This window comes from Terrabacter sp. GCM10028922, assembly GCF_042666095.1.
In the GTDB taxonomy this organism is placed as follows: Bacteria; Actinomycetota; Actinomycetes; order Actinomycetales; family Dermatophilaceae; genus Terrabacter.
In genome coordinates this window covers 112,458-227,800 of record NZ_JBHTFG010000014.1, presented here as the reverse complement: position 1 = coordinate 227,800, position 115,343 = coordinate 112,458, and the positions used below count along the sequence as shown (strand labels likewise).

Below are 115,343 nucleotides of genomic sequence, written 5' to 3'. Positions count from 1 at the left end.
TCCATGGCCTCGTCGAGCCTGTCCCGCTCGCCCATGCCCCCGACCATCGCAGAGCCGTACTGGGACGCGTCCCTCGGAGTCGAGGACAGGGTCGATGACCTGCTGGCCCGCATGACCGTCCCGGACAAGGTGGGCCAGCTCCTGCAGCTCGACGCCACCGGCGACCTGCACGACATCGTCGTCACACGATGCGCCGGGTCGATCCTCCACGCCTCTCCCGAGCAGATGAGCCAGGCGGTGGCACTGGCCGCGAAGACCCGACTTCGCATCCCGCTGCTCACCGCGGAGGACTGCATCCACGGTCACTCGTTCTGGCCGGGGGCGACCATCTTTCCGACACAGCTCGGGATGGCCGCCACCTGGGATGTCGACCTGCTCGAACGCTGCGCCCGCGTCACGGCCGTCGAAGCTGCCGCAACCGGGATCCACTGGGTCTTCTCCCCGGTCCTGTGCATCACCCGCGACCTGCGCTGGGGCCGCGTGGACGAGACCTTCGGTGAGGACCCGTTCCTGATCTCCGAGCTCGGCGCCGCGATGATCCGTGGCTACCAGGGCTCGGGGCTCGATGACCCGACAGCGGTCCTCGCGTGCGCGAAGCACTTCGCGGGCTACTCCGAGACCCAGGGCGGCCGCGACGCCAGCGAGGCGGACATCAGCCGGCGCAAGCTCCGGTCCTGGTTCCTGCCGCCGTTCGAGCGGGCGGTCCAGGAAGGCTGCCGTACCTTCATGCTCGGCTACCAGGCGCTCGATGGTGTTCCCATCACTGCCAACTCGTGGCTGCTCGGGGACGTGCTCAAGAAGGAGTGGGGCTTCAGCGGCACGCTGGTCACCGACTACGACAACGTCGGACGCATGGTGTGGGAGCAGAAGGTGTGCGCCGACGACGCGGAGGCTGCTGCGGTCGCCGTCCGTGCCGGCAACGACATGGTCATGGCCACGCCCTCGTTCTTCGAGGGAGCCCAGGAAGCTGTGTCCAGGGGCCTGCTCACCGAGGACGACCTCGATGGTGCGGTCCGCCGGGTCCTGCGCCTCAAGTTCGAGCTGGGCCTCTTTGAGGACCCGCGGCTGCCCGACCCGGCCCGGCAGGCCGAGGTGATCGGATGCGCTGACCACTCGGAGCTCAACCTGGAGATCGCGCGCCGTTCCCTCGTGCTGTTGCGAAACGACGGCACCCTCCCGATCGACGGCGGCCTGGCGGCCGGCGTGGCGGTGAACGCATCCGCGGACGGCTCGAGCCCGGAAGGTGCCACACCGCGCAACCTGCTCGTGGTCGGGCCCAACGCTGACGACCCGCACGCCCAGCTCGGCGACTGGGCCGGCGGCTCCGGCCAGCTGGTCTGGATGGGCGAGGGCCACCCGCGCGAGACGGTCGAGACCGTGCTGGACGGTCTTCGAGCTGTCGTCCCCGCCGACTGGACCGTCACCCATCGTCGCGGTGCCGAGATCGGCGTGCTCAGACCCAACCCGGCCGGCGCACTGTTCCCCGACGGTCAGCCGCGATACCCAGTGCTCGAACCTGCGGCGCCGGACCCAGTCATGATCGCCGAGGCGGTCGACGCCGCACAGCAGGCCGACTACGTCATCGCCGTCGTCGGTGACAACGTCGCGCTGATCGGGGAAGGCCGCTCCACCGCCACCCTGGAGCTCCTCGGCGGCCAGGTCGCCCTGCTCGAAGCGTTGGCGGAAACGGGCACTCCCATGATCGTGGTGCTGCTCAACTCCAAGCCCACCGTCCTCCCTCCGGCCGCCTTGAACGCCGCCGCACTCATCCAGGCCTTCAACCCCGGCATGCGCGGCGGACGGGCCATCGCCGAGCTCATCCTGGGCCGAATCGAACCGTCCGGGCGCCTGCCCCTGTCGTTCGCCCGACACGTCGGCCAACAACCCGTCTACTACAACGTCCTGCGAGGACAGCACGGCGACCGCTACGCCGACCTGACCCAAGACCCCCTGTTCGCCTTCGGCGAAGGGCTCAGCTACACCACCGTCGAGTACGCCGACCTCGTCGTGCACACCCCGGAGGTGACCCGCGACGAGACCATCCGGGCCGAGGTGACGTTGACCAACACCGGCTCCCGCCCGGCGCTCGAAACGGTCCAGGTGTACGTCAGCGACCTCGTCACGACGGTCACGTGGGCGGAGAAGGAGTTCAAGGCCTACACGCAGGTCACCGTCGAGCCGGGCGAGACCGTGACGGTCCACCTGAGGCTGCCGGCCGCGTCGTGCAGCGTGGTCACCGCCGACTCTCGTCGAGTCGTCGAGCCGGGCGAGTTCGCCCTCCTCGTCGGTCCGAGCTCTCGCGAGACCGACCTCCTCCGTGCCGACTTTCGTATCGCATGAGGTCGAGCACAGAGGGCCGAGCTCCTGCTCGCGAGCGTCGACTCAGGGGCGCTGGAGGAAGGACTCCACCTTGGCGGGGTCGCGCTCGACCACGTTCCCGAGCACCTGGTCCACCTGGGCCAGAAGCGCCGGCTCGAGGACGACGCTGGCCGCGGTCACGTTGTCCTCGAGCTGCTCAGGTCGGGAGGCGCCCACGATCGCCGCAGACACATTGGGGTTCTGCAGCACCCAGGCGACGGCGAATGCAGCCATCGACAGGCCGGCCTGCTCGGCCAGCGGGCGCAGCGACTGGACCCGCTCGAGCACGGTCGTCTGCACATACGGGTGCTCGGCCTTGAGCTGGCCCGACTCTGTGCTGAAGCGGGAGGCGGCCGGCGCCGCGCCGCCGGGGGTGTACTTGCCGGTGAGGACGCCCTGCGCGAGCGGGGACCATACGATCTGGCCCAGTCCCAGCTCCTGGCTCAATGGCACGACCTCGGGCTCGATGACCCGCCAGAGCATGTTGTACTGCGGTTGGTTCGACACGAGCCGGATGCCGAGTTCCTCGGCGAGGGCTGCGCCGCCGCGGATCTCCTCCACGGTCCACTCGGAGACGCCGATGTAGTGCGCCTTGCCTGCGCGCACGATGTCGGCGAAGGCCTGCATCGTCTCCTCCAGCGGTGTCTGGTAGTCGTAGCGGTGGGCCTGGTAGAGGTCCACGTAGTCGGTCTGCAGGCGACGCAGCGAGCCGTTGATCGACTCCATGATGTGCTTGCGGGACAAGCCGCGGTCGTTCTTCCCGTCGCCGGTGGGGAAGTAGACCTTCGTGAAGATCTCCACGCTCTCGCGCCGCACCCCGTGCAGCGCCTCACCAAGGGCGCTCTCGGCCTTCGTTGCTGCGTACGCGTCCGCGGTGTCGAACGTCGTTATGCCCAGATCGAGGGCCGTTCGAACGCACGAGGTGGCGGCGTCCTGTCCGATCTGCTCGCCGTGGGTGGTCCAGTTGCCGTACGCGATCGCGCTCACGAACATGCCGGAGTTGCCGAGCTTGCGGTATTGCATGGCCTCCTCTTTCCGTCGGGGGTCGTGGAGAGTCAGAGAGTGCCGGCGCGCAGCCGGCGGGGGAGCCGTCGATCTGCGCCGCACCAGGAGCTGGCGATCGCGCGGCAGACCGCGGAGCTTGCCGGCGACCGGACGGGCCCCGGTGCCTGATGCCAGGTGGCAGCGGGCGCCCGAGCAGCTCAGGGACGTGGCCACAGGCTGCGCGGCTCGTCCCAGATGTCGCGCATCTGCCAGCTCGAGGCCCGGACGAGTGTCGCCGCCCCGTCGAGGGTGGTGATCGAGCTGCCCACGGCGTCAGGCCTCGTCGGGTAGACGCGCGCCGTGAGGGCGCGACCGTTGACGAAGACCTCGAGCGCGGAGTGGTCGACGAGCACGCGGATGTGGACGAGCCCGTCGGCCCGGATCGGCACGGTACCCGCCCGCTCCGTGGCGTCCACCCGGGAGTCGAGGCTGCTGCGCGAGCGGTCAAGGCGCACGGTCGCGCTGGCGGAACCCATTGGCCCGCGGGCGATCTGGAGCTCGGTCACCTCCTCCCCGTCGTCGGTCGCACGCACGGTGAGGGTGGCCATCGCGTCCGGCGCCAAGGCGAGGGTGACCTCGACGTCGAGCTGGTCACCATGGCCGAGCTCGACATGCTCGCCCACGGTCAGGTCACCGGAGGTCGCGTCCTGCTGCTCGCCACGCAGCGACGCGACCTCCTCGACGGGTGCCAGCTCCAGCTCACCGTCGGCACCGAGCACCGCCTGACGCGGCAGCGACATGACGCCGGACCAGCCGGCCGCGACCGCATCCGCGTCGGGGCGGCCCTCCTGCAGCCAGCCGAAGAGGATGCGCCGCCCACGGTCGTCCGAGAACGACTGTGGGGCGTAGAAGTAGCGGCCTCCGAGGTCGAGCTGGTGGAGCGCCTGCGGCGTGAACGCGTCGCCGGCGTACGTGCCGGTGAGGTAGAGCGGGTGGTGGGTCACCCCTTCATGCCACGCCGAGAAGACCAGCACGTGCGAGGCGGTCGATGCGGGGTCGTCATCCGCCGCCGGGTCCGCGGGCTGCGTGGGCGGGCGGAACAGGTCGACGCACTCCCAGAGGGTTCCCGTCCAGTCGGGGTCACCCTCCTTACCGGCACTGCTGTCCCCCACGACGAGGGGCCCCACGTAGCGCCACTCGCGCAGGTCGTCGGACTCGTAGAGCAGGGCGGCGCCACCCTGCCCCGTGATCCCGGACCCGATGAGGTGGCGCCACGTTCGGCCTTCCCGCCACACGCAGTGGTCGCGGAACCCCGTGACGTCGAGCCCGGGGGGCGTCTGCGGGATGACCGGGTTGTCGACCTCCCGCGTCCAGGTGCTCAGGTCGCCGGAACCCGTTGCCACACAGGGCAGCTCGCGACCGTCGTGACGTCCGGAGTAGATGATCGTCGGCGTGCCGTCGTCGTCGACGAGGACGCCGGACCAGCATCCGTCCCGGTCCGGCCCCGTCTCGTCCGGGACGAGCGCGACCGGCGCGTCGGTCCAGGTCACCAGATCGCGGCTGGTGGCATGTCCCCAGTGGATGCGCTCGTGGACGGGCCCGTGCGGGTTGTACTGGTAGAAGAGGTGGTACGTCCCGGCCCACTGGGTCAGCCCATTGGGGTCGTTGAGCCAGCCGGCCGGCGCGAGGAAGTGGAAGCGCGGTCGGTGCGGGTCGACCTCAGCCGTCGCCACGAGGTCGACCGCGGGTCCCGCGTCCCCAGTGTCCGGCGTGGTCGGGTCGCGCTCGAGATGGGTCAGGTCGGTGGTCGTCATGTGGTCTTCAGGTCCTCGGTGGTGGGGCGTGGGTCGTGGTCGGTCTCGTGGTCGGTGTGGGATCGGTGCCGTCGCCACCGGCGGCGGACGCCGCCTCGGCGATCACTCGCGTTGCGATGGGTGAGGCCGGCGCGTAGCGGTGGCAGCGCACCCAGTGCTCCCGACCCGGTTCTCGGGAGAGCCAGTGGTGCACGGGATCCTTGTCGCTGCAGGGGTTCTCGGAGTCGTCGCCGTGGGGGCAGGCAATCGGGTGGAGCACCGCCGCGCGCAGCTCTCGACGCTCGTCCGCATCCAGCGCCGTCACGCGGCGAGGGTCCGGCACGGCGGAGAGGAGCAGCCGGGTGTAGGGGTGGTCGGCCTCGTCCATGAGGGTCAGCGACTCCCCGCCCTCGACCAGCTCTCCCGCGAACATGACGTTCGTCGTGTCCGCGACGTAGCGCGCCGACGCGAGGTCGTGGGTGATGTAGAGCATCGCGATGCCGCGCTCGTCACGCAGCCGCCGGAGGAGGTTGAGCAGACCGACCCGCACAGACACGTCGAGCATCGACGTGGGCTCGTCGGCGAGGATGACGTCTGGCTCGGCGGCCAGCGCACGGGCGACGCCGACGCGCTGTCGTTGCCCTCCGGAGAGCTCGTGCGGGTAGCGCTCGAGCAGCGCGGGGTCGAGCCCGACGGCGTCCATGAGCTCGACGAGCCGTGCCCGAGTCTCCTTTGCTGACGTCGTGTGCGCGTGGATCTCGAGCGGTCGGCGCAGGACGTGCTCGACGCGGTGGGCCGGGTTCAGCGAGCCGAACGGGTCCTGGAACACCATCTGCACCCGGCGTCGGTACGCCCGGCTCGCACGACGCCGCTCGGTCCGCAGCACGTCCACGCCGTCGAGGACGACCGATCCGGCGGTCGGCTGTTCGAGTCGCGCCAGGCACCGGGCGATGGTCGACTTGCCGCTGCCGGACTCACCGACGAGCGCCACGATCGAGCCCCGGGGGAGGTCGAGGTCGACTCCGGCGACAGCCCGCAGGCGGTTGCGCGAGAAGAGCCCGCCGAGACGGAACTCCTTGACCAGATCGCGGACCCGGATGACGGGCTCGGCCGCCGTGCCGGCGCCGGGCGCTGCTGGGGTGGATGGGGCGAGAGTCATCGTCCGGCTCCCTTCGTGGCGGGGACTGGTGTGGTGGTGGCGTCCCCGACGGCCCCTGTCGAGCGTGCCACCCAGTGACCGGGCTCGACCTCTCGGAGGTCGGGGATGTCGGTCGAGCAGTCGGACCGGTCCGGCGGGCACGCGACGTGGAAGCCGCACCCGTCGGCGGTCGCGCCCGCGGCGCGCACCCGGTCCGCCAGCCCGACGAGCTCGACCCGCGGCCCGTGCAGCGGCGGGAACGCCGTCATCAGGGACTGCGTGTACGGGTGCTCGGGCTGGTCGAAGACGCGTGCGGCAGCGCCGAGCTCGACGACCCGGCCGGCATACATGACGGCCATCCGGTCGGACAGCTCGACCATGAGCGACATGTCGTGGGTGATGAAGAGGACCGAGAAGCCGCGTTCGCGCTGGAGTCGCTGGATCTGGGCCATGATCTCCTGCTGCACGACCACGTCGAGCGCGGTCGTGGGCTCGTCCATCACGAGAAGGGCGGGCCGCAGCGCCGACGCCATGGCGATGACGACGCGCTGACGCATGCCGCCCGAGAGCTGGTGCGGGTACGAGCGCAGCCGGGAGTCGTCGATCCCGACGAGCTCGAGGAGCTCGGCGCTGCGCGTCCGGGCCTCACGACGCGTGGCGCCCTCGTGCGTCGTGAAGACGTCGCCGAGCTGCTCGCCGATCGTCAGCACCGGGTTGAGTGAGTTCATCGCGCTCTGGAAGACCATTGCCGCGCGTCGCCAGCGGTAGCCGCGCAGCGCGGCGGCGCCCATGGCGAGCACGTCCTCACCCGCGAAGCGGATCGAGCCCGACGTGACCCGTGCGGGCTCCTTGAGCAGGCGCAGCACGGCCATCGCGATCGTCGACTTGCCGCACCCGGACTCACCCGCGAGGCCGAAGACCTCACCCTCGCCGATGGTGAAGCTGACGTCGCGGACGGCGACGACGGGTCGGTCCCCGACGGCGTACTCGACGGTGAGGTTCTCGACCTCGAGCAGCGGCGCGCTCATCGGGTCACCTCCCGGGCGGCAGCCCCACGCACGACGACGACCGGTCGCGGCGTGGCGCGAGACGTTCTGCGTCGTCGGCCGCCCCGTAGCCGCGGGTTCGTCACCTCGTCTACGCCGTAGTTGACGAGGGCGAGCGCAAAGGCGACGAGCGCGATGGAGATGCCGGAGGGGACGAAGGCCCACCAGGCGCCCGACATGAGCGCGCCGTCGTTGCTCGCCCAGTAGAGGTTGGTGCCCCAGCTGACGACGGAGCTGTCTCCGAGCCCGAGGAACTCCAGACCCGCCTGGGCGCCGATGCCGAAGATGACGCAGGCGAGGAACGTCCCCATGACGACGGATGCCATGTTGGGGAGGATCTCGCGGAACATGATCCGCCAGGCCCGCTCTCCGGAGACGATCGCGGCCGCGACGAAGTCCTTGCCACGGATCGAGAGCGCCTGGGCCCGCAGGACGCGCGCGCTGCCGGCCCATCCCGTGACGACGAGGACGAGCACCACCGTGGCCGCGCCGGGCGGCAGGAACGCGGCGAGCACGACGAGCAGCGGCAGCCCCGGCAGCAGGAGGAACACGTTGGTCACGAGGGAGAGCACGTCGTCGACGACGGACCCGAAGTAGGCGCCGGCCAGGCCGACCACGACGCCGATGAGCGTGGCCGCGGTCCCGACGACGAAACCGACGGCGAGAGAGCTGCGAGCGCCCCACAGGGTCAGTGCGAGGACGTCCTGGCCCTTGGCGGTCGTGCCGAGCCAGTGGCCAGCGCTCGGGGCCTCGGAGGCGAGGTCGCCGATGGTCGACGGGTCGCCGGGGGCGAGCACCGGCGCGAGGAGGGCGAGCAGGGCGAAGATGCCCATCAGGGTCAGGCCGACGACGGCCTTGGGGCTGCGCAGCAGGCTCCCGACGAGACCGCCGCGGGCGACGGTGGGCACCCAGGAGCGTTGCCCCCCGGACGGCATACGGCCGGGTCCGGCGGAACCTGCACCGGGTGCCCCCGGCGAGGAGAGGGCGGAGGCGCTGGCGGGAGCCAGCGCAGGGTCGGTCGCGGTGGACACGGGCTGCTCCTCTCAGGCGACCCGCACGCGCGGGTCGAGGCGGACGTAGACGAGGTCGACGAGGAAGTTCGCGATGAGCACGGCCGCCGTGATCGTCAGGAAGATCCCCTGCATGAGCGGGAAGTCGAGCGCCTGCACGGAGGCGAGCAGCTGGTATCCCACGCCCGGGTACGCGAAGACGACCTCGGTGAGCAGCGCTCCGCCGACGATGAAGCCGAGGGACATCCCGAAGGACGTCACGCTGGGCAGCAGGGCGTTGCGTGCGGCATACCGGACCATGATCCGGCTGCGTCGCAGGCCCTTGGCCTCCGCCATCGTGATGTAGTCCTCGGAGGTCGTGGCGATCATGGCGTTGCGCATGCCGAGCATCCAGCCGCCGACCGAGACGAGGACGATCGTCAGGGCCGGCAGCACGAGATGGGTGGCGACGTTGGCCGCGAACGGTGCGGACCACTCCGGCACGACGCCGACGTCGAAGGCGTGCCGCAACGGGAACCAGCCGAGGGTCACGCCGAAGAGGTAGAGGGCGCCCATGGCGAGCCAGAAGTACGGGAACGAGCCGACGAAGACGAGCACCGGCGGCAGCGCGGAGTCGAGGATGCTGCCGCGCCGCCACGCGGCGAGTGCGCCGAGGACGGTGCCCAGCACCGCCGCGACGACGAGGGCGGTGAGCCCGAGCAGCATCGTCCAGCCGATCTGGGAGGAGATGACCTCCGAGACCGGGGTCGGGAACCGCGAGATCGATACGCCCATCTCGCCGCGGAAGATGCTCGCGACGTACGAGACGTACTGCTCGACGACAGGACGCTGGTCGAGACCGAAGAGGCGGCGCAGCTGCTCGACCTGGTCCGGCTCGAGCCGAGCCCCGGACTGGGTCAGCATCCGCGAGACGGGGTCGCCCGGCATGAGGCGCGGGAGCATGAAGTTGAGGGTGATCGAGACCCAGAAGGCGATCGCGTAGAAGCCGAGTCGGCGTAGGACGTAGCGCATGCCGTCGTCAGCCTCCTTCCGAAGGTGGTGGCGAACAGCCACGGGGCAAGCCCGGTGGCGGGGGGACCGTGGCGCCGCGGGGGCCGGTGGGCCCCCGCGGCACGTGGGGGTCAGCCGCGGGGCTTGACCGTCGTGAGGACGAGCACAGCCGTGTTGCCGCGCGTGAGCAGCGTCGCGTACGGGTTGTCCTTGGTCGGGAACCCGGTGAAACGGACGTCGTTGTAGAGACCCCACTCGGGGCCGCTGAAGAGCGGCACGACCGGCGCGGTGTCGTCGTAGATCTGCTGCAGCTGCGCGGCCGCCTGCTTCTGGGCGGACTCGTCGCTCGTCGCGGCGAAGGTGTCGAGGACCTTGTCGGCGGCGGCGTCTCCGAAGCGGTGGTAGTTCTCGGTCGCCTTCTCGCCGGCCTTCTTCACGGTCGCGGTCGACATGACGCCCCGGTAGTACTGGTACGGCGTCGGTCCGCCGTTGCTCCAGACGATGCCGGTGTCGAAGCTTCCGTCCTCGTAGCCCGCGACGACGACCGCCCAGTCCTTGCTGTCGACGCGTGCCTTGACGCCGACGGCGGCGAGGTTCTGCGCGATGACGTTGGCGACCGAGAGCCAGTCGGACGACGCGCTGCCGACGGAGATCCTGACCTCCCAGGGCTTGCCGTCCGCGAGGGTGCGGAAGCCGTCGCCGCCCTTGCGCAGACCGGCCGCGTCGAGCGCGGCGTTGGCTGCCGCGGCGTCGAGCTTCGTCCATGAGCAGGCGCCTGCGAGGGACTCGTCGCGCCACGTGTTGTAGCCACCTGAGAGACCGGTGCAGTCGGCCGCCTGGGCGTAGCCGCTCATGCCGACCTTGACCACCTGGTCGCGGTTGACGGCCATGGACAGCGCCTTGCGCACCCGGACGTCGTCGTAGGGGGCCTTGGTCGTGTTGAGCTGCCAGTGGATCGTCGACCCGACCGGCGGGAACCAGTAGTGCCGGTGCTCCGGGTCCTTGGCGACGAACGTCTTCTCGATGTTGGGCACGAACTGGTCGGCCCAGTCGGTCTCGCCGTTCGTCGTCGCGAGGTTGGCCGGGTCGTTGCCCGCGAAAGCGAGCATGCGGATGCCGGGGATGTTCTGCTTGCCGGCCTGCCAGTAGTTCGGGTTCTTCGTCAGGTCGAACGACTGCGGGGTGAAGGCGGCGACGGTCGTGTAGGGGCCGCTGCCGACCGGCGTCGGGTTCGTCTCCTTGGCCGGGTCCTTGACCTTCTCCCACACGTGCTTGGGCACGATGACCTGTTGGCCCAGCTCGTACAGCGCGGGCGAGAACGGCTTGGAGAGGCTGAACTGCACGGTGTGCGCGTCGGCGGCCTTGGCGTTCGCAAGGTACTCGAACCCGCCCATGACCTTCTTCTGGAGCGAGAACGTGTAGGCCACGTCCTCGGCCGTGAGCGGCTTGCCGTCGGACCACGTGGCGGCCGGGTTGAGGTGGAAGGTCACGGTCCGACCGTCCCGCGACGTCTCCCACTTCTGGGCGAGCCACGGCACGACCTCGCCCTTGACCGGGTTGTAGATGAACATCCGCTCGTAGATCGCCTGCTGGGTCATCGGCAGTGCGTTGGGCGAGAAGGGGTTGAAGTTGCGGGTGAACGTGCCCATGTCCTCGCGCGGGATGGTGAGGAGCGCTCCCTTCTGCGCGGCGCCGGTGGCGGCGCCGCTCGAGCCCTGGGTGCACGCCCCGAAGGCGAGGGTGCCTGTCAGGGCCGCGGCAAACGCCACCACCGCCCGCCTCGTAGGAGTAGACCGTGACATATGATTTCCTTCTCTCTGGTTCTGCCTGTGGAGGCCTTGCTGGAGTAAGCCGTTCGCCTGATTCGCAGTCAGACGGACGATCTTTCGAGCAGCGGACAGTCGATCGTCACCTGTTGCGTGCCGATCGGCTGTCCGTCTGTGAGCTCGGCGAGCATCGACACCGCGGTCCGGCCGATCTCCTCGAACGGCAGGGCGACGGTGGTCAGCGCCGGTCGGAGGTAGGCCGCGATCAGCTCCTGGTTGTCGAAGCCGACGACGGCGACGTCATCGGGCACGCGCAGGCCGCGTTCACGGATCGCGTCGTACGCGCCCATCGCCATCCGGTCGTTGCCGCAGAAGAGCGCGGTGGGCCGGTCGTCGAGGTCGAGCAGCTCGCAGGCGGCGGCATACCCACCGTCGGCCGTCGCGTGGCCCGAGACGACGAGCGCGTCGTCGCCGGACAGCCCTGCCTCGGTGAGCTCGGCGCGGTAGCCCTCGAGCCGTCCGACCGCTGCGGGGATGCCGGGGTCGAGGTTGATGAAGCCGATCCGGTGATGACCGGCTTCGATGAGCCGCCGAGTCGCGTGGCGACCGCCGCCGACCTCGTCCGGCACGACGGAGGGGAAGCGTCCGTCGGCGTCGAAGCAGTTGACGAGCACCGTGGGCACCTCGAGCGCGGCGTCGGGGACGTGGACCGCACGGTGCCACGTGGCCGCGTAGAGCAGACCCTGCACCCGCTGCTCGAGCAGCTTCTCGACCGCGGCCTCGGCCATGTCAGGACGGTCCTCGCTGGAGGCGATGAGGAGGAACTTGTGGTCCTCCCAGGCGCGATCCTGGGCGCCCTTGATGACGTCGACCGCAAAGGGTGCCGTGACGATCTCGGTGATGAGTCCGATCCAGTCGCTGCGCTTTGCGGCGAGCGCCCGTGCCCCGGCGTTGGGCCGGTAGCCGAGCTCGCGGACGGCCTCGAGGATGCGCTCCCGGGTCTCGGGCGCGACGCTCGTGTCGGCACGTCCCGCGAGGACGAAGGAGACGGCGGTACGCGAGACCCCGGCCCGGCGCGCGACGTCGCTCATGGTCACGTTGCGGCTGCTGTCCGGTGCGCGCATGGTCTCCCTCGACCCTCGTAGCGATGATTGCCGTGGCTCAACTAACGCGGGTTAGTTGAGCGCGGCGTGGTTGAGGTTACGCGCGTTATCTCGATCGTGTCAACGGTCCTCCGACGGGCGGCCATGCGCGGGCTCGGCCACCGCGATGGGGCATTGACGGTAGGCGCGCCCGCCGTATACCGTCCCGACTCACGCGCGTTACTAACGCGCGTAACCAAGGAGGTCGACGGTGACCGGTGGAGCAGCGAGGCGTCACGATGGCAGGTGCCGTCGCTCCTGGTGCCGACGCCACCGTGACCCGACTCGACAGAAGCCGTCCGAGCACCGCTTCGCCCCGTGGGACCGGTGATGACCCCCCGCGGAGTCCGCACCGGACGGCACACCACACCGCCCGTCGCTGTCATCGGCGACGGCCACCTCCCGACTGGCACGTCGCGGCGCACCGCCTGCCGTGCCGGGTCGGCCGGCGCCACCTCGCCGGCCACCACGAGGGCCTCCCCATCGAGCTCACCCCACGCCGTTCGAGAGGGCTTCCAGCCTGACCCCCCCTTCCAGGTCGTGACCTGAACCCGACGGTCGTGACCACCCGCTGAAGAAGGACCTGCAGAGATGTCTCGATCTTTCCTCGTCGTGCTCGCGGCCGCGGTCGCCACGACACTCGGTGTACCCGCTGCCGCGGCCCCCACCGTGAACACCACTGAGACCACACAGTGGCGGCCGACCTACCACTACACGCCGGCCGCCAACTTCATGAACGACCCCAACGGCCTCATCCAGTACAAGGGCGTCTACCACCTCTTCTACCAACACAACCCGTCGGGAGACACCGCGGGCAACGGGTCCTGGGGCCACGCCACCAGCACCGACCTCGTGCACTGGACCGAGCACCCGATCGCGATCGCGGCGGACGCCAACGAGGAAGTCTGGTCCGGAAGCGTCGTGCTCGACAAGGCGAACGCCTCCGGGTTCGGCAGCGCGACCAACCCTCCACTGGTCGCGATCTACACGAGTCGCGACAACGAGACCGGTCTCCAGCGTCAGGCGTTGGCCTTCAGCCTCGACGCCGGTGAGACGTGGACGAAGTACGCCGGCAACCCGGTGCTCGACATCGGCTCGCACGACTTCCGTGACCCCAAGGTCAGCTGGAACGAGAAGACCCGCCGTTGGGTGATGGTCGTGGCCAAGTCGGTCGAACGGAAGGTCGGCATCTACTCGAGCGTCGATCTCAAGACCTGGCGCCACGAGAGCGACTTCGGTCCTGCAGGAGCGACCGGTGGCGTCTGGGAGTGCCCCGACCTGTTCGCCCTGCCCTACAAGGACGCCGCGGGGGTCACGACGAAGAAGTGGGTGCTCACCCTCAGCGTCTCGGGCAAGGTGCAGTACTTCGTCGGCGACTTCGACGGCGCGACCTTCACCTCGCCGGACGCCTCGTACACGCCCCCTGCCGGGAAGGTCATCAACGACTTCGAGGGCGACGCCTGGGACGCGGGCTGGACCACGACCGGGACCGCCTTCGGCAACGGTCCGGACACCCCGCCCGCCGACGTCTTCGGCGCGATGGGCAGCAGGTACGTCGACAGCTACGGTGACGGTGACTTCGAGACCGGCACCCTGAGCTCACCGGACTTCCAGATCGACAAGCCGTACCTCAACCTGCTGGTCGGCGGTGGGAGCTATCCCCACGTCGAGGGCGGATCCAAGGCCCCACCGGAGGGTGATCTCTTCGCCGACTTCGAAGCCGACGGGCTGCAGGCCGGATGGACGGGCACCGGGAGCTTCACCGACCTCACGAACACGACGTGGAGCGACCTGCCGGGCCGGGTCGGTCGCGGCGTGCTCGACACCTGCTGGGCGGGCTGCGACCCGGCCGTGGGCACCGTGCGCTCGCCGGACTTCACGATCAGCCGAGACTTCATCAACCTGCTCGTCGCGGGCGGCAACCACCCGCTCTCCGGACCGGAGCCGACCGCGGTGTCGCTCGTCGTCGACGGCCAGGTCGTGAAGTCCGAGACCGGGGACAACTCACCCAACATGAACTGGCGTGCCTGGGACGTCAAAGCCCTGCAGGGCAAGACCGCCCACATCGAGGTGACCGACCGGCGCACGGCCGACTGGGGCCACATCATGCTCGACCACATCGTGTTCTCCGACGCTGCCGCCGCACCCTGGAGCCAGGAGACAACCGCCAACCTCGTCGTCGACGGCCAGGTGGTTCGCTCGGCCACCGGCGCCAACAGCCCCTCGCTCGACTGGACCTCGTGGGACGTGGCCGAGCTGCAGGGCCGGACCGGACACCTGGAGTTCATCGACGACGCCACGGGCGGCTGGGGCCACATCTACGCCGACCAGGCCATGTTGGCCGACGCACCGGCGCTCGACTCCGTCACGCGTACGCGATGGATCGACCACGGCGCGGACTACTACGCCGCGGTGACCTTCAACGGCCTGCCCGGCGACAGACGGGTGCAGATCGGGTGGCTCGGCAGCTGGGACTACGCCAACTCCACGCCCACCTCGCCGTGGCGCGGTGCGCAGTCGATCTCGCGCGAGCTGACGCTCGCCGATGTCGGTGGCCGGCCCACGCTCGTGCAGAAGCCCGTCGTGGAGCTCAACAGGAGCCTCGGCAAGGCAACCACCCAGACCCTCAAGGGGCTCACCGGTAGCCGGACCCTCGGCCTGCGTGGGACGGCGCTCGACCTCGACGTCACCCTCACTCCCCACGGAACGAGCGACACGGGGGTTGTGGTCCGCAAGGGCGACGCCGAGGGCACGCGCATCGGCTGGTCCGACGGTCAGCTCTACGTCGACCGGACCGCCTCGGGTGAGGACTCGTTCAGTCCGGCGTTCGCCCGGACTCAGCGGGTCACCGTGCCGCTGGTCGACGGCCAGCTGAGGCTGCGCATCCTCGTGGACCGGTCCTCGGTCGAGGTGTTCACCCGTGATGGCCGGGTCGCGGTCACCGACCTGATCTTCCCCGACCTGTCGAGCGACGGGATCGCCGCGTACGCCGTCGGCGGCACTGTCGACGCGAAGGTGGTGGCGCGGCCGGTGAACTGAGAGGTCGAACGGCACAGGGACCTCGGAACGCGTCGTAGCGTCGGCACTCCGACTCCGGGCCGGAGGTGTTCGACGTCCGTAGTCTCAGATCCAGTTCCATTGGCGGAGCGGGGTTCGATGCGCACGGCTTGAACTCGGCTCGTGCAAGCCGGCAGCGACGCTGCGTCGACGGCTCCCAGCGGACCGCCGCTCGCCGCACGTCGGCAGGGCCGCGCAACCCGGCCCGGCGGCATACGGCAGAAGGCCCCCACCCTGAATGGGTGGGGGCCTTCCACGCGTCCTGATGGGCGCGGTGTGCGGTCAGCCGACCGACAGGTACGTCAGGTCGTCGGCGCCGCTGTAGGTGATGACTCCGAACCAGCGCTTCGCCGGGTCGAGGCCGCTCCACGAGGCCGTCAGTGTCGTCGGCACGCCGGTGGTCGCTGCGAACGGGTTCGGCGAGACGGACGCGTTGCCAGCGCTGGCCGTGGGGACGACGAAGTTGCTGATCGCGTAGCTCGTCGAACCACCCGGCGTGGCGAAACCGTTGACGTACACGTCGTAGGTCCCGGCGGTCGGGTTGGCCATGGTGACCTCCTCGTCGGCAGCGCCCGAGGCCGAGAGGCCGACGAGCGTGCCGCCGCGGTACACGTACAGGTCCAGGTCGGCCGTGTCGTCGGACGAGTCCTCGGAGAACCGGGCCGCCTTCGTGCCGGCCGGGACCGTCACGTGGTAGACCTTCGTCGCCGCGTCGGCGGCCGGGTGTTCGGCGTCGAACGGGCCCGTCACTACCGAGTCGGCCTGGGGCGTGACCCCGACCAGGCCGTTCACCGCGACGGAGACCGAGCCGGTCGTTCCGGGCGTCACCGAGAACTCCTCGGAGCCAGAGGCGCTCGCGTCAGCGTGGACCTCGACCGGGGCGCTGAGTGCGACCGGCTCGAGGGCGACGGGGATACGCACCGTGTGGGCGCGGGACGCCCAGGTGAGCGAACCCTTGGCCCACGTGCCGAGCGGTGCCGTCGAGCGGGTGAACTTCACCGTGAACGACGCCTCGGCCCCCGGGGCGAGCGTCAGCGTCGACGGGGTCACCACCGTGGTGAAGCCGGGGGCGGTCGCCGAGGCGCGGTACGTCTCGGTGCTGTTGCCGACGTTCTTGACGTGACGCGTGACCGTCTCCACGCCAGCCAGGCGACCGACACCGATCGACGCCTGGTTGAGGTTGGAGGCCGCGACCGGCGTCAGCGTGTCGTTCGGCGGCGCGAACCGCACGCCCAGGCTGACGAGGTACTGCCGGTACTCGGTGGCCGTCGTCGGGTAGACGAGGCCGGGGTCGATCGCCGAGTTCGGGGCGACGAAGCCGGCGCCCTGGGCGAACGGGTCGTTGGCCGTGGAGACCGTCGGGCGGGCCGTCGTCATGAGGGCCGACTTGATCTCGGACGGCAGCCAGGTGGGGTGCGCGTCCTTCATGAGCAGGCCGATCCCGGCGATGTGTGGCGACGACATCGACGTGCCGGAGTAGAAGTCCCAGCTCCGGCCGTGGTTGGTCGGCGGCGCGACGGCCGCCACGACGTCGTTGCCGGGGGCGGCGATGTCGGGCTTGAGGATGTCACCAGCCGTCGTCGTCGAGGGGCCCCGCGACGAGAAGTCGGTGATCTCAGGGACCTGCGGGGCCGCAGCGAGCTCAGCCGGCGTCAGCGGACCGATCTTCGCGGTGGCACCGGGGCTGTCGGCGTAGGCCGTGACTGCTGCTCCGTCGACGTTGTTGAGGTGCACGGACGGGATCGGGTGGTAGTCGCCGTTGAGCGAGTTGGGCGACGTGTTGACCAGGACCATGCCGACGCCACCGGCCCGCTTGACCTCGAACGACTTGTCGATGCGGGCGTTGACGCCGCGGTTGCACACGACGACCTTGCCGGCCACCTTGGCCGGGTCGAGCGTGCCGGCGAAGCAGAGCGCGACGTCGGCTGCCGGAGCACCGGCGAGCCCCGCGGCCGAGGCGTTCACGAGGGGCGTCAGCGTCGGGAGCGGCCCCGTCGTCGAGGCGCCGACGTAGCGAGCGCCGTTACCGAGCTGAACGGCCTGGAAGGCGCGACGGTAGGTCGCCGCGGCAACGGTCGTCACCCACGGGGCCGGGTGGTCGAGGGTGCTCGCGCCGGGACCGCTGTTGCCGGCGGAGTTGGCGACGAAGACGCCGGCGTTGGAGGCGCCGCGGAAGGCCTGCGCGACGGGGTCGAGCACCGAGGACTCCGAGCTGCCGCCGATCGAGAAGTTCATGACGTCGACCCCGTCGAGGACCGCATCGTTGATCGCCGCGACGCTGTCGGAGTTGAAGCAACCGGGGGCGACGCCGGGCTTACCCTCCCAGCAGACCTTGTATGCGGCGATGCTCGCGCCCGGGGCCATGCCCGAGGCGGTGCCGATGAGCTTGCCGTCGATCGTCACCTGGACCCCGCCGTTGCCAGCCGCCGTGGACGCCGTGTGGGAGCCGTGGCCCGAGCCGTCGCGTGGCGAGAGGAACTCCTCCTTGGCGATGCTCTGCTTGCCGAACCCGCCGACGTAGTAGCGGGCGCCGACGAGCTTGTTGTTGCACAGCGAAACCTGGAAGTTCTCGCCGGCGACGCACGCACCGTGCCAGTTCGCCGGTCGCGGCGAGACCTTGGCGCCCGAGAACGAGGGGTTCTCGGGCCAGATGCCGCTGTCGATGACCCCGATGACGAGCCCGGCGCCGGCCTTGGCCTGGCCCCCGAGCTGGCTCCAGAAGCCACCCGCCGCGCTCAGGCCCAGGTACTCGGGAGAGACGGTCGTGGTCGGCTGCGAGAGGGCGTCCTTCGTCAGCGTGAGCACACCTGCCTGCTTGGCGAGGGCGGACGCCTGCTGCGCCGTGAGGTCGGCGGCGACGCCGTTGTTCGTGACCGTGTAGTCGTAGATCTTCGTGGCGCCGACCCTGGCGAGCGCCGCGTCGTGCTTGGACGTGAGGTGCGCCTTCCACGACCGCACGGCTGCGTTGCCCGGGTCGAGCTTCTGTCCGCGCGCGGGTCGCGTGGCCGGGAAGCCCCGCTCGTAGCCGTCGTAGGACGCGACGGGGTCATCGACGAACGTGACGATGTAGCGCCCCGCGCCGTGTGCGGCGGTCTGGGCTGGCGCGGCGATGGCCGCAACACCGGTCGTTGCGAGCGGGGCGACGGCCAAGGCCGCGGTGGCCACCACGGACACCGCACCCAGTCGCCTCGCCCTGACTCGGCCTGTAGAACTGATTGTCATCAATCCACCTAAGGGTCGGGGAGCCCGATTGGGCATCCATCGCGATTCTCACCCCAAGACCTACGACTGTCAGCCCTTTGGGCGTGAAAATCTTTCCCGGCACGCCGCACCGGCTCCGTCCAAAGGGTTGTGCGAGCTCGAGGTGACGCTGAGGCGCGGACACGGCTGCGAAAGCTGCTGCAGGGCAGGAAGGTTCGCCGGGTCTCCTGGCCCCCCCGGCACGCGAGGATCAGGGCTCGGCCCTGGACGTGTCGCGTTGCGCGTAGATGAACCCGGCGGCAGGTGTCCCTGGCGTCTCCACGTCAAGGGCGAAGACGCCACCGGACAGGCCGACCCGGTCACCCGTCAGCCCATACGCTGCCGTCGTCACGAACAGACGGCGCCCGTCGGGCCCACCGAGGCACGGAGCGGTCGGCTGCTGCGCCGGCACCGTCACGGCGTGCTGGAGACTTCCGTCCGGGCCGTACCGGCGGACCTCTCCGGCTCCCCAGACGGCTACCCACAAGCAGCCGGCGTCGTCCACCGTCATCCCGTCCGGCTGCCCGTCGCCTATGCGGACGAACTCCCTTGCAGGACCTAGCTGTCCGGCGTGGTCGACGTTGTGGCGGAAGATGAGACCACGAGCGCTGTCGGCGAGGTACATGGTCGAGCCGTCCGCGGTGAAGGCTGGACCGTTGGGGATGGTGAGCCGGTCGACCACCATGGTGATGGTGCCGTCGTGGTCGACGCGAAACACCGACCCGCCGCCTGGTGTCGCGTCCCACGCCATGCACGTCGCCCAGAACCGGCCGCGGGGGTCGCAGACGCCGTCATTCATCCGTCTCGGCACCCCGCCGGCGGCCGGTCGGCCCAACCACGACAGCTGCGAGTCCTCGGTCAGCAGCGCGATGCCCGTGCCCACCGCGGCCACCCATTCGCCCGGTGAGGACGCGACGGGCGCGACCGCGCCCAGCGAGAGGGGGGCGGTGGACGCCAGAGTGCGAGCGGCGCCCGGGCGATGGCCGTCGGCGGTCAGCAACGTGCCGGAGAGGATGTCGACGAACACGAGGTGACCATCGACCCAGCGAGGTCCCTCGCCGAGCTCCAGCGAGGCCGGGACCCACAGGTCTGCCCGGGCGGGTGCGTTCACCGGCGGGCCTCGTCTCGCGGGCCGCCGACCTGGTCCAGCTCGGCGCGTAGAGGCAGTCCTTCCCAGTCGCCCTGCGCCGAGACAGCGGCGGCGCCCATGACGACGGCACGTTGCAACCGCGCCGCGATGTCACCGCCGTCGAGAAGAGCTGACAGGTAGCCGGCCGTGAACGCGTCACCAGCCCCAACCGTGTTGACCGTCTCCACCGGCACGGAGCCGTGGTCCGCGCGTCCTGCGGCCGTGAAGGCTGACGCACCGGCCGCCCCGCGTTTGACCACCACCTCGACCGGGCCGGCACCGAGGAGCTCTGCGACCGTCTCGTCCTCGGCGGCGCCGTCAGCGACGATCGTCAGCTCGTCCTCGGAGGCGACCACGATGTCGACATCTGGCAGCAGGGGCCGAAGTGCGGATCGTGCCTGAGCCGAGGACCACAGGCTGCTCCGGAAGTTGACGTCGAGACACACCAGCGTCCCCGCCGCGTGTGCTGTTGCCGCGGCGTGCGCCACCGCCGCGGCCGGGCCCGGGCCGAGCGCGGGTGTGATGCCAGTCAGGTGAAGCAGCCGTGGAGCCGACGCCAGGGCCGGGTCCAGGTCGGCCGAGGTGATCCGCGTCGCGGCGGATCCCGCTCGTCGGTAGTGCACGCGCACACCTCCACCAGGGCCACGGTCGAAGAAGACGAGACCGGTCTGTTCACCAGGCGTCGTCACGGCTGTGTCGACGAGAACCCCCTCGGCTCGCAACGAGCGAAGCACGAGCAACCCGAGCTCGTCGTCGCCGACGCGACCCAGCCACCGCACGCGGTGACCCAGTCGTGCCAGCCCGATGGCCACATTCGACTCCGCGCCCGCCACCGAGACGTCCAGCACCGTCGCCATCCGGAGCAGACCGGGCGCACGCAGCGACACCATCGCCTCACCGACCGTCACGACCTCGACCGGTTCCACGTCAGCCTGCCACCGGCCGGGACGAACGCAGCTGCTCCAGCGCAGCGACATAGGCGCGCACTCGGGACCTCAGCTGCTCCAGGCTGCCCCCGTCGGCCGCGTCACCCACCAGCGGTGAACCGACTCCGACGGCGACGGCGCCACTGTCGAGATACTCGAGCGCCGTCTGCAGATCCACCTCGCCCACGGGGACGAACGGGACGTCCGGGAACGGGGCTCGCAGGGCCCGCAGGTAGCCCGGACCGCCAAGGCCGGCGGGAAAGAGCTTGACGGCGCTCGCGCCCATCCGCACGGCAGCGATGACCTCGCTGGGTGTCAGCGCGCCGACCAGGACCGGCAAGCCGAGCGCGATCCCCGTCTCCGCGCCGGCGCACAGGCCGGGTGTCACCAGGAAGGTCGCACCGGCATCCGCGCTCGCCCGCGCGTCGTCCGCGGTGAGGACGGTGCCGGCGCCGACTCTGGCGGTGCTGGGAGCGTGCGCGGCGGCATCCGCAATCACCTGTAGCGCGTCGGTGGAGGTCAGGGAGACCTCGAGCAGGCTCACGCCTTCGTCGAGCAGGGTCTCGACGGTGTCGCGAGCGGCGTCGGGAGCGTGGCCTCGGACGATCGCCAGCAGCGGGCTCCTGGCGTGGTCCTCGAAGACCTTCGGTCTGGACGTGGTCACCATTCGGCGAAGCTTCCGTCGTCGTGGAGCCAGGTGGGAGAACGCCATTCGTGGCCGCGCGCATCGGCCTGCCGGACCGACTCCTCGTCGATCTCGATGCCCAGACCGGGCCCGGTCGGCCGGCGGATGTACCCGTCGTCGAAGTGGAACACCGCGGGGTCGACGAGGTGGTCGAGCAGGTCGCTGCCCGCGTTGTAGTGGATGCCGAGGCTCTGCTCCTGGATGAGGAAGTTCGGGGTCGCGAACGCGATCTGCAGACTGGCCGCCAGCGCGATGGGGCCGAGCGGGCAGTGCGGCGCCATCGCGGTCCCGTGCACCTCGGCCAGGGCGGCGATGCGTCGCACCTCGCTGATGCCGCCCGCGTGGCTGATGTCCGGCTGCGCAACGGCGATGCCGCTGTCGAGGGCCTGGACGAAGTCCCAGCGTGAGTAGAGGCGTTCCCCGGCGGCAATCGGCACCGTGGTGCCCTCGATGACGCTGCGCAGGTGCTGACGTTCCTCGGGCACGAGGGGCTCTTCGACGAACAAGGGCTGGAGGGGCTCGAGCAGCCGGAGCAGACGTCGCGCGTTGGGACGTGTGACGCGTCCGTGGAAGTCGATCGCGAGGTCCCGATCCGGGCCGAGCACGGAGCGCGCGATGCTGGCGCGTTCGACCACGGCGGCGAGGTCGGCCGATGACGCGATCGGGCTCATGCGCCCTGACGCGTTCATCTTCACCGCGGTGAACCCGGCCTCGACCTGTTCCCGCACCGCGTCCTCGATCTGCGACGGGTTGTCACCGCCGACCCACGAGTAGATGCGGACCCGGTCTCGGACGGGGCCTCCGAGGAGCTCGTGCACGGGAGCGCCCCGCACCTTCCCTGCGATGTCCCACAGCGCCTGGTCGAGACCGGCCACGGCGCTGGAAAGCACTGGCCCGCCACGGTAGAAGCCACCTTTCGTGAGGACCTGCCAGTGGTGCTCGATCTGCAGGGGGTCCTGCCCGATGAGCAGCTCGGACAGCTCGTGGACGGCGGTGCGTACCGTGGCGGCTCGTCCCTCGATCACGGGTTCGCCCCAGCCCACCACTCCTTCGTCCGTGCTGACCCGGCAGAACAGCCACCGTGGCGGGACGAGGAACGTTTCGATCTCGGTGATCTTCACTGGGCCTCCAGCAGGTTGGTTGCCTCGCTGGCGCGTGCCAGGGCAATGTCGGTGGTGGACTTCGCGAGCAACGCCCCCGCGGCCAGCGCGGCCGCTTCTGCATCGCCGGTGCAGATCGCGTCGAGAACGGCGGCGTGCGCGGGGGTCGGGTCATCGTCCGACATGGCGCCGTGCACCAGTCGGTCCCTGGCCGCGAGCCCCGGCCCGAGCACCACCTCCATGCGCACCAGAAGCTCGTTGTGCGTCGCTCCCAGCAGCGCGCGGTGGAAGGCCAGGTCAGCGGTGACGGCTTCCCCCTCCCCAGCGGCGGCCAGCGCCATCTGGTCGAGCGCGGCCTGCATCGCTGCGATGTCGGAGTCATCTCGTCGCACGGCGGCCAACCGCGCACTCGCGGGCTCGACGATCGCGCGCACCTCGGCGAGGTCGTCGAGGAACTGGCTGTCGCTCCGGTCCTCGAACTGCCACCGCACGACATCCGGGTCCAGCAGGCGCCACTCGGCTCTCGGCCGGATGAACGTCCCACGTTTGGGACGCGCGTCGACGAGTCCCTTGGCCTTGAGCACTTTCAACGACTCCCGCACCACCGTGCGGCTGACATCCATCTCGTGCTCCATGGCGACGACATCGAGGGTGTGCCCCTCCGGGAGCTCGCCGCCGACGATGCGCCGGCCCAACCGCTCGACGACCTCGCCGTGCAGGCCACGACCCTCGTAGCCTCCCGGCGACTGATCTCTGCCCATGCCCGAACCCCTCTCTCGTAGCCCTGAAGACGCGGGCTGCTCGCCGCTCATGCCGAATCCTTCGTGACGCTCCAGCCGCCGTCGACCACCAGGCTCGCGCCCGTGACGAAGGAGGCATCGGGGGAGGCGAGGAACGCGACGGCCGCGGCGACCTCGGCGGGCTCCCCGAGCCGACCCAGCGCGGTCGCTGCGGCGCTTGCAGCCTGGTCCGCATCACTGACACGGTCCCAGGCGCCGGTGCGGACAGGCCCGGGCAGCAGCGCGTTGACCCGGACCCGCGGGGCGTACTCGACCGCCAGCTGGCGGGCCAAGGCTGTCAGCCCACCTTTGGCCGCCGCGTAGGCCGGGTGTCCGGGAATGCCTGTGTGCGCGTGAACGGAGGACACCAGAACGACGGACGCGCCGCCAGGCATGGGGGAGTCTCGAAGACGCGGAAGACACGTGCGGAAGCCCAAGAACGCCCCTGTCAGGTTGACCGCCATCTGACGCTCCCACGACGCCAGGGTCAAGGTCCCGGCCTCCTCGACCTCGACGGTGAACGCATTGCTCACCAGCACGTCGATCTGCCCCCCGGCCGCGGTCAGGACTGCGTCCCAGCCACGGTCGTCGGCAACGTCTGCCACGACGGCACGCGCCTGCCCACCCTGCCGCCGGATCTGCTCGCAGCCGGCCTCGACGTCAGCCCGCACGTCGGCGAGCAGGACGACAGCGCCCTCAGCGGCGAGCCGGTCCGCGGTGGCAGCCCCGATGCCCGATGCGGCGCCCGTCACGACAGCGAGGCGGCCGGCGAACCGGCTGGAGGGGAACGCAGGGTCGTGCCGCGCGCGCGGCGTCTGAGCGGTCAAGGCGACAGGTCCTTCGGGTCGTCGGGGCATCGGTCTGGGGTGTGCCGATGACACGAACGTACAACAAAACATTTAGTATGACTATTTATTGACAGCGGGCGTTGGCGCGGGCCAGACTTCCTAGCGACCAGAGACGCTCGGCCCGACGGCGACTTCATTGCCCGGCGAGCGCTTGATCGACCACGGCGGCGCCGTGGACACAGGTGAGGAGACGACATGAGGCGCATCGCGACTCATCGCCGCGGAGCACGACGCGTGCTTGCGGCAGCTGCGGGCGTGCTGATGCTTGCGGCATGCAGCCAGAGCCCGACGAGTGGGCCGTCGGGTGCGACGACACCCGAGGCGCGCACACCCGGGGAGAAGGTCCAGCTGACGTTCTGGTCGTGGGTTCCCGGTGTGGACAAGGCCGTTGCCCTGTGGAACCAGGAGAACCCGGACGTCCAGGTGAAACTCGAGAAGATCCCGTCCGGCAGCGCGGGCGGCTACGCCAAGATGCACTCCGCCCTGAAGGCTGGAAACGGGGCGCCTGACCTGGCGCAGGTCGAGTACCAGGAGATCCCCGGGTTCCTGCTCGAGAACGGGCTCGTGGACCTGAGCGCCTACGGCGCCGGATCCGACAAGGACAAGTTCGTCGACTGGCAGTGGGCGCAGGGCGTCTTCGGCAACGGCATCTACGCCATTCCGCAGGCTTCAGGGCCGATGGGCTTCTTCTACCGAGCCGACCTGTTCCAGAAGTGGGGCATCGCGCCACCGAAGACGTGGGAGGACTTCCGCGCAGCCGCCCAGACGATCCGGCAGAAGGACCGGAAGGCGTACATCTCCACCTTCCCGCCGGGCAACTCGGCGTGGTTCACGGCCTTGGCCTGGCAGGCCGGCGGCCGGTGGTTCGGCGTCAACGGGGACACGTGGACGGTGAACATGGACAACGCGCCCACGCAGAAGGTGGCGAACTACTGGGACCAGATGGTCAAGGACGACCTCATCAAGACGGAGCCCGACTTCGCCAACGGCTGGTACAAGGACCTCCAGGAGGGCAATGTCGTCGGCTGGGTCAGCGCCCAGTGGGGTGACGCGATCCTGTCCGGCAATGCGCCGAAGACGGCCGGCAAGTGGCGCGTCGCGCCGATGCCCCAATGGGACGGATCCTCCTTCGCTTCAGCGAACTGGGGCGGGTCGTCCACCGCCGTTCTCACCGGGGCCAAACACCCGAAGGAGGCCAAGGACTTCGCCGTCTGGCTCAACACGGACCCCGAGAGCATCGACCTCCTCATCGCGGGAGGCTACGGGTGGCCCGCCGCCAAGGACGCCTTCAGCGGCACCGCCCTGGACCGCGCCTACCCGTTCTTCGGTGGTCAGAGGATCAACGACGTCTTCGCGGCCGCTGACAAGGCGATCGACCGCCAGTGGTCGTGGATCCCGACGACTGCGAGTGCCTACCAGCACCTCAACGACGGCTTCCAGAAGGCCATCAACGGACAGGGCACCTTCGCGTCGGCCGTGCAGGACGCCCAAGCCGCCACGGTCGCAGACCTGAAGTCCAAGGGACTGCAGGCCAGCACGCCCTGAGTCGCTGGCGGTGGGCGGCCGTGCCGGGCGCCCACCGCCGGCCGGCCCCAGCCAGACCGGACGCGCCGGACACCCCGGACTCCCCGGCCGCCCAACGTGAGGACATCATGAGCTCCCGCAGATCACACCGCCGAGCCGCCGGCTTGTTCCTGGCTCCCTTCATGGCGATGTTCACCCTGTTCTTCGTCCTGCCGATCGGTTACGCCCTGTTCCAGAGCCTTCAACGCGTCGAGCGAACGGGCCCCCTCGGGATGGGCGGCTCCAGGACGGTGTTCGCCGGACTGGCCAACTACGAGGCCGCCGTGACGGATCCCGCGTTCGTGGACAGCGTCCTGCGCGTCCTGCTCTTCGGCGCCGTCCAAGTGCCCCTGATGATCGGCCTGGCGACCGTGCTGGCGCTGCTGCTCGACTCCGCGTCGGCTCGCGCCGTCGGGATCTTCCGCAGCGCCTACTTCCTCCCCTACGGGGTCCCCGGAATCATCGCGTCCATCCTCTGGGGCTTCCTCTACGTCCCGGGCGTCAGTCCCATCGTCGACCTGCTGGCCTCGGCGGGGATCCAGGTGAACTTCCTCAGCTCGGACAACGTGCTGTGGTCCATCGCGAACATCGTCACCTGGGAGTTCGCCGGCTACAACATGCTCGTCATCGTCGCCCAGCTCAAGGCCATCAACAGCGACCTGTACGAAGCCGCCCGCATCGACGGGGCGAACGCGTGGCACATCGTCCGTCACATCAAGATCCCCCTGATCCGTCCGGCGCTGGTCCTCACCACGGTGTTCACCATCATCGGGACGTTGCAGCTCTTCGCCGAGCCGCTCGTCCTGCGGCCGCTGGCCAACGGGATCAGCGCCTCGTACACCCCCAACCTCGCCGCCTACTCGCAGGCGTTCGTCAACAACAACTACAGCCTTGCTGCCGCGCAGTCGGTGCTGCTCGCTTTGGCGGCCTGCGTGCTCTCGTTCGGCTTCCTCAGCCTGACCAGCAGGGGAGGTGCAGACCGATGAGCGCGACCGCACAGCAACAGTCCTCGCCGGTCGGGGCTCACCCGGAGGGCACGCTGGAAGACGTCTCGGGCGCGAGGGAGACGCCGGCAGTGCGACGCCGCTGGGCCCCGCTTCGGTGGCGCATCCTCGTCGTCGGCGTGCTGGTCGTGTTCGCGTGCTACTTCCTGCTGCCGGTCTACTGGCTCGCGGTCGCGGCAACGAAGAGCACCGGCGACCTCTTCGGCACGTTCGGACTCACGTTGGCCAACCCACGCCTGTGGGAGAACGTCACCAACGTGCTCACCTACGACGGCGGCATCTACCTGCGCTGGGCTGCGAACAGCGTGCTGTATGCCGGCACCGGCGCACTCGTCAGCACCCTGCTCGCGGCGATGGCTGGGTTCGCCCTGGCCAAGTACGAGTTCCCGGGCCGAGAGGTCCTCTTCAAGGTCATCCTTGCTGGCGTCCTCATCCCGGGAACCGCTCTGGCTCTGCCGCTCTTCCTCCTCTTCAGCAGGGTCGGCCTGACCGACACCTACTGGGCCGTGCTGCTGCCCTCGGTGGTGAACCCGTTCGGGGTGTACCTGTGCCGCATCTACGCGGCGTCCGCGGTGCCGGACTCGCTGCTGGAGTCGGCCCGGATCGACGGGGCCGGCGAGGTCCGCATCTTCTGCACGTTGGCGCTGCGGATGATGGGCCCCGCGCTGGTCACCATCTTCCTGTTCCAGTTCGTCGGCATCTGGAACAACTACTTCCTACCGCTGGTCATGCTGTCCGACCCGGAGCGGTACCCCATCACCTTGGGCCTGACCTCATGGCAGTCCTTCGCCGACCGACAGCCGGAGCTGTACCAGCTGACCGTCGGCGGGGCGTTCCTGTCGGTCATCCCCCTCATCGCCGCGATGCTCCTCCTCCAGCGCTTCTGGCGCGGGGGACTTACCGAAGGAAGCGTGAAGGAATGATCGGCTGGTCGACCAGACACACCGCGGGCTCCCGAACGGTGATCCGCCGAACGTGCGCCCTCAGTGCCGCCCTCGTCACCGTCGTCGCGTCGACGTTCGCCGCGGGGACCCTCGGAGCGCCTGGCGCGTCCGCGGCTCCGGTTCGCGTGGCCGCCCAGTCCGCCCTGCCCGGCAGCGGAACGCCGCCACACGGTGACCGGGAACCGGCTGACACGACCATCACGAACATCGACGGCACCTCTGTGGTCACGCAGTACGGAGGGGTCGTGCCTGCCTTCGACGGGTACGACACCCCGCAGCCGACCCGTGGCTACGCGCACCTGGACGGGCCCTGGAGCTTCCGCTTCGACCCCGACGGCGTCGGGGAGCGGCAGGGATGGCAGCGCCAGCAGACCGACACCTCGGGCTGGGACACCATCGAGGTGCCGTCCTCCTGGGACCTGAAGGACACCCCGGGCTTCGGCAGCTACGACGGGACGAACTTCGGTCAGGGAACGGCCTTCCGTGACGGGTACGCCTGGTACCGCGTCACCGCACGCATTCCCGAGGCGTGGGCAGGCGACCAGGTCCGCCTGAGCTTCCTCGGTGTCAACTACCGCGCCGACATCTGGGTCAACGGCCGCTACGTCGGCGCCCACGAAGGCGGCCACACGCCGTTCGCGCTACCCGTCACACAGTACGTACGCCACGGCCAGGACGCGACGATCGCGGTGCGGGTGCACCGGCGCGCGTCGTACACGAGCTACCAACCCGGAGGAGCCGCAGTCACCGATCCTCTTGCCGTTCCATGGAAACCGGTCGACTACTGGCCCTATGCCGGCATCACGCGCTCCACGTGGCTCGAGGCTGTCCCCACCGTGTCCATCCCCAAGATCCTCGTGTCCGCGCGCGACGGACGCCTCGACGCACGGGTCGTGGTGGAGAACCGCGGAACGGACCCCGCCCGTGGGCGAGTGACCTTCAACCCGGGCGCCGCCGCAGGAGCAGCTTCCGTGACCACACCCGTCGACGTGCCCGCACAGTCGGTCCGCGCCGTACGCGTGAACCTGGCCATCCCGACCGCGCCGCAGTGGTCGACGGACTCGCCCCAGCTGATCACTGCCACCGCGCAGCTCAGGCTCGGGTCGACCGTGTCGGCTCGACCTGTCACGGACCAGCTGACCGCGACGTACGGCGTCCGCTCCGTCGACGTCGCCGACGCCACCCTGAAGGTGACCGGCGCCCCGGTCTTCCTCAAGGGACTGAACTGGCACGAGGAGACCGCTGTCAGCGGACGGTCGATGACGCGCGCCGAGTACGACGCCGAGCTTGCCCACGTCAAGGACACCGGTGCCAACTTCGTGCGCAACGCGGTGTACAACCGCCACCCGTACGCCTATCGCTGGACGGACGAACACGGCGTCTACGTCATGGACGACATCGACAACATGTGGATGAACACCGAGCAGGAGGCCCTGCAGACCAGCAGCTATGGGCTCTCGCGGGCGCTCGCCACCACGATGGCGTGGAACCAGCACAACAACCCGTCGGTGATCGTGTGGGGCCTGCAGAACGAGTCCGAGATCGACGGCGGCGGTGCGCCTGTCTACCGGGCCTGGCTCAAGGACATGAAGGATGCCGTCAAGGCCGTGGACCTGCAGGACCGGCCCGTCACGTGGGCGTCCAGCACGACGAACGACCCGGCCTTCGACCTGGCCGATGTCATCGGCTTCAACGAGTACTTCGGCTACTTCTACGGAGGGAACACCGACCTCGGTCCGGCGATCGATGCGGTCCATGCCACCCATCCGAAGGCGCCCATCCTCATCACCGAGAACGGCTCATGGTCCTACCTCGGCCATCACGGGCCGGCCACCGAGCAGGGCACCGAGGAGTGGCAGGCCGCGAACCTCGAGTCGCGCTGGGCCCAGTCGACCGCCCGCAAGGACTACGTCGCGGGGTACACCTTCTGGGTCCTGAAGGACTACAAGCAGCGGTCCGGTTACAACCAGACGTTCAACGGCATCTCTGCGATGGGGCTCCTCGGCTTCGACTCCACCACACGGCGCGCTGCCTACGACACGTTCGCAGCGGCGCACAACCCCCGTTGACCGACACCATCACCACCGAAAGGTCTGTCTCCGTGTCTCCGACCCATCCCATCGGCGTTCCCAGTCACCTGCCGCCGCGTCTGACCATCACGCTCTGGGACTTCTCCTGGTACACCATGGCCTCGACCCATGAGCCGTTCCACGATCTCGACGCCGCCTTCGACGAGGCGGTCGCCCGCGGCTACAACACCGTTCGCATCTGCGCCATGCCGTACCTGCTGTTCGGCGAGCACGGCATCGACACCACCGCGCTGCCGTTCGCGTCCATGGGTGACGGCGTCGGCTTCGGGACCCGTTGGTACGACGTCACCGGCGGGGTTGTGCTCGACGGACGGCGGCGCCTCACCGACCTGTTCGAGGCCGCGCGCCGACACGACTGCTTCGTGGTCCTGTCCTCGTGGGAGTACCAGCAGAGCCCTGCGTTCCTCGCAGGCCGAGAGTGGTACGACGCACTGGCCGCCGTTCCGGTCACCGCGCGACATCACGTGATGGCCACTGCGATGGCGGACCTCGTGCAGTACCTCAAGGACCACGACCTGGCCGACCGGATCGCGTACGCCGAGCTGCACAACGAGGTCGACCTCAGCAGGATCAAGGACGTGGACGGCTCCGACGGCGGGGCCTACTGGCCGCAAAGGCCGTTCGTCTCCGACGCCGTGGAGCTCATGCAGCAACGGCACCCCGACGTCCTCGCGACCGCCTGCTACGGCATACCTCCGCACCTTGACATGGGCTCGGTGCCGGACAACGGGCAGGTCGGCCACTTCCACATCTACGTCTACGGCGTCCTGGCGGCCCTGGAGCAGTGGGCGGGCGTTCGTCAGCCGCCGCCCGCATTTCCCTCGCGGAACCTGCAGGACCTCATGCGTCATGACGCCCCCGCCTTCGAGGACTACGTGAAGCGGACCGAGCCGTGGCGTTTGGAGGCCACCGGGGTGTCAGCGAGCATGTTCTACAGCTACGACTGGATCGACACGGCACGGTGGGACCGATGGCTCTACGAGAACTACGGGCAGTGGCGTGAAGCGATGAGGCAGGCGCTCGACGACCGACTCACGGTGCTCGCGCAGTGGTCCGACAGCCACTCGGTGCCCCTGGTCATCGGCGAGGGCTGGATCGGGTACACCCCGCTGCACGCCGAGTTCGAGGACGGGCCGGTGGGTCAGGGGCTGGCCGAGGACGCCGTCCGACGGTGCATCGAGGTGGGTGCGTGGGGGACCGTCCTCGGCTCCAACTCCGCACCGCACCATCCCGGCTGGCAGAACGTGCCCTGGCAGCAGCGTTGGAACAGGGAGTTCCTGGGCTCGTAGCCGTCTGTGTCACAGGGGGATCGATGAGCGCGTTCAGGCGCTCGCACGGTCAGCGCAGGATGACCGTGCGGTTTCCGTGCAGGAGGATCCTGTTCTCGCAGTGCCAGCGGACCGCGTTGGACAGGGCCTTGCACTCGGTGTCCCGGCCGGCGGCGGCGAGGTCCTCCGGGGTGTCGGCGTGGTCCACCTGGCGGACCTGCTGGTCGATGATCGGCCCCTCGTCGAGGTCGACGGTCACGTAGTGCGCGGTCGCCCCGACCGTCTTGACGCCGCGGTCGTAGGCCTGGTGGTAGGGCCGGGCTCCTTTGAAGCTGGGCAGGAACGAGTGGTGGATGTTGATGGCCCGACCCGTCAGGTGCTGCACGAGGTCGTGGCTGAGGATCTGCATGTAGCGGGCCAGGACCACCAGCTCGACGTCGTATGCCTCGATGAGGTGGAGCAGCTCGGCCTCCGCCGCCGGCTTGGTGTCAGCCGTGACCGGGACATGGTGAAACGGGATGCCGTGCCACTGGACGAGCGACTCGTGGTCGCGGTGGTTGGACACGACTGCCACGACGTCGATGGGCAGGTCCCCGACGCGCGCGCGAAAGAGCAGGTCGTTGAGACAGTGCGCGAACTTCGACACCATGATCAGCACCCGTCGACGCTGGCCCGCCGGTCGCAGCTCGAACTGCATCGCGTACTCCCCGGCTACCTCCGCGAACGTTGCGCGCAGCCGGTCGAGCTGGGCGTCAGGTCCCACGACATCGGCGTGCGGCCCCGCGACGGTCGGGACCGAGAAGTGGACACGGAGAAAGCACCACTGCCGGCGCGGATCGTCGAACTGCTTGAGCTCTCTGATGTCTCCGGCATGCTCGACGAGGAAGCCGGCGACAGCGTTGACGATGCCGGGGCGCTGAGGGCAGTCCAGGGTCAGGACGTAGCCGGCGTCAGTGGTGGACATCGTTGCTGTACCGGACGACTGCCCGGTCGAGGTGTTCACATCGGTCATGTCCTCGTCCTCCTGACTCGTTCGGGTTCAGCACTCGATGACGTTGACGGCGAGGCCGCCGCGGGAGGTCTCCTTGTACTTGACCTTCATGTCGCGGCCGGTCTCGCGCATGGTCTTGATGGCCTGGTCGAGGCTGACCTTGTGCTCTCCGGTGCCGTGCCGTGAGAGCCGCGCGGCGTTGATCGCCTTGACCGACGCGATGGCGTTGCGTTCGATGCACGGGATCTGTACGAGGCCACCGACGGGGTCACACGTCAGGCCGAGGTTGTGCTCGATGCCGATCTCGGCCGCGTTCTCGACCTGCTCCGGGGTGCCGCCGAGGACGGCGCACAGGGCGGCCGCGGCCATCGAGCAGGCAGACCCGACCTCACCCTGGCAGCCGACCTCCGCGCCGGAGATGGAGGCACCGAGCTTGAAGAGGATCCCGACGGCGGCCGCAGTCAGCAGGAACTCGACGACCTTGTCCTCGTGGTCGTCGACGAAGCGGGTGAAGAAGTGCAACACCGCGGGGATGATGCCCGCGGCGCCGTTGGTGGGCGCGGTGACGATGCGCCCACCCGAGGCGTTCTCCTCGTTCACCGCCAGGGCGTAGAGGTTCACCCACTCCATCGCCCAGAGCGGGTCGAGCACGGGCCGGCCACCCTCGCGGGCGGCGGCCTCCTGCTCGCGCAGGCGTGCTCGCAGCTCGGGAGCACGACGGCGCACCTTGAGACCGCCCGGCAGGGTGGTCTCCGTCCGCGTGCACCCACTCTCGACACACTCCTGCATGACGTCCCACAGGTGCAGCAGCTGGGTGCGCACCTGCTCGTGCGTCCGCCAGGAGAGCTCGTTGGCCATCATCACCTCGGCGATGCTGAGCCCACTCTCTCGACACCTGTCCAGCAGCTCGCGTCCGGTGCTGAACGGGTAGCGGACCTCCGTGGAGTCCTCCACGACCCGGTCGCTGCCGGAGGCCTGCTCGTCGACGACGAAGCCGCCACCCACGGAGTAGTAGGTGCGTCTCAGCAGTGACCGGCCCGAGCCGTCGTACGCCTCGAACGTCATGCCGTTGGGGTGGGTGGGCAGCGTCTCGCGTCGGTGCAGCACGAGGTCGTTGTCCGCGTCGAAGGCGATCTCGTGGCTGCCGCACAACGACAGGGTCCCGTCGGCGCGCACCTGCGAGACCCGCTCCATCGCGCGTTCGGTGTCGACGGTCTCCGGGTCCTCGGCCTCGAGGCCGAGCAGGACGGCGCGGTCCGACCCGTGCCCGTGCCCCGTCGCCCCGAGCGACCCGAAGAGCTGAGCGTGCACTCGACGCGTCTCCTCGAGCAGACCGATCTCCTTCAGCGACAACGCGAACCGCCGCGCCGCCCGCATCGGACCCACCGTGTGTGACGAGGAGGGCCCGATGCCCACGGAGAACAGGTCGAGGGCACTCAGCGCCATCAGTCGAACTCGCGCATGCCGTCGAGCAGCCAGCGGGCGACGAACTCGGTGAAGGAGGCGCGCGGCATGACCTGCCACGTGTCCTCACCGGTGCGCCACAGGATGACCTGGACGGACTCAAGCAGCGTGGACACCGCACGGCCGACAGGGAACTCGCGCGGGTGCAGGTCGAGCTGGATGACCTTGTCGAGCACCGCTCGCGCGCGAGGCCCGGACAGCTCGAGTGTCGCTCGGTTGGCTGACACGTCGACGACCTGACCGCGCTGCCCGTCGAGGGCGGCGCCCGCGGCATTCACGAGCTCACGGCCGCTCTCGCCGGTGACCGCCTCGTCGCCGAGCACTGCCAGCCACTCGTCGGGCCCCAGCCAGATGACGTCGACGGGGCACCCGGGGCCGCGCTCGCCGGAGCTGACGGTCCCGACCCGTTCGGGAAGGGGCGCGCCCAGGACGTGTCCGAGGGCCTCCACCGCAGCCGGCGACCCCGCTCGCAGGGCGAGGTGGGTGGCGAACGGCAGCTCTCGCAGGCTGACCGACTCTCGCGAGCCCGCCGCCATGAGCTCGGTGAGCTCTGCGCCGGGGCTGCGCCGGTGCTTCAGGGGGTCGGTGGTCCGAGTCGACACCGGGGCGCTGTACGGGGCGGCATGGCTCGACGTGGTCGGCTCGGTCGAGCGCTCGGTGGTGGGCTCTGTGGTCGTGGACTCAGCCATCTCGTCGTGCACCTTCCTTGTCGTAGAGCACCGGTTCGTGGACCTCCACCTCGGCAAACTGCCCCTCGAACGAGGCGAGCAGGGTCTGTCCGATGCGGGCGGGGCCGTCCTTGACCAGGGCCAGCGCGAAGCTGCGTCCGAGAGCCTGGCTGTGGTAGCTCGACGTGACGAACCCGAGCATGGGGATGGGGGCCTCGGGCAGGCCCTCACCGGGGTAGCTGCCGAGGGCCTCGCGCTCGATGAGCTGGGCGCCCTCGGGCAGTCGCAGGGAGCGGTCGACGGGCAGCACGCTGACGAGCTGCTTGCGGCCCGGGGCGGTGTGCGAGCTGCGGGAGAACGAGCGCTTGCCGACGAACTCCTTCGTCTTGCTCACCACCCAGTCCATCCCCAGGTCGTGGGGCGTGATGGTGCCGTCGGTGTCCTGCCCGACGATCGGGTAGGCCTTCTCGGCGCGCAGCACGTGCATGGTCTCGGTGCCGTAGGGCGTGATGTCGAACTCCTCGCCGGCGGCGGCGACGTCGTTCCAGATCTTGAGCCCGTACCAGCGGGGCACGTTGATCTCGTAGGCGAGCTCTCCGGAGAACGTGATGCGGCAGATGCGCGCCTCGATCCCGGAGACGAGGGTGGTCTCACGGAACTCCATGAACCCGAAGCCCTCCTTCGACACGTCGAGGTCGGGGGCGAGCTTCGCGATGACGTCGCGTGACCGAGGGCCGACGACGGCGACCGTCGACCACTGCTCCGTGACGGAGGTGAAGGTGACGTCGAGCTCGGGCCACTCGGTCTGGCTCCACTCCTCGAGCCAGTCGAGCACCTTGGCCGCCCCACCCGTGGTGGTGGTCATGAAGAAGCGGTCGTCTGCCAGGCGCAGGGTGACGCCGTCGTCGAAGACCATGCCCGCTGCGGTGCACATGACGCCGTAACGGGCCTTGCCCACCGGCAGCTTCAGGAAGGGGTTGGTGTAGATCCGGTTCAGAAACTCGGGCGCGTCCGCACCGCGGATCTCGATCTTGCCGAGGGTGGTGGCGTCCATGAAGGCGACACCCTCGCGGGCGGCGCGGCACTCACGTGCGACGGCAGCGTCCATGTCCTCCCCGCTTCGCGGGTAGTACCACGGGCGCTTCCACTGTCCGACGTCCTCGAACAGGGCGCCGTGCTCGACGTGCCACGCGTGGGCGGGGCTGGTGCGTGCGGCGTCGAACAGCTCGCCTCGGCCCCGGCCGGCGAGGGCGACGAACGCAACCGGCGTGAAGGGGGCGCGGAAGGTCGTCGTGCCGATCGCGCCAGGGGTCGGCCGCTTGGCCGATGCCGCCCCCTGTGTCTTGGCGGCAGGATCCTGTCCGGGCTGTCCCGTGGGGATCGAGGCCGTGTCGTTGCCGGAGAGCACCTGCGTCAGCAGCCCGATCGTGTTGACGCCGCCGATGCGGCCCTGGTCGACGCCGGTGCTGATGGAGGTGTACCGCTTGACGTGCTCCACGGAGTGCATCCCGGCGACCGTGGCGCGCAGCACGTCCGCGGCGGTGTTGTCGCGGCTGAGGTCGACGAAGTGCCGGTCGAAGGACCCGTCGGCGGCCGGCACGGCCCACAGCTGACGGACCCGCCCGGCCGCGCCGTGCTGACGGGCGAGACGCACCTCCGGGCTCTCGGCCAGCGACGCCGCGGGCTCGGCGGGGACGGGGAACCCGGCGGCCTCCGCCGCCGCACGCCCGGCCCGTTCGCCCTCCGCGAGGCAGTCGATGGTGGAGTAGCTGCCGTTTCCGGCGCCGGCAACGAGCTGGTTGCGGACCTCGCCCGAGGGCACGAAACCGGCCAGCTCGTCATCCCACCGCAACGGACCCTGCCGTTGGCTGTGCAGGTTGACGTTCGGGGTCCATCCGCCTGACACGGCCACGAGGTCGCACTCGAGAGTCTGCCCGGCGCCAACCGGCTGGCCGTCGGCGTCGATCGGCGCGATGGTGACCGCGCTGACGGCGTCGACGCCTTCGACGGCCGTGACCGCGGACGAGGTGTGTACGGCCATTCCGGCGCGCAGAGCACCCTGCTGGGCACTGCTGGGAGCCGTCATCTGCTCACGCGCGTCGACGAGGGTCACGTGCGCACCGGCATGGGCGAGTGCGTGGGCGGCTTCGTACGCAGAGTCGTTCGTGGTGAACACGACGACGTCGCGCCCGGGCACGGCACCCCAGCGGTCGGCGTACGCGCGAGCGGCGGAGGCGAGCATGATGCCGGGAACGTCGTTGTCCGCGAAGACGATCGGCCGTTCGAAGGCGCCAACCGCCAGCACCACCTGGCGGGCGGAGACGTGCCACACGCGCTGGCGTGACACACCGTTGCGAACTGGCTCTTCGGCCGCGTCGTCCGGCGGCTGGCCCTCCGGACGGTGCTCGACGGCGATGAGGTAGTTGTTGTCGTAGCTGCCGAACACGCAGGTGCGCGTCAGCACCGTGGTCTCGGGGGCGGCGTCGAGCTCGTCGCGGACACTCGCGACCCACTCGACCCCGGGCCGGCCTTCGACCATCGCGGTGCGGTCCGACAGGAGCGACCCGCCGAGTGCGAAGTCCTGCTCGAAGAGCATCACGCGTGCCCCGCCGGCGGAGGCTGCACGCGCGGCGGCGAGCCCCGCCGGGCCGGCCCCGATGACGGCCACGTCGGTGTGCACGTGGACCTTGTCGTACTCGGCTGGGTCGGGACGCTCGTCCAGCACGCCGATGCCGTCGAGGAGCGTGACGTCCATGCCATCGGTCAGCTCGAGGGTGGTGGCGGGCAGCATGGACTCGTTGTGCGCGCCGTTGACCCGCACGAAGGCGTTGGGTTCCTCGACGCCCGCGGTCAGGATGCCGCGGGGTCGGCGCAGGTAGATCGAGTCGCCGACGCGGAGGCGACCGTTCGCGACGAGCGCGGACGCGAGGGTGTCACCGGCGAGACCGGTGAGGGTGGTTCCGTCGACGGTGAAGGTCAGCGGGCGGGAACGGTCGATCGCGCCACCCTTGGGACGTCGGTTGGGCTGCGTCGGTGAGGTGAGGTCCATGCTCATGCCTCCTGCCTGCTCGTGGTGGGTGCTGGTGCGACTCGGTCGGGGCGGGCCTGGTCGAGGCGGTAGACGTGCTGGATCTCGTACGTGCGGGTGTTGCGGATGGCGTTGAACCACCTGCGGCAGCCGGCGGAGTGCATCCACCGTTCGGCATAGGAGCCCTGGGGGTTGTCGCGGTAGAAGAGGTACTGCGCCCATTCCTCGTCGGACAGGGCGTTCGGGTCCTCCGGGTAGGCGACATGTGCCTGACCGCCGTAGGCGAACTCCGGCTCGTTGCGCGGGCCGCAGTAGGGGCACTCGATGAGCATCATGATGGAAGTCCCTTTCGCGTCAGTGGGCCACGGCGGCGGCGCCGTGCTCGTCGATGAGGTCGCCGCTGACAAAGCGCTCGAGCCCGAAGGCGCGGTTCAGCTGGTGAGGTTCGTCGTGGGCGATGGTGTGCGCGTAGGCCCAGCCGGCGCCCGGCACCGCCTTGAAGCCGCCGGTGCCCCAGCCGCAGTTGACGTACATCTGGTCCACCGGGGAGCGGCCCATGATCGGGGAGGCGTCGAGCGTCACGTCGACGATGCCGCCCCAGGTGCGCAGCAGGTGGGCCCGGGCGAAGATCGGGAAGAGCTCTACGGCCGCCGACATCTGGTGCTCGATGACGTGGAACGAGCCGCGCTGGCCGTAGCCGTTGTACGAGTCGACGCCGGCGCCCATGACGAGCTCGCCCTTGTGGGCCTGGGAGACGTAGACGTGCACGTGGTTCGACATGACGACGGTGGGGTGCACCATCTCGTGAAGCTCGGAGACCAGGGCCTGCAGGGGATGCGACTGGATGGGCACACGGAACCCGGCCATGTCGGCGAGCACGGAGGTGTGTCCGGCGGCGCACAATGCGACCTTGCCGGCGTTGATCCGTCCCCGGGAGGTCTCGACCCCGACGACGCGGTCGCCGTCCATCACGAAGCCGGTGACCTCGCAGTTCTGGATGAGGTCGACGCCCAGCTCGTCCGCCCGGCGGGCGTAGCCCCAGGCGACCCAGTCGTGCTTGGCGATGCCGGCCCGCGGCTGGAAGGTGCCGCCCATGACGGGATAGCGGATGTCGTCGTTGATGTTGATGATGGGGCACAGCTCCTTGACCTGCTGCGCGTCCACCCACTCGGCGTCGACACCGTTGAGGCGGTTCGCCTCGACCCGCCGGACCGAGTCTCGCTGGTCCTGCAGCGTGTGGGCGAGGTTCAGCACGCCGCGCTGGGAGAAGAAGATGTCGTAGCCGAGCTCCTGCTCGAGGCCCTCCCACAGCTTGAGGGAGTGCTCGTAGATGGCGGCGGACTCGTCCCACAGGTAGTTCGACCGGATGATCGTCGTGTTGCGGGCCATGTTGCCGCCGGCGAGCCAACCGCGTTCGAGCACAGCCACGTTCGTGATGCCGTGGTTCTTGGCCAGGTAGTAGGCGGTGGCCAGGCCGTGGCCGCCGCCCCCGACGATCACGACGTCGTAGCTCTGCTTCGGCTCGGGGTTGGACCAGAGGAAGTCAGGGTGCTGGGGGAGCTCGCGCTGGTTCACGCCAGGCCTCCTTGGATACCGGGGTAGAGCGGGAATCGGGCGGTCAGGGAGTCGACCCGGGCGCGCAGGGCCGGCAGGTCGGCCGTCCCCGGCGGGGCGGCCAGGACGGTGGCGATGATGTCGGCGACCTCCTCGAAGGCCTCCGTGTCGAAACCGCGCGTCGCCAGGGCGGGGGTGCCGATCCGCAGGCCCGAGGACACCATCGGCGGGCGTGGGTCGAAGGGCACGGCGTTGCGGTTGACCGTGATGCCGATCGAGTGCAGCAGGTCCTCGCCCTGCTGGCCGTCGAGCTCGGAGTGGCGAAGGTCGACGAGCACGAGGTGCACGTCCGTGCCTCCGGTCAGCACGCTGATGCCGCGCGCGGCGACGTCCGTGGCCTTGAGGCGGTCGGCGAGGATCGCGGCTCCCTGCAGCGTGCGGGCTTGCCGCTGCGCGAACTGCTCGGTGGCGGCGAGCTTGAAGGCGACGGCCTTGCCGGCGATGACGTGCTCGAGCGGGCCGCCCTGCTGGCCCGGGAACACGGCAGAGTTGATCTTCTTGGCGATGTCGGCGTCGTTGGTCAGGATGATGCCGCCGCGCGGGCCGCCGAGGGTCTTGTGCGTGGTCGAGCTGACGACGTGGGCGTGCGGCACCGGCGACGGGTGCAGCCCGGTGGCAACGAGCCCGGCGAAGTGCGCCATGTCGACGAAGAGAACGGCGCCCACCTCGTCGGCGATCCGACGGAACTCGGCGAAGTCGAGCTGGCGCGGGTAGGCCGACCACCCGGCGATGATCATCGCGGGCCGGTGCTCCTTGGCCAGCCGCTCCACCTCGGCCATGTCGATCAGGTGGGTGTCCTCGCGGACGCCGTAGCCGACGATGTTGTAGAGGCGACCGGAGAAGTTGAGGCGCATCCCGTGCGTCAGGTGCCCGCCGTGGGCGAGCTCCAGGCCGAGGATGGTGTCGCCGGGACGCAGGAGCGCGTGCATGACCGCGGCGTTGGCCTGCGCGCCGGAGTGGGGCTGGACGTTCGCGAACTCTGCGTCGAAGAGCGCCTTGACGCGCGCGATGGCCAGCGACTCGACGACGTCGACGTGCTCGCAGCCGCCGTAGTAGCGCCGACCCGGGTAGCCCTCGGCGTACTTGTTGGTCAGCACCGAGCCCTGTGCCTGCATGACGGCGACGGGAGCGAAGTTCTCCGAGGCGATCATCTCGAGGGTGTCCTGCTGGCGCTCGAGCTCGTGACCGATCGCGGCCGCCACCTCGGCGTCCACGTCCGCGAGGGCACCGTTGAGAGCACCGCCCAGCTCACGGTCGGGCGCGCCGTCGACGGCGCCGTCGAGGGGGCGGTCGGGGAGCACCGTGGTCTGGGTTGGTCCGTCGATCGTCATCTCACCACTCCTGATATCTGCCTGGTCGGCGACTGATATATCAATCTCGGTGCTACGATATGTCTAACGCGGCTCACGGTCAATGGGTTCGCCGGCCCCGTCTCGGCGTGGCCTACGGTGGCGGTGGCCAAGGCCGCCGGACGAGGGGAGAGCAGCAATGAGTGTCGATGCGGTGGTCAGTGGGTCCAGCCAGGACACCTACGCCTCGATGGCCGAACGGGCTTACCACGAGATCCGCGACCGGCTGATCATGCTGGACATCGCCCCTGGTGCGCCGATCAACGAGCAGGCCCTCGCCCTCGAGCTGGGCATAGGCCGCACCCCGGTCCGCGAGAGTCTCAAGAAGCTCGAGCTCGACCACCTCGTCGTGGCCTACCCGCGGCGCGGCACGTTCGCGACCCAGGTGGACATCACCGACCTCGCCGCGGTGTCCGAGATGCGTACCGTGCTCGAACCTCTTGCCGCCCGCCGAGCCGCGACGACCGCGCGCCCCCAGAGCCGTCAGGCGCTGCTGACCAAGGCCGACCAGATCGAGCAGATGGACGGCGGGCGAGAGAGCAACCGGGCCCTCATGCAGTACGACATCGACGTGCACCGTCTCATCTACAGCGCCGCGGGCAACGAGCATCTCGAGGAGACCCTTGTCCGCCTCGACAACCTCGCGACCCGCATCTGGTGCGTCGTGCTCGACCGGCTCCCGTCGATCGAGGAGCACATCCGCGAGCACATCGACCTGCTCCGTGCCATCGCCAGTGGTGATGGCGACCGCGCGGCGGAGCTGGCTCTACAGCACGCCGTGCACTTCGAGAGGTCCATCCGCCGCGTGCTCTAATGGTCAGCCCCGTCGCTGGGTGCCTGCGTCAAGGCTGAGCGGCTGCTTCCCGCCCACGGTGGCGCATTCGCATCTGGACGGACGATGGGATGCCAGCTCTCCCTCTTCGACGATGGCGTGGACAGCGCCTTCTTCGCAGAAGCTGAGCGAGGGGGGTCGGCCTGTCGCGTGGAGCATGGCCACCATCGCGGCGAGGGCGGACACGTCAACCACTCGGCCGATACGGAAGAGGGACCGGGTCTCGGCGATGACGGGGTCTTCGCCGGCTCGCAGGATGACGCGCGCGCCGGGTGCCGTTGCCAAAGCAGTGATGGCGATGGCGACGTTGTCCGACTCGTCCGAGCCGAGCGCCACGAGCGCCGTGGCGTGGCCCAGTCGGACGCGCGCCAGCGTCGCTCGGTCCTCCGCGTGACCGATGATGACGGGGATGCCGGCGTTTCGGGCCAGTCGGAGATTCTCGGCGTCCGGGTTGCGCTCGATGGCGACCGCTGGCACGCCGAGGCTCTGCAGCGTCAGACAGGTACGCAGTCCGACCTGGCCCAACCCGGCCACCACGACGTGGCCACGGCGCGGAAGCGCAAGGCGGCCGATCACGCCGATGGTCCGTGTGGACATGAGCCAGTCGACCAGCCCGGCGATGAAGGTGCCGGTGAACACGATCGCGGCCAGCATGAACGCCGCCGCCAGGATGAGATACCAGGAGGGGGCCGGATGGCGGTCGGCGTCTCCCGGACCGACCGTTGAGACGGTCCGGCTCGCGGCGTAGAACGCCTCGACCGGGGACACGTGCAGGACGACGACCGTGAGCAGCCAGTCCACCAGCAAGATGGTGGCGAGGCCGAGCAGCCCACTGAGCAGGAGCCCCGGGGAGCCGCCGTGCCAACGGGGCACCAGGCGTTCCCAGCCACGCCATCGTGCCTTCTCCGGTCGCCACGGGCGCTCGGTAAGTGTCTGGGCGCCGGCGCCGCGTGAGACGAGCACTGGGCCGCGCGCCGTGTCACGGATGGCCAGGGCCCCGTCGACCAGGGCGGCGCCGACGATGGAGGCGCAGGACACGTCCGCCGGCGAGGTCGTGACGCAGTTCGGGACGACCTTCGCGAGATGTGCCGAGACCGTCCTGTCGAACACCGTCGTGACGATGCGCAGGCCGGGGTGGAGGTGAGACGCAAGAAGGGCGTAGCGCAGGGCCTGCACGTCGGAGTGGACGATCACGACGAGTGCGTCGACGTCGCGTTCCAGCGCTTCCGCGACATCCTTCTCCGTGGGTTCGAGCAGATGCGTGACCACCGAGGAGCGCTCCCGCAACAGCGAGCAGGCCAGGCGCGTTGCCTCCATGTCACCGATCACGACCACCCGGCTGGTTCCCGGTCGGGAGGAGGCCGCCTGGCACAGCTGGGGCACCTAAGGCACCGCCCTGAAGACTCGGTAGGTGTGCGGCACGGATGTCTCCATCTGGGGGAGCGCCGCCGTGACGGAGCCCGTCGCCTGTCGGCTGAAGTCGGGGGAGGGGTATGCGGCTGGGCTGCGGTGAACGGCTGCCGCCGCCTCATGACGCGCTGAGTCTGACATGTGATCACATCGAGGGCAAGGCCAGTTCCATAGCTGCGCGCGCCGACGCGTCGCCCTCGTGCGACGGTCGTGTCGTGTTGTCCGGGGGCAGTCGACAAGCTATGTTTGTGATCACATTCTGTCGTCCGCCCGGAGGGTCGGACGTTGCCAGGAAGGATCTGGATGTCGTCCGGTCAGCTCGCAGGACCTGCCAAGCCGGCCCTGGTTGCCGACCAGGTCTATGAGGTCATCTCCAACGCGATCTTCACGGGCGAGCTGCCGGGAGGTAGCCGGCTCAGGATCCGGGACCTGGCCGCCATGTGCGGCACCAGCGTGATGCCCGTGAGAGACGCGATTCGCCGCCTCGAGGAGGAGGGCCTGGCCACGAGCAGCCCGCACAAGGGCGCGATCGTCCGTGACTTCACCACCGCCGAGCTCCTTGAGATCTATGACGTGCGACTGACTCTGGAGGTGGAGGCGACGCGAAAGGGCACCCCGAGAGTCACCGAGGACGCGATCGAGGCCATGCGGGCCACCTGTGCCCGCATGCAGCAGGCCGTGTCCGAGGAGCGTGTCCAGGACGCCCTCGACGAGGACGAGAGTCTCTTGCGTCACCTGTACTCGGCAGCTGGGAACTCCGTCCTGACGGGACTGATCGAGACTCTCTGGCTCCAGTGCCGGCCGTACAAGATGATCGGTGCCACGGCCGCCATCCAGGCCGGCGACCAGTCTCTCTGGACACCCCAGCCCGAGCTCGTGGAGGCCGTGGCCCGGCGTGACGTCCGAGGAGCCATGCGCATCACCCGCGACTCAGTGATCAGCGCTCGACGTCGGCTCGAGGCCACGATCGACCACTGACGACCACTGACGACCACTGACGACCACTGACCGGGCGTCCGTCCGACTGGGGCGGGAAGCGGCGGCCATCGGAAAGGTGCGCTTCCAGGGTTGTTGTGATGTGTGATCACATCTAGAGTGTGATCACACAAGGTCGAGCTGCCAGGTCAAGGGGGCTGTCCGGCCACGACCCTGAGGCTCACCGCACCCCACAGTTGACCGGAGGTCAGACATGCTGAAGCGCCTTCTCCTCGTCGCCGCGAACAACAAGCGGCTCGAGAGACAGCTGGGCACGAACCCGCGCACGCGGAAGCTGGTCAGCCGGTTCGTGGCCGGCACCACGTTGGAGGAAGCGATTCAGGTCACCAAGGACCTGAACAACCGGGGCATCGCCGTCAGCCTCGACCTGCTCGGTGAGACAGTCGAGGACCTGCGGAAGTCCGCCGTCGCCACCGCGGCCTACATCGAGGCCGTTCAGGCGATTGCCCGGGAGTGCCCCGGGGCCACGGTTTCGGTGAAGCTGTCACAGCTCGGCATCGGGCTCGACCCGGCGGTGTGCGCCGCCCACCTGGACGACCTGTTGCGGGCCGCCGACGACGTCGGCGTCCTCGTCGAGGTCGACATGGAACACAGCTCGGTGGGAGGGGCCACGCTGGAGGCGTTCCGCGCGGCCCTGGAGAACTACCCCGACACCCGGGTCGCGATGCAGGCCGCCATGCGGCGAACCCCCAACGACCTGGAGTCGTTCACCAAGACCAAGCCGCGGATCCGGCTGGTCAAGGGGGCCTTCCTGGAGACGGCAGAGCGGGCCCTGCAGGCACACGACGAGGTCACGTCCCAGTACCTCTACCTCACCGACTGGGCCCTGGAGCACCTGCCCGATCCGGCGTTCGGCACGCACGACGACCGGTGCATCGACCACGTCAAGGAGGCTGCGGTCCGGCTCGGCGTGGACCGCAGCAGCTACGAGTTCCAGATGTTGTACGGGGTGCGGCGCGACCTCCAGCAGAAGCTGGCCGACGAGGGCTACCGCATTCGCATCTACGTGCCGTACGGCACCGAGTGGTACCCGTACCTGATGCGGCGCATGGCCGAACGGCCGGCGAACCTCATCTTCTTCCTCCGCTCCCTCGTCAGCGGCTGACTCCACGCCCGGGGACGACCACCCCAAACCAAAGCTAGGAACCCTGAATGTCCATGTCGAACCACCTGCCCGCCACCGTCGCAGGCAGCATCCGCATCACCGAGCCGGTCAACGAGCCGGTCCGAGACTATCGGCCCGAGTCGCCCGAGGCCGTCGCCCTGGAGGCCGAGATCGCCCGAGTCGCCGGTGAGGTCCGTGAGCTGCCACATGTCGTGAACGGCGAACGGCTCCCCGTGACCGATCCGGTACCGGTCACCGCCCCACACGATCACGGGCATGTCCTGGGCCACTACTCGGCTGTCGACGACTCCGTCGTCGACAGGGCGATCGAGGCAGCGTTGGCCGCTCGTCAGGACTGGTCTCGGACGCCGTGGTGGGATCGTGCCGCGGTGCTGCTGCGCGCCGCCGAGCTGGTCAGCGGCAAGTACCGCGACGAGCTCAATGCCACGACGATGCTCGGCCAGTCGAAGACCTTCCACCAGGCAGAGATCGACTCCGCCTGCGAAACCGCGGACTTCTTCCGCTACAACGCGCACTTCGCCGCGCAGATCTATCAGACCCAGCCGCCCTCGCCGGCACAGGAGCTCAACTTCCTCGACCATCGCGGCCTGGAGGGGTTCGTCCTGTCGGTCACCCCGTTCAACTTCACCGCCATCGGCGCGAACCTGTCGACCACGCCGGCGCTGATGGGCAACACCGTCGTGTGGAAGCCGTCGGAGAAGGCGGCACTGAGCGCCCAGGTGCTGATGAAGGTGTTCGAGGAGGCGGGGTTCCCGCCGGGCGTGATCAACCTCGTGCACGGCTCGGGCGCCACCGTCACCGAGCGCGCCCTCGGGCACGAGCGGTTCGCCGGGCTCGCCTTCACCGGCTCGACCGCGATCTTCCGTGACCTGTGGAAGAAGACCGCGAACAACATCGACCGCTACAAGAGCTACCCGCGCGTGGTGGGAGAGACAGGCGGCAAGAACGCGGTCGTCGCTCACGCCTCCGCCGATCCGGACGCCCTTCTGGTGGCACTGGTCCGTGGCGCGTTCGAGTTCCAGGGCCAGAAATGCTCCGCGGCGTCGCGGGCGTACATCCCGCGCAGCCTGTGGAAGTCGCTCGAGGGTCGACTGGCCGAGACCGTGGGCCAGCTCAAGGTCGGCGACCCCACGCAGCACGAGACGTTCATGGGCGCAGTGATCGATGAGATGTCGCTGCGTCGTCTGGAGTCGACCATCGAGGCGGCCAAGGAGCTGTCCGGCCACCGCATCCTCACCGGAGGCACCGTCAACACGGAGCAGGGCTGGTTCGTCGACCCCACGATCTTCGTCACCGAGGACCCGACGTCGTTCCTGATGGAAAGGGAGTTCTTCGGACCCCTGCTGGCCGTGCACGTCTACGACGACTCCGACTGGGACAAGGTTCTTCACCTCGTCGACACCACCAGCGAGTACGCCCTCACCTGCTCGATCTTCGCCAACGATCGGGCTGCCGTGGGTTCCGCCTTGTCGGCCCTGCGCGACACCGCCGGCATGACGTACGTCAACGACAAGCCGACGGGGGCGCTGATCGGCCGGCAGTCGTTCGGCGGCGGCCGCGGATCCGGCACCAACGACAAGGCCGGCTCCCCACTGGCGCTGCAGCGCTGGGTCAACGCCCGGTTCGTCAAGGAGAACTTCCACCCGCCGTACGACTGGACCTACCCGTACATGGGCCAGTGAGACCTGCTGGGCCACAAGGGATTCCGGCTCGCCCGCCTCGCGTTGGCTCGAACGTCGCGTTCTCGCAGAAAGTCGCACCATGAACTCGCAGTACGTCGTCGTCGGTGCCGGGTTGGCCGGCGCAGCCACCGCCTGGAGCCTCTCACGGCGCGGTCACGAGGTGACGCTCGTCGAAAGGACCCGGCCCGCCGCCCACGACGGCAGCTCCCACGGCTCGGCAAGGATCTTCCGGTACCCCTACCCCGACGCCTTCTACACCGAGCTCGTGGTGCGCGCCAAGGCCGGGTTCGACGAGCTGGAGAAGGTCAGCGGTCGGCAGCTGATCACCCCGACCGGTTCCCTTGACCTCGGTGGAGTCAGAGACCCACGGCGCCTGGCAGCGGTGATGGAGCAGGTCGGTGTCGAGCACGAGCTGCTCAGCGCCGTCGAGGCGCAAGAGCGGTTCCCGCACATCGCCACCGACACCGAGGTCCTGTGGCATCCCGGTGCCGGTGTGATCGACGCGGAGGCCACGGTGAACGCGATGGTCGACGCGGCGGTGTCGCATGGGGCACAGGTACTGAGTGACTGGCCCGTCCACCGCGTCGATGCGACCGGCCGCGGCTACCGCCTGCACAGTGACGACGCGCACATCGACGCCGAACGGATCGTCGTGGCCGCCGGAGGCTGGCTTCCGACGCTGCTGGAGCAGCTGCCGGTCAGCGACGGCTTCCGGGCCGGCCTGCCGCGGTTCGAGGTCAGCCAGGAGAACGCGTACCACTTTCCGTACCGCGACCAGAGCGGCCTTTGGCCGACGTTCATCCACAAGGACGAGTCGATCCAGACCTACAGCCTGCCGGGCGGGCGAGACGCCGAGTTTCGCGGGCAGAAGCTGGCCGAGTACAACGCCGGCCGGAAGATGGCCAGTGCCGCCGACCAGGACGGTCAGATCGACGCGGGCAACCGGCAGCGGATCGTCGAGTACGTCAAGAGGTACCTTCCCGGCCTGGTTCCTGAGCCCTACGCCGAGACGACCTGCCTCTTCACCAACACCCCGAGCGAGGACTTCCTCATCGACACCACGGACGGCATCACCCTCGTGTCGGCTTGCTCCGGTCACGGCGCGAAGTTCGCCCCCCTGATCGGTGAGTTCGCCGCGGATGCAGCGACAGGCACGGCCCGGGCCCCGGAACGCTTCACTGCTCACGCGATCCGGGCGGCGAGCCATGCCTGAGCAGCCGTCCGACGTGGCCCCGCCGAGCAGCGTCGCGGCACTGCTCGAGGAGATCGTCGACATCGGAACCGACCAGACCCGTGGCGGCTACAGCCGCCCCGTCTACTCCGGTGCCGAGCTGGATCTGCGGGACTGGTTCATCGAGCACGCCACTCGCCGTTCACTGGATGTCGAAACCGACCGCAACGGCATCATCTGGGCCTGGTGGAACCCGACCGGCGCGCCTCTGCGCGACGCGGTGGTCACCGGCAGCCACCTGGACTCCGTGCCGGGTGGCGGAGCGTTCGACGGCCCGCTCGGTGTCGCCTCCGCGCTGGCGGCGCTCGACCAGCTGCGCCGGGACGGTCTCAGAGCGACCCGGCCCCTGGGGTTGGCCGTCTTCCCGGAGGAGGAAGGATCCCGGTTCGGAGTCGCCTGCCTCGGATCCCGGCTCATGGCCGGCGACATCGACCCGGTCAAAGCGGCGCGGCTGGTCGACGACGACGGCATCACCTTCGCCGAAGCGGCCGAACGGCACGGTCTGGACCCCAGCGGGCTCGGCCGCGACGAGGAGGCGTTGAGCAGGATCGGAACGTTCGTCGAGCTGCACGTCGAGCAGGGCCGCGGACTGGTCGACCTCGGGCAACCAGTCGCTGTCGGCACGTCCGTCCTCGGCCATGGCCGCTGGCGGCTGCGCATCACGGGCCAGGGCAACCACGCGGGCACGACGCTGATGGACGATCGACGCGACCCCATGGTCGCCGCCGGCGCGATCATCACCGCCATCCGGGACGTCGCGCGCGCACAGCCACAAGCACGGGCCACCGTCGGCCGGATCGTCCCCGTGCCCGGCGGAACCAACGTGATCGCCTCCAAGGTCGACCTGTGGCTCGACGTGCGGCACCCCGACGACGCCGTGACCGCCGCCGTCGTGGCCGACATCGCAGGCAGGGCCGCGGCGATCGCCTCGACTGAAGGCTGCGCGACGCACCTCGTCGAGGAGTCGGTCAGCCCTACTGTGCAGTTCGACGCCGGTCTGCGTGACCGGCTCGGTGCTGCCCTGCCTGATGCGCCGCGGCTGGCCACCGGCGCCGGCCACGACGCGGGGGTTCTCTCAGCCCACCTCCCCACGGGCATGCTGTTCGTACGCAACCCGACCGGTGTCTCCCACTCGCCGGACGAGCACGTGCCGGACGCCGACGCCGAGGCGGGCGCGACCGCCCTGGCGACCGTGCTGCGCGGACTCCTCGGGGCGTAGCCCGTGGCCCAGGGTGACACAACGAGCCGGGACCGTCCTTGGCAACCAATCGATGGGGTATCGCAGACGTGAACGTCCACCGCTTCTCTCTCCACGATGTTCCAGCCCGACCGTGGAAGAACCACGGGGGCACGACTCGCGAGCTCGTGAGCTGGCCGCCAGGGGCGGACCTGGACACCTTCGCGTGGCGAGCGTCCGTTGCCACCATCAGTGCCGACGGGCCCTTCTCGCAGTTTCCCGGTGTTGAGCGCACGATCATGCTGCTCAGCGGCGACGGGCTGCGGCTTCGTGGAACCAGTACGAACCACCAGCTGGACACTCGAGGTGCACCGTTCCGGTTCGACGGTGCGTCCCGGCTGCACTGCTCCCTCATCGCCGGCCCGTGCACCGTTCTCAACATCATGACCAGACGCGATCGCGGTGCAACACACCTCGACGTCGTGACGGAGCCGACCACCATCTCCGCCACAGACGGCATGGTGCTCATCGTTCGGGGCGACTGGCAGCTCGCCAGTGATTCGCTCACCGCGGGGTGCGGGCTGTGGTGGACAGCGTCGCCGCCGCAGCAGCGGCTGCAACCCTCCGGCGGCCCAGGCGAACTTGCGCTTGTCCGGTGGGAACCCAGGTGACCACCTCCCCTCCGGATGGCCAGCCCGCATCGCTGGCCCTGCCAACCGATCCGCGGGTCGACGCCCAGCTTCGATGTGAGTGTGGGCACGCCCTCCAGACCTGCCCCGGTTGCCGGACACTCCGATGCCTGCACTGTGACCCCATCACGTCGGACGACTGCGTCTGGTCCAGCTGAGCCGTGCCAGGCCCGGCGCCTGAGCCGTGCGAGGCCCGGCCCCTGAGCCGTGCCAGCACCGCACGTGTGCCCGACGGGACAGTCGGCTGGGCCGGCGAAGTGGCCGCGGTGACAATGTCGTCCGCGGGCCACTCCGCCGGCTCAGCGCCCTTGGCGTTCAGCAAGAGACCCGCTAGTGCGAGTAGCCCGCGGCGGTCTCGGTGAGGCTCTTTCCCTTCGTCTCGGGAGCCAGCCACTGCGAGAGTCCGGCGCCGACTGCGGCGACGCCGGCGGCGATCAGCATGGTCGGTCCGGCGCCGAGGTTCGTCATGGTCCACGGCAACAGGAAGGTGCCGAGGCCCGCTCCGATACGGCTGACGGCGGCCGCGAAGCCGGTCCCTATCCCACGGATCTCGGTCGGAAACACCTCTGTCGGGTAGATGCCCGTCAGCGTCGTGTAGATCGCGTTGAAGAACGAGAAGAGCAGGAACAGGACCAGCACGAGCAGCGGGGGCGCTCCTGCCCACAGGCCGATGATCGCGAGGAGGGCGGTGCACAGCCACTGCGGCGGGACGGTCAACACGCGGCGGCCGGCCTTGTCGATCAGCAGGACCGTGATCACCACCGCAATGAGCGCTACGGCGGAGAGCCCGACGCCACCGGCGAGCCCACCACTGAGGCCGTACTGCTCCAGCACGCTGTCGGCGAAGGTCGCGATCGCGAAGTACGGTGCGACGGCGCAGAACCAGAAGCCCGAGGTGAAGAGCGTGGCCCGCCAGTACTGCCGCGAGAACAACGTCTTGACGGAGCCCTGCGGGAGCGGTGTGTGGTCGCCTTCGTGGACGACGTCAGAGATCTCCTCCGAGCTGTCCATGTAGCGTCGAGCGACGGTGAGCGCTTCCTTCCGGCGGCCCTTGTCTATCAGCCAGCGGGGCGACTCCGGCAGCCCGAGCCGAGCGAGGAACAGGACGACCGCGATCAGGGTGCTCGACCCGAGGATGACCCGCCAGCTCAGATCAGTGGAATCGACTAGCAGGTGCCCGACGAGGAACGCGACCATGAATCCGGCATACCAGGCGATCAACGTGACGCCCAGCAGCCGGCCACGCAGCCGGGCCGGAGCGAACTCGGACATCAACGGCCAGCCGATGGAGTACTCGCCGCCGATCGCGACACCCATCAGCAGCCGCACCAGGAAGAGCTGCACGGCCGAGTCGGCGAAGAACTGCAGCGCCCCGGCGAAGAACTGCAGCGACGATGCGATCACGAAGAGACCCATGTCGATCAGGAACAGCGGCTTACGGCCCCATTTGTCGGTGGCCCAGCCCCCGAGCGGCGAGCCGATGAAGATGCCGAACAAAGGGCCCGCCGCGATCAGGCCCACCCAGAGGGGGGACAGGCCGAGATCGGCGGTCATGTCGCTGGTCACGGGACCGATGATCCCCAGGATGTAGCCGTCGAGGAACATCCCGCCGATGAGGACGGCGACCAGCCTCCTCATGAAGCGACGCTTGAACGCCGCCGAGGTATCCTCCGAGGCGGCAGTTCCGACTTGCATACTCGATGACATCAGATCTCCTTGGTGGATGTTCGATTTCTCTGTGAGGCATGCGAGAGGTGCTGGAGGGGCGATGCCCCGACGGGTCGCTCAGCCGACAGGTCACGACGACTTCCCGTGGATTGACCGCGGGCGGCCGACGGTGCGCAGGTTTGGACTGTGTGGAGCGGAGTCAAGACGCGAGGGCTCGTGGCACGGGCCGGCGGCAGGCAGAGAACAGTGAGGCGGGCTGACACACCGACACAGCGGCGTTCGGTGCTCGGAATGGTGCAGTCGGGTCAGGAGACCGTCAAGAGCCCCGTTCTCCGAGTCAGAAGCTCATTGCGACCCGGGGCGGTCGTGCGTCTCGCGAAGGCTGGGTGCGCATCGAGCGCCCGCGGTCTCGACCGTGAGGGAGTGCGCGGCGATCGTGGATGGCGTGTCTATCCAGGCGTGAGGCCGTTGCTTACGTTCTTTTGACCACGTTTGACGAAATGTGCTGCAGCTGCTCTTCGCCCATCTGTGCCCGCACCTTCCCTGAACCCAGGATCGGCTCTCAGACAGGTGCCGCCGCGTCGGCGAGACTGGTCTCATCGGCGAGACGTTGGCGCACCTCTTCGGCTGCTACGTCGAGCGAGGCTTCGGACGCCGCGGCGGCGGCCTCGGGGTCGTGGGCCCGCGCGGCTGCCACGAGGTCGCGCTGGTAGCGCCAGAGCCACTCGTTCGACTTCGTGGAGTCGAACGTGGCCTTGATGCCCACGGTCTTGTAGGCGCGGCACTGCTGCCACAGGCCCTGGATGGTGCTGACCAGCACGGCGTTGCCGCTCGCCTCGTAGAGGATCGTCAGGAGCGCCTCGTCGTGGCGCAGATGATCCTCGAGGCGCCCGTCCGCGACAGCGGCGCGCATGAGGTCAAGCTCGGCCTCCATCCGGGCGCAGTCCTTCGGCGTGATGCGTTCGCTGCCGAACCGGGCAGCCTCACGCTCCAGGATCTTGCGGACGCCGTAGACCTGGACCAGCTCTTCGAGCGTCAGGCCCTTGACCACCGCGCCCTTGTGCGGTTCACGGTGAGCGAAGCCGCCCTCCTCCAGGCGTCGGATCGCCTCACGGACCGGCATCACGCTGGTGCCGACCTGTGCCGCGACCTCGCGTATCCGCAGTCGTGACCCGGCCGGCAGCTCGCCGCTGATGATCGCCGCGTGCAGGACGTCGTACACGTGGTCAGCCAGCAGTGTTGGCTTTACCGGCTTGGAGAGGCTCACCCGTCAACGATAGTCAGAGGCCGCATACGTCGGAGGGACCCCCGCACCTCGGCAGTCACTCAGTCGCGGAGAGGTGAGTGAGCATGAAGCGCCCGCAGTTGTCGATCTTGCTGTGCCAGGCCTCCACCGCCCCGGCTGGATCGCCGCGGCGGATCTCGAGCAGGATGCGCTGGTCGTCGGCGAGGATCTCGTCGGTCGGGTAGCGGTAGCTCAGGCCGAAGATCGTGACGAAGATGCGCAGCTGGAGGCTGAGGCGGACGAACATCCACCCCATCCGCGGCATGGTGGCCGCTCTCGCCAGCTCGTCCTGCAGGTCCAGGTCGATGGCGCTGGCTTCGGGGACGAGCCCGAGCTGGTCACACCGGACGAGCCCGGCGTAGTGCTCGTCGACCGTGACTGGCAGGGCCCGGCGGACCGATGCGAGCCGGCGAACGATCGCGGTGCCGAGCAAGCCGCGCGCCGTGTACGTCTCGACGACGTCGCGGGGTGTGGGAACGGGCAGCCGGTACCGTCCCGACCGTTTGTCGATCAGTGCTTCCTCTGCCAGCTGGGCGAGGACGTAGGCAACGCGTCCTGACGGCACGCGCGACTGATCGGCGATGCGACGCACCGAGATGGCTTCGCCGGCCTGCATCTCGCCCGCGCTGATGGCCATGCAGATGCCTCGCACCACATCCATCAGGTCCCCCTTCGGGGGCTCGATCCCGGGGCCGTCGGCCCTGTCGTCGAGGATGGCTTTCGATGCGTCGAAGGGCCGGGACCAGACGAACTCTCGGGCGCCCTCGCTCCGAGCGATGCGAACGAGGCGCTGGACCTCCTGCAGCTCGGCGAGCTGTCGTGGGTCCACGGCGTCGGCGATGCGGTGCAGCATGCCGAACCAGCGCTTCCCGGTGACGGAGTACGCCCTGATCTCGGGGTGACGTGACAACCACCGCTGTGCCGCCGAGTCGAGAACCACGTCGACGACCAACGTGACGGGCATGGGCGAAAGACGTTCTGCCGCACGACGAAGCAGTGCGAGGGCATCGGTACCGCCACACGCGCCCTCCGCCGTCGTGGGGTCATGACCGGTGAGCGACCGGCGCAACAGCGGGGCGCAGACGATGGTCTCGACCGCCGCCGTCCGGGCGGCCCGTGACGGCGCAGAGAGGGCGGGCGCCCTTGGCGCTGCATGGAACCCGAGGGCGCATCCGGACCGGTGGACGTCGACGTAGGTGACGACCGACCCTGACAGGTCCGGCAGCAGAGCCTCGCCCGGCTCGGCGTGGCGGAAGAGCTGGCGTCGGATCCGGCTCACCGTGGCCTGGCTGACGCCGGACACCTCCGCGACGCTGCGGGTCGTCCAGCGCTTGGCGCCGGGAGGAGGTTCGTGGAGCGCGCAGCCCATGATCCGATGGACGACGTCTTCCGGAGCCGGCGGACGGCCGGTGCGAGGAGCGTCAGCGAGGCCATCGATACCGGCGGCCAGATAGCGACGCCACCACTTCGCCGCCGTCAACCGGCTCACCGAGGACCGCCGTGCGGCTTCCGTGACGCCCACGTCGGAGCAGTCGGCGACGAGCTGGGCCCGGATGGCCACGCCGTGGGGGGTGTGCCGGGACCGGCCTACGCGCAGCAGCCTCTCGCGCTCGTCAGGAGCCAGTCGAGTGGCGCTGTCGACCGAGGCTGGGCACATGCTTGGGGCCTTGGCGGTGAGCGTGCTCGACGACGTCGAACTGGTTGGGCAACGACGGGCTAACCATCGATGCTCAGGTCGCTGAGCGGCTTCGAGCAGCAGATGAGGATCTTGTTCGCGGCGATCTCCCGGGGACGGATTCCCCCGTTGTGGTTCATCTCCACCTCGCCGGACAGCTTGGACACCTTGCACGTCCCGCACATGCCTTGGCTGCAGGATGAGGGAAGCCGCAGGCCGGCGGCCAGTGCGGCGTCCAGCACGTTCTCGTCTGCCCGGCAGGTGATGGTCCGGCCGCTCCGCACGAACTCGACCGCGTGGGTGGTCACCGAGGTGTCGAGGGTGTCAGCGGACCCCGGCCGGCCAGCCGAGGTGGTCGGCGAGGCGATGAGATCATCGAACTGGACTCCTTCGGGCAGGAGTGCGGTCCCGGGATGCGTTGGGGCGTCGAACGAGAAGCTCTCCTCGTGATAGCTGCCCATGTCGTAGCCCAGGTCCGACAGGATCCGTCGCACGGATGCCATGTATGCGGCGGGCCCGCAGGTGAAGGTGACTCGCTCGTGGAGGTCGGGCGCAAGCGTCCGAAGCATGTCGGCCGAGAGTCGACCGCGCAGCCCAGTCCAATGCTCCGAGGGGTAGTCGTTCTCGCAGACGTGCGCGACCCGGACGTTGGGCATGACGGTCTCGATTGCGGCGAGCTCCCGGCGGAACACGATGTCAGCGGGAGTGCGGGCGCTGTGCACGAACAGGACGTCGGCATCTGATCCGAGGTCGAACAGCGTCCGCGTCATCGACATGAGCGGCGTGATGCCGCTGCCCGCCGACAAGAACAGGTACTTGTCGGCGGGCTGACGGCTCAGGGTGAACGCCCCGAGCGGCGCCAGCGCCGTGATCTCACTGCCAGGTCTGACGTTGTCATGCAGCCAGTTCGAGACGGGGCCGCCGACGACGCGCTTGACCGTGATGGCGAGGCGGTGGGGCCGGGTGGGGGGCGACGAGATGGTGTAGCAGCGGTTGACCGGGCGCCCGTCGATCTCGAGCAGCAGGGTCAGGAACTGGCCCGGCTCGAACGTGAAGGTGTAGTCGCCCTGCGGTTCGAACGTGAAGCTCTTGATGTCGTGCGTGATCTCGGAGACGGCACGGCACACGAGAACGGTCCGGTCGTTCTCGCCCCAGCAGTCGGGGGACCACGGGGGAGGCAGGAATCGACGATCCATGGATGCTGCGTCGGTTGGCGTCGTGCCGCGCTGCTGGGTGTCGTGGGTGACCGACATCTCTCTTGCTCCGGTGGTCGCTGGGGTCACTGGCCGGATGCCTGGGTGAGCAGTCCCAGGTGGTCGGGGTGCGGGATGAGGTGCTCGCGCAGGCGTCCGATGTACCAGTTGATGAAGGCTTCGACGTCGTCCTCGATCAATCCGTAGGGCCCGGGTTCGTAGCCGGGGTCGGACACGCCGCGCTGGGCCCTCTGGACCAGCGCCCGGTCCTGGTCGTTGGTGGCGCGCCAGACGGCGGTGAGGGTGTCGATGTCGTAGTCGACGCCTTCGACGGCATCGGCGTGGACCAGCCAGGTGGTGCGCACGAGGGTCTTGCCCGGTGCGATGGGCAGGGTGCTGAAGACGACGGCGTGGTCGCTGAGCAGGTGGAACCACGAGTTGGGCTGCAGGTGCAGGGACAGGTCGCCGAACCGGGGCTCGGGGATCTCGCCCATCAGCTTGCGGCACACCTGCGCCCCGTCCTGACCGAAGGAGGCGCCGTCGCCGTCGAGCGGCAGCCGCATGATCATGTAGCCGGTCGGGCGGCTGTCGAGCTCGCGACTCACGTCACGGGGGGCCTTGAGGATCGAGCAGACGTTGTCCAGATGCGCGGAGGCCGCCTGGTAGCGCTCGAACGCCGGGCGCATCCTCGGCGTGACGTCGTCCTCGGAGTAGCGGTGGAACGGGAAGTAGGCCGTGAGGAGCTCGGGGTGTGAGGCGTCGCAGTGGTGGCACTCGCGGTTGTTCTCCATGACCAGCTTCCAGTTGCCCTCTTCGACCAGGTCGGTCTGGTGGGCGACCTTGGCGTCCTGGAGCCGGTACGGCGCGAGGTACGGCTCGATGACCTGGGCCACCTCGTCGAAGTCGGCCGGCGGCTCGTCGGCCAGGCACACGAAGACGAGACCGGCCACGGTGCGCACGTGCACCGGCTTGAGGCCGAACCGCTCCCGGTCGAACTCCGGGGGCTGGGACTCGGCGAAGATCAGGCTGCCGTCGGTGCGGTAGGTCCACTGGTGGTACGGACACACGAGGTTGCCCACCGCGCCGCACCGCTCCTGCAGGATCCGGGCACCACGGTGCCGGCACACGTTGCGCATCGCCCGGACCTGCTCGTCGTCGTCGCGCACCACGATCACCGAGTACGGGCCGATGTCGACCGTGACATAGTCGCCCGGCTCGGGCAGCTCCGCCTCGGCGGCGCAGAACAGCCAGTGCCGGCTGAAGATGGCGTCCAGGTCGAGGTCGAAGACCTCCTGGCTGGCGTAGAAGGACGACTCGAGGCTGTACCCCACGGCTCGGCGCGCCACCATCGCCGCGATGTCACCGACCGGAGCGGCCGTGCGCGTCAACAAACTCACAGAATCCTCCCAAACCACCGAAAATCGCTGACCAACACATGTCGTGTGTTCCGTATCGCGGTACAGATGTACCGTACGAAACAATCGTACGGCGCCCCAACTGTCTTCTGTCAAGAGCTCGACTGCGCGAGCAGGCGAGACTCCGCCTCGCGGGGCGCCGCTTGACCGAACCTCGGGCGCGTGCCTAGGGTCAGTTTCATAGAGCGCCTTTGTTGCGTTATGCGAGAAACGAATTCACGTACGACAACACGCACGCAGGGACAGGAAAGGACTCGCAGTGAGGACTGGCACGCAGGTCGTCGAGCAGCTGTCGGTGGACGTCAACGCGCTCAGCTCTGAGCGTCTGGCACGCGCGCAGACGAGCTTGAGAGCGGCGGGACTCCCTGCTGCCTTGCTCTTCGATCCGGCGAACGTCCGTTACGTGACGTGCGACGGGGCCTTTCTGGTGTTCAACCTGCACTGCTCGTACCGGTGGGCCCTGGTCTTCGCCGAGGACGCCCCGATTCTGTGGGAGGGCGCCGAGGAGGTCCACGTCAGTCGGTCGCGTTGGGACGGCGAGATCCGGGAAGCATCAGGTTTCAGCTTCTTCGGATCAGGACCCAACAGCAGGCGAGATGCACGTACGGCGATCGGCGAGGTCGCCGCGGAGCTCGAGGCGCGGGGCCTGCGGCACGAACCGCTGGGTGTGGATCGTGCTGACGCGGTCGCCTTCATCGAGCTTGCCGCCCGCGGCATAGAGGTGGTCGACGCAGTGCCGGCTCTCGAGACAGCCCGTGCCGTGAAAACACCTCTCGAGCTCGAGATCCACCGCGACAACGCACGCCTGGTCGACGAGGCGGTCCGTGCATTCCTCCCGCACCTGACGCCGGGCAAGACCGAGAACCAGCTGTGGGCCGATCTGACTCGGGAGACCTTTTCACACGGTGCGCTCCATGCAGAGGCGAGGCTGCTCTGCTCGGGGCCGAGGACCAACCCGTGGATGCAGGAGGCGAGCCATCGGGTGGTCGAGAACGGCGACCTGGTGGCCTTCGACACCGATCTGGTCGGTCCGTTCGGTTACCTGACCGACATCTCGCGTACCTACCTCTGCGGCGACCGCCCGGCCACCACGGAGCAACGAGAGGTGTACCAGGCGGCGTACGAGTTCGTCCACGAGAGCATTCCCGAGTTCGTGGCCGGGCGCAGCTTTGCGGAGCTGGGCGAGATGCTCGGGAGCCGTATGCCGGAGAGGTATCGCCAGCAGCGGTACCCCTTCATCGCGCACGGCTGCGGCGCCGCGGACGAGTACCCGGCGGTCACCGTCACGAACCATCACCCAGGCGTTCTCGAGCCGGGCATGGTCCTCAGCGTGGAGGGCTACATGGGAGCGGTCGGCGGGAGCGTCGGCGCGAAGTACGAGGATCAGATCATCGTCACCGAGGGTGCGCCCGAGCTCATCTCTCACGCACCGGTCGACGACCGGCTCCTGTAGGGCCCTTGTCGCGGCGCCACACGCGGCCCGGGGGCGCCTGGCTGTTACCCCGCCGGGCGCCCCCGTCCAAGTCAGCGTCCGTGATAGTGCATGACGTGCTTGGTACGCGAGTAGTCGTCGAGGGCATAGATCGACAGGTCGCGTCCATACCCTGAGCCCTTGAAGCCTCCCCAGGGGACCTCGTTGGCAAGCACGAGGTGGGAGTTGACCCAGACGGTGCCGGCGTCGAGTCGTGCGGCCACGTCGTGGCTGCGGCGGGCGTCGCTCGTCCAGACCGATGCCGACAGTCCGAGCGGCACGTCGTTGGCGCGGTTGATGGCCTCGTCCTCGTCGGTGAAGGTCTCAACCGTCACAACAGGGCCGAAGACCTCCTCGGTGGTGCAGGAGGCGCCGGCGGGCACGTCGACGAGGACCGTCGGTTGGACGAAGTAGCCCGTTCCCTCGAGTGCGGCGCCGCCGACCGCAGCGCGGGCGCCTTCGTCGAACGCACGGTCGAGATGTGCGAGCACGCGGTCGTAGTGCGCCTTGGAGACGAGTGGACCGACCTCGATGTCGTCGCTCGCGTCCGGCTCGCCGACGACCAGCTCGCGTACCTGTGCAACGAGGCGGTCGACGAGCTGGTCCGCGACCGACTCGTGCACGAGCACGCGGCAGGCCGCACCGCACTCCTGGCCGGAGTTGTAGAAGCTGGCGGTGCGCAGCGAGGTCGCGACCAGGTCCAGGTCCGCGTCGTCGAAGACCACGACCGGAGCCTTGCCCCCGAGCTCGAGATGGACTCGCTTGAGAGTGTCCGCCGCTGTGCGCGCGACGGCCTTGCCGCTGCCGACCGATCCCGTGAGCGCGATCATGTCGACGGCGGCGTGGGCCGCCAGGCCGGAGCCGACGACAGGGCCGAGTCCCGTCACGACGTTGAGAACGCCCGGGGGGAGCAGATCGGCGACCAGCTCGGCGAACTTCAGCGTGCTCAAGGGCGTCTGCTCGGACGGCTTGACCACGACGGTGTTGCCCGCGGCCAGGATCGGTGCGATCTTCCACGCCGCCATCAGGAGGGGGTAGTTCCAAGGCGTGACGACGCCGACCACGCCGAGAGGTTCGCGCAGGATGACCGAGAGGTGGGACTCGGCGTAGTCGCCGGCCGCCATCGACGTGGTCGCGCGCAGCGCGCCGGCCATGAACCTGAAGGTGTCGATGGTGCCGTCGACGTCGTCGCGGGCGACCGAGACGGGCTTCCCGGTGTTGGCCGACTCCAGACGGACCAGTACGTCGCGGTTCTGCGCGATGCGGTCGGCGACGGCGTGCAAGATCTCGGAACGCTGCTTGGGCACGACGCGCGCCCACGAGACCTTCGCCTTGACGGCCGCGGCGACCGCGGCATCGACGTCCGCTGCGGTGCCCAGGGCGACCTCGGTGATCACCTCTTCAGAAGCCGGGTTGATGATCTCGAGCGTCTCGGCGGCTCGGGCGTCGCGGAAGGCTCCGTCGATGAAGTGCCCGGCCGGCGGCAGGTCAGTGGGGTCGAGCTTGGTGGCGCCGGTCGATCGGCGTACGACGCTTCGCTGGTGGTCGGTGACGGACATGTGTACTCCTTGGGGGATGTGAGGCGGCACGACCCGCAGAGGATCGGGTGCCGGCCGCGGTCGAGCGGGTCAGCCGACGGTCGCCGTCGAGGGGACCTCCGGCGAGGGAAGCGCGGACGCCAGGCGCGAGATGGTGGCGGAGGCCTCCCGCTCGAGAGGGCCAACGGGCAGTCGCGGGTTCCCGACGGCGAAGCCGGTTGCGTTGAGCGCCGCCTTGACCGCCGCGGAGAACGGCTGGGCCATGATGGCGTCGATGAGCGGGTAGACCTGCTCCCACTCGTGGCGTGCTCGATGGAGATCGCCGTCCACCGTGGCGGCGTGAATCGAGACCAGCTGTGCCGCAATGACGTTCGCGGTTCCCGCCATGACGCCGGCAGCGCCCTCGGCGAGGGCGGCCAGCGCCAGAGCATCCCAGCCGACGATGGTGGAGATGACGTCGCCGTGGTTGTGGATCAGCTGCCCCGCCTGGGCCATGTCACCCGAGGTGTCCTTGACGTACTGGATGTTCTCGACCTCGCGAGCGAGTCGGCCGATCATCTCTGGTGTCATGTTGACGCCGGTGGCGATCGGGAGGTTGTAGAGCATGACCGGGATACTCACCGACTCGGCGACGGTGCGCAGGTAGCGCTCGGTCTCCGCGACGGTGAGCGGCTCGTAGTACGGCGCCACCACCATGAGCACCGACGCACCCGCCTGCTCCGCGTGGCGGGAGAGCCCGATCGCCTCGGTGGGGGTCTGTGCCCCGGTCTGTGCCACGACGGGCACCCGACCCGCCGCTTGGTCGATCACCGTCTCCACAACGCGGCGGCGCTCGGCATTGCTCAGTGAGGTGAACTCACCCGTCGAGCCGCAGGCGACGACGCCGTGCACGCCGCCGTCGATGTTGCGGTCGACGACTCGCCGCAGGGTGGCGTCGTCGACGGCGCCATCGTCGTCGAATGGCGTGAGGAGGGCGGACAGGACGCCGCTCAGGACTGGTGACATGGTGGATCTCCCTGGGTGTGAATGGTGGTCAGAGGGTGGAAGTCGGAACCTAGGATGTGGCGCTCGGCGGCACTGGGGCAGTGCGACGTTCGCGCCGGTCGGAGTCCAGGATGTGCTCCGCAGCCTCGGCTGCGGCGAGGCCGGTGTGCACGGCGGTCTCGGTGTACTGCGTTCCCAGATAGTCGCCCGCCAGCATCACCCGGCTGTCGTGCCGAGTGAGGATCGGTTGGAGCTTGGCGCGGCCGGGGAAGCAGTACGGCGAGGCCTCGGGCCACCGCGCGACCTCGGCCTCGACCAGGTGGGAGGCGAAGCCGGGGAGCACCTGGTCGAGATCATCGACGTAGGTCTCGAGGATGGTCTCGTCGTCCTGCTGGAGCAGCTGACGGGCCAGACCTGCGGGGGAGAACGTCATGAAGCTGCTACCCGGCGCTCGTTCCTGGGCGTAGCCGTGCACGTTGTTCGACATGTTGAGCACCACGTTGAACGACCGCTTTGGGGTGGCGATGGCATAGGTGTCGTCCCAGGCCTGGGGCTCGGTCTCGTCGGTGAGGAAGGCCGCACTCACGAACGGGCCGTACCTGACCTGGGAGAGCGCCTCCCGCAGGTTGTCGTCCAGGTCGACCCCGATGCGGTGGCTCACGCTTGCGGTCGTGGCGAGCACGACACACCGAGCCTGGACCTCGTGCTCTCGGCCGTGCTGGTGATATCGCACCACGACCGAGTCGCTCGTGCGCACCACCTCCACGACCTCAGCGCCCAGCTGCACGTGCTCATCCAACGCGGCGCCGATGCCTTCGATCAGGGTCGAGGGGCCGCCGTTGATGCTGTGCGACAGCCCGGCGCCGATGTTCCACACGAGGTTGAAGTAGCCGACGCCGGCCCCGGCCGAGATCTGGTCCATCTCGGCTGAGGACCTGGTCACCGTCGGCTTGAAGAGCGCCTCGGCGTCGGCCGGGAGATCGCCGATGAAGTCGGCGAAGGAGCGGTCGTTCATGAAGTCGTAGACGCGTTGCTGACGGGTTGCCTCGTCCTCGCCCGGTCGGCGCTTCACGAGCCGGGCGTACCGCGCCACGGCCAGCCGCACCTTCGCGCCGGCCCGGATCAGGCTCGCCCGGTCGTGCCAGGACATGGGGACCCGGAACGGGAACGTCTCCACTCGACCACTGAGCAGCAGCTTGCCGTTCATGCTCAGGCCGGCCAGGTTTCCGGGCACCGGCCGGGACCCGAAGCCAGCGTCTGCCAGGAGCCGCTGGGTGGCCGACGAGGGGTTGCCGTCATAGACGTGACCGCCCCAGTTCAGCCAGTGGGGCCCGCGGCGCTCGGACCGGATCCGGCCTCCAAGTCGCTCGCCGGCCTCGAGCAGCAGGATGTCGCGGTGGCGTAGTCGCCATGCCGCAGCCAAGCCGGCGATGCCGCCGCCCACGATCACTGTGTCCCTCACGACGTCCTCCATTGAGCAAGCCTTTCCACGTGCATGAGGCGCAACAGTAGAGGCGTGATCACAGATCACACAAGACCGCATCCGATGTCTCCGAACCTCTTGACAGTGGTTCTGGCCACTCCTAGCCTCGTTTCACATCGCACACCCGTCCCACGATGTGCAACACGTAGTAATTGGTCTAAATGGTGGTTTCGGTGGGCCTAGGAGGTTTCCGTTGAGTTTGTTGACTGGCACGGCCGCTCCGGTCGGTGACGTCGCGGCGATGGTGGCGCGCCGAGAGGTGGGGTACAGCCTCGAGTCGTCCTTCTACGCCAGCCAGGAGGTCTTCGACCTCGACCTGGACGCCATCTTCAGCCGGCACTGGGTGTTCTGCGCCGCCGAGGCGGAGCTGCCCGAGGCGGGCGACTACGTCACGGTCGACATCGGCCCGTACTCGGTGATCGTGGTGCGCGACGACGACGAGCAGGTCCGGGCGATGCGCAACGTGTGCCGGCACCGTGGTGCCCGGATCCTGCAGGAGCGGTGCGGCGCGGTGGGCAACCTCGTGTGTCCGTACCACCAGTGGACCTACCGCACCGACGGCAGCCTGATCTTCGCCGAGTCCCAGCCCCCGGAGTTCGACCGGGAGCGGTTCGGCCTCAAGCCGGTGCACGTGCGCACCGTGGCCGGTCTCGTCTTCGTGTGCCTGGCCGACGAGCCGCCGGCCGACTTCGACGAGGTGGCCCAGGTCATCGAGCCGTACCTCGCGCCGTACCGGCTCCAGGACGCCAAGGTCGCCCATCAGACCGACCTGGTCGAGGAGGGCAACTGGAAGCTGGTCATGGAGAACAACCGCGAGTGCCAGCACTGCGACGCCTCACACCCCGAGCTCATCGAGGCGTACTTCCCACTGTTTGGCTACTCCGAGGACGACATCACCCCGCGGCTGCGCCCCACGTTCGAGCGCTACCAGGCCGCCGCGGCTCGACTGGAGTCCGCCTGCGCCGTAACCACCATCCCGCGCGAGTCACATCGCGAGCTCGACACCCGGCCCACCGGCTACCAGATCACCCACCTGCCGCTCGACGGCGAGGGCGCCTCCTACGGACGTGCCGGAGCACAGCTCTGCCGCAAGCTGATGGGCGAGATCCCTGACCCCCAGCTGGGCGACCTGTCCCTGCACCTGCAGCCCAACTCGTGGTTCCACCTGCTCGGCGACCACGCCGTCGTCTTCAGCACCCTGCCCATCGCACCGGGCAAGACCCTCGTGCGCACCACCTGGCTGGTCCACGCCGATGCCGTCGAAGGCGTCGACTACGACATCGACACCCTCACCGCCGTGTGGCGCGCCACCAACGACCAGGACCGGGCGCTCGTCGAGAAGGCCCAGCGCGGCGTGACCGACCCCGGCTACGAACCCGGCCCGTACTCGCTCGTCGAGGACGACGTCGAAGCCTTCATCAACTGGTACATCGGGCGCCTGCGCGAGCACCTCATCCCCGACCACGACCACCTGGGACTGCTCACTCGGGGCTCGGGACAGTGACCCACACGCGCACGTCGAGTGCGGCACCAACCATCAACTCGGACGGGAGTCCAGCATGAATGCGATCGTGGCCCGTGAGACCTACAAGGTCTTCGGCAAACGCCCCGAGCGCGGCGTCGCACGTCTGCGCGAGGGCGCGACACGCGAGGAGCTCCGCAAGGAGGGCATCACCGCTGCCGTGATCGACGCGTCCTTCGACGTACGCGAAGGAGAGATCTTCGTCGTCATGGGCCTTTCAGGCTCGGGCAAGTCGACGCTGATCCGCATGGTGAACGGGCTGCTCGAGCCCACAGCGGGCGAGCTGCGCGTCTACGGCGACGACGTCGTCACCATGGACCAGGACCAGCTGAGACGCATGCGACGCGAGAAGGTCAGCATGGTCTTCCAGCACTTCGCGTTGTTCCCGCACCGGACGGTGGGTGAGAACGCCGCGTATGGGCTTCACATCCAGGGCATCGACAAGAGCGACGGCGAACGACGAGCCAAGGAGGCTCTGCGCCTGGTTGGCCTGAAGGGCTGGGAGGACTCGCTCCCGGGCCAGCTGTCTGGAGGGATGCGACAACGCGTCGGACTTGCGAGAGCGCTTGCCGCGGGCACCAACATCATGCTGATGGACGAGGCGTTCAGCGCCCTGGACCCTCTCATCAAGCGTGAGATGCAGGACCAGCTCGTCGAGCTCCAGCACAAGCTGGGCAAGACCATCCTGTTCATCACGCACGACCTGAACGAGGCGATGCGGCTCGGCGACAGGATCGCGATGATGCGCGACGGTCGGATCGTGCAGATCGGCACGGCGGAGCAGATTCTCAACAACCCGGCGAATGACTACGTCGCCCAGTTCGTCCAGGACGTGGATCGGACGCGGGTGCTGACCGCCGGTGCGATCATGACTCCGCCGGTAGCAGTCGTCGGTAGCGAGCAGGGGCCGCGAGCCGTGCACAAGCTCATGCGTGACCACCAGACCGCGCGACTCTTCGTCGTCAACCGCGACAGGACGTTGCGGGGCGCGGTCGACGAGGAGGCCACGGTGGCGGCCGTGCGCGACGGAGCCCAGACCCTTGACGGCATTCTCGACGACCAGGTGGTGAGCGTCCCCGCGCAGGCCCACCTTTCTGAGGTGCTCGCGTTGAGCGCGAACAGCCCCAAGGCCCTGGCTGTGGTCGATGACGAACGCCGGTTGGTGGGCGTGGTCGCGAGGGTGACCTTGCTCCAGGCTCTGGCGCAGAGCAGCGCCCACCATCATCCCGACCCCGGCCAACGCACCGAGGTACAGGTTCCTGAGTCCGATCGCGTGCGCGCGGAGGTGGCGCCGCTATGACTTCTTACGCCCTGATCGACGTCCCCAGGATCTCCGTCGGCGAAGCGATCCAGCAGTTCTTCGACTGGCTCACCAACAACCTCGGTGGCTTCTTCGATGCCATCAGCAACGGCATGGGTTCGGCCGTCGACCTGCTGATCGACGTGCTCCAGGCCCCTGACCCAGTCCTGCTGGCGACAGTCTTCGCCCTGGTCGGCCTGGCGGTGCGAGGGTGGAGGTTTGCGCTCATCGGACTGTCCGGACTGCTGCTCGTGATCAGCATGGGGCAATGGGCCGCGGCGATGCAGACGCTGGCGCTCGTCCTGGTGTCCACTGTCGTGGCCGTGGTCATCGCGATCCCCTTGGGTGTGCTCGCGGCTCGGAGCCCACGGACGAGTGCGGTGCTGCGACCCATCATGGATCTGATGCAGACGATGCCCGCGTTCGTGTGGCTTGTCCCCGTGGTCACCCTGTTCAGCATCGGTGTCGTCCCTGGCGTGGTGGCGACCATCATCTTCGCGCTTCCACCAGGCGTTCGGCTCACGGAGCTGGGCATCCGGAGCGTGGACGCGGAGATGGTCGAGGCGGCAAACGCCTTCGGCGCCACACCGCGGCAGACCCTGTTCGGCGTGCAGCTACCACTGGCGCTGCCGACCATCATGGCCGGCATCAACCAGGTCATCATGCTGGCCCTGTCCATGGCCGTGATCTCGGGCCTGGTCGGTGCTGAGGGCCTGGGCGGTCAGGTGACCGCTGCCATCGCAACGCTCGACCTCGGGCTTGGCTTCGAGGCGGGGTTGTCGGTCGTGATCCTGGCCATCTACCTGGATCGCGTCACGGCATCCATCGGACAGGGCAACGTCGGCGGCGCCCTCCTGTCCTTGTCCCGCAGGCGACGTTCGACGGTTCAGAAGGACATCGACCTCGAGGAGACAGCGGAGGAGGAACCGGCCGCTCAAGGCGACCCGAGAACACCAATCAGCGCGTAGCGCACTGGAACTTTCCCACTCTCAGAGGAACAAGAATGAAGAAGCGATTCCTGACCTTTCCGATGCGGCTCGGCGTGCCCCTGACAGCGGTTGCGGTGCTCGCAGCAGGCTGTGCCAGCGGTACTGCGGGCGGTACGAGCGCCGCCGGTGGCGGCAGCAACAAGACCATCAACATGGGCGTCATCCCGGGGTGGACCGACGAGACGGGCACGGCATACCTGCTCAAGAACGTTCTCGAACACAACGGCTTCACGGTGAAGATCACCGAGCTCAGCGACAACGCCCCGATGTACACGGCGCTGTCCAAGGGAGACATCGACGTCCTGTCTTCCGCCTGGCCCGAGAAGCTGCACAAGGCGTTGATGGACCGGTACGGCAAGAACCTCGAGGACGTTGGCGCGTACTACGAGGGTGCAACCTCGTTCCTCGCGGTGCCTACCTACTCAGACATCAAGTCCATCTCCGACCTGCCCAGCCACGCGGCAGAGCTCGACGGCAAGATCACGGGAATCGAGCCGGGCGCAGGCCTGACGAAGGCGACCAAGGACGATGTGATCCCGGCGTATGGGCTCAACAAGGACTTCAAGCTCGTCCTCTCCTCGACGACCGCGATGTTGACGACGTTGAAGAAGGCTACGGAGGCCAAGAAGCCCATCGTGGTGACGCTGTGGAAGCCTTTCTGGGCCAACGGGGCATTCCCGGTCCGGGCGCTCGAGGACCCGAAGGGTGCCTACGGCGCGCCGGAGAACCTGCACGTCCTGGCTCGAAAGGGCTTCTCCGCGGACAACCCGAAGGTCGCGAACCTGCTGAAGAACTTCAAGCTCGACGACAAGCAGTACCAGAGCCTGGAGGACCTGGTCGCGAACAAGTTCGGCCAGGGCGAGGAGGACAAGGCCGTTCAGGCTTGGCTCGACAAGAACCCCGAGTACGGCACGAAGCTGGCCAGCTACCTCAAGTGAGCAGTGAGGTCGTCCTCGGGTACAGCAGCTCAGCTCAGGCCGGGGTGTTGTACCCGAGGTCCGCCTCGGTTCGAACCAGGCGGCGTCCTGCCGACGACGCCGCGCCACCGCCTGAAGTCACGCTCCGCCGAAGGAGCAGGACGGAGTCACGACATGACAGACAACAGAGTCGTCGTCTACAAGGAACCTGGGAAGGTCGCGGTCGAGAAGAGCGACTTTCCCAAGCTCGAGATCCCGCGTGAGGTCGCCGACGGGTTGGGCATCAAGCAGGCCGCTCCGCATGCCGTGATCCTCAAGCTCGTCACCACCAACATCTGCGGCAGTGACCAACACATGGTCCGCGGCCGCACGACTGCGCCTCAGGGCCAGACGCTGGGCCACGAGATCACCGGCGAGATCGTGGAGAAGGGCGACGACGTCCTGTTCCACGAGATCGGCGACATCTGCTCGGTGCCGTTCAACATCGCATGTGGACGGTGCCGCATGTGCAACGAGGGCAAGACCGGCATCTGCCTCAACGTGAACCCGGCCCGCGCCGGTGCGGCGTACGGGTACGTCGACATGGGCGGTTGGCTCGGTGGGCAGGCGGAGTACGTCATGATCCCGTTCGCCGACTTCAACCTGTTGAAGTTCCCCGACCGGGACAAGGCGCTGGAGAAGATCCTCGACCTGACCATGCTGTCCGACATCTTCCCGACCGGCTACCACGGCGCCTACACGGCAGGCACGACCACAGGGTCGACCGTGTACGTCGCGGGCGCCGGTCCGGTGGGACTCGCGGCGGCCTACTCCGCCCAGCTGCTCGGGGCGGCGACCGTCATCGTCGGCGACATGAACGCCGACCGGCTCAAGCAGGCTGCGAGCTTCGGCTGCGAGACTGCCGACCTGTCCACGGGCGACGACCTGGCCGACATCATCGCCGACATCGTCGGTGAGCCCGTTGTCGACGCCGCCGTCGACGCGGTCGGCTTCGAGGCGCGCGGTCACGGCCAGGGCGCCGAGGAGGAGCCCGCCACCGTCCTCAACGACATCATGAACGTGGCTCGCGCCGGCGCCTCTCTCGGCATCCCCGGCCTCTACGTGACGGGCGACCCCGGCGCCCGCGACAACGCAGCCAAGCAGGGTCAGATCGGTGTTCGGCTGGGCCTTGGTTGGGCGAAGTCGCACACGTTCGTGACCGGCCAGTGTCCGGTGAAGCAGTACAACCGTCAGCTGATGAACCTCATCCTGGCCGACAAGGCGCACATCGCCAAGGCCGTCAACGCCACCGCGATCAGCCTTGATGATGCGCCGCGGGGCTACGCCGAGTTCGACCAGGGCGCGGCCAAGAAGTACGTCATCGACCCGCACGGCATGGTCGTCGCCTGACGTCCGCGAAACGCGACACCTTCCCCACGGGGAAGGCGTCGCGCTTGTCCCTGAGTGAGCGGCGCGTCGAGCCGCATGGCCGGCCTGGTCGTGCGCCCGTCAGGGCCCGTACCCACCCGGAAGACACGCCACATAGATGTGCGCCCCTCCTGACAAGGGCGGAGTGAAGAACGACATGAAAGAGAGCCGTCGTGCGTATCGCTGAGATTCACGTGTTCCAGATGGACTTGCCGCTGAGCGGTAAGGGCTATCGCATGTCTGAAGGCTCTTACACGACACTGGATTCCACGATCGTGCAGGTCGTCTCAGACACCGGCATCTCAGGGTGGGGCGAGACGTGCCCGGTCGGCCCGACCTATGCGCCCGAGCACGCCCTGGGCGCCCGCGCGGCTCTCGCCGAGCTGTCTCCGGACCTGATCGGCACGCCGGTGACCGGTCCGCTCGGGATCCGCCGCTCGATGGACAGGCTCCTCAACGGACACAACTACGCCAAAGCCGCGGTTGACATCGCCATTCACGACCTGATCGGCAAGGCCCATGGCATACGCGTCTGCGACATGCTGGGCGGCGCGGCGAGCGAGCGCGTGAGCTCCTATTACGCGCTCACCATCGACGAGCCGGACGACGTCGCCCGGACTGCCGCCGAGAAGGTCGCCGAGGGCTATCCGCGCCTTCAGATCAAGGTGGGCGGGCGACCGGTCGAGCTCGACATCGAGACGATCCGTAAGGTGTGGGAAGCCACAGGTTGCACCCGTCTCTCGGTCGATGCAAACCGGGCGCTGACCACGCGCGACGTCCTCCGGATCGGGCGGGAATGTGCTGACATCCCCTTCGTCTTCGAGCAGCCATGCAACACGATGGAGGAGATCGCCGCGATCCGCGGGCAGCTGCACCATGGGGTCTATCTCGACGAGAACACAGAGGACCTGAGCAGCGTGCTGCGAGCGATCTCGCTCGGACTATGCGACGGATTCGGTCTCAAGGTCACGCGCCTGGGCGGACTCGGCACCATGGCGACGGTCAGGGATCTTTGCGAAGCGCGCTCCATGCCGCATACATGTGATGACTCCTGGGGCGGCGACATCATTGCAGCCGCCTGCGTTCAGGTCGGCGCAACGGTTCAGCCGCGTCTTCTCGAAGGCGTCTGGCTGGCCGACTCCCACATGGACGTCCACTATGACTCGACGAATCCCGTTCGCATCGAAGGGGGACACATTCAGGTCCCGACCGGTGCGGGTCTCGGCGTCGTGCCCGACGAAGATGTCTTCGGCGATCCCGTCGCATCCTTCGGCTAGCCCGCACGACGATCACCACAGCACCCTGGAGGGAACTCAGATCTTGTTGCCAAGGACCATGGCCGCCGTCCTGCTCACGGGCCACGGCGGACTCGAAAAGCTCGAGTACCGGACGGACGTGCCCGTTCCTCGCCCCAAGCCTGGTGAGGTGCTGATCCAAGTCGCCGCCGCGGGGATCAACAACACGGACATCAACACCCGAACGGGCTGGTACTCAAAGGCCGTCGCCTCGGAGACCGGTGAGGGCGGAGCGGCTGGCTTTGACGCCGTCGACACGATGGATGCTTCCTGGTCGGGTGTTCCCCTCGAGTTCCCGCGTATCCAGGGCGCGGACGTCTGTGGCCGTGTCGTGGACGTGGGCCAAGACGTTTCGCGCGAGCGCATCGGCGAACGAGTACTCGTCAGGAACATGCTGCGAACGCCCGTCGGCTACCGACCTTATGAGTGCTGGACCTATGGCAGCGAATGCGACGGTGGGTTCGCGCAGTTCGCCGTTGCACCAGCTCGGGAGACGTATGCGGTTCGCAGCGACCTGAGCGACGAAGAGCTCGCGGCCCTGCCCTGTGCGTACTCGACTGCGGAGAACATGATGCACCGCGCAGCCGTCGGCACTGAGCGCGTTCTCGTGACGGGCGCCTCGGGGGGAGTCGGGCTGGCCGCAGTCCAGCTCGCGAGACGCCGTGGGGCAACCGTGACTGCAGTCTGCTCGAGCGCGAAGGCCGCCGACGTAGAGGCTCAGGGCGCCAGCCAGACCGTCGATCGCGGAACCGATCTGGTCGCTGCGCTCGGCAGAGCATCCGTCGACGTGGTTGTCGATCTCGTTGGCGGGTCTCAGTTCTCACAGCTGTTGGACCTGTTGCGCCCAGGTGGCCGATACGCCATCGCCGGCGCCATAGGTGGTCCGGTTGCAGAGATCGACCTGCGAACGCTCTACCTGAAGGACCTCTCCTTGTTCGGATGCACCTTTCAGGAGGATGAGGTGTTCGAGAACCTGGTCAGGTATCTCGAGCGCGGTGAAGTGCATCCGGTCGTCTCGCGAACCTACGCACTGCAGGACGTCAGGCAGGCGCAGGAAGCGTTTCTCACCAAAGAGCACATCGGCAAGCTGGTGCTGGTCCCGCCCGTCCCCAGCACGTGATCACACCGTCTCAGCCTCGACGTGCGTGCGATGGGCCAGGGGAGTCGATCCCTGCCGGTCAGGTGTCTGTGCGCACTGTCATGCAGTCCCCGACGCAGATCCTGCCGGGCTCGATGACGTCCGCGTAGACGCCGAAGGTCGCGCCGACGCCGAGGACGGAGTCGCGTCGCCCGCGGTAGGACGTGATCAGGCGGAGCGTCTGCAGGTCAACCGCCCCGGAGTCAGGGTTGCGTGTGGTGGCCGCGCAACGCTTGACCGGGCCACCGCCACGCAGGACCGCGTGGCCGACCTCGAGGACCTTCCCGTCCCAGGAGTCCTCGAGGTGCGGCTCGCCACCCGAGAACTCGATGAGCATGCGGAAGCGGCGCGAGTCGACACGGGATCGATTCGCCTGGCGCGCCAGCTCCTCCACCGAGCTGGTCCCGAGCAGGGTCACTGGCCGCACGTCATATGCGGACTCGCGGGCCTGGACCAGATGGACCCGCCTGCCCACCAGGTCGGAGAAGAACGTGCCCCAGACAGGGTCCGCGACGACGTCGGACCTGATCGTGCGAAGCCCCCACATGTCGGTGACCACCATCGTCGTCGGCTCGATGTCTCCGCCGAGCAGCACCTGGTCCCCGCGGGTCACCCGGAGGCGACGGCTCGCCGGGTCGTACTCCGCTCTGACTCCCGCAAGGCCGGGGTTGTGCGTGAAGCTCTGAACCTTCCCGGTGTCATCGACGAGGTAGAACTGCCTGTCGCCAACGGCTCCCTGAGCTGTCAGCTCGATCGAGTCGGGGTGGTGGAGCAGCAGTCCCTTGACCGGGGTGACCGACAGGCGGGCGACGGTCGTGCCGATCGACATGGGATCAGCCCTCCACCGTCGCGAGTGAACGCAGCCGCTCGTGCAGGTCTGGTGACACCGAGCAGGACGATGCCTCGTGGTGTGCCGTCCAGACGTCGGGGTCGGCGCCGTACTCCGCCTTCCATCCTTCGAGCTGCGCGTCGAGCCGGCTGACATAACCCGGGGCGAGTGTGTCGACCGAGACCGCGACGACGACCACGCCCACCGACGGCGACGACGCACCGCGGTTGAACGGCGGCGCATCCACCGAGAAGAGTCCGCCGGCGAGGGTTGCGAGCACCTCGACGAGCAGCGCGATGTTGCCACCCTTGTAGCCGCCGAACGGCAACATGGCACCCTCGAGCCCGGCTGCGGCGGACGTGGTCGGCGCCCCCTCCTGGTCCACCGCCCAGCTGTCGGGGATCGGCTCGTCGCGCGCGGCCGCCTCTCGCAGGGCCACCCACGCCGTTGCGCTCGACGCCTGGTCGAAGGCGAGCCGTCGATCGTGGGGGAGCGGGACCCCGAAGGCGAGTGGGTTGGACCCGAGGAGCGGGCCGCGCGCCCCAGCCACCGTCATCAGGGCCGGCGAGTTGGCACACGCGAGTCCCATGAACCCATCCACGTTGAGCCGGCGGACGTAGTAGTCGAGCTCTCCTGCGGTGAAGCAGTGCCGGAGGGCCGCAACGGCCAACCCGTGGTGTGCGGCGGTGCCGCGCAGGTCAGGTAGCGCGAGGGCGAAGCCGTGCTGGGCAAGGCCCCCTCGACAGTCCACCGTCGAGATCACGGTGGTGTGCTGCTCGACCGAGGGATCGTCGGACGTGATGCGGCCGGTGCGGAAGCCGTCAAGGTAGTCGACCAGGTGGGTCAGGCCCACTGGCCGCCGGCCGAGCAGCTCTGCCTCGACGGTGGCCTCGGCGAGGATCGCCGACTGGGCGGGGGAGGCACCGCTTCCGAGCAGCGCACGCATGCACAGGTCGGTGAGCTCGCTGCGTCGAAGTTCGACCATGGTCTCCTCGCTTCTCGGTTGTGGTTCCGTCACGGGTCAGGCCCAGAGGTCTCCGACGGTGAAGCCGTTGACGAACGGGTCATCGGGATCGAGGACGAAGGTGCTGTAGCCGGAGATCCAGGCCCGGCCGCCGATGGTCGGGACGACACCGGTGTACGGGCCCACCTGCACCTCCCTCAGCAGCTCGCCGGTGTATACTGTGCCGAGGATGCCTTCGTGGCGGAAGGGCACGTTGAGCCCGAGCTGACCCTTGGCATGGAGCGTGGCCATCCGCGCGCACGTGCCGGTGCCGCACGGACACCGGTCGAGCGAGCCTGTCCACGTCGCCGGGTCGGCGAGGTCCACCGGGCCGCTCGCCATCGTGACCACGTTCTTCCTGTCGGCCGCCGGGTTGTCCGTGGGGCCCGACAGCTGAGAGATCGTGATCCCGATCCCCGGGTAGTCGGGGTGCTCGACCGGAAGCTGGTCCTGAGCGGCCCGGAGGATGAGGGAGCTGATGCGCGCGATCTCCCGTCCCCGGGACGGGATGAGGTGCAGCCCGTCGAACTGGCCCACGTCCGCGATGACGTAGAACATGCCGCCCCAGCCGACGTCCACGGTCACCTGGCCCAGTTCAGGGACGTCGATGACGGCATCGAGATGAGCCGCGAACGCCGGCACGTTCTCGAAGGTCACCTGCAGGACCTTGCCACCGCGGCACAGCGCCCTGATGCCGATGAGGCCGGCGGGCGCCTCGAGCGTGAACTCGGTGTAGGGCTCCTGCATGGGGATCATGCCGGTCTCGAGCAGGACCGTTGCGACGGCGATGGTGTTGCCACCACTCATCACGGGGTACTCGACCTGCTCCATGATGATGTAGCCGGCTGCGGCGTCCGGGTGCTTCGGGGGAACGATCAGGTTGCAACACATCGGGGGGTAGCCGCGGGGCTCGCGCAGCATGAGCAGCCGGATCTGGTCGTCATGGATCTCGAGCCACTTCATCTGCTCGTAGACAGAGCGCCCAGGGATGTTGGGGACTCCTCCGGTGATGACACGCATCGGCTCCCCGGAATGTGTCTCAACTGCGTGGATCATCCGCTTGAAGGACATGCTGGCCACTCCCTTCGCTTGCTGCCGTGCCCGGGAGCCTTGGCCCCACGGCGACCCTAACGATTCGTTCTGTCAGAGGCAACAGACGGGTGATGCGAAACAACGCGACCATCTGGACGTCAGGGCCGGTGCGGCTGAGCCCGCGCATACACTTACCGTCGGAGCGCCGCCCATGCGCGACGCCGATCGCGACATGCCAGTGATCGCGCTGTATTGTTCCTCTATGGCCAACAGTCGCGCTAGCGGAGACAGCTCCGTGCAATCCGTAGACCGTGCTGTCTCCATCCTCCAGGTGCTGGCGCGACATGGAGCGTGCGGCGTGACCCAGATCGCGGGCGAGCTCGCGGTGCACAAGTCGACGGTCTTCCGCCTCTTGGCCACCCTCGAGTCCCGAGGGCTCGTGGAGCAGAGCTCCAGTCGCGGTCGGTACCGGCTCGGCTACGGCGTGGTTCAGCTTGCGGCTGGTGCCACGAAGAAGCACGACCTGTCCGTCACCAGTCGTCCCATCTGCCAGGAGCTCGCGGAGACTGTCGGCGAGACCGTGAACATCGCCATCAACGACGGGAACACGGTCGTGAGCATCGACCAGGTGATCGGGTCCGCCGCCGTCACCACCGTCAACTGGGTCGGCCAGCGCTCGCCGATGCATGTCACCTCAGCGGGCAAGGTCTTCCTTGCCAACATGCCCGCTGACGAGCTGAAGGCCTGCTTGGACGAGGGCTTGGTTCGATACACCGAGAACACCATCGTCGACCCCGCGGTGCTCGAGCGGCAGCTGGAGGAAGTCCGAGCGCAGGGCTACGGCTTCACCCAGGAGGAGCTCGAGATCGGACTGGCTGCCGTGGCGGCCCCGATCCGGGATCTCGAGGGGCACGTGATCGCCGCCGTCGCGGTCTCCGGGCCTAAGTTCCGGATCAACGAGGACACGATTCCGGGGATCGCCCAAGAGGCGCGGTCCGCCGCGGCCCAGATCTCCGAGCGCAACGGATATCCCAAGCCGGGCTGAGCGCATCGAGAGCAAGGGGATTCGACCGGGACCATGGGTTTGGCCGGTGAGACCCGCGTGGGCGCGTCGTTCACCGGACACTCAGCCGCGGTTCGGCTCGGACGACTGGTCAGCCACCCACGCAGCCACCTGCGTACGGCTGGTGAAACCGAGCTTGGTCAGGATGTGCTCGACGTGAGCCTCCGCCGTACGCCGCGAGATGACCAACCTGTCGGCGATCTCCTTGTTGCTGAGTCCCTCCCGGATCAGCTCCGCGATCTGCCGCTCGCGACGGGTCAGGACGTCACGGGCCGTGCTCCGGGCGATGGAGGCCGACCGCCGTGTCTCCTCCAGGCCGAACGCGGTCGCGCTCGTCTGGTCCAGTGACCTCCCGCGCGACCAGGCGCGGTCGAACGCCTCGTCACCGATCGAGCCCCGCGCAGCCGCCACGGACGCCTCCTGGCGGGCATCGAGCCCAGCCATCGTGTGGATCGACGTCTCGATCCTGTCCCACTCGTTCTGCGCAGCGCCCATGAGCACCGCTGCGCGCTCAGGATCGGTGGCGGCTTCGATCCAGGCGAGTGCCTCCAGCGAGGCGCCGATCCCGAGGCGCTCGGCCATGAGCTGCTCCAGACGCAGGCTCTGCTTCACGAGCAGCTGCGCAGACCGATGATCACCGTTCTCCCAGGTCGCCAGCCCCGCCGCCCACAGCGACCATGACCGGAGCCACGTCTCGCCCGCCGGCTCGGTGATCGCCAGACAGGCGCGATGGCTGGCCAGGGCCCGGTCCGCGTCGTTCACGATCGCGTTCACGATGGCGAGCAGCATCCAGCAGTGGGCGACCTCCGCCGCCTCGCCCGACGCGGACAGGCCACGGATCGCCTCGGTGAGCAGGAGCTCGGCCGCCTCCACGTCTCCGGCGTAGAGCGCAACGGTCCCGGCCGCCTGGGTGAGGAGCATCTCGGTCTCGTCGCCCAGTCGGCTCGCCAACGCCTGGCCTTCCTCGAGAAGCGGCCGTGCAGAGTCGATGTCTCCTTGCAGCGCGGCCCACCAGCAGGCGCTGCGCAGCGCGAGAGCGCGGGCGGCCGGATCCCCGCCGCCCCCGGCGAGCATCCTGGCGCACCAGCGCCGACCCTGCCGGAACAGCCCGTGGATCACGACGTACTCCAGGAGATGGGCGCACGTCTTCAGGCCGGAGTCCACCGCGTTCGGCTCGGTCGCGCACGAGTCCAGGGCCTCGGCGATGTTTCCCAGCTCGCGCCCGACCCGGTCGATCCAGACGAGCTGGCGGTCGCTGAGCCATTCGTCGTGCGCCTCGCCGACCATGGCCACGAAGAAGTCCCGGTGCCGGCGACGCTGCTCGTCGACGGCATTCATCCGGGCCAGCTCGGCCAGGCCTCGCTGCCGGATGGGCGGGAGCATTCGGAACCGGGTGGTGGTGTCGTCCCGGGTCGTGGCCAGCACGGACTTGTCGACGAGCGATGCGAGGGTCTCGGCGATGGGCTCCTCGTCGTCCGGACCGGAGCAGACCGCAGCTGCTGCGTCGAGCTCGAAACCGTCGACGAAGATCGCCGCCTTGGCCCAGAGCCGCCGGTCTGCGGGAGTGCAGAGGTCGAAGGTCCACTCGATGCAGGCCGCCATGGTGCTGTGTCGATGTGGCCCCGTGCGCGTGCCTCTGCTGAGCAGCTCCCACTGGTCGGTCAGGGCCTTGTCGATCTCCGTGGGAGACAGCGTGGGAAGCCGCGCGGCCGCGAGCTCGATGGCCAACGGGATGCCCTGCAGCTTGCGACAGATCGCTGCGACGGCAGCGCGGTTGCCCTGGGTCAGGTCGAAGCCGGGGATGCTGGCGCGAGCACGGTCGAGGAAGAGCTGAACTGCCTCGAACTGCTGCAGCCCGCTCCCGTCCGGCTCCTCGTGCGGCGGACAGGTCAACGTGGTGACCGCGTGCACGACCTCGCCGTCGACCCGCAGCGGTTCACGGCTCGTCGCGAGAATGCGCACCCCCGAGCAGTTCCGCAGGATCGTGTCGGCCAGCCGGGCCACCATGTCGACGACGTGCTCGCAGTCGTCCAGCACGAGCAGGAGCGCGCGGGTCCTCAGGTACTCGACAGTGGCGATCGTGCCGGACTGCGTCGATCGCCCGTACAGTCCCAGCTCGCCGGCGATCTGGTCGGGAACGTCGTCTGCCTCGAGGACGGCGCCCAGCGGTACGAAGCAGATGCCGTCCGGGAACACCCGCCGGAGGTCCGTGGCCACCCGCAACGCGAGTCGCGTCTTGCCGATGCCGCCGAAGCCGGTCAAGGTGACGAGGCGGGACTCCGTCAACCGTTCCCGGATCGCGCTGCACTCGAAGCGGCGGCCCACGAATGTCGTCACCTCGGCCGGAAGGTGGCCAGGCGCTTGAGTGCTGGCGAGAGCCTCTGTCATGTGGTCTGGTCCTCCACGAGTCCCGACGCGACCACGGTACTGCCCGACCGGCGGCGTCGGGCGGGAGTGGCCGTATGCCGTCGCCGGCCTCCCACGTCCGCTCGCCAGGACGCCGTGGCAGCACGACCAGGCGGGCCGGCGCGTGCGGTGGTCGCGGCCCCGAAAGTCGTCCTGGCCGGGCGTGGTCACAGTCTTGACAGCGGCCGTGACCGCCGCCACTCTGTTGCACCATCAGCAAACAGGTGCGCAATGAGAGACAACATTGGCTCGCCACTCCCATGGAGAAGGGTGCGGAATGCCAGAGCTCTACGTGGACGGAACGTGGGTCGACCCTGTCAGCGCGGGTCACCGGGAGATCCGGTGTCCGGCGGACGGACGGCTCGTCACCACCGTCTCGGAGGGGGGCAGAGCAGACACCGTCAACGCCATCGCGGCAGCCCGTCGTGCCTTTGACGAGGGGCCCTGGCCGCGAACTCCCGAAGTCGAGCGCGGGGCGCTGCTCCTGCGGACCGCCGACCTGCTCCTGCGCGACAAGGCGCAGTTCGCCCGGGCGGAGAGTCTCGACACGGGGAAGCGGTTCGTCGAGGCGGAGTACGACATCGACGACGTCATCAGCTGCTTCCGTTACTACGGGGGGATCGCGGGCACCGATGCCGGGCGGGTGATCGACACCGGCCGCGACGACGCGATCAGCAGGGTGGTGCGCGAGCCGGTGGGCGTCTGCGGCCTGATCACCCCGTGGAACTATCCCCTGCTGCAGACGTCGTGGAAGGTCGCCCCGGCGCTGCTCGCCGGAAACACCTTCGTGCTCAAGCCGAGCGAGCTGACACCGTCGACGGCCGTCCTGCTCATGCGCAGCCTCGAGGAGGCCGGCCTGCCCGCCGGCGTGGCCAACCTCGTGCTCGGCGCCGGTGACCAGGTCGGCGCGCCGCTTGCCGAGCACCCGGATGTCGACCTCGTGTCGTTCACGGGGGGCCTCGACACCGGCCGGTGGATCATGGCCGCCGCCGCGCAGACCGTGAAGAAGGTCGCGCTGGAGCTCGGCGGCAAGAACCCGAACATCATCTTCGCCGACGCCGACCTCGAGACGGCTGTGGACTACGCCCTCACCGCGGTGTTCCTGCACTCGGGCCAGGTCTGCTCGGCGGGGTCCCGGCTCATCGTCCAGGAGGAGGTGCACGACCTCGTCGTCGACGAGGTCGTGCGGCGTGCCGATGCCATCCGGCTGGGCGGCCCGTTCGACGAGCACGCCCAGACAGGTGCGCTCATCTCCGCGGCGCACCTCGAGAAGGTCGCCAGCTATGTCAAGGCGGGCATCGCCGAGGGAGCGGTGTTGCGGTGCGGGGGTTTCCGCGCCGAGACCGGTGGCCTCGCGGATGGCTACTTCTACCGCCCAACCGTTCTCGACGAGTGCCACGCCGGCATGCAGGTCGTGCAAGAGGAGTCATTCGGTCCGGTGCTCACCGTGGAACGGTTCACCGACGAGGCCGAGGCAGTGCGCATCGCCAACGACACCACCTACGGCCTGGCCGGCGCGGTGTGGACCCAGGACGGCGGCAGGGCGCAGCGGGTGGCCCAGCGGCTGCGGCACGGCACCGTGTGGATCAACGACTACCACCCCTACGTCCCCCAGGCGGAGTGGGGCGGGTTCAAGCGGTCCGGACTCGGGCGCGAGCTCGGTCAGGCCGGGCTCGCCGAGTACTACGAGACCAAGCACGTCTGGCAGAACATCCGCCCTTCAGTCCAAGGGTGGTTCAGCGAATGAGCCTCCCGTCGCAGTCCACCCGGCAACAGCTCATCCAGGAGAGTGCAGGAGAGACCACCATGACAACGGCCACGCGCGACGAGATCCTCGAGACCCCGACCACTCCGACCCCGGCTGCTGGCCGCTCGGTGGACCCCGTGATCTCGGTGCAGAACCTGTGGAAGGTGTTCGGGGGCAAGGGCGCCGACGTGCCCGGCTCCGACGAGCTGAGTGCCCTGTCCCGCAAGGAGCTGAAGGAGCGCACCGGCTGCGTCGCGGCGGTCTGTGACCTGAGCTTCGACGTGGCGCCGGGTGAGGTCTTCGTCGTCATGGGCCTGTCCGGTTCGGGAAAGTCCACTCTCGTCCGCTGCCTCACGCGTCTGATCGAACCCACCGCGGGCCAGGTCCTGTTCAAGGGCGATGACATCCTCCAGGCCAACGAGCGGTCGCTTCGCGAGCTGCGCCGGCACAGCATCGCCATGGTCTTCCAGCACTTCGGTCTGCTGCCCCACCGCCGGGTCGCCGACAACGTGTCCTACGGACTGGAGATCCGGGGCACCGGCAAGAAGGAGCGTGCCCAGCGCGCCGCCGAGGTCATCGACCTGGTCGGGCTGTCCGGCTACGAGAACTCCTTCCCCGACCAGCTGTCCGGTGGCATGCAGCAACGCGTCGGCCTGGCCCGGGCGCTGGCCGGTGACCCGGAGGTGCTGCTGTTCGACGAGCCGTTCTCCGCGCTCGACCCGTTGATCCGCCGTGACATGCAGAACGAGGTCATCCGGCTGCACCACGAGGTCGGCAAGACGATGGTCTTCATCACCCACGACCTGTCCGAGGCGCTCAAGCTCGGCGACCGCATCCTCATCATGCGCGACGGCCGGCTCGTCCAGATCGGCACCGGCGCAGACCTGGTCGGCGCCCCGGCCGACGACTACGTGCGCGACTTCGTCCGGGAGGTCCCGCGCTCGCACGTCCTCACCCTGCGCTGGATCATGCGCCCGGTGCACGCCGACGACGTGCTCGACGGCCCAGAGCTCGGTCCAGAGGTCGTGGTCCGCGACGCGGTTCGGGTGGTGCTCGAGGCCGAGCGGCCGATCAAGGTCGTCGAGGGCGGCCGGCTGCTCGGCGTCGTGGGCGACGCCGAGATCCTCTCTGTCGTCGCCGAGTCATGACGGCGATCGCTGCGGTCCGCACCGGGTTCCGCCCGCACCGGGGTGCGATCATCACCGGCCTCCTGCTCCTGTGGCTCATCGGGTTCACGGTCCTGCGCGGGCGCGACACCCTCTCGCTCGGCGCGGCGGACGTGACCGCGCTGCACACACGGCTCAACGATCTCAATGACGCGGTCGGCGCCAACCGCAACAGCAACCCGCTGTTTCTCTACTTCTTCAACGAGATCCGGCTGGTCATCGAGCAGCTCACGAACTTCTTCTCCGCCCTGGTGGCGCAGCCGGCGTTCGGCCGCCCGGTCCCGTTGATCGGCTGGCTGGGCGTCGTCGCCCTGTTGGGTTACGGCTCCTGGGCGCTGGGCAACCTCAAGGTCGCACTGCTCGCCGTCGCCGGCTTCACGTTCATGGGCCTGCAGGGCCTCTGGCAGGAGAGCATGGACACCTTCGCGCTCACCCTGTCCGCGGTGCTCGTGTCGCTCCTCATCGGCATTCCGCTCGGCATCTGGGCGGGGGTCTCCGACCGGGTCAACCGAGTCGTCACCCCCGTGCTCGACTTCATGCAGACGATGCCGACCTTCGTCTACCTCGCGCCGCTCACCCTGGTCTTCCTCATCGGGCCGGCCTCGGCGGTCATCGCCACTCTCATCTACGCGGCTCCACCGGTCATCCGGATCGCGGCCCACGGCATCAGGCAGACGCCCAAGGAGACTCTCGAGGCCGCCCAGTCGCTCGGCACCACGAGGTTCCAGCTCCTCCGGCAGGTGATGCTGCCCATGGCCAAGCGCACGATCGTCATCGGGATCAACCAGACGATCATGGCGGCGCTGTCGATGGTGACCATCGCGGCCCTCATCGACGCGCCCGGCCTGGGCCGGGTCGTGCTGCGCTCGCTGCAGTCCCTGGACGTCGGCGCCGCCTTCAACGCCGGCCTGTCCATCGTCGTCATGGCCATCGTCTTCGACCGGGTCACCACGGCCGCCAGCGTCCGTGTCGAGAAGTCGCGGCGTGGCACCAGCCGGTTCCCGGCCTCGGTGCGCAAGGTGGCCCTGCTCGTCGGCGGCGCGGGCACCCTCGTGTGCCTCTACGTGTCCTACACCTTCGTCTGGGCCGCCGAGTTCCCCACGGACATCGACCTGGGCGCCCCGATCAGCCGGTTCGCCTCGGGCGTCACCGACTGGACGCAGGTGCACCTGAGCGCGCTGACCGGCGACTTCAAGGAGCTCGTCACGAACCAGCTGCTCAACCCGTTCCAGAGCCTGCTCACCGACTCACCGTGGTGGCTGCTGTTCACCGTTCTCGTGGCCCTGGCCGCGGTCGCCGGCAGCATGCGCACCGCCTTGACCACCGCCTTCTGCCTGGCGCTCATCGTCGGCACCGGACTGTGGTTCGACGCCATGACGACGCTCGCCGCGACGCTGCTGGCGACGGTCGCAGTGATGGCTCTGGGTCTGGTCCTCGGAGTCTGGATGGGCCGCAGCGCGAGAGTCGACCGCATGGTCCGCCCGGTGCTCGATGCGGCACAGACCATGCCGTCCTTCGTCTACCTCGTGCCGTTCGTGGCGTTGTTCGCTGCGAGTCGCTTCACGGGTATCGCGGCCGGCGTCGTCTACGCCGCGCCGGTGGCCATCAAGATCATCGCGGACGGGATCGCCGCGGTGTCGCCCACGACGATGGAGGCGGCGACATCAGCCGGCTCCAGCACGTGGCAGCTGATCACCAAGGTCCAGCTGCCGATGTCGCGCGGCGCGATCGCGCTGGCCATGAACCAGGGCCTGATCTACGTGCTCTCCATGGTCGTGGTCGGCGGTCTCGTCGGCGGTGGGGCGCTCGGCTACGACGTCGTGGCCGGGTTCCGCCAGAACGCGCTGTTCGGCAAGGGCCTGGCCGCCGGGCTCGCCATCGTCCTGCTCGGCATCATGCTCGACCGACTCACCCAGTCGGTCGCGCGCCGGGCCCAGGCCACCACCGACCACGCCCACCGCTAGCCCTCCCCCTCCAAAACACGCCGCACGTCCCCAACCTCTCCCGTGCGCCGAACGAAAGGCACGTCTCCATGTCCCGATCCAGAACCGCCCTGACGACGACCCCCCGACCCCGAGCTCTCGCCGGCTTCACCGCCGCGGCACTGGCGCTCTCCCTGAGTGCCTGCGGCGGGGCGAAGGTGGGAGACACCGCCGCAGGTGCCCAGGCCGGAAGCGAGGGCAAGTGCGGCACCGTCAACCTGGCAGTCAACGCCTGGGTCGGGTACGAGGCCAACGCGGCTGTCGTCGCGTACATCGCCGAGAACAAGCTCGGCTGCAAGGTCGTCAAGAAGAACCTCGACGAGCAGGTCTCGTGGCAGGGATTCAGCACCGGCGAGGTGGACGCGGTGCTGGAGAACTGGGGCCACGACGACCTCGCCAAGAAGTACATCACGCAGCAGAAGGTCGCCCAGGACGCCGGACCGACCGGCAACGTCGGCATCATCGGCTGGTACGTGCCGCCGTTCCTTGCCAAGCAGCACCCTGACATCACCGACTCGAAGAACCTCAACAAGTACGCCGACCTGTTCAAGACCTCCGAGTCCGGCGGCAAGGGACAGCTCCTCGACGGCGACCCGGGCTTCGTCACCAACGACGCCGCGCTCGTCAAGAACCTGAACCTGAACTACAACGTCGTCTACGCCGGCTCCGAGGCCGCGCTGATCACCAGCTTCCGGCAGGCGGAGCAGACGAAGAAGCCGATGATCGGCTACTTCTACTCGCCTCAGTGGTTCCTCGCCGAGGTGCCCCTCGTCAAGGTCAACCTGCCGAAGTACACCAAGGGCTGCGACGCGGCGCCGGCCAAGGTCGCCTGCGACTACCCCGAGTACACCCTCAACAAGATCGTGAGCACGAAGTTCGCCCAGTCCGGCAGCCCGGCCTACAACCTCGTGAAGAACTTCACGTGGACCAACGACGACCAGAACGTCGTCGCCCGGTACATCGCGCAGGACAAGATGTCGGACGAGGCCGCTGCGAAGAAGTGGGTGGATGCCAACCCCGAGAAGGTGAGCGCCTGGCTGGCCGCCGGCTGATGACACTCGAGTGACCGACGTGCCCGGTCACGGACGACGTCCGTGACCGGGCAGGTGGGCACGGGGAGCGAGCCGTGTGCCGCTCCGTCGCCGACGGCGCAACCGATCGTCAAGCAACTCAGTTCGGAGGAAACATGGCATCTGCTCAGTACGACTTCGTCATCGTGGGGGGCGGTTCGGCCGGCTGCGCGCTGGCAAACCGCCTGTCGGCCGACCCGGCCACCAAGGTCCTCGTCCTGGAGGCCGGTCGGAACGACTCCCTCTGGGACGTGTTCATCCACATGCCCGCTGCGTTGCCGTTCCCCATCGGCAGCCGGTTCTACGACTGGAAGTACGAGTCCGAGCCCGAGCCGCAGATGAACGGCCGCCGGATCTACCACGCGCGTGGCAAGGTGCTCGGCGGGTCCAGCAGCATCAACGGCATGATCTTCCAGCGAGGCAACCCGTTGGACTACGAGCGCTGGGCGGCGGATCCCGGCATGGGGACGTGGGACTACGCCCACTGCCTGCCCTACTTCAACCGGATGGAGAACTGCCTGGCCGCGGACCCGGACGACCCGTTCCGTGGCCATGACGGCCCGTTGGCGCTCGAACGCGGCCCGGCCACCAACCCGCTGTTCGAGGCGTTCTTCCAGGCCGCCGAGCAGGCCGGCTACAGCCGGACCAACGACGTCAACGGCCACCGCCAGGAGGGCTTCGCGCGGTTCGACCGCAACATCCGCAACGGCCGGCGGCTGTCGGCGGCGCGCGCCTACCTGCACCCGGTCATGGACCGTCCCAACCTCGAGGTCGTGACGAGGGCCTTGGCCACGCGCGTGCTGTTCGAGGGCAAGACCGCCGTCGGCGTGGAGTACCAGCGTGGCCGCGGTGCCACCACCCGGGTGCGGGCCAAGACCGTGGTCCTCAGCGGAGGCGCCATCAACTCGCCGCAGCTGCTCCAGCTCTCCGGAGTGGGCAACGCCCAGGAGCTGTCCCAGCTGGGCATCGACGTCGTGCACGACCTCCCGGGTGTCGGGGAGAACCTGCAGGACCATCTCGAGGTGTACATCCAGTACGCCTGCAAGCAGCCGGTCACCATGCAGCGGTACCTCAAGCACCGGTACAAGCCGGTGATCGGCGCCAACTGGCTGTTCCGGCACCAGGGCCCGGGCGCGACCAACCACTTCGAGGGTGGCGGGTTCGTCCGGAGCAACGACGAGGTGGCCTACCCGAACCTGATGTTCCACTTCCTTCCCATCGCGGTGCGATATGACGGGTCGGCGCCCGAGGGCGGTGAGGGATACCAGGTGCACGTCGGGCCGATGTACTCCGACGCCGTCGGGTCGGTCAAGATCAGGAGCAAGGATCCGCGCGAGCACCCGGCGCTACGGTTCAACTACCTGTCCACGGACCAGGACCGCCGCGAGTGGGTCGAGGCCGTCCGCGTCGCACGCAACATCCTGACCCAGCCGGCCATGGATCCGTTCAATGCCGGCGAGATCTCGCCCGGACCTTCGGTCGAGACCGACGAGGAGATCCTCAGGTGGGTCGCGGAGGATGCCGAGACGGCCCTGCACCCCTCGTGCTCGCTACGCATGGGGGTCGACGAGAGGTCGGTCGTCGACCCGCTCACCATGGGCGTGCACGGCTTGGAGGGCATCAAGGTCGTCGACGCGTCGGTGATGCCCTACGTCACCAACGGCAACATCTATGCCCCGGTGATGATGGTGGCCGAGAAGGCGGCCGACCTGATCCTGGGCAACACCCCGCTGGCGCCGTCCGAGGCCCAGTTCTACCGCCACCAGAGCGCGCTGCACTGAGCACTGCTCCCGACGCGGCTCGTCGACGCTCGTCCTCGCCCGCGAAGCCGCCAGGCTTCGCGGGCGAGTCTCTTGTCAGCCCGGCCGGCGGGCTCGATCGATCGCCGCCGGCAGGGCCCGCAGGAAGGCGTCCACGTCGGTGTCGGTGGAGGTGTGGCCGAGGGTGAGCCGCAGTGAGCCCCGGGCCCGCTCCTCCTGCACGCCCATCGCGAGCAGCACGTGGGACGGCTGCGGGAGTCCGGCCTGGCAGGCCGATCCGGTGGAGCACTCGACGCCCGCGGCGTCGAGCAGGTGCAGGAGGGAGTCGCCGTCGCAGCACGGGACGAGCAGGTGCGCGTTGCCGGGGAGGCGCCGTGTGCCGTCACCTGCCTCCCACACGCCGCTGACCGTGAGGCCGTGTCCGAGATGGAGGGCAGAGGTGATGAGACGGTCGCGCAGGGCGACGAGCCGCGCGGACTCCGCCTCCCTCATGGCTACGGACTCCTCTGCTGCGACAGCGAATCCGCGGATCGCCGGCACGTTGAGGGTGCCGCTGCGGAGGTTCCGCTCCTGGTTGCCGCCGAAGCTGAGCGGAACGAGCCGGGCGCCGCGTCGGGCAACCAGCGCTCCGACACCGAGCGGGCCGCCGGTCTTGTGAGACGTGATGGTCATCAGGTCTGCGCCGCTCGCCGTGAAGTCGACGGGGACGTGCCCGAGGGCCTGGACCGCATCGGTGTGGAACGGGATGTCGAACTCGTGGGCGACGGCCGCGATCTCGCGCACCGGCTGAACGGTCCCGACCTCGTTGCTGGCCCACATGACCGTGACGAGGGCGACCGAGCCCGGGTCGTCGGAGACGGCTTCACGCACTGCGGCGGCGCTGACGACGCCCTCGGCGTCCGGGCTCACCCACGTCACCCGCGCACCGTGCCGGGCCACGAGGTGCTCGACGCAGTCACGCACGGCATGGTGCTCGATGGCGCTGGCAACGACGTGGTCCCGGCGGGGATCCACCTCGTGCCGCGCCACGAAGGTCCCTGCCACGGCGAGATTGTCCGACTCGGTGCCGCCGGAGGTGAAGATCACCTCCGACGGCCGGGCACCGATGCTGCGTGAAAGGCGCTCGCGCGCCTCCTCGACCGCTCGCGCGGCGGTTCTCCCTGCGGTGTGCAGCGACGAGGCGTTGCCCATGGTCGCCATCTGCTCGGTCATGGCCGCGATGGCCGACGGACGCATGGGCGTGGTCGCGGCGTGGTCGAGGTAGGCCGTCACCTGGCTGGTGCCCCCGGGTCGGAGGGTGCTGACTCGGCGGGGAGGCTGCCGGTCAGTGACCCCGGTCCAGCCACGCCTGGACGTCCGGGGCCTCGGCGCCGATGGTGGTGTCCGCGCCGTGGCCCGGGTGGACGACGGTCTCGGGCGGCAGCGTGAGCAGCTTCTCCGTGATCGACTCGATGATGGTGGGGAAGTCGCTGAAGGAGCGGCCGGTGGCTCCGGGGCCACCCTGGAACAGGGTGTCTCCGGTGAAGACCTCACCGAGCTCGGGGACGTAGAAGCTGCACGCGCCGGGTGCATGGCCGGGCGTGTGCAGCACGTGGACCTGCGTGTCGGCCAGTGCGATCCGGTCGCCGTCGTCGAGCTTGTGGTCGGGCTCGCTGGTGTGGACGCGGTCCCACAGCATCCGGTCGTCGAGGTGCAGGTAGGTCGGCGCGCCGGTGCTCTCTCGGAGCTGCTGCGCGACGCCGATGTGGTCGTCGTGCGCGTGGGTCAACAGGATGGCCACGACTCTGCGGCCGGCCACCGTGTCGAGGATCGGACGGGCCTCGTGCGCTGCGTCGACGATGACGCACTCGTCGTCGTTGCCGACGACCCACACGTTGTTGTCCACCTCCCAGGTGCCGCCGTCGAGGCTGAACGTGCCCGAGGTGACGACGCGGTCGACGCGCAGGGCGCTCACAGCTGGACCACCGAGCGCAGCACCTCACCGTGGTGCATCTTCGTGAAGGCGGCCTCGACGTCGTCGAGCCCGATGGTCTCCGAGACGAAGGCGTCGAGGTCGAACCGGCCCTGCTTGTAGAGGTCGACGAGCATCGGGAAGTCCCGGCTCGGGAGGCAGTCGCCGTACCAGGAGGACTTGAGCGCGCCCCCGCGACCGAAGACCTCGATCAACGGCAGGGTCACCTGCACCTCGGGGGAGGGCACGCCGACCAGGACGACGGTGCCGGCGAGGTCGCGGGCGTAGAAGGCCTGCTCGTAGGTCTCTGGGCGTCCGACCGCGTCGACCACGACGTCGGCACCGTGGCCGTCGGTGAGCTTGCGGATGGCCTCCACGGGGTCCTCGGCGCTGCTGTTGACGGTGTGGGTGGCGCCGAAGCCGGTGGCCCAGTCGAGCTTCCGGTCGTCGATGTCGACGGCGATGATCGTGGTCGCGCCCGCCAGCTTCGCGCCGGCGATGGCGGCGTTGCCGACGCCTCCGCAGCCGATGACGGCGATCGAGTCGCCGCGGCCGATGCCGCCGGTGTTGACGGCGGCGCCGAACCCGGCCATGACGCCGCAGCCGAGCAGGCCGACCGCTGCCGGGTCGGCCTCGGGGTCGACCTTGGTGCACTGGCCGGCCGCGACGAGCGTCTTCTCGGCGAACGCGCCGATGCCGAGGGCGGGGGAGAGCTCGGTGCCGTCGGTGAGCGTCATCTTCTGGGTGGCGTTGTGGGTGTTGAAGCAGTACTGGGGGGTGCCCTTCTGGCAGGCCCGGCACTGGCCGCAGACGGCGCGCCAGTTCAGGATGACGAAGTCGCCCGGGGCGACCTCCGTGACTCCCTCACCGACCGACTCGACGACCCCGGCTGCCTCGTGGCCCAGCAGGAAGGGGAACTCGTCGTTGATGCCGCCCTCGCGGTAGTGCAGGTCCGTGTGGCAGACCCCGCAGGCCTGGACGGCGACGACGGCCTCGCCCGGGCCTGGGTCCGGGACGACGATGTCGACGACCTCGACGGGCGCGCCCTTGGCGCGGGCGATGACTCCCTTGACGGTGTTGGGCATGGGTTGAGCTCCTCGGGACGTGAGTGGGTGGATTCAGGTGTACGGACAGGGGGTTCAGCGAAACACGACGGTGCGGTTCTGGCCGAGCAGGACGCGGTGCTCGGTGTGCCAGGTCACCGCACGAGCCAGGACCTGGACCTCGACGTCGCGGCCGGCGGCCACGAGCTCGTCGGGCTCGAGGGAGTGCTCCACCCGGGCCGCGTCCTGCTCGATGATGGGGCCCTCGTCGAGGTCCGCGGTGACGTAGTGAGCGGTCGCGCCGATGAGCTTGACCCCTCGGGCGTGTGCCTGGTGGTAGGGCTTGGCGCCCTTGAAGCTCGGCAGGAACGAGTGGTGGATGTTGATCACCTTTCCCTCGAGCTTGGTGCACAGGTCATCGGACAGCACCTGCATGTAGCGCGCGAGCACCACCAGGTCGATGTCGAGCTCGTCGACGAGGCCGAGGAGGCGGGCCTCGACCTCCAGCTTGGTGTCTGGTGTGACCGGGAGATGGTGGAAGGGCACCCCATACGTGGTCACGAGGTCCTCGAAGTCGCGGTGGTTGGACACGACGCCGGCTATCTCGACGTTCAGCGCGCCGATTCTGGCCCGGTAGAGAAGGTCGTTGAGGCAGTGCCCGAAGCGCGAGACCAGCAGCAGCGTGCGGGTCGGGGTGCCGGCGTCATGGATCTGCCAGGACATCTGGAAGGCCTGGGCCACCCTCGCGAAACGCTCCCGCAGCTCGGCCAGGTCACCACCCACCACGCTGAACTGCACCCGCATGAAGAACGTGTCACTCAGCCGGTCGTCGAACTGTTGGCTCTGGCTGATGTTGCCGTTCTGCTGAACGAGGAAGCTGCTGACGGCATAGACGATCCCGGGAGCCTCCGGGCACGAGATGGTCAGGACGTATTCGCGGCCGGCCGCGGGGCGTGGTGCCATGATGGTTCTCCAAACGGTGCGTATTACACAACACGAAGAGCAATGCGCAACAGTGTGGCTTCCGACCCTGCCCGGGTCAAGGGGCGGCCCAGCATCGTCTCCTCTTGACAGCCCCGGCCGCGTCCGCGACGATCGTTGCGACTGATGCACGCTGTTGCGCAAGGCGCACAATCGGAGGTTGGAATGACGGGTCCCAAGGTTGTCATCATCGGTGCGGGTGTCGTCGGAGCCGCACTGGCGGACGAGCTGACGGGGCGAGGCTGGGACGACGTCACGGTCGTCGACCAGGGCGACCTTCCGGCCCCCGGCGGTTCGACGTCCCACGCGCCCGGGCTGGTGTTCCAGGCCAGCTCGTCGAAGACGCTGACCGATCTCGCGCGCTACACCGTCGAGAAGTTCTGCTCGCTCGAGGCCGAGGCCGGCCCCTGCTTCCTGCAGGTCGGCGGGCTGGAGGTGGCCACGACGCCGGAGCGCGTCGTCGAGCTGCACCGCCGGCACGGTTGGCTGACCGCGTGGGGCGTGGAGTCGCGGCTGCTCGACGCGGCCGAGACGGCGGCGATGTACCCGCTGCTCGATCCCGAGGTCGTGCTCGCCGGCCTGCACACGCCGACCGACGGACTTGCCAAGGCCGTCAATGCCGTCGACGCGCAGACCCGGCGCGCCGCCTCTCGCGGCGCGCGCCTGCTGCCGCGCCACGAGGTGCTCGACGTCACCGTCGAGGACGGCACGGTGACCGGCGTCATCACGGACCAGGGCGAGATCCCCGCCGACATCGTCGTGTGCTGCGCCGGTATCTGGGGCCCCGTCATCGCCGCCAAGGTCGGCCTGCAGCTGCCGCTGACGCCGTTGGCGCACCAGCTGGCCTGGACGTCACCGGTTCCCGCCCTGGCCGGCGCCGCCAAGGAGGCGACGCTGCCGATCCTGCGCCACCAGGACCAGGACCTCTACTACCGCGAGCGCTTCGACACCCTCGGCATCGGCTACTACGGCCACCGTCCGATGCCCATCCGGGCCGAGGACATCGCCCGCCTCGACGACTCTGCGGTGATGCCCTCCGTGCTGGAGTTCACCGAGGGGGACTTCGAGCAGGCGTGGAAGCAGACGCAGATGCTGCTGCCGTCCACGCGCGATGCGACGGTCGAGGAGGGCATCAACGGGCTCTTCTCGTTCACCACCGACAACATGCCACTCATCGGCGAGTCGCCCGACGTCAGCGGCTTCTGGGTGGCCGAGGCGGTCTGGGTGACCCACTCCGCCGGAGTCGGCCGGGCCGTGGCCGAGCTGCTGGTCGACGGCTACTGCTCGAGCTTCGACCTGCACGAGTGCGACCTGAACAGGTTCGAGGAGCACCAGATCTCGCCGGAGTACGTCCTCACGCGGGACTGCCAGAACTTCGTCGAGGTCTACGACATCCTGCACCCGCTGCAGCCGACCGGCGCGCCTCGTCCCATCCGGACCAGCCCCTTCTACGAGCGCCAGCGTGCGCTCGGAGGAGAGTTCCTCGAGGCCTCCGGCTGGGAGCGGCCCCAGTGGTATGCCGCCAACGCCGGGCTCGTGGACGGCCGTGACATCCCCGCGCCGAACGACTGGGCCGCGAGGTACTGGTCGCCCATCGTCGCCGCGGAGGCGCAGGCCACCCGCGAGTCGGTCGCGATGTACGACATGACGGCGCTCAAGCGCCTGGAGGTCACCGGTCCCGGGGCGGCGCGGTTCCTCAACGGGCTCGTCACGGCCAACGTGGACAAGTCGGTCGGGTCGGTGACGTACTGCCTGCTGCTCGACGTCGACGGCGGCATCCGCAGCGACATCACGGTGGCCAGGCTCGCGGTGGACCGGTTCCAGATCGGCGCCAACGGCAACGCCGACCTCGACTGGCTGACCCGCCACCTGCCCGACGACGGCAGCGCGCAGGTCCGCGACATCACCTCCGGCACGTGCTGCATCGGGCTGTGGGGACCGAGGGCGCGCGACCTCATCCAGCCACTGACCGACACCGACTTCAGCCACGAGGCGCTCAAGTACTTCCGGGCGACCCCGGCCTTCGTCGGCACCGTGCCGGTGACCGCGATGCGCCTCTCCTACGTCGGCGAGCTCGGGTGGGAGCTCTACACCACCGCGGACCACGGCCAGCGGCTCTGGGACCTGCTGTGGGAGGCCGGGCAGCAGTACGGCATCATCGCGGCCGGCCGCGGCGCGTTCTCCAGCCTGCGACTGGAGAAGGGCTACCGCTCCTACGGCGCGGACATGACGGCCGAGCACGACCCCTATGAGGCCGGCCTCGGCTTCGCGGTCAAGCTCGACAAGGGCGACTTCGTCGGCCGAGACGCGCTCCTCGCCCGCAAGGACGAGGTCACGCGCCGGCTCACGTGTCTCACGTTGCCGGATCCCGGCAGCGTCGTTCTCGGCAAGGAGCCGGTGTACGCCGGTGACAGCTGTGTCGGGTACGTCACGAGCGCCGCATACGGCTACACCATCGGCAGGGGCATCGCCTACGCCTGGCTGCCGTCCGAGCTGACCGAGGTCGGGACCGAGGTCGAGATCGGCTACTTCGACGAGCGTGTGCGGGCGGTGGTGACCGCCGAGCCCTTGTTCGACCCCGCGATGTCGCGCCTGCGCAGCTAGCGGCCCATGACGATCAGCGTCTTCGACCTGTTCTCCATCGGGATCGGGCCGTCGAGCTCGCACACGGTCGGCCCGATGCGTGCCGCGTGCAGGTTCGCCGAGGGGCTGGTCGAAGACGGCCTCCTGGGTCAGGTCGCAGGAGTCCGGGTCGAGCTCTTCGGCTCGCTCGGTGCGACCGGCCACGGTCACGGCAGCGTCAAGGCCGTGATCCTCGGCCTCGAGGGCGAGCGACCCGACCTCGTCGACCCGGCGGAGGGCCAGCCACGGGCCGACCGGGCGGTGCGGGAGCGTCGGCTGCGCCTGGCAGGCCGGCAGGAGATCGACTTCAGCCCTGACGACGTCGTGCTGCACCGAGGCGCGACGCTGCCCGTCCACCCCAAGGCCATGACGTTCCGGGCCACCGATGCACGCGGCGCGACCCTGTCGGAACGCACCTTCTACTCGGTCGGCCGCGGGTTCGTCGTCAACGAGTCCGAGTCCGGTGAGCCGCAGCTCGTGCCTGACACGACTCCGGTGCCGTACCCGTTCGACACCGGAGCGCAGCTGCTGGAGCACTGCGCCCGTGAGCGCCTGCCGATCAGCTCGGTCGTGCTGGCCAACGAGCTGTCGTGGCGCAGCGAGCCAGAGGTTCGCGCGGGTCTTCTCCGCCTCTGGGAGGTGATGCGGGAGTGCGTCGACAGAGGCTCGAGCACCGAGGGCGTGCTGCCCGGAGGACTCGACGTGCACCGCCGCGCCGCCACGCTGCGGGCCAGGCTCGAGGCCACGAGCCAGGGCACCGACCCACTCCAGACGCTGGAGTGGGTCAGCCTCTTCGCCCTGGCGGTGAACGAGGAGAACGCCGCAGGGGGGCGGGTCGTGACGGCACCGACCAACGGGGCGGCGGGGATCATCCCTGCGGTCCTGCACTACTACGACCGGTTCGTGCCCGGCTCGGACGACGACGGGGTCGTCCGGTTTCTTCTCGCCGCCGCCGCGGTCGGCATGCTGTTCACGGAGAACGCGTCCATCTCAGGTGCGGAGGTGGGTTGCCAGGGCGAGGTCGGTTCCGCGTGCGCCATGGCCGCGGCCGGTCTGGCCGAGGTCATCGGCGGCCGCCCCGAACAGGTCGAGAACGCCGCCGAGATCGGCATCCAGCACAACCTCGGCCTCACGTGTGACCCGGTCCGCGGGCTGGTGCAGATCCCGTGCATCGAGCGCAACGCCGTGGCGTCGATCAAGGCGATCACGGCGGCCCGGATGGCCCTCCACGGCCATGGCACCCATCACGTCTCTCTGGACAAGGCGATCACGACGATGCGCGAGACCGGCGCCGCCATGTCGGTCGTCTACAAGGAGACCTCGCGGGGCGGTGTGGCGGTCAACGTCGTGGAGTGCTGAGATGCGCCCGGACATGCGCCCGGCCGATGTCTCCCGCGAGTCCGCTCGTCCTGGAGAACCGAGCGCCGCCTCAGCTGCCGAGATGGCCCAGCCGGCGGCTGATCTGGCTTCCGGCCACCTGCAGCGCAGCGGCGACCTCGCGCATCTGGTCGGGGACGAGGCGGAAGGCCGGCCCGGAGACGCTCACCGCAGCGACGACGCCGCCGGTGTGGTCCCGCACGGGCACTGCGACGGCGTTGAGACCCACCTCGTACTCCTCGAAGGTGCTGGCGTAGCCGTCGCTCAGGGCCTGCTCCAGCTGCTTCTCGAGCGCGCTGCGGGAGGTGATGGTGGCCTCGGTGAGCCGAGGCTGTCCCGCGACCTCGAGGACGTCGTCGCGCTGGGCGCGATCGAGGTGGGCCAGCAGGATCTTGCCGCTGGACGTGGCGTGCAGGGGAGTGAGCTGACCCATCCAGGTCTGGGCCGAGATCGCCGAGGGCCCCAACGCCTCGGCCACGTTGACGGCATACTGCTCGCGGATGACGGCGAGGTTGACCGTCTCGCCGATCTGGGCCGCCAGCTCGTCGAGCAGCGGCCTGGACTGGCGGACCAGCCCGAGCCGCATGGGGATTGCGCTGGCGAGGCGCAGGATCCCGAAGCCGAGCTGGTACTTGCCGCGGTCGGAGTTCTGCTCGACGAGGCCGCGGTCCTCCAGGGCGGCGAGCAACCGGAACGCCGTGGACTTGTGGACCTCGAGCTCCGCGGCCACCTCGCTGACGCCGGAGCCGCCGCTCGCGGCCAGGATCTCGAGGACGCGGACGGCCCGGTCGACCGACTGCACCCCGCCGCTGCTGTCGCCGTTGGCGCGGGTGCCCGCCCGTTGGGCCTTGCCGTTCGTCCCCTGCATGTTGTTGCTCATGGCGCAACTATAACGCCCGGGCGGCATGGTCCCCGCGTCGGGGCGCGCGCACGACCGGGCCTGCGGCGCCGCCCCGACCATCGCGAGAAGCGCTCACGCAAGGAGTGACCCGTGGAGTATGCGCGGTTCGGTGGGCTCGTGGCCCGCGATCCCGTCGAGGTGCGGGCCACCCTGGAGGGCCTCGACGAGGGGTTCTGGGCGGTCGTCGCCGACTTCGAGGGGCCCCTGACGGCGGTGCGGTTCGCCGACGTCCAGCCCGCGTGTCTCGACCTGGGCGGCGTCGGTGTCCGGGACGAGGAGCCTCCGGAGTGGGCCGGGCTGGCAGGCGACTGGCACAGCAGCCTCGACCGGGAGGCATACTGCGCCAACGTCGAGGAGATCCGCGCGCGCATCGCCGCGGGGACGGTGTACCAGGTGAACCTGTGTCGTGTGCTGTCGCACGAGCTTCCCGATGGGGCGGACCTGCGTGGGCTGGCGGCGCTCCTGGCCGAGGGGAACCCGGCTCCGTATGCCGGGCACGTCCACGTCCCGAGCGTGGGGGTGGACGTGGTGTGCGCCTCACCGGAGGCGTTCCTGCTGCGAGAGGGCGACCGGTTGGAGTCTCGGCCGATCAAGGGCACCGCTGCGCGGATCGAGAGGATGCTGCCCAAGGACTACGCCGAGAACGTGATGATCGTCGACCTCGCGCGCAACGACCTGTCCCACGTATGCCGTCCCGGCACGGTGCGCGTGGACCACCTGTGTGCCCCCGAGGGGCACCCGGGCCTGGTGCACCTGGTGTCGACGGTCTCCGGCCGGCTGCGTGCCGACGTGGACTGGGCGGACATCATGGCTGCCACCTTTCCTCCGGCGTCGGTCACGGGGCGCCCCCAAGTCGACGGCGCTTCGGGCCATCGGCGATCTGGAGCCGGCTCCGCGCGGGCCCTACTGCGGTGCCGTCGGGTGGGTCGACGCGGGGCGGCGGCGGGCACGGCTCGCGGTCGGCATCCGCTCCTTCTGGGCCGAGCGGGACGTGTCCGGTCGTCGGTGGCTGAGGTTCGGCACCGGCGCTGGCATCACGTGGGACTCCGACCCCTGTGGCGAATGGGAGGAGACGCAGCTGAAGGCCGCTCGGCTCATCGGGCTGGCATCCGGAAGCGTCGTCGTCGCAGCGACGCCCCACCTCGGTCGGCCTGACCCTCGACCCTCTTGACAGTACCGCAGCCCGGTCCCAGACTGTTGCGCATCATGCTTTGAGTTGTGCTATTCGCATCGAGGTGGTCACTATGTTGTCGGTCTGTCCGCTGTCGTCGCTGGCGCGTGGGGAGGCGCTCCGGGTCGAGGCCGACCCCCCCATCGCGGTGTTCCACACCGAGGACGGGGAGGTGTTCGCGCTCGATGACACGTGCACGCACCAGGACGCCTCGCTCGCCGACGGGTGGGTCGAAGGGTGCGAGGTCGAGTGCCCGCTGCATGCCTCGCGCTTCGACCTGCGCACCGGACAGGTGGACGCCCCGCCGGCCAAGAAGCCGGTCCGCGCCCATCGCGTCGTGGTCGAGGACGGCCACATCTTCGTCGAGCTCTCTGCGGAGGAGCCGAACCTGCCGCCGGGTGTGAGCGTGGGGAACCAGGCAGCCACCGGTGGCGCGGCATGAGGACGGTAGCGGTCGTCGGGGCCTCGCTCGCAGGGCTCTCCTCGGTCAGGGCACTGCGTAGCCAGGGCTTCGACGGGCGGGTGGTCGTCATCGGCGACGAGCGGCACCGACCGTACGACCGACCACCGCTGTCCAAGGAGTTCCTGGCCGGAAAGGTCACGGGGGAGGACATCACCCTCGAGGACGACGACGAGGAGCTGGATGCCGAGTGGCTGCTGGGCGTCAGGGCCGAGCGCCTCGACCTGGCCGACCGCAGCGTGGTGCTCGCCGACGGGACTCGCGTCCGAGCCGACGGCGTGGTGCTCGCGACGGGCGCCAGCGCCCGGACCCTGCCCGGGGCGGAGGGGCTGGCCGGCATCCACACGCTGCGTACGCTCGACGACGCGCTGGCGCTCAGGGCCGAGATCGAGCCCGGCCGCCGGCTGGTCGTGATCGGCGCGGGCTTCATCGGTGCTGAGGTCGCCTCCACCGCGTGGGCCCTCGGTCTCGACGTCACGGTGGTGGAGGCGATGGGCACCCCGCTCGCCGGGCCCCTCGGTACGGACATGGGTCGCATCGTGAGCACGCTGCACGCCGACCACGGCGTCCGGCTCATCTGCGGCGCGGGGGTGCGAGGGTTCACCGGTGTCGGACGGGTGGACGGCGTTGCCCTCGGCGACGGTCGGCTGCTGCCGGCCGACCTGGTGCTCGTCGGGGTCGGCGCGCAGCCCAACGTGGGCTGGCTGCAGGGCTCAGGCCTCGAGCTCGACAACGGGGTCCGTTGCGACGCCGGTGGCCTGACCGGCTCCCCGGGGGTGGTGGCCGTCGGTGACTGTGCAGCCTGGTACGACCGACGGCTCGGCCGTCACCACCGGGTCGAGCACTGGACCGGAGCCCTCGACCGGCCCAAGCGCGCTGTGGCCACCCTGCTGTCCGGCGACAGCGCGGGGCCGGATGTCGCTCCGGCGTACTTCTGGTCCGACCAGTACGGCGTGCGCATCCAGTTCGCCGGCGACGCGCGGTCCGCCGACACCGTGACCGTCGAGGACGGCGACCCGGCCGACCGCTGCTTCCTGGCGGTCTACCGGCGGGACCAGGAGCCCGTCGGGGTGCTCGGGATGAACCAGGTCCGAGCCTTCACGCGGTGGCGCCGAACGCTCGGCGCCCCATCCGTCGCAGCCCCCTCCTGAGGGCCGGACAACCCTTGACAGCGGGAGTCGCACGCCCTCACGCTGTTGCGTATCACACTCTATGTTGCGTTAACAACAACATGTTGCCCATCAGTTCAGTCGTCGCCCAGGAGCATCCATGTCCCTCATCGAGACCTCGCCCAGCCTCATCGCCACCCTGCCCGGCCACACCTACACCGATGAGGCCGTGTTCGCCGCCGAGCAGGAGCGGATCTTCGAGGCAATGTGGTTCTGCGCAGCCCGTTCGGCCGACCTCACGGGGCCCGGCTCGTTCAAGACGGTGCAGGTCGGCCGCGAGAGCGTCCTGATCACCCGAAACCGCAAGGGCGAGGCCCGTGCCTTCTTCAACATCTGCCGGCACCGCGGTGCCCAGCTCTGCACCGAGGAGTCCGGCCAGGCCCAGCGCTCCTTCCAGTGCCCGTACCACGCCTGGACGTACGACTTCGACGGCAAGCTGGTTGCCGCGCCGAACCTGACGAAGATGCCTGACATCGACCGCGTCGAGTACGGGCTGCGCACGATCTCGGTGCAGGAGTGGCTGGGCTACATCTGGGTCTGTCTGGCGCCGGAGCCGCCCTCGTTCGACGAGACGGTCCGCCACGCCGTGATCGAGCGCCTCGGTGACCTCGAGTCGATCGAGCACTACGACGTGGCCAGCCTCGCCCTCGGGCGCCGCATCGTCTACGACGTCAAGGCCAACTGGAAGCTCATCATCGAGAACTTCATGGAGTGCTACCACTGTGCGACGATCCATCCCGAGCTGACCGAGGTCCTGCCGGAGTTCGCGGACGGCTTCGCTGCCCAGTACTTCGTGGGTCACGGCGCCGTCTTCGGCGAGGAGATCAAGGGCTTCACCGTCGACGGCTCCGAGGGGCTCGACCGCATCCCCGGGGTCTCCGAGGACCAGGACCGGCGCTACTACGCGATCACGGTCAAGCCGCAGGTGTTCATCAACCTGGTCCCCGACCACGTCATCTTCCACCGGATGTACCCGCTGGCGGCCGACCACACCATCGTCGAGTGCGACTGGCTCTACCTGCCCGGCGTGGTCGAGAGCGGCAAGGACGTCACCGCTTCGGTGGAGCTCTTCCACCGGGTCAACCAGCAGGACTTCGACGCGTGCGAGCGCTGCCAGCCGGCGATGAGCTCCCGGGTGTACGCCGACGGTGGCGTCCTGGTGCCCAGCGAGCACCACATCGGCGAGTTCCACGACTGGGTCTCGGACAAGATCGCCGGTGCCGTCCGCCCGTCCGTCAGCTGACGGCCGTGGTTGCGCCCCACGACGCCCGCCCGGACACGCGGGCGGGCTCGGCGTCCACACAAGGAGCTGGCATGGCCACCGCGACACTCATCGACGGCAGACGCATCGCCGAGAAGGTCAAGCTCGACCTGGCCGACCGCGTCGCCATGCTGCAGCTCCAGGGCATCAGGCCGGGCCTGGGCACGATTCTCGTCGGCGACGACCCGGGAAGCCGTTCCTACGTCAACGGCAAGCACCGGGACTGCCGTGAGGTGGGTCTGCACTCGATCCGGCTCGAGCTGCCACAGACCGCCTCGCAGGAGGAGATCGAGGCGGCTGTCCTCCGGCTGAACGCCGACCCGGCCTGTACCGGGTTCATCGTCCAGCTGCCGCTGCCTGCCCACATCGACACCCACCGGGTGCTCGAGCTCATCGACCCGGAGAAGGACGCCGACGGTCTCCATCCGGTCAACCTCGGGCGGTTGGTCCTCGGCATGCCGGCCCCGCTGCCGTGCACACCCAGGGGCATCATCGAGCTGCTGCGACACCATGACGTCCCCATCACCGGGGCGCGGTTCTGCGTCATCGGCTGCGGACTGACCGTGGGCCGTCCGCTGGGACTGATGCTGACGCGACGCAGTGAGCACGCGACGGTGACCCTGTGCCACGAGGCGACCGTCGACGTCGCCGCACACACGCGGGTCGCGGACGTCGTCGTCGCGGCGGCGGGTGTGGCGCACCTGGTGCAGCCCGACTGGGTCAGGCCGGGCGCGACGGTGCTGTCCGTCGGCATCACCCGAACCATCGAGGGCATCCTGGGCGACGTGCATCCCGGCGTGGACACCGTGGCCGGCAAGGTCAGCGGAGCCACCGGAGGAGTCGGGCCCATGACACGGGCGATGCTGCTCACCAACGTCGTGGAGATGGCCGAGAGTCTCGGGGCCGCCTGAACTCGAGCGTTCTGTATTACACAACAGATTGCATATTAGGCAACGCGAAAGTCTTGACTCGTGCCTGCGGTCGCAGGATGATGTTGCGTATTGCACAAAGTGGTGCGAGATGAGCAACGGCTGATCAGGGGAATGTCAGTGGGTTCGAGCCCGTCGCCATCGCCGTGAAACGGCACTCCTCACCGAAGGATTGGAAGGACATCTCCGATGACAGTGCAGTCTGACTCGGAAACACAGCGGCGGGGGACTCTCGCCGACCAGCTGCCGGCGGACCGAACGGTCCTTGCGAGCTCCGCGGCCGTGGCGCTGGCATTCGTCGTCTGGGGGATCGTCGACCACGACAGCCTGGCCGACATCAGCGGCGCCGCACTCGACTGGGTGATCGGCAGCTTCGGCTGGATCTTCATTCTCATCAGCACCGGATTCGTCGCGTTGACAGGGTTCCTCGCCGTCAGCCGGTTCGGTCGGATCCGACTGGGCCGGGACGACGAACGCCCCGAGTTCCGGACCGTGAGCTGGGTCGCCATGATGTTCAGTGCCGGCATGGGCATCGGCCTCATGTTCTACGGCGTGGCTGAGCCCCTGTCGCACCTGAGCTCACCCCCGATGGGACTGGCACAGCCCAACACCCAGGAGGCCGCCCGGCTCGCGATGGAGTACTCGTACTTCCACTGGGCGTTCCACCCGTGGGCGATGTACGCCATCGTCGGGCTCGCGCTCGCCTACTTCGGCTTCAGGAAGGGCAAGGCGAACCTGATCAGCTCCGCCTTCTTCCCGTTGATCGGCCGGCGATCCGAAGGTGGCACGGGCCGAGCCATCGACTCGTTCGCGATCTTCGCCACCCTCTTCGGGTCCGCGACCTCGCTCGGGCTCGGGGCCCTGCAGATCAACTCGGGACTGAACCAGCTCTACGACCTGCCGAAGTCCACGCCGATGGCCATCGGCATCATCGCCCTGCTCACCGTCGCGTTCATCGTGTCGGCTGCCAGCGGCGTGCACCGCGGCATCCAGTTCCTGTCCAACACCAACATGGTGCTGGCCGTGGCGCTCCTGTTCTTCCTGTTCGTCGTCGGTCCCTCCGTGTTCATCCTCAGCATGTTCACGGAGTCGGTCGGTGACTACCTCTACGAGCTGGTCCCGATGAGCTTCCGTGCCGGTGCCTTCGGTGGCCAGGAATGGCTCTCGGGATGGACCATCTTCTACTGGGCGTGGTGGGTCTCGTGGACCCCGTTCGTCGGCACGTTCATCGCGCGCATCTCGCGGGGTCGCACGATCCGGCAGTTCGTCCTCGGTGTCGTCCTGGCGCCCAGCCTGGTCAGCTTCGTCTGGTTCTCCATCCTCGGCGGGATCTCGATCGACCTGCAGCTGGGCGGGTTCGACCTCGGAGCCGCTCTCAAGCAGGGTCAGGAGACGGCGCTGTTCGAGCTGCTGCGGCAGTATCCCCTCTTCACTGTCACCGCCCTGGTCGTCATCATCCTCGTGGCACTCTTCTTCATCTCCGGGGCAGATGCTGCCGCTCTGGTGATGGGCATCCTGTCCAGTCGCGGATGCAAGGAGCCGCGCATGCTGGTCACGGTGTTCTGGGGAGTGATGACCGGCGCCGTCGCCGCCATCCTGCTCGTGGCCGGTGGTCTGGACGCGCTCCAGACCCTGTGCATCCTGGCGGCGTTCCCGTTCCTGTTCATCATGGTGGGGGTCGCGGTCTCGCTCGTGAAGGAGCTGCGCAAGGAGCCGGGGCCGGGCAGTGAAACCCCGCCCCAGCCGGTCAGCCCCCCGGTGGTCGCCAACCCGACCAGGGACGCCAACGGCGTCAAGGACGCCATCCCCGCCGTGCCCGAGCGGGCCTGACAGGTCCTGAGAGGTCCTGAGAGGTCGACGGACCTGGACACAGGGCAGCCTGCGGAACCTTGCGTGACCTCGATGTCCTGGGCGGGGACGAACACCCCCGCCCAGGACATCAGTGGTCGCCCGGGATCCCGGCAGGCGGGTTCGCACCCGCTTCGTGAGACCCACCTGCCGCCGACGGTGTGATATGTGATCTGCTTCCAGGGGCCCAGTGGCGAGACGCCGCAGACGGCAGGTCGGTCGCCTGCAGGTGCTGAAGGGACGCGCGCGTCCGACAAAGAAGGAGTGATCGTGCCATGCCGGAGGACGAGCTGTTGGGGACGCCGGACGAGTCCCGCCTGACGGTCCGCAGCCCACGCGACCACGCCGCAGGTGTCGAGGCCGTGGCCGTGGCGATGGGCCGGGCAGTGGGTGAGATGGGGCCGGCGCGGGCCGCCAAGACCCTCATGCGGCTCAACCAGGTCGACGGGTTCGACTGCATGAGCTGCGCCTGGCCCGACCCGGACCCAGAGCATCGGCACACGGCGGAGTTCTGTGAGAACGGCGCCAAGGCCGTGGCCGAGGAGGCGACGAAGGCCCGGGTGACCCCGGAGTTCTTCGCCCGGCACAGCATCGCCGAGCTGTCCACGCGCCCCGACTACTGGCTCGGCAAGCAGGGGCGACTGACCCATCCGATGGTGCGCCGTCCGGGCGGTACGCACTACGAGCCCATCGGGTGGGACGACGCGTTCGCCCTCGCGGCGACGCACCTGAACGCTCTCGGGTCGCCCGACGAGGCGGCGTTCTACACGTCCGGGCGCGCCTCGAACGAGGCGGCGTTCGTCTACCAGCTGTTCGTCCGTGACTTCGGCACGAACAACCTGCCGGACTGCTCCAACATGTGCCACGAGTCCAGCGGGGTGGCGCTCATCGACACGATCGGCATCGGCAAGGGCAGCGTCAGCCTCGAGGACCTGTACCGTGCCGAGCTCATCGTGCTGGCCGGGCAGAACCCGGGCACCAACCATCCGCGGATGCTGTCCGCGCTGGAGACCGCGAAGCGGCGCGGCGCGAAGATCATCAGCATCAACCCGCTGCGCGAAGCAGGCCTGGTCAACTTCCGCAACCCGCAGCACACCCGCGGCGTGGTCGGTCACGGCACCGACCTGACCGACCTGCACCTGCCGATCCGCCTCGGCGGAGACCAGGCGCTGTTCCAGGCGATCGGGTCGCTGCTGGTCGAGTGGGACGCCGTCGACGACGAGTTCGTGGCCGCCCACACGGACGGGTATGCCGCGTGGCGCGCACACGTGGCCGACGTCGACTGGGACGTCGTCGACCGCGCCACCGGCCTCGAGCGCGACCAGGTCGTCGAGGCGGCCCGGATGGTCGCCGCCTCCGGGGCCACGATCTGGTGCTGGGCGATGGGGCTGACCCAGCACCGCAACTCCGTGGCCACCATCAAGGAGGTCGTCAACCTGGCGCTGGCCCGCGGCGACATCGGCAAGCCGGGTGCGGGCCTGTGCCCGGTCCGGGGCCACTCCAACGTGCAGGGCGACCGGACGATGGGCATCTGGGAGAAGCCACCGGCGAGCTTCCTGGACGCGTTGCAGCGAGAGTTCGGGTTCGAGCCGCCGCGGCACCACGGCCATGACACCGTCGAGGCGATCGAGGCGATGCTCGCCGGCAGGGTCGGGGTGTTCGTGGGGCTCGGCGGCAACTTCCTTCATGCCGCACCTGACACGAGCGTCACCGCGGAGGCGCTGCGACGGACGGCACTGACCGTGCAGGTGTCGACCAAGCTCAACCGGTCACATCTCGTGACCGGCGAGACCGCCCTCATCCTGCCCACGCTCGGGCGCACCGAGCGCGACCTGCGCGAGACCGGACCGCAGTTCGTCACCGTGGAGGACTCGATGTCGGTGGTCCACGCCTCCCGCGGCCGGCTGGCACCAGCCAGTGAGCACCTGCGTTCCGAGGTGGCCATCGTGTGCGGGCTGGCCGAGGCGACCCTCGGGGCATCGGGGTCGGCGTCGGGAACCGGACGGGGTGGCACCACGACGATCGACTGGGCAGCCCTGAGCGGTGACTACAGCCGAGTTCGGGCGCACATCGAGCGCGTCGTCCCCGGCTTCGACGACTACGAGGCCCGGGTGCTGACCAAGACCGGGTTCGTGCTGCCGCACCCGCCCCGCGACCGGCGCGCGTTCGACACACCGTCAGGTCGCGCGCAGTTCACCGCGTCGGCCCTCGAGCTCCTCGAGGTCCCGGCGGGCCACCTGGTGCTGCAGACGATGCGCAGCCACGACCAGTTCAACACCACGATCTACGGCCTCAGCGACAGATACCGCGGCATCGAGGGCGGTCGTCAGGTGGTGCTGCTCAACCGCCGCGACATCGCAGCGCTGGGTCTGCGGGCCGGCGACCACGTCGACATCGTGGCGCACTGGGCCGGCGACGACCTCGACCGCCGGGTCCGCGGCTTCCGGGTCGTCGAGTACGACACACCACGCGGCACGGCCGCGGCCTACTACCCGGAGACCAACCCGCTCGTGCCGCTCGGCTCCGTCGCCGAGCACAGCAACACCCCCACCTCGAAGTCCGTGCTGGTCCGCCTGGAGCCCAGCACCGTCGGGTGACAGACCGGAGGGCACCATGAGAAAGCGAGCCGTCCGCCGGCGCGTCACCCGGATCCGGGTGGGCGATCCGGCACGCGTCCGAGAGGACCGGCTGGCCGCCGAGGAACCGCTGGAGATCCGGGTCGGTGGCCGTTCGCTCGCCGTCACCATGAGGACCCCCGGCGCCGACGTCGAGCTGGCGCTCGGCTTCCTCGTCTCCGAGGGCGTGGTCCGGCGCCGGGGCGACGTGACCACCGTTCGCTACTGCGCTGGGACCACCGAGGAAGGGCTCAACACCTACAACGTGCTCCACGTCCAGCTCACGCCGGGAGTCGAGCTGCCGACGTTCGCGATGGAGCGGCATACGTACATGTCGTCCTCCTGCGGCGTGTGCGGCAAGGCGTCCATCGACGCCGTCCGCACCGAGTCCGCGTTCCCGGTCGGGGACGACCGGCTCGTGGTCAGCCCGGAGCTGCTCGTCTCGCTGCCCGAGCGGCTCCGAGAGGCGCAGCAGGTCTTCGACCAGACCGGAGGACTGCACGCGGCAGGGCTCTTCGAGGGCCCCAGCGGTGACCTCCTCGTGGTCAGGGAAGACGTCGGCAGGCACAACGCCGTCGACAAGGTCGTGGGCTGGGCGCTGGAGCAGGACCGGCTGCCACTGTCTGCGACGGTGCTCATGGTGTCGGGGCGGGCCAGCTTCGAGCTCACGCAGAAGGCGTCGATGGCGGGGATCCCCGTGCTCGCTGCCGTGTCCGCCCCGTCATCGCTGGCAGCGGACCTCGCCGACGAGATCGGCGTCACGCTGGTCGGTTTCCTCCGCGGAGACTCGATGGTCGTCTACAGCCGCGCCGATCGGGTGGTGACCTGAACCCGTAGGCAGGTGCACAGGCGCGGGTCCGTGGCATCACGTTGGTCCGGGCCCTCTGGCGTGGTGGCCGAGGGCGTGGACCAGGTCCCGTAGCGACTGCACCTTCAACGTCGCGTACACGTGTGCGAGGTGGGTCTCCACGGTGCGCTCCCCGACGTGCAGCTCGCGCCGGTGAAACCTGGGGACGCCCTCGACGCAGACGAGCTCCCTGGGGACGGCGCCGCCTCGTCACGGATCCCAGGGGAAGGTCCGGGAGACGACGCCGCCGGCAACCACCTACCCACCACCGGGGTTCCCCGGTCGCCAGTCCGCCTAGGTTTCGGCGTACGAGGTGAGTCGAGCGTCGTCGGCGGGTACGGTGCCGTCGGCGTCCTGGTCGCGGGCATCTCGTGGAGGGGATCTCCGCCGGCCAGGACGTCCCCGACCGTCGCCCCGGTGCTGGGGGAGGCTCGTCACGGGCCCGCCCTGCTCACCGAGAAAGTCCTCATGCGGCCGCGGTGGTCCTGTCAGACTGGGTCATGACGTCTCCCTCCGATGGGCGGCCCGCGCGGGTGGTGGCCGTGGTCGGCGCCACTGGGCGGCAGGGCTCGGCCGTGGTCCGCCACCTGCTCCAGGACGGCTGGCGTGTGCGCGCGCTCAGCAGAGACCCGTCCGGTGACGCCTCACAGGCCCTTCGCGCGAGCGGGGCAGAGCTGCACCGCGTGGACGCGGAGGACGTGGCGTCCCTGCGACGCGCTTTCGACGGCGCGTACGGGGTCTTCAACGTCCAGAACCCGATAGCCAGCAGCGTGGAGGCGGAGGTCCGGCAGGGAGGGAACGTCGCAGACGCGGCTGCGGGCGCCGCCGTACAGCACGTGGTCTACGGAGCGGCAGGGGTCCGCGGGGACGTGACGGGCGTCGGCTCCTGGGACTCCAAGGTCGCCGTCGCCGGCCACTTCCGCGAGCGCGGTCTGCCTCTGACGGTGCTGCGTCCGATGGCCTTCATGGAGCTCATGACGGACAAGGGGTTCTACCCGCCGGTCACGGTGTGGCACGTGATGCCCAAGCTCATGGGCTCCTCCCGGCCGATGGGCTGGCTGTGCACCGACGATCTCGGTGCGGTGGCTGCCCGCGTGTTCGCCGACCCCGAGCGGTGGGTCGGGGCCGACCTGAGCCTCGTCGCCGACATCCAGTCCGTCGACCAGTGCCGGGCCATCTGGCACGAGGTCACCGGCCGCGTACCTCGCAGCTACCCCATGCCTGTCTGGCTCTTCGAGCGCATCGTGGGCAGCGACCTGACCACCATGTGGCGGTGGCTGCAGACGGCTCAGCTGGACATGTCCACCCGCACGCTTCACGAGATTCTTCCCGAGGCCAGGACCGTCCGCGAGTGGCTGGTCGGCACCCTCGCCGCGTCGTCCTAGCACCGCGTGTTTGCAGCGGGCACGGATGGGGCACGGGAGGGTTACGACACGTTCTGAGGATGAGCTCCCGTGGCCGGCTGCGCCCGGTCAGCGGACCGCGTTCGCACCGATACGTCGCCCAAGGCGGCCGCGAGCCGGGCGTCATTCCTCACCCGACGTCATTGGAGGAGGTTCGATGGGGATGGCCGACCAGCTGGCCCAGGAGGTCGCCGAGCTCGCCCGGCGGCGGAGGCTGCGAGTGGCCGTCGCCGAGTCACTGACGGGCGGTGAGATCTCCAGTCGACTGGCGGCGGCCCCGGACTCGAGTGAGTGGTTCCTCGGTGGCGTGGTCGCCTACGCGGAGGACGTGAAGTTCGAGCTCCTCGGCGTGGATCGCGGGCCGGTCGTGACCGAGGCCTGTGCTCGTCAGATGGCGGCGGGCGTCGCCGACCTGCTCCACGCCGGCATCGCGATAGCGGTCACGGGCGTGGGCGGTCCCAACCCGGAGGAGGGTCAGCCCCCGGGGACGGTCTGGTTGGCCACTGCGCGGGGCGCCGCGGTCCATGCCCAACGGCACGACCTGACCGGTGAGCCGGCCAGCATCGTCGAACAGACCACGGAGCTGGCCCTGCGCGCCCTCGTGGCGAACTGTCGGGAAGCCGCTGAGACGTCGCCCGATGCGGGCCGTGAGGCGCGCTCCTCTCCGGGGGATGGCTCAGCAGGTTCCGCCCCAGATCGAGCAATGGAGACCATCAGCTTTCCCTGTCCGACGGAGGGTTGCTCCGGCACCGTGACGGCGACAGCCGGACCGGTCATGGGTGGTCAGGAATGGGCTGTGCGCCACGTCGATGGCACCCCCGACGTGCGTTGCTCCGAGAGCTGCACGTCACCTACCGACCTGGAGGAGCGCGTCAAGGCGGCTCTGCAGGCCGGCTGACACGTTGCTCCCACCGCTGGCGACGACCCGCTCGGCCACCCGGGTGACGGGTGGCCGAGCGGACGGATCAGGCGTCGCCGACGGCCGCTGTCGCCGCCACCGGATGCTGGCTGACGTGCTCCGGGTGGGCCTCGCCTGCGGCGATGCGCCGGATGCGGTCACGCGCCACGAACCAGCCGCCCGCCAGCAGCGGGATGATCACGGCGAGTGAGGCGACGGTCCAGGTGCCGACCGGACGGTCGAAGGCCATGAGCACGACCACCGTGGCGAGGAACCCGAGCGTGAGCCAGCCGGTGACCGGCGAACCGAAGAGCCGGAACGACGGCCGCTCGAGCCGGCCGGCGCGTGCCCAGGCGACGAGCCGCATCTGGCACAGCACGATCATGCCCCAGGCCGAGACGATGCCGAGGGCGGCGACGTTGAGCACGATCTCGAAGGCCTGGGCCGGCACGAGCGCGTTGAGCAGCACGCCGACGAGAGCGACCGCGGCCGTGATGACGATGCCGCCGTAGGGCACGCCTCCGCGGCTCATCCGCGCCGCGAACTGCGGCGCCGACCCGGAGAAGGCCATCGAGCGCAGGATGCGACCGGTCGAGTAGAGGCCGGCGTTGAGCGAGGACAGCGCCGCCGTGAGCACGACGAGGTTCATCGCCGTGTCGACGCCCTCGACGCCGATCGACCCGAAGAACGTGACGAACGGGCTCTCCCCGGCCTTGTACGCCGTGTACGGCAGCAGGAGCGAGAGGAGCACGACCGACCCGACGTAGAACACGATGATGCGCACGATGACGGTGTTGATCGCCTTGGGGATGACGACTCGGGCGTTCTCGGCCTCGCCGGCGGCCGTGCCGATGAGCTCGATGGAGGCGTACGCGAAGACGACACCCTGCACGACGACCACAGCGGGCAGCGCGCCGTTCGGGAAGATGCCGCCGTTGGCGCTGAGCAGGCCGACGCCGGGGTCATGGCCCGCGACCGGGGTGCCGAAGAAGAGGAACCAGAGGCCGACGCCGAGGAACAGGACGAGAGCCGCCACCTTGATCAGGGCGAACCAGAACTCCAGCTCGCCGAACACCTTGACGCTGACGAGGTTGAGGCAGAGCACGAGGACGAGTGCGCCAAGGGCGAAGGCCCACTGGGGCACGCTCGCGATGGGCGCCCAGTAGCGAGCGAAGAAGTTCATGTACAGGGCGACGGCCGTGACGTCGACGACAGCGGTGGTGGCCCACACGAGCCAGTACATCCATCCGGTGACGAAGGCGGCCTTCTCCCCGTAGAACTCCCGGGCGTACGACACGAACGAGCCCGACGACGGCCGGTGCAGCACGAGCTCGCCGAGCGCCCTGAGGATGAGGAAGGCGAAGAAGCCGCACACGGCATACGTCAGGGCGAGTGACGGGCCGGCCGCCTCGAGACGCCCGCCGGCACCGAGGAACAGGCCCGTTCCGATGGCCCCACCGATGGCGATCATCCGGATCTGGCGTGGCTTGAGCGACTTGTGGTAGCCGCTCTGCTCGAGGTCGGTCGTGGTGTCGCCGGCGGCGGGCCGCTCAGCTGTTGAGGTTGGTGGTACGTCGGCCGTCCGGGTCGTTCTTCCAGGCATGCTCATCGTTGGGCGCCTTTCTGTGACAGGTGAATCGGAAGGATGCGCGACCGGGCGGCCGACGCGATGGCTGGTGGCTCCGCAGGGGTCAGACGGGCTGTGGACGGGGGTCGGGCAGGTTGGCCAGACGCTCCGGGCGGATCAGCTCGCCGAGCTCGGCGGCTGACAGCAGTCCCCGCTCGAGCACGAGCTCGGCGACGCCCCGCCCGCTGAGCAGCGCCTCGGTGGCCACCGCCGTGGCGGCCGCGTAGCCGATGTGCGGGTTGAGCGCAGTGACGAGGCCGATCGACTGCTCGACGGAGGCGCGCAGCCGGTCGGCGTTGACCGTGATGCCGTCGACGCATCGGTCGGCGAGGACGCGGCACGCGTTGCCCAGGTGGGTGATGCTGCGGTTCAGGCTGTGCACGATGACTGGCTCGAACGCGTTGAGCTGCAGCTGACCGCCCTCGGCGGCAAGCGTCACGGTGACGTCGTTGCCGATGACCTCGAAGGCCACCTGGTTGACGACCTCCGGGATCACGGGGTTGACCTTCCCGGGCATGATCGACGAGCCGGACTGCACCGCAGGCAGATTCAGCTCGGCGAGTCCGCTGCGCGGCCCGGACGACAGCAGGCGCAGGTCGTTGCAGATCTTCGAGAGCTTGACCGCGACGCGCTTGAGCACGCCCGACAGGTGCACGAACGCGCCGACGTCGGCGGTGGCCTCGATGAGGTCGGGGCTCGTGGTCAGGGGCAGGTGCGTGACATCGGCAAGGTGACGGCGAACCGCCTCCGTGTAGCCGACGGGAGCGTTGAGCCCCGTGCCGATCGCGGTCGCGCCGAGGTTGATCTCGTGGAGCAGGGCGCCCGCCTCGGCGAGCCGGTCGCGGTCCTCGGCGAGCGTCACCGCATACGCGGCGAACTCCTGACCGACGGTCATGGGCACGGCGTCCTGCAGCTGCGTGCGCCCCATCTTGACGACGTCGTGGAACTCGCCGGCCTTGCGCCGGAAGGCTTCCACCAGGTGGTCGACCGAGCCCAGGAGGTCGGCCAGCGCCCAGATGGTCGCGATGTTCGCGGCCGTGGGATAGACGTCGTTCGTCGACTGGCTCAGGTTCACGTGGTCGTTCGGATGCAGCACGGCGTAGTCGCCGCGAGCCGCGCCGAGCAGCTCGAGGGCGCGGTTGGCGACCACCTCGTTGGCGTTCATGTTCGTCGAGGTGCCCGCGCCGCCCTGGATGGCGTCGACGACGAACTGGTCGGTGTGCTGGCCGTCGAGGATCTCGAGGCAGGCGCCCTCGATGGCGCCGCAGCGCCGTTCGTCGAGCAGGCCGAGGTCGCGGTTGGCGCGCGCCGCGGCGAGCTTGACGGCAGCGAGCGCGCGGACGAGGTACGCGTTGCCGGCGATCGTCTCCCCGGTGATGGGGAAGTTCTCGACGGCGCGCAGCGTGTGCACGCCCCAGTAGGCGTCGTCGGGGACCTCGCGGTCTCCGAGCAGGTCGTGTTCGGTACGGGGCACGGGCGTCCTCCTGTAGGAGTGGTGGGGCAGCGGGTCTGGCTGTGTCAGAGCGGAACTGCGGTGAGCCGGGCGACGGTCTCGGTGCCGAGGTTCACGGGGTCCAGGGAGAGGGAGGCGAGCGCGGCCACGACGGCGTCATGACCTCCGGCAGCCGCGAGCGCGGCGACGGCGACCGGCATCCGGGCACGGTCGGCGCCGTCCGCGATCTTGACCGCGACACCGGTGCCGTCGGTCAGGCCGAGCAGCTGCACGCCCTCGGCGCCGTCCTTGGCGACGAGCCCGGGCACGGCGACCATCGCCTCGGTGACGTCGCGACCGGCGCCCCCGACGAGGTGCGGGTGGGCGCGCATCGCGGAAGCGACGCGGCCCTCGGCGGTCGTGGGTTCGGCCGCGGCGAGACGGCCGTACGCCCGCGCGAGGGCCAGCAGCCGCATGCCGAGGACGGGCATGCCGCAGCCGTCGATGGCGACGGGCCCGACGGGTTCGGCGGCGAGCTCGTCGAGCGTGTCGCGGATGACCCTCTGGACGGGATGGTCGGGGTCGAGGTAGGTCGCGGTGGGCCACCCGGAGACGACGCATGCCGCGAGGACGAGCGCGTGGTTGCCTGAGCAGTTCTGCACCATCTGGCCACGGCCGCCCCCGGCGGCGAGCAGTGCCTCGCGCTCCGGGGCGCCGTACGGCAGGTCCGGGGTGTTGCGCAGGTCGCGCTCGTCGAGCCCGTGGGCGGTCAGGATGCGCCGCGCCGCGTCGACGTGCTCCGGCCCGCCGGAGTGGCTGGCGGCGGCCACGGCCAGCAGCTGCTCGTCGATCTCGACGCCGAGCCGCAGCGCGGCGACGGCCTGCAGGGGCTTGAGGGCAGAACGGGGGTAGACGGGGGTGGTGCCGTCGCCAACGACCAGGGCGGCGCGGCCGTCCGCCCGGGTCACGACCACGGACCCGTGGTGCACCGACTCGACGAGCAGGCCCCTGCTCAGCACGGCCACCGGGACGTGGGCTGGCAGGGGCCCGGACACGTCAGGGTGATTCGCCTGTATGGCTGTAAGGCTGTAAGACAGGTTGGCCATGCCGGAACCCTAGGGAAGCTCGTCACCCAGGTCAAGGGGGCGTCTCGGGGCGCGACAGGAAGCAGCGCGGACGTGGAAGCCGGTCAGGCGTCGGGCGCGTCGTCGGCGAAGAACCGCGCGACCGCGTCCTCCACCGAGGACAGGTGCTCGCGCATGGCCGAGCCGGCACCCTCGGGGGAGCGCTCGGCGATCGCCGTGACGATGCGGCGGTGCTCCGCGTCCGACTCCTCGCGGCGGCCCTCGAGGGAGTTCAGCATGCCGGACTGGCTCGCCATGGCGTCACGGATCTCGGCGACCACGGTGCCGAAGACGCGGTTGCGGCTCGCCGTCGCGACGAGCTGGTGGAATGCCGCGTCGAGGTCGACCCAGCGCCCGAAGTCCGCCTCGTGGGCCATCCGGTCGACGAGCTCGGTGAGCCGGGCCAGCTCCTCGTCGGTTCGACGCGTAGCGGCGAGCGCGGCCGCAGGAACCTCGACGTGCGGGCGGGCCTCCTGCAGCTCGCGCGGCGAGTAGCGGCCGAGGGGTGCCTCGGCCGACGGTGTGCGCGAGACGACGAAGGTCCCGCGGCCCACGCGCGTCTCGGTCAGGCCGAGCGCCGCGCAGCCGCGCAGGGCCTCGCGCACGACAGGGCGGCTCACCGCGAACCGGGTTGCGAGGGCGCCCTCGGCCTCGAGCCGGCTCCCGACGGGGAAGGTGCCGTCCTCGATGGCCTCGCGCAGCCGCCGGAAGACGTGGTCGACCGCGCCGGACGGCCGGTACGGCTGCCCCGCGGTCCACGTCACGGCCTTGTCCACGCGCGCCATCCTAGGTGTACTCGGTCACGCCCCTGGTGACACGAGCTGAGCCGACACAAGCACACGTGACCGCTGTCGGTGGCGCTCTCAGGTGAGCCCGTGCTGAACCGCGTACGCCGCGGCCGAGGTGCGGGAGCGGACGTCGAGCTTGGTCAGGATGTTGCTGACGTGCCGGTGGACGGTTCGCTCGCTCAGGCACAGCGCGGTGGCGATCTCTGCGTTGGTCCGGCCCCTGGCGATCAGACTCAGCACCTCGATCTCCCGTGGGCTCAGTGCGGCGAGGTGCGGGTTGCGCCCCGACATCAGCCCGCGGACCCGGGACGCGTCCGGTCGCGCGCCGAGCCGTTCGAACGTCGCCAGAGCGGCGCGGAGCTCCATCTGTGCGCCCTCCTCGTCACCGAGTGCCCGGCACCCCTCACCGATCTGTACGCCGACCTGGGCGGTCTCGTACGGTGCGTCGAGCTCCCGCCACCGGTCCGAGGCCGCCCGCAAGCGGGCGAGTGCGTCGCTGGGCCGGCCGTCACCCAGCGCCACAGCCCCACGGGCCGCATCCAGGACGGCCCGCATCGCAGTCGTGGGGTAGGTCTGGGCCGTCTGCGCCATCTCGGTGACGACGTCCTTCGCGTCCTCGATCCGACCAGCCGCCAGGCACACCGCCACGACCGCCGGGAGGAGGATCAGCCGGTCGCCGGCCCGCTCACGCTCGGCCAGGACGCGACGCAGGCCGGCCTCGGCCGCCTCCGCCCTGCCCTGGCCGAGCCGGTACAGCGCGAGCCCCGGCTGGGCGACGTGCCCGAAGGCTGTCGCCTGCTCGAAGGCCTCCTCGACGCCCGGCTCTCCCCGCAGCCGCCGCAGCTCGCCAAGCTCGTACCAGGCGTGGCCGGCGACCAGCTGGCCGTCCACCGCCAGGTCACGGCAGGCCTGCTGCAGCTCGGCCTCAGCCCGGGACCAGTGCCCGCGCAGACGCATCAGGATCGCGCGGTAGATCCGACAGTTGCCGAAGTAGGCGCCTCCCAGCTGCGGCAACGCGCCGAGCCACCGGTCGAGGGCAACCGACCACTCCGCCGCCCGCGCGATCTCCTGCACCTCGTAGCACGAGCCGATCGCGGCGCAGAACATCACGCTCGTCGTCCGAGGTGAGGTCGCCAAGGCCAGGATGCGGACCATGGCCGCATCGAGGAGCCCCAACCCCTGCTCCAGCGATCCGAGCTTGAGCGAGGCCCGGCCACGCATCGTGGTGGCGATGGTGACCAGGTCGATGTCGCCGCGCCCGATCCCGAGCTCGACCGCCCGATGCAGCAGACCCTCCGCGGTCGCGTAGTCACCCCCTCCCATGCAGGCGTAGGAGCGCGGGACAAGGAGCCACCCGTACTCACCCGACCCCTGTTCCTGCGCCAGCGTCCCGGCTCGCTCGACCCAGCCGGCCGCGAGGGCGAACTCGCCTCGCGCAAAGATGTGAGCGCTCCAGAGCCAGTACGCCGCACGCGTCGTCTCGTGGATCTCGCCGGCTTCCGCACGCAGCTCGAAGCATCGGGCGAGCGCGGCGATCGCCTCGTCGATCCGCCCGACCACCTGGGCGGCCTCCGCCCAGGACTCCAAGTCCTCGACCTTCAACGGCGTGGCGAGGTCGGCGGCGGCGTACTCCTCGCACGCCCGGACCCAGCGCGACGAGCGATGGTGCTCGCGGGCGGTCTCGAGGTGGTCGCGTTCGCCGCTCATCGCACCTCCTTGCGCCGATCCTGCCATTCGGTGGCGCTGGGTAGGAATACCCACGGCCGGGGCGCAAGGTCGGCCCGCTCTGCGGAAGCGTGGCAACCACGGCGGCGCGGATCGTGGACTCACAGCCCCGAGGCCGTCGGGGCACAGACTCCCAGGAGAACGCCATGACCGCTCCATTCATCTTCATCGGCACGCACAAGATCAGGCCCGGCAAGCGGGAGGCGTTCAAGGAGTACTTCGCGCGCTTCAGCTCCGACGTCGTCGACCCGGCGGAGCCGCGACTGCACTCCTTCTACGGCTACGCCGCGCCGGACTCCGACTACGTCACGGTGGTCCAGGTGCATCCGGACGCCGACTCGATGGCGACCCACATGAAGGTCGGCATGGAGCACTTCGCCGACGCGTACGCCGAGTACCTCGAGGCCGAGAGCACCATGGAGATCTACGGAAACCTCACCGAGGACCTGATCCGGGCGATCTCCGCAGCCGCACAGACCGACGCAGGCGGCTCCAGCGTGACGATCCGGGAGCCGTTCGCCGGGTTCGACCGGCTTCCCCCGTCGTGAGCCTCTGGCCCGCCGGATTCCGCTGTGCCCGCGTCGTTTTCAGCGAGCGGGCTCAGCGAGCCGGCTCGGCGTCGGGGTGAGGCGGACGTACCGCGACCGAACCGCGCTCGATGAGCTCGGTGGGCAGTCGGCGGTGGGCGACCGCCCCGCCTGACCCCTCGATCCGCGACAGCAGGAGACGGCAGGCGGCAACACCGATCTCGTAGGTGGGCTGTGCCATCACGGTGAGGCCGGGGCTCACGACGTCCGCCCACTCGGCGTCGTCGAACCCGAGCAGCGAGATGTCGTCGGGGCAGCGGACGCCGGCGCGCGAGATCGCGTGGAAGGCGCCGAGCGACTGCATCGCGTCGAAGGCGAAGACTGCAGTGGGCGGGTTCGGCAGGGACAGCAACCGGGCCGTCTCCGTCTCGGCGTCCTCGCGGCGGTACCCGCCGGACGAGATGAGATCGCGACGGATCGGCACCCCGGCGGCGGCCATCGCGTCACGGAAGCCAGCGGCCCGGGCCCCCACGGTCGTGGCGGAGAGCCGCTCGATGCCGCGCATGTCGGGGCGCAGCATCCGCTCGAGCATCTCGGGAGTGCCGCCGGTGACGATGGCGATGTCGCGGTGGCCCCGCCCCAGCAGGTACTCCGTCGCGGTACGCGCCGCCTTGCGGTTGTCGATGCCGACGGTGTCTGCCTTCACCCCCGCCACCCTGCGGTCGAGGAGCACCACGGGGATGCCGGCGGCAATGACGTCGCTGATGTGGGATCGGTCCCCGCCGTCGGCCGGACAGACGACGAGACCGTCGACGCGGCGTTCGGTCATCAGCCGGACCGCGGTCTCCTCCTTGTCGAGCTGCTCGTCGGTGTTGGCCAGCAGCACCTCGAACCCCTCGGCGCGCGCGGTGTCGGCTATGCCGCGCAGCGAGCGGCGGAAGAACGGGTTCTCGATGTCGGACATCACGACGCCCAGGGTGCTGGTGGAGCCGGTGATCATGCTCCTCGCCAGGCTGTTGGGCCGGTAGCCCAGCTGTTCGGCGGCTGCCTGCACGCGCTCCCGGGTGCTCTCCCGCACGGATCCGTAACCCCCGAGTGCCCTCGCGGCCGTAGCCGTGGAGACGCCCGCCGCACGGGCGACGTCGGGCACCGTCGCGATACCGCGTGGCTCCACGGTCCTGCTCACGGTCCTCCTCGGGAACTCGTCGGGCTCGACGCCGGTGCCGGCTGTGCACTGGCGGGCGACGTCAACGGGTCGCCTGGTCGCTGTGCGCCAATCCCTGGGCCGACCCTAGCCGGTGCCCGGTCAGCTGCCCCGTCGGCATCCCGACCAATTTCCGACCAGCCCCTTGACAGGCGCTCGCAGAAGTTGAGAACGTTCTCAAACCAACATTGAGAACGTTATCAATAACTTCGTCAGACGGCCAAGATCAGGAGCAGCGATGACCCAGACCCTCCAGACCCTCCCCCTGAAGCAGATCGACGCGGACACCGTCGAGAAGCTCGCCAGCAGCATCGCCGAGCGCGACTCCATCACCCGCGTCGTGCGCGACGTCGTGGACACCGGGCTGCGCAACGTGTACTTCGTCGGCGCCGGTGGGTCGCTGATCTGCAGCTACCCAGCCCACTACCTGCTTCAGCAGAAGGCGTCCTTCCCGGCGTTCCAGCTGCAGAGCGACGAGCTCAACACATCCGTCCCCGAGCTCATGGGCCCGGGCTCACTCGTCGTGCTCGCCTCCTACACGGGCACCACCAAGGAGACCGTCGCCGCGGCGAAGACCGCCAAGCGAGCTGGAGCCACCGTCATCGCCGCGGCCAAGACGGGCAGCCCGCTGGCCGAGGCGGCGGATGTCGCGTTCAGCGGAAAGAGCGACCTGTTCGAGCTGCTCGTCGCCTACGAGCTGCTGGCCGCGACGGCCGCCGAGCTGGACCTCGAGGCTGTGAGCCAGGCCCTGACCGCCCTGCCGTCCGCCGTCCACCACGCCATCGAGCAGGCCGAGCCCCTGCTGGCCGACATCGCCCAGGCGCTCAAGGACGAGCCGATCACCTACGTTCTCGGGTCGGGCCCGAGCTACGGCTGGGCCTACGGGTTCGCCATGTGCTTCCTGCAGGAGATGCAGTGGAAGCACGCGGCCGCCTTCAACTCCGGCGAGTTCTTCCAGGGCGCCTTCGAGATGGTCGACGACGAC

The 115,343-nt window shown here is 69.3% G+C and carries 89 protein-coding genes and 1 pseudogene (1 of these 90 only partly in view); 43 read left to right on the top strand and 47 right to left on the bottom strand.

Translation table 11 applies throughout. The features are described from left to right. Positions 1-33 precede the first annotated feature (33 nt). A complete protein-coding gene (locus ACFQU3_RS14695) occupies positions 34-2,340 on the top strand; it encodes a glycoside hydrolase family 3 N-terminal domain-containing protein (RefSeq protein ID WP_385911005.1) in 2,307 nt (768 codons plus the stop codon). 42 nt (positions 2,341-2,382) lie between these two features. Here the strand turns inward: ACFQU3_RS14695 and ACFQU3_RS14690 are convergent, their stop codons facing one another. The 8 genes from ACFQU3_RS14690 to ACFQU3_RS14655 all read right to left on the bottom strand — a co-directional run bounded on the left by ACFQU3_RS14690 (position 2,383) and on the right by ACFQU3_RS14655 (position 12,209). Continuing rightward, positions 2,383-3,381, bottom strand: coding sequence for an aldo/keto reductase family protein (locus ACFQU3_RS14690; protein ID WP_385911004.1), 999 nt, complete (start codon positions 3,379-3,381; stop codon positions 2,383-2,385). A gap of 179 nt (positions 3,382-3,560) precedes the next feature. Further along, on the bottom strand, positions 3,561-5,156 hold the full coding sequence (locus tag ACFQU3_RS14685) for a glycoside hydrolase family 32 protein (RefSeq protein ID WP_385911002.1): 1,596 nt from the start codon (positions 5,154-5,156) through the stop codon (positions 3,561-3,563). 7 nt (positions 5,157-5,163) lie between these two features. Continuing rightward, a complete protein-coding gene (locus tag ACFQU3_RS14680; protein WP_385911000.1) occupies positions 5,164-6,294 on the bottom strand; it encodes an ATP-binding cassette domain-containing protein in 1,131 nt (376 codons plus the stop codon). Next, positions 6,291-7,301 carry an ABC transporter ATP-binding protein gene (locus ACFQU3_RS14675; RefSeq protein ID WP_385910998.1) on the bottom strand — a complete coding sequence of 337 codons (1,011 nt, stop codon included), beginning with the start codon at positions 7,299-7,301 and terminating at the stop codon, positions 6,291-6,293. The genes ACFQU3_RS14680 and ACFQU3_RS14675 overlap by 4 nt, the downstream gene beginning before the upstream one ends. Then, positions 7,298-8,350 carry an ABC transporter permease gene (locus tag ACFQU3_RS14670; protein WP_385910996.1) on the bottom strand — a complete coding sequence of 351 codons (1,053 nt, stop codon included), beginning with the start codon at positions 8,348-8,350 and terminating at the stop codon, positions 7,298-7,300. The genes ACFQU3_RS14675 and ACFQU3_RS14670 overlap by 4 nt, the downstream gene beginning before the upstream one ends. Before the next feature lie 12 nt (positions 8,351-8,362). Further along, the gene (locus ACFQU3_RS14665; RefSeq protein WP_385910994.1) at positions 8,363-9,340 is read right to left on the bottom strand and encodes an ABC transporter permease; all 978 of its coding nucleotides are present in this window, start codon (positions 9,338-9,340) and stop codon (positions 8,363-8,365) included. A gap of 110 nt (positions 9,341-9,450) precedes the next feature. Then, the gene (locus tag ACFQU3_RS14660) at positions 9,451-11,091 is read right to left on the bottom strand and encodes an ABC transporter substrate-binding protein (protein ID WP_385910992.1); all 1,641 of its coding nucleotides are present in this window, start codon (positions 11,089-11,091) and stop codon (positions 9,451-9,453) included. Between the two features lie 98 nt (positions 11,092-11,189). Then, positions 11,190-12,209 carry a LacI family DNA-binding transcriptional regulator gene (locus ACFQU3_RS14655; RefSeq protein WP_385910990.1) on the bottom strand — a complete coding sequence of 340 codons (1,020 nt, stop codon included), beginning with the start codon at positions 12,207-12,209 and terminating at the stop codon, positions 11,190-11,192. A gap of 609 nt (positions 12,210-12,818) precedes the next feature. Between ACFQU3_RS14655 and ACFQU3_RS14650 the strand changes: the two genes are divergently transcribed. Beyond that, entirely contained in the window at positions 12,819-15,266 is a 2,448-nt protein-coding gene (locus ACFQU3_RS14650) for a GH32 C-terminal domain-containing protein (RefSeq protein ID WP_385910988.1), read from the top strand. A 300-nt stretch (positions 15,267-15,566) separates the two neighbouring features. On the opposite strand, the gene ACFQU3_RS14645 is transcribed toward ACFQU3_RS14650, so the two are convergent. From ACFQU3_RS14645 to ACFQU3_RS14615, 7 genes are all read right to left on the bottom strand, one after another. Next, complete coding sequence (locus ACFQU3_RS14645; protein WP_385910986.1) at positions 15,567-18,458, bottom strand: S8 family serine peptidase; 2,892 nt, start codon at positions 18,456-18,458, stop codon at positions 15,567-15,569. 277 nt (positions 18,459-18,735) lie between these two features. After that, positions 18,736-19,635, bottom strand: a complete 900-nt coding sequence (locus tag ACFQU3_RS14640) for an SMP-30/gluconolactonase/LRE family protein (RefSeq protein ID WP_385910985.1) — start codon at positions 19,633-19,635, stop codon at positions 18,736-18,738. After that, the gene (locus ACFQU3_RS14635; RefSeq protein WP_385910983.1) at positions 19,632-20,579 is read right to left on the bottom strand and encodes a sugar kinase; all 948 of its coding nucleotides are present in this window, start codon (positions 20,577-20,579) and stop codon (positions 19,632-19,634) included. The genes ACFQU3_RS14640 and ACFQU3_RS14635 overlap by 4 nt, the downstream gene beginning before the upstream one ends. A gap of 1 nt (position 20,580) precedes the next feature. Next, positions 20,581-21,246: a bifunctional 4-hydroxy-2-oxoglutarate aldolase/2-dehydro-3-deoxy-phosphogluconate aldolase gene (locus tag ACFQU3_RS14630; protein ID WP_385910981.1), complete on the bottom strand. Its 666-nt coding sequence runs from the start codon at positions 21,244-21,246 to the stop codon at positions 20,581-20,583. Beyond that, positions 21,240-22,385: a galactonate dehydratase gene (gene dgoD, locus ACFQU3_RS14625; RefSeq protein WP_385910979.1), complete on the bottom strand. Its 1,146-nt coding sequence runs from the start codon at positions 22,383-22,385 to the stop codon at positions 21,240-21,242. Before dgoD ends, ACFQU3_RS14630 begins: the two co-directional genes overlap by 7 nt. Next, positions 22,382-23,176, bottom strand: a complete 795-nt coding sequence (locus tag ACFQU3_RS14620; protein WP_385910977.1) for a FadR/GntR family transcriptional regulator — start codon at positions 23,174-23,176, stop codon at positions 22,382-22,384. The genes dgoD and ACFQU3_RS14620 overlap by 4 nt, the downstream gene beginning before the upstream one ends. Continuing rightward, the gene (locus tag ACFQU3_RS14615) at positions 23,173-23,970 is read right to left on the bottom strand and encodes an SDR family NAD(P)-dependent oxidoreductase (protein ID WP_385910975.1); all 798 of its coding nucleotides are present in this window, start codon (positions 23,968-23,970) and stop codon (positions 23,173-23,175) included. Before ACFQU3_RS14615 ends, ACFQU3_RS14620 begins: the two co-directional genes overlap by 4 nt. A 216-nt stretch (positions 23,971-24,186) precedes the next feature. On the opposite strand from ACFQU3_RS14615, the gene ACFQU3_RS14610 reads away from it, so the two are divergent. The 5 genes from ACFQU3_RS14610 (at position 24,187) to ACFQU3_RS14590 (ending at position 30,881) form a co-directional block, all read left to right on the top strand. Further along, on the top strand, positions 24,187-25,536 hold the full coding sequence (locus tag ACFQU3_RS14610; RefSeq protein ID WP_385910973.1) for an ABC transporter substrate-binding protein: 1,350 nt from the start codon (positions 24,187-24,189) through the stop codon (positions 25,534-25,536). A 107-nt stretch (positions 25,537-25,643) separates the two neighbouring features. After that, positions 25,644-26,540: a carbohydrate ABC transporter permease gene (locus ACFQU3_RS14605; protein WP_385910971.1), complete on the top strand. Its 897-nt coding sequence runs from the start codon at positions 25,644-25,646 to the stop codon at positions 26,538-26,540. Further along, positions 26,537-27,481 (top strand): carbohydrate ABC transporter permease, encoded by a 945-nt coding sequence (locus tag ACFQU3_RS14600; RefSeq protein ID WP_385910969.1) that lies wholly within the window; start codon positions 26,537-26,539, stop codon positions 27,479-27,481. Before ACFQU3_RS14605 ends, ACFQU3_RS14600 begins: the two co-directional genes overlap by 4 nt. 38 nt (positions 27,482-27,519) lie before the next feature. Continuing rightward, positions 27,520-29,571 (top strand): glycoside hydrolase family 2 protein, encoded by a 2,052-nt coding sequence (locus ACFQU3_RS14595; RefSeq protein ID WP_385910967.1) that lies wholly within the window; start codon positions 27,520-27,522, stop codon positions 29,569-29,571. Positions 29,572-29,603: 32 nt separating this feature from the next. Further along, entirely contained in the window at positions 29,604-30,881 is a 1,278-nt protein-coding gene (locus ACFQU3_RS14590) for a cellulase-like family protein (protein WP_385910965.1), read from the top strand. 49 nt (positions 30,882-30,930) lie between these two features. Here ACFQU3_RS14590 and purU (ACFQU3_RS14585) read toward each other — a convergent pair whose 3' ends face one another. Genes purU (ACFQU3_RS14585) through glyA form a run of 7 tightly spaced genes read right to left on the bottom strand, consistent with a single transcriptional unit; the run spans position 30,931 to position 39,956 of the window. After that, a complete protein-coding gene (gene purU / locus ACFQU3_RS14585) occupies positions 30,931-31,872 on the bottom strand; it encodes a formyltetrahydrofolate deformylase (RefSeq protein WP_385910963.1) in 942 nt (313 codons plus the stop codon). Positions 31,873-31,899: 27 nt separating this feature from the next. Beyond that, positions 31,900-33,297, bottom strand: a complete 1,398-nt coding sequence (locus tag ACFQU3_RS14580; protein ID WP_385910961.1) for an L-serine ammonia-lyase — start codon at positions 33,295-33,297, stop codon at positions 31,900-31,902. Continuing rightward, on the bottom strand, positions 33,297-34,004 hold the full coding sequence (locus tag ACFQU3_RS14575; RefSeq protein WP_385910960.1) for a sarcosine oxidase subunit gamma: 708 nt from the start codon (positions 34,002-34,004) through the stop codon (positions 33,297-33,299). Before ACFQU3_RS14575 ends, ACFQU3_RS14580 begins: the two co-directional genes overlap by 1 nt. After that, complete coding sequence (locus ACFQU3_RS14570) at positions 33,997-37,032, bottom strand: 2Fe-2S iron-sulfur cluster-binding protein (protein ID WP_385911072.1); 3,036 nt, start codon at positions 37,030-37,032, stop codon at positions 33,997-33,999. The genes ACFQU3_RS14575 and ACFQU3_RS14570 overlap by 8 nt, the downstream gene beginning before the upstream one ends. 2 nt (positions 37,033-37,034) lie before the next feature. Next, positions 37,035-37,346 carry a sarcosine oxidase subunit delta gene (locus ACFQU3_RS14565; protein ID WP_385910958.1) on the bottom strand — a complete coding sequence of 104 codons (312 nt, stop codon included), beginning with the start codon at positions 37,344-37,346 and terminating at the stop codon, positions 37,035-37,037. Positions 37,347-37,365: 19 nt separating this feature from the next. Continuing rightward, positions 37,366-38,586 (bottom strand): sarcosine oxidase subunit beta family protein, encoded by a 1,221-nt coding sequence (locus ACFQU3_RS14560; protein WP_385910956.1) that lies wholly within the window; start codon positions 38,584-38,586, stop codon positions 37,366-37,368. Then, positions 38,583-39,956: a serine hydroxymethyltransferase gene (glyA, locus tag ACFQU3_RS14555; RefSeq protein ID WP_385910954.1), complete on the bottom strand. Its 1,374-nt coding sequence runs from the start codon at positions 39,954-39,956 to the stop codon at positions 38,583-38,585. The genes ACFQU3_RS14560 and glyA overlap by 4 nt, the downstream gene beginning before the upstream one ends. Positions 39,957-40,113: 157 nt before the next feature. Between glyA and ACFQU3_RS14550 the strand changes: the two genes are divergently transcribed. After that, a complete protein-coding gene (locus ACFQU3_RS14550) occupies positions 40,114-40,788 on the top strand; it encodes a GntR family transcriptional regulator (protein WP_385910952.1) in 675 nt (224 codons plus the stop codon). A 3-nt stretch (positions 40,789-40,791) separates the two neighbouring features. Here the strand turns inward: ACFQU3_RS14550 and ACFQU3_RS14545 are convergent, their stop codons facing one another. After that, positions 40,792-42,123, bottom strand: a complete 1,332-nt coding sequence (locus ACFQU3_RS14545) for an NAD-binding protein (protein WP_385910950.1) — start codon at positions 42,121-42,123, stop codon at positions 40,792-40,794. 396 nt (positions 42,124-42,519) lie between these two features. Between ACFQU3_RS14545 and ACFQU3_RS14540 the strand changes: the two genes are divergently transcribed. The 6 genes from ACFQU3_RS14540 to ACFQU3_RS14515 all read left to right on the top strand — a co-directional run bounded on the left by ACFQU3_RS14540 (position 42,520) and on the right by ACFQU3_RS14515 (position 49,099). Then, positions 42,520-43,194 (top strand): GntR family transcriptional regulator, encoded by a 675-nt coding sequence (locus tag ACFQU3_RS14540; protein ID WP_385910948.1) that lies wholly within the window; start codon positions 42,520-42,522, stop codon positions 43,192-43,194. 211 nt (positions 43,195-43,405) lie between these two features. Then, on the top strand, positions 43,406-44,317 hold the full coding sequence (locus ACFQU3_RS14535) for a proline dehydrogenase family protein (protein ID WP_385910946.1): 912 nt from the start codon (positions 43,406-43,408) through the stop codon (positions 44,315-44,317). Positions 44,318-44,364: 47 nt separating this feature from the next. Beyond that, on the top strand, positions 44,365-46,020 hold the full coding sequence (gene pruA, locus ACFQU3_RS14530) for an L-glutamate gamma-semialdehyde dehydrogenase (protein ID WP_385910944.1): 1,656 nt from the start codon (positions 44,365-44,367) through the stop codon (positions 46,018-46,020). 79 nt (positions 46,021-46,099) lie between these two features. Then, positions 46,100-47,233, top strand: coding sequence for an FAD-dependent oxidoreductase (locus ACFQU3_RS14525; protein ID WP_385910942.1), 1,134 nt, complete (start codon positions 46,100-46,102; stop codon positions 47,231-47,233). Then, complete coding sequence (locus ACFQU3_RS14520; RefSeq protein ID WP_385910940.1) at positions 47,226-48,470, top strand: allantoate amidohydrolase; 1,245 nt, start codon at positions 47,226-47,228, stop codon at positions 48,468-48,470. The genes ACFQU3_RS14525 and ACFQU3_RS14520 overlap by 8 nt, the downstream gene beginning before the upstream one ends. Before the next feature lie 68 nt (positions 48,471-48,538). Further along, positions 48,539-49,099, top strand: coding sequence for a HutD family protein (locus tag ACFQU3_RS14515; protein WP_385910938.1), 561 nt, complete (start codon positions 48,539-48,541; stop codon positions 49,097-49,099). A 348-nt stretch (positions 49,100-49,447) separates the two neighbouring features. Here ACFQU3_RS14515 and ACFQU3_RS14510 read toward each other — a convergent pair whose 3' ends face one another. The 5 genes from ACFQU3_RS14510 to ACFQU3_RS14490 form a co-directional block, all read right to left on the bottom strand. Continuing rightward, a complete protein-coding gene (locus tag ACFQU3_RS14510) occupies positions 49,448-50,755 on the bottom strand; it encodes an MFS transporter (RefSeq protein ID WP_385910936.1) in 1,308 nt (435 codons plus the stop codon). 592 nt (positions 50,756-51,347) lie between these two features. Then, a complete protein-coding gene (locus ACFQU3_RS14505) occupies positions 51,348-52,052 on the bottom strand; it encodes a GntR family transcriptional regulator (protein WP_385910934.1) in 705 nt (234 codons plus the stop codon). A 55-nt stretch (positions 52,053-52,107) separates the two neighbouring features. Then, positions 52,108-53,727, bottom strand: coding sequence for a helix-turn-helix domain-containing protein (locus ACFQU3_RS14500; protein WP_385910932.1), 1,620 nt, complete (start codon positions 53,725-53,727; stop codon positions 52,108-52,110). A 59-nt stretch (positions 53,728-53,786) separates the two neighbouring features. Continuing rightward, complete coding sequence (locus ACFQU3_RS14495; RefSeq protein ID WP_385910930.1) at positions 53,787-54,941, bottom strand: 2Fe-2S iron-sulfur cluster-binding protein; 1,155 nt, start codon at positions 54,939-54,941, stop codon at positions 53,787-53,789. A gap of 83 nt (positions 54,942-55,024) precedes the next feature. Beyond that, entirely contained in the window at positions 55,025-56,335 is a 1,311-nt protein-coding gene (locus ACFQU3_RS14490) for an aromatic ring-hydroxylating dioxygenase subunit alpha (protein ID WP_385910928.1), read from the bottom strand. Between the two features lie 277 nt (positions 56,336-56,612). Here ACFQU3_RS14490 and ACFQU3_RS14485 point away from each other — a divergent pair, with 277 nt between their 5' ends. Further along, positions 56,613-57,806: a M24 family metallopeptidase gene (locus ACFQU3_RS14485; RefSeq protein ID WP_385910926.1), complete on the top strand. Its 1,194-nt coding sequence runs from the start codon at positions 56,613-56,615 to the stop codon at positions 57,804-57,806. 71 nt (positions 57,807-57,877) lie between these two features. Here the strand turns inward: ACFQU3_RS14485 and ACFQU3_RS14480 are convergent, their stop codons facing one another. The 3 genes from ACFQU3_RS14480 to ACFQU3_RS14470 form a co-directional block, all read right to left on the bottom strand. Continuing rightward, positions 57,878-59,383: an aldehyde dehydrogenase family protein gene (locus ACFQU3_RS14480; protein ID WP_385910924.1), complete on the bottom strand. Its 1,506-nt coding sequence runs from the start codon at positions 59,381-59,383 to the stop codon at positions 57,878-57,880. A 69-nt stretch (positions 59,384-59,452) separates the two neighbouring features. Next, entirely contained in the window at positions 59,453-60,367 is a 915-nt protein-coding gene (gene dapA / locus ACFQU3_RS14475) for a 4-hydroxy-tetrahydrodipicolinate synthase (protein ID WP_385910922.1), read from the bottom strand. 49 nt (positions 60,368-60,416) lie between these two features. Then, positions 60,417-61,808, bottom strand: coding sequence for a protoporphyrinogen/coproporphyrinogen oxidase (locus ACFQU3_RS14470; protein WP_385910920.1), 1,392 nt, complete (start codon positions 61,806-61,808; stop codon positions 60,417-60,419). 214 nt (positions 61,809-62,022) lie between these two features. Here ACFQU3_RS14470 and ACFQU3_RS14465 point away from each other — a divergent pair, with 214 nt between their 5' ends. From ACFQU3_RS14465 to ACFQU3_RS14435, 7 genes are all read left to right on the top strand, one after another. Next, complete coding sequence (locus tag ACFQU3_RS14465; protein ID WP_385910918.1) at positions 62,023-63,333, top strand: aromatic ring-hydroxylating dioxygenase subunit alpha; 1,311 nt, start codon at positions 62,023-62,025, stop codon at positions 63,331-63,333. A gap of 55 nt (positions 63,334-63,388) precedes the next feature. Next, positions 63,389-64,651 (top strand): glycine betaine/L-proline ABC transporter ATP-binding protein, encoded by a 1,263-nt coding sequence (locus tag ACFQU3_RS14460; protein ID WP_385910916.1) that lies wholly within the window; start codon positions 63,389-63,391, stop codon positions 64,649-64,651. 113 nt (positions 64,652-64,764) lie between these two features. Then, a complete protein-coding gene (locus ACFQU3_RS14455) occupies positions 64,765-65,619 on the top strand; it encodes an ABC transporter permease (protein ID WP_385910914.1) in 855 nt (284 codons plus the stop codon). A 35-nt stretch (positions 65,620-65,654) separates the two neighbouring features. Beyond that, a complete protein-coding gene (locus ACFQU3_RS14450) occupies positions 65,655-66,578 on the top strand; it encodes a glycine betaine ABC transporter substrate-binding protein (protein WP_385910912.1) in 924 nt (307 codons plus the stop codon). A gap of 153 nt (positions 66,579-66,731) precedes the next feature. Further along, on the top strand, positions 66,732-67,946 hold the full coding sequence (gene fdhA, locus ACFQU3_RS14445) for a formaldehyde dehydrogenase, glutathione-independent (protein WP_385910910.1): 1,215 nt from the start codon (positions 66,732-66,734) through the stop codon (positions 67,944-67,946). A gap of 191 nt (positions 67,947-68,137) precedes the next feature. Beyond that, positions 68,138-69,241: a mandelate racemase/muconate lactonizing enzyme family protein gene (locus tag ACFQU3_RS14440; RefSeq protein WP_385910909.1), complete on the top strand. Its 1,104-nt coding sequence runs from the start codon at positions 68,138-68,140 to the stop codon at positions 69,239-69,241. A 58-nt stretch (positions 69,242-69,299) separates the two neighbouring features. Continuing rightward, complete coding sequence (locus ACFQU3_RS14435) at positions 69,300-70,379, top strand: alcohol dehydrogenase family protein (protein WP_385910907.1); 1,080 nt, start codon at positions 69,300-69,302, stop codon at positions 70,377-70,379. Between the two features lie 58 nt (positions 70,380-70,437). Here the strand turns inward: ACFQU3_RS14435 and ACFQU3_RS14430 are convergent, their stop codons facing one another. From ACFQU3_RS14430 to ACFQU3_RS14420, 3 genes are read right to left on the bottom strand one after another with little or no spacing between them, the layout of a single operon-like run. Next, positions 70,438-71,226 carry an MOSC domain-containing protein gene (locus ACFQU3_RS14430; protein WP_385910905.1) on the bottom strand — a complete coding sequence of 263 codons (789 nt, stop codon included), beginning with the start codon at positions 71,224-71,226 and terminating at the stop codon, positions 70,438-70,440. A 4-nt stretch (positions 71,227-71,230) separates the two neighbouring features. After that, positions 71,231-72,211, bottom strand: coding sequence for an Ldh family oxidoreductase (locus ACFQU3_RS14425; protein WP_385910903.1), 981 nt, complete (start codon positions 72,209-72,211; stop codon positions 71,231-71,233). Between the two features lie 36 nt (positions 72,212-72,247). Further along, positions 72,248-73,300: a proline racemase family protein gene (locus tag ACFQU3_RS14420; RefSeq protein ID WP_385910901.1), complete on the bottom strand. Its 1,053-nt coding sequence runs from the start codon at positions 73,298-73,300 to the stop codon at positions 72,248-72,250. 172 nt (positions 73,301-73,472) lie between these two features. On the opposite strand from ACFQU3_RS14420, the gene ACFQU3_RS14415 reads away from it, so the two are divergent. Further along, positions 73,473-74,306: an IclR family transcriptional regulator gene (locus ACFQU3_RS14415; protein WP_385910899.1), complete on the top strand. Its 834-nt coding sequence runs from the start codon at positions 73,473-73,475 to the stop codon at positions 74,304-74,306. Between the two features lie 81 nt (positions 74,307-74,387). On the opposite strand, the gene ACFQU3_RS14410 is transcribed toward ACFQU3_RS14415, so the two are convergent. Further along, on the bottom strand, positions 74,388-76,661 hold the full coding sequence (locus tag ACFQU3_RS14410) for an ATP-binding protein (protein WP_385910897.1): 2,274 nt from the start codon (positions 76,659-76,661) through the stop codon (positions 74,388-74,390). Between the two features lie 346 nt (positions 76,662-77,007). Between ACFQU3_RS14410 and ACFQU3_RS14405 the strand changes: the two genes are divergently transcribed. The 5 genes from ACFQU3_RS14405 to betA all read left to right on the top strand — a co-directional run bounded on the left by ACFQU3_RS14405 (position 77,008) and on the right by betA (position 84,476). Next, positions 77,008-78,477, top strand: coding sequence for an aldehyde dehydrogenase family protein (locus ACFQU3_RS14405; protein WP_385910895.1), 1,470 nt, complete (start codon positions 77,008-77,010; stop codon positions 78,475-78,477). Positions 78,478-78,536: 59 nt separating this feature from the next. Further along, on the top strand, positions 78,537-79,625 hold the full coding sequence (locus tag ACFQU3_RS14400; protein WP_385910893.1) for a glycine betaine/L-proline ABC transporter ATP-binding protein: 1,089 nt from the start codon (positions 78,537-78,539) through the stop codon (positions 79,623-79,625). Further along, positions 79,622-81,607 (top strand): ABC transporter permease, encoded by a 1,986-nt coding sequence (locus ACFQU3_RS14395; RefSeq protein WP_385910891.1) that lies wholly within the window; start codon positions 79,622-79,624, stop codon positions 81,605-81,607. Before ACFQU3_RS14400 ends, ACFQU3_RS14395 begins: the two co-directional genes overlap by 4 nt. A 68-nt stretch (positions 81,608-81,675) precedes the next feature. After that, positions 81,676-82,677 carry an ABC transporter substrate-binding protein gene (locus tag ACFQU3_RS14390; protein WP_385910889.1) on the top strand — a complete coding sequence of 334 codons (1,002 nt, stop codon included), beginning with the start codon at positions 81,676-81,678 and terminating at the stop codon, positions 82,675-82,677. 134 nt (positions 82,678-82,811) lie between these two features. Further along, positions 82,812-84,476, top strand: coding sequence for a choline dehydrogenase (gene betA, locus ACFQU3_RS14385; protein WP_385910887.1), 1,665 nt, complete (start codon positions 82,812-82,814; stop codon positions 84,474-84,476). Between the two features lie 75 nt (positions 84,477-84,551). Here the strand turns inward: betA and ACFQU3_RS14380 are convergent, their stop codons facing one another. Genes ACFQU3_RS14380 through purU (ACFQU3_RS14365) form a run of 4 tightly spaced genes read right to left on the bottom strand, consistent with a single transcriptional unit; the run spans position 84,552 to position 88,412 of the window. Further along, entirely contained in the window at positions 84,552-85,727 is a 1,176-nt protein-coding gene (locus tag ACFQU3_RS14380; RefSeq protein WP_385910885.1) for a cysteine desulfurase family protein, read from the bottom strand. A 52-nt stretch (positions 85,728-85,779) separates the two neighbouring features. Next, complete coding sequence (locus ACFQU3_RS14375; protein WP_385910883.1) at positions 85,780-86,409, bottom strand: MBL fold metallo-hydrolase; 630 nt, start codon at positions 86,407-86,409, stop codon at positions 85,780-85,782. After that, positions 86,406-87,491 (bottom strand): S-(hydroxymethyl)mycothiol dehydrogenase, encoded by a 1,086-nt coding sequence (locus tag ACFQU3_RS14370; protein ID WP_385910882.1) that lies wholly within the window; start codon positions 87,489-87,491, stop codon positions 86,406-86,408. The genes ACFQU3_RS14375 and ACFQU3_RS14370 overlap by 4 nt, the downstream gene beginning before the upstream one ends. Positions 87,492-87,545: 54 nt before the next feature. Beyond that, positions 87,546-88,412, bottom strand: coding sequence for a formyltetrahydrofolate deformylase (purU, locus tag ACFQU3_RS14365; RefSeq protein ID WP_385910880.1), 867 nt, complete (start codon positions 88,410-88,412; stop codon positions 87,546-87,548). Positions 88,413-88,595: 183 nt separating this feature from the next. Here purU (ACFQU3_RS14365) and ACFQU3_RS14360 point away from each other — a divergent pair, with 183 nt between their 5' ends. Both ACFQU3_RS14360 and ACFQU3_RS14355 read left to right on the top strand, forming a co-directional pair. Then, the gene (locus ACFQU3_RS14360; protein WP_385910878.1) at positions 88,596-91,034 is read left to right on the top strand and encodes an FAD-dependent oxidoreductase; all 2,439 of its coding nucleotides are present in this window, start codon (positions 88,596-88,598) and stop codon (positions 91,032-91,034) included. A 6-nt stretch (positions 91,035-91,040) separates the two neighbouring features. Next, complete coding sequence (locus ACFQU3_RS14355; protein WP_385910876.1) at positions 91,041-92,411, top strand: L-serine ammonia-lyase; 1,371 nt, start codon at positions 91,041-91,043, stop codon at positions 92,409-92,411. A 70-nt stretch (positions 92,412-92,481) separates the two neighbouring features. Here the strand turns inward: ACFQU3_RS14355 and ACFQU3_RS14350 are convergent, their stop codons facing one another. Further along, entirely contained in the window at positions 92,482-93,309 is an 828-nt protein-coding gene (locus tag ACFQU3_RS14350) for an IclR family transcriptional regulator (RefSeq protein WP_385910874.1), read from the bottom strand. Positions 93,310-93,420: 111 nt separating this feature from the next. Here ACFQU3_RS14350 and ACFQU3_RS14345 point away from each other — a divergent pair. From ACFQU3_RS14345 to fdhD, 9 genes and pseudogenes are all read left to right on the top strand, one after another. Further along, a pseudogene (locus ACFQU3_RS14345) lies at positions 93,421-94,125 on the top strand (chorismate-binding protein); the annotation flags it as partial. Next, positions 94,052-94,501, top strand: coding sequence for a chorismate-binding protein (locus ACFQU3_RS14340; protein ID WP_385911070.1), 450 nt, complete (start codon positions 94,052-94,054; stop codon positions 94,499-94,501). The pseudogene ACFQU3_RS14345 and the gene ACFQU3_RS14340, both read left to right, overlap by 74 nt. A gap of 73 nt (positions 94,502-94,574) precedes the next feature. Next, positions 94,575-94,943: a bifunctional 3-phenylpropionate/cinnamic acid dioxygenase ferredoxin subunit gene (locus ACFQU3_RS14335; RefSeq protein ID WP_385910872.1), complete on the top strand. Its 369-nt coding sequence runs from the start codon at positions 94,575-94,577 to the stop codon at positions 94,941-94,943. Then, positions 94,940-96,112: an NAD(P)/FAD-dependent oxidoreductase gene (locus ACFQU3_RS14330; RefSeq protein WP_385910870.1), complete on the top strand. Its 1,173-nt coding sequence runs from the start codon at positions 94,940-94,942 to the stop codon at positions 96,110-96,112. The genes ACFQU3_RS14335 and ACFQU3_RS14330 overlap by 4 nt, the downstream gene beginning before the upstream one ends. 118 nt (positions 96,113-96,230) lie before the next feature. Continuing rightward, positions 96,231-97,373 carry an aromatic ring-hydroxylating dioxygenase subunit alpha gene (locus tag ACFQU3_RS14325; RefSeq protein ID WP_385910868.1) on the top strand — a complete coding sequence of 381 codons (1,143 nt, stop codon included), beginning with the start codon at positions 96,231-96,233 and terminating at the stop codon, positions 97,371-97,373. A 71-nt stretch (positions 97,374-97,444) separates the two neighbouring features. Beyond that, a complete protein-coding gene (locus ACFQU3_RS14320) occupies positions 97,445-98,302 on the top strand; it encodes a bifunctional methylenetetrahydrofolate dehydrogenase/methenyltetrahydrofolate cyclohydrolase (protein ID WP_385910866.1) in 858 nt (285 codons plus the stop codon). 207 nt (positions 98,303-98,509) lie between these two features. Next, positions 98,510-100,150, top strand: a complete 1,641-nt coding sequence (locus ACFQU3_RS14315) for a BCCT family transporter (RefSeq protein ID WP_385910864.1) — start codon at positions 98,510-98,512, stop codon at positions 100,148-100,150. A 293-nt stretch (positions 100,151-100,443) separates the two neighbouring features. Then, on the top strand, positions 100,444-102,765 hold the full coding sequence (locus ACFQU3_RS14310) for an FdhF/YdeP family oxidoreductase (RefSeq protein ID WP_385910862.1): 2,322 nt from the start codon (positions 100,444-100,446) through the stop codon (positions 102,763-102,765). Between the two features lie 16 nt (positions 102,766-102,781). Continuing rightward, complete coding sequence (gene fdhD / locus ACFQU3_RS14305; protein WP_385910860.1) at positions 102,782-103,612, top strand: formate dehydrogenase accessory sulfurtransferase FdhD; 831 nt, start codon at positions 102,782-102,784, stop codon at positions 103,610-103,612. A 36-nt stretch (positions 103,613-103,648) separates the two neighbouring features. Here fdhD and ACFQU3_RS14300 read toward each other — a convergent pair whose 3' ends face one another. Beyond that, the gene (locus tag ACFQU3_RS14300) at positions 103,649-103,774 is read right to left on the bottom strand and encodes a LuxR C-terminal-related transcriptional regulator (RefSeq protein WP_385911068.1); all 126 of its coding nucleotides are present in this window, start codon (positions 103,772-103,774) and stop codon (positions 103,649-103,651) included. Positions 103,775-104,130: 356 nt separating this feature from the next. On the opposite strand from ACFQU3_RS14300, the gene ACFQU3_RS14295 reads away from it, so the two are divergent. Both ACFQU3_RS14295 and ACFQU3_RS14290 read left to right on the top strand, forming a co-directional pair. Beyond that, the gene (locus ACFQU3_RS14295; protein WP_385910858.1) at positions 104,131-105,015 is read left to right on the top strand and encodes an NmrA/HSCARG family protein; all 885 of its coding nucleotides are present in this window, start codon (positions 104,131-104,133) and stop codon (positions 105,013-105,015) included. A 181-nt stretch (positions 105,016-105,196) separates the two neighbouring features. Next, entirely contained in the window at positions 105,197-105,931 is a 735-nt protein-coding gene (locus ACFQU3_RS14290) for a CinA family protein (RefSeq protein WP_385910856.1), read from the top strand. Positions 105,932-105,998: 67 nt separating this feature from the next. Here the strand turns inward: ACFQU3_RS14290 and ACFQU3_RS14285 are convergent, their stop codons facing one another. The 5 genes from ACFQU3_RS14285 to ACFQU3_RS14265 all read right to left on the bottom strand — a co-directional run bounded on the left by ACFQU3_RS14285 (position 105,999) and on the right by ACFQU3_RS14265 (position 112,609). Then, positions 105,999-107,540, bottom strand: a complete 1,542-nt coding sequence (locus ACFQU3_RS14285) for an amino acid permease (protein ID WP_385910854.1) — start codon at positions 107,538-107,540, stop codon at positions 105,999-106,001. 82 nt (positions 107,541-107,622) lie between these two features. After that, on the bottom strand, positions 107,623-109,032 hold the full coding sequence (locus tag ACFQU3_RS14280) for an aspartate ammonia-lyase (RefSeq protein ID WP_385910853.1): 1,410 nt from the start codon (positions 109,030-109,032) through the stop codon (positions 107,623-107,625). Between the two features lie 44 nt (positions 109,033-109,076). Then, positions 109,077-110,045 (bottom strand): asparaginase, encoded by a 969-nt coding sequence (locus tag ACFQU3_RS14275; RefSeq protein ID WP_385910851.1) that lies wholly within the window; start codon positions 110,043-110,045, stop codon positions 109,077-109,079. Positions 110,046-110,179: 134 nt separating this feature from the next. Continuing rightward, the gene (locus ACFQU3_RS14270) at positions 110,180-110,890 is read right to left on the bottom strand and encodes a FadR/GntR family transcriptional regulator (protein ID WP_385910849.1); all 711 of its coding nucleotides are present in this window, start codon (positions 110,888-110,890) and stop codon (positions 110,180-110,182) included. An 87-nt stretch (positions 110,891-110,977) separates the two neighbouring features. Further along, on the bottom strand, positions 110,978-112,609 hold the full coding sequence (locus tag ACFQU3_RS14265) for a LuxR C-terminal-related transcriptional regulator (RefSeq protein ID WP_385910847.1): 1,632 nt from the start codon (positions 112,607-112,609) through the stop codon (positions 110,978-110,980). A gap of 164 nt (positions 112,610-112,773) precedes the next feature. Between ACFQU3_RS14265 and ACFQU3_RS14260 the strand changes: the two genes are divergently transcribed. After that, positions 112,774-113,175 carry a putative quinol monooxygenase gene (locus tag ACFQU3_RS14260; RefSeq protein WP_385910846.1) on the top strand — a complete coding sequence of 134 codons (402 nt, stop codon included), beginning with the start codon at positions 112,774-112,776 and terminating at the stop codon, positions 113,173-113,175. 52 nt (positions 113,176-113,227) lie between these two features. Here the strand turns inward: ACFQU3_RS14260 and ACFQU3_RS14255 are convergent, their stop codons facing one another. Further along, a complete protein-coding gene (locus tag ACFQU3_RS14255; RefSeq protein WP_385910844.1) occupies positions 113,228-114,340 on the bottom strand; it encodes a LacI family DNA-binding transcriptional regulator in 1,113 nt (370 codons plus the stop codon). Between the two features lie 256 nt (positions 114,341-114,596). On the opposite strand from ACFQU3_RS14255, the gene ACFQU3_RS14250 reads away from it, so the two are divergent. Continuing rightward, positions 114,597-115,343, top strand: the 5' portion of a protein-coding gene (locus ACFQU3_RS14250) for an SIS domain-containing protein (protein WP_385910842.1). The gene runs 261 nt beyond the window's last position; the window shows 747 of its 1,008 coding nt (coding positions 1-747); it begins with the start codon at positions 114,597-114,599; its stop codon lies beyond the right edge, outside the window.

Excerpts from the sequence above, each read along its gene's own strand:
- fdhD (WP_385910860.1), top strand. The coding sequence starts at position 102,782 with ATGAGAAAGCGAGCCGTCCGCCGGCGCGTCACCCGGATCCGGGTGGGC.
- ACFQU3_RS14580 (WP_385910961.1), bottom strand. The coding sequence starts at position 33,297 with ATGGCGCTGAGTGCCCTCGACCTGTTCTCCGTGGGCATCGGGCCCTCC.
- ACFQU3_RS14665 (WP_385910994.1), bottom strand. The coding sequence starts at position 9,340 with ATGCGCTACGTCCTACGCCGACTCGGCTTCTACGCGATCGCCTTCTGG.
- ACFQU3_RS14510 (WP_385910936.1), bottom strand. The coding sequence starts at position 50,755 with ATGAGGAGGCTGGTCGCCGTCCTCATCGGCGGGATGTTCCTCGACGGC.
- ACFQU3_RS14610 (WP_385910973.1), top strand. The coding sequence starts at position 24,187 with ATGAGGCGCATCGCGACTCATCGCCGCGGAGCACGACGCGTGCTTGCG.
- ACFQU3_RS14390 (WP_385910889.1), top strand. The coding sequence starts at position 81,676 with ATGTCCCGATCCAGAACCGCCCTGACGACGACCCCCCGACCCCGAGCT.
- ACFQU3_RS14600 (WP_385910969.1), top strand. The coding sequence starts at position 26,537 with ATGAGCGCGACCGCACAGCAACAGTCCTCGCCGGTCGGGGCTCACCCG.
- ACFQU3_RS14370 (WP_385910882.1), bottom strand. The coding sequence starts at position 87,491 with ATGCCCAACACCGTCAAGGGAGTCATCGCCCGCGCCAAGGGCGCGCCC.
- ACFQU3_RS14655 (WP_385910990.1), bottom strand. The coding sequence starts at position 12,209 with ATGCGCGCACCGGACAGCAGCCGCAACGTGACCATGAGCGACGTCGCG.
- glyA (WP_385910954.1), bottom strand. The coding sequence starts at position 39,956 with ATGACGATCGACGGACCAACCCAGACCACGGTGCTCCCCGACCGCCCC.
- ACFQU3_RS14690 (WP_385911004.1), bottom strand. The coding sequence starts at position 3,381 with ATGCAATACCGCAAGCTCGGCAACTCCGGCATGTTCGTGAGCGCGATC.
- ACFQU3_RS14425 (WP_385910903.1), bottom strand. The coding sequence starts at position 72,211 with ATGGTCGAACTTCGACGCAGCGAGCTCACCGACCTGTGCATGCGTGCG.
- ACFQU3_RS14520 (WP_385910940.1), top strand. The coding sequence starts at position 47,226 with ATGCCTGAGCAGCCGTCCGACGTGGCCCCGCCGAGCAGCGTCGCGGCA.
- ACFQU3_RS14260 (WP_385910846.1), top strand. The coding sequence starts at position 112,774 with ATGACCGCTCCATTCATCTTCATCGGCACGCACAAGATCAGGCCCGGC.
- ACFQU3_RS14325 (WP_385910868.1), top strand. The coding sequence starts at position 96,231 with ATGTCCCTCATCGAGACCTCGCCCAGCCTCATCGCCACCCTGCCCGGC.
- ACFQU3_RS14430 (WP_385910905.1), bottom strand. The coding sequence starts at position 71,226 with ATGTCGATCGGCACGACCGTCGCCCGCCTGTCGGTCACCCCGGTCAAG.
- purU (WP_385910880.1), bottom strand. The coding sequence starts at position 88,412 with ATGGCACCACGCCCCGCGGCCGGCCGCGAATACGTCCTGACCATCTCG.
- ACFQU3_RS14495 (WP_385910930.1), bottom strand. The coding sequence starts at position 54,941 with ATGGATCGTCGATTCCTGCCTCCCCCGTGGTCCCCCGACTGCTGGGGC.
- ACFQU3_RS14570 (WP_385911072.1), bottom strand. The coding sequence starts at position 37,032 with ATGGACCTCACCTCACCGACGCAGCCCAACCGACGTCCCAAGGGTGGC.
- ACFQU3_RS14550 (WP_385910952.1), top strand. The coding sequence starts at position 40,114 with ATGAGTGTCGATGCGGTGGTCAGTGGGTCCAGCCAGGACACCTACGCC.
- ACFQU3_RS14500 (WP_385910932.1), bottom strand. The coding sequence starts at position 53,727 with ATGTGCCCAGCCTCGGTCGACAGCGCCACTCGACTGGCTCCTGACGAG.
- ACFQU3_RS14450 (WP_385910912.1), top strand. The coding sequence starts at position 65,655 with ATGAAGAAGCGATTCCTGACCTTTCCGATGCGGCTCGGCGTGCCCCTG.
- ACFQU3_RS14455 (WP_385910914.1), top strand. The coding sequence starts at position 64,765 with ATGGGTTCGGCCGTCGACCTGCTGATCGACGTGCTCCAGGCCCCTGAC.
- ACFQU3_RS14575 (WP_385910960.1), bottom strand. The coding sequence starts at position 34,004 with ATGGCTGAGTCCACGACCACAGAGCCCACCACCGAGCGCTCGACCGAG.
- ACFQU3_RS14335 (WP_385910872.1), top strand. The coding sequence starts at position 94,575 with ATGTTGTCGGTCTGTCCGCTGTCGTCGCTGGCGCGTGGGGAGGCGCTC.
- ACFQU3_RS14525 (WP_385910942.1), top strand. The coding sequence starts at position 46,100 with ATGAACTCGCAGTACGTCGTCGTCGGTGCCGGGTTGGCCGGCGCAGCC.
- ACFQU3_RS14320 (WP_385910866.1), top strand. The coding sequence starts at position 97,445 with ATGGCCACCGCGACACTCATCGACGGCAGACGCATCGCCGAGAAGGTC.
- ACFQU3_RS14265 (WP_385910847.1), bottom strand. The coding sequence starts at position 112,609 with ATGAGCGGCGAACGCGACCACCTCGAGACCGCCCGCGAGCACCATCGC.
- betA (WP_385910887.1), top strand. The coding sequence starts at position 82,812 with ATGGCATCTGCTCAGTACGACTTCGTCATCGTGGGGGGCGGTTCGGCC.
- ACFQU3_RS14360 (WP_385910878.1), top strand. The coding sequence starts at position 88,596 with ATGACGGGTCCCAAGGTTGTCATCATCGGTGCGGGTGTCGTCGGAGCC.
- ACFQU3_RS14400 (WP_385910893.1), top strand. The coding sequence starts at position 78,537 with ATGACAACGGCCACGCGCGACGAGATCCTCGAGACCCCGACCACTCCG.
- ACFQU3_RS14620 (WP_385910977.1), bottom strand. The coding sequence starts at position 23,176 with ATGAGCGGCGAGCAGCCCGCGTCTTCAGGGCTACGAGAGAGGGGTTCG.
- ACFQU3_RS14405 (WP_385910895.1), top strand. The coding sequence starts at position 77,008 with ATGCCAGAGCTCTACGTGGACGGAACGTGGGTCGACCCTGTCAGCGCG.
- ACFQU3_RS14545 (WP_385910950.1), bottom strand. The coding sequence starts at position 42,123 with ATGGAGGCAACGCGCCTGGCCTGCTCGCTGTTGCGGGAGCGCTCCTCG.
- ACFQU3_RS14420 (WP_385910901.1), bottom strand. The coding sequence starts at position 73,300 with ATGTCCTTCAAGCGGATGATCCACGCAGTTGAGACACATTCCGGGGAG.
- ACFQU3_RS14295 (WP_385910858.1), top strand. The coding sequence starts at position 104,131 with ATGACGTCTCCCTCCGATGGGCGGCCCGCGCGGGTGGTGGCCGTGGTC.
- ACFQU3_RS14480 (WP_385910924.1), bottom strand. The coding sequence starts at position 59,383 with ATGTCCGTCACCGACCACCAGCGAAGCGTCGTACGCCGATCGACCGGC.
- ACFQU3_RS14315 (WP_385910864.1), top strand. The coding sequence starts at position 98,510 with ATGACAGTGCAGTCTGACTCGGAAACACAGCGGCGGGGGACTCTCGCC.
- ACFQU3_RS14355 (WP_385910876.1), top strand. The coding sequence starts at position 91,041 with ATGACGATCAGCGTCTTCGACCTGTTCTCCATCGGGATCGGGCCGTCG.
- ACFQU3_RS14415 (WP_385910899.1), top strand. The coding sequence starts at position 73,473 with ATGCGCGACGCCGATCGCGACATGCCAGTGATCGCGCTGTATTGTTCC.
- ACFQU3_RS14535 (WP_385910946.1), top strand. The coding sequence starts at position 43,406 with ATGCTGAAGCGCCTTCTCCTCGTCGCCGCGAACAACAAGCGGCTCGAG.
- ACFQU3_RS14565 (WP_385910958.1), bottom strand. The coding sequence starts at position 37,346 with ATGATGCTCATCGAGTGCCCCTACTGCGGCCCGCGCAACGAGCCGGAG.
- ACFQU3_RS14650 (WP_385910988.1), top strand. The coding sequence starts at position 12,819 with ATGTCTCGATCTTTCCTCGTCGTGCTCGCGGCCGCGGTCGCCACGACA.
- ACFQU3_RS14675 (WP_385910998.1), bottom strand. The coding sequence starts at position 7,301 with ATGAGCGCGCCGCTGCTCGAGGTCGAGAACCTCACCGTCGAGTACGCC.
- ACFQU3_RS14330 (WP_385910870.1), top strand. The coding sequence starts at position 94,940 with ATGAGGACGGTAGCGGTCGTCGGGGCCTCGCTCGCAGGGCTCTCCTCG.
- ACFQU3_RS14685 (WP_385911002.1), bottom strand. The coding sequence starts at position 5,156 with ATGACGACCACCGACCTGACCCATCTCGAGCGCGACCCGACCACGCCG.
- ACFQU3_RS14285 (WP_385910854.1), bottom strand. The coding sequence starts at position 107,540 with ATGAGCATGCCTGGAAGAACGACCCGGACGGCCGACGTACCACCAACC.
- ACFQU3_RS14695 (WP_385911005.1), top strand. The coding sequence starts at position 34 with ATGCCCCCGACCATCGCAGAGCCGTACTGGGACGCGTCCCTCGGAGTC.
- ACFQU3_RS14540 (WP_385910948.1), top strand. The coding sequence starts at position 42,520 with ATGTCGTCCGGTCAGCTCGCAGGACCTGCCAAGCCGGCCCTGGTTGCC.
- ACFQU3_RS14680 (WP_385911000.1), bottom strand. The coding sequence starts at position 6,294 with ATGACTCTCGCCCCATCCACCCCAGCAGCGCCCGGCGCCGGCACGGCG.
- ACFQU3_RS14630 (WP_385910981.1), bottom strand. The coding sequence starts at position 21,246 with ATGGTGACCACGTCCAGACCGAAGGTCTTCGAGGACCACGCCAGGAGC.
- pruA (WP_385910944.1), top strand. The coding sequence starts at position 44,365 with ATGTCCATGTCGAACCACCTGCCCGCCACCGTCGCAGGCAGCATCCGC.
- dapA (WP_385910922.1), bottom strand. The coding sequence starts at position 60,367 with ATGTCACCAGTCCTGAGCGGCGTCCTGTCCGCCCTCCTCACGCCATTC.
- purU (WP_385910963.1), bottom strand. The coding sequence starts at position 31,872 with ATGACCGATGTGAACACCTCGACCGGGCAGTCGTCCGGTACAGCAACG.
- ACFQU3_RS14290 (WP_385910856.1), top strand. The coding sequence starts at position 105,197 with ATGGCCGACCAGCTGGCCCAGGAGGTCGCCGAGCTCGCCCGGCGGCGG.
- fdhA (WP_385910910.1), top strand. The coding sequence starts at position 66,732 with ATGACAGACAACAGAGTCGTCGTCTACAAGGAACCTGGGAAGGTCGCG.
- ACFQU3_RS14350 (WP_385910874.1), bottom strand. The coding sequence starts at position 93,309 with ATGAGCAACAACATGCAGGGGACGAACGGCAAGGCCCAACGGGCGGGC.
- ACFQU3_RS14605 (WP_385910971.1), top strand. The coding sequence starts at position 25,644 with ATGAGCTCCCGCAGATCACACCGCCGAGCCGCCGGCTTGTTCCTGGCT.
- ACFQU3_RS14310 (WP_385910862.1), top strand. The coding sequence starts at position 100,444 with ATGCCGGAGGACGAGCTGTTGGGGACGCCGGACGAGTCCCGCCTGACG.
- ACFQU3_RS14435 (WP_385910907.1), top strand. The coding sequence starts at position 69,300 with ATGGCCGCCGTCCTGCTCACGGGCCACGGCGGACTCGAAAAGCTCGAG.
- ACFQU3_RS14460 (WP_385910916.1), top strand. The coding sequence starts at position 63,389 with ATGAATGCGATCGTGGCCCGTGAGACCTACAAGGTCTTCGGCAAACGC.
- ACFQU3_RS14395 (WP_385910891.1), top strand. The coding sequence starts at position 79,622 with ATGACGGCGATCGCTGCGGTCCGCACCGGGTTCCGCCCGCACCGGGGT.